The 112,100-nt window shown below is 28.4% G+C and carries 135 protein-coding genes and 8 tRNA genes (2 of these 143 only partly in view); 84 read left to right on the top strand and 59 right to left on the bottom strand.

From position 1 onward, the window contains the following. Positions 1-1,117 carry the 3' portion of a geranylgeranyl reductase family protein gene (locus METVI_RS0103030; RefSeq protein WP_017981017.1) on the top strand. Its footprint begins 44 nt before the window's first position, so 1,117 of the gene's 1,161 nt are visible here — the last part of the coding sequence; its start codon lies beyond the left edge, outside the window; its stop codon occupies positions 1,115-1,117. Here the strand turns inward: METVI_RS0103030 and METVI_RS0103025 are convergent. Further along, positions 1,098-1,535: a universal stress protein gene (locus METVI_RS0103025; RefSeq protein WP_004593723.1), complete on the bottom strand. Its 438-nt coding sequence runs from the start codon at positions 1,533-1,535 to the stop codon at positions 1,098-1,100. The two genes, METVI_RS0103030 and METVI_RS0103025, sit on opposite strands and share 20 nt — an antisense overlap. Positions 1,536-1,615: 80 nt before the next feature. On the opposite strand from METVI_RS0103025, the gene METVI_RS0103020 reads away from it, so the two are divergent. Beyond that, positions 1,616-2,722, top strand: a complete 1,107-nt coding sequence (locus tag METVI_RS0103020; RefSeq protein ID WP_004593725.1) for a hypothetical protein — start codon at positions 1,616-1,618, stop codon at positions 2,720-2,722. A gap of 2 nt (positions 2,723-2,724) precedes the next feature. Beyond that, entirely contained in the window at positions 2,725-4,173 is a 1,449-nt protein-coding gene (locus tag METVI_RS0103015; RefSeq protein ID WP_004593727.1) for a methanogenesis marker 14 protein, read from the top strand. Here METVI_RS0103015 and METVI_RS0103010 read toward each other — a convergent pair. Genes METVI_RS0103010 through rpoE form a run of 6 tightly spaced genes read right to left on the bottom strand, consistent with a single transcriptional unit; the run spans position 4,168 to position 7,098 of the window. Continuing rightward, complete coding sequence (locus METVI_RS0103010) at positions 4,168-5,349, bottom strand: phosphoadenosine phosphosulfate reductase domain-containing protein (RefSeq protein WP_017981016.1); 1,182 nt, start codon at positions 5,347-5,349, stop codon at positions 4,168-4,170. The genes METVI_RS0103015 and METVI_RS0103010 overlap by 6 nt on opposite strands. Before the next feature lie 50 nt (positions 5,350-5,399). Then, positions 5,400-5,585, bottom strand: a complete 186-nt coding sequence (locus METVI_RS0103005) for a 30S ribosomal protein S27ae (protein WP_004589846.1) — start codon at positions 5,583-5,585, stop codon at positions 5,400-5,402. Next, positions 5,560-5,868, bottom strand: a complete 309-nt coding sequence (locus tag METVI_RS0103000; RefSeq protein ID WP_004589847.1) for a 30S ribosomal protein S24e — start codon at positions 5,866-5,868, stop codon at positions 5,560-5,562. The genes METVI_RS0103005 and METVI_RS0103000 overlap by 26 nt, the downstream gene beginning before the upstream one ends. 12 nt (positions 5,869-5,880) lie before the next feature. Further along, on the bottom strand, positions 5,881-6,357 hold the full coding sequence (locus METVI_RS0102995; RefSeq protein WP_004589848.1) for a GTP-dependent dephospho-CoA kinase family protein: 477 nt from the start codon (positions 6,355-6,357) through the stop codon (positions 5,881-5,883). 4 nt (positions 6,358-6,361) lie between these two features. Next, positions 6,362-6,541, bottom strand: a complete 180-nt coding sequence (gene spt4, locus METVI_RS0102990) for a transcription elongation factor subunit Spt4 (RefSeq protein ID WP_004589849.1) — start codon at positions 6,539-6,541, stop codon at positions 6,362-6,364. Continuing rightward, positions 6,538-7,098, bottom strand: a complete 561-nt coding sequence (rpoE, locus tag METVI_RS0102985; protein WP_017981015.1) for a DNA-directed RNA polymerase — start codon at positions 7,096-7,098, stop codon at positions 6,538-6,540. The genes spt4 and rpoE overlap by 4 nt, the downstream gene beginning before the upstream one ends. Before the next feature lie 117 nt (positions 7,099-7,215). Here rpoE and METVI_RS0102980 point away from each other — a divergent pair, with 117 nt between their 5' ends. From METVI_RS0102980 to METVI_RS0102970, 3 genes are read left to right on the top strand one after another with little or no spacing between them, the layout of a single operon-like run. Beyond that, complete coding sequence (locus METVI_RS0102980) at positions 7,216-7,896, top strand: class I SAM-dependent methyltransferase (RefSeq protein ID WP_004589851.1); 681 nt, start codon at positions 7,216-7,218, stop codon at positions 7,894-7,896. Between the two features lie 49 nt (positions 7,897-7,945). After that, positions 7,946-8,974 carry a type II glyceraldehyde-3-phosphate dehydrogenase gene (locus METVI_RS0102975; RefSeq protein ID WP_004589852.1) on the top strand — a complete coding sequence of 343 codons (1,029 nt, stop codon included), beginning with the start codon at positions 7,946-7,948 and terminating at the stop codon, positions 8,972-8,974. Between the two features lie 24 nt (positions 8,975-8,998). Then, a complete protein-coding gene (locus tag METVI_RS0102970) occupies positions 8,999-10,846 on the top strand; it encodes an aldehyde ferredoxin oxidoreductase N-terminal domain-containing protein (RefSeq protein WP_004589853.1) in 1,848 nt (615 codons plus the stop codon). On the opposite strand, the gene METVI_RS0102965 is transcribed toward METVI_RS0102970, so the two are convergent. From METVI_RS0102965 to METVI_RS0102950, 4 genes are read right to left on the bottom strand one after another with little or no spacing between them, the layout of a single operon-like run. Next, on the bottom strand, positions 10,831-11,433 hold the full coding sequence (locus METVI_RS0102965) for a DUF655 domain-containing protein (protein ID WP_004589854.1): 603 nt from the start codon (positions 11,431-11,433) through the stop codon (positions 10,831-10,833). The genes METVI_RS0102970 and METVI_RS0102965 overlap by 16 nt on opposite strands. A gap of 49 nt (positions 11,434-11,482) precedes the next feature. Continuing rightward, on the bottom strand, positions 11,483-11,806 hold the full coding sequence (locus tag METVI_RS0102960) for an RNA polymerase Rpb4 family protein (RefSeq protein WP_004589855.1): 324 nt from the start codon (positions 11,804-11,806) through the stop codon (positions 11,483-11,485). Between the two features lie 11 nt (positions 11,807-11,817). After that, positions 11,818-12,114, bottom strand: a complete 297-nt coding sequence (locus METVI_RS0102955; RefSeq protein WP_004589856.1) for a 50S ribosomal protein L21e — start codon at positions 12,112-12,114, stop codon at positions 11,818-11,820. Next, complete coding sequence (locus tag METVI_RS0102950) at positions 12,098-13,402, bottom strand: tRNA pseudouridine(54/55) synthase Pus10 (RefSeq protein WP_004589857.1); 1,305 nt, start codon at positions 13,400-13,402, stop codon at positions 12,098-12,100. Before METVI_RS0102950 ends, METVI_RS0102955 begins: the two co-directional genes overlap by 17 nt. Positions 13,403-13,461: 59 nt before the next feature. Between METVI_RS0102950 and METVI_RS0102945 the strand changes: the two genes are divergently transcribed. After that, positions 13,462-13,905: a UPF0179 family protein gene (locus METVI_RS0102945; protein WP_004589858.1), complete on the top strand. Its 444-nt coding sequence runs from the start codon at positions 13,462-13,464 to the stop codon at positions 13,903-13,905. A 49-nt stretch (positions 13,906-13,954) separates the two neighbouring features. After that, positions 13,955-14,716: a proteasome assembly chaperone family protein gene (locus tag METVI_RS0102940; RefSeq protein ID WP_004589859.1), complete on the top strand. Its 762-nt coding sequence runs from the start codon at positions 13,955-13,957 to the stop codon at positions 14,714-14,716. Here METVI_RS0102940 and METVI_RS0102935 read toward each other — a convergent pair. Genes METVI_RS0102935 through METVI_RS0102915 form a run of 5 tightly spaced genes read right to left on the bottom strand, consistent with a single transcriptional unit; the run spans position 14,699 to position 18,009 of the window. Next, entirely contained in the window at positions 14,699-15,361 is a 663-nt protein-coding gene (locus tag METVI_RS0102935; RefSeq protein WP_004589860.1) for a histidinol phosphate phosphatase domain-containing protein, read from the bottom strand. The two genes, METVI_RS0102940 and METVI_RS0102935, sit on opposite strands and share 18 nt — an antisense overlap. Next, positions 15,351-16,337: a M24 family metallopeptidase gene (locus METVI_RS0102930; RefSeq protein ID WP_017981014.1), complete on the bottom strand. Its 987-nt coding sequence runs from the start codon at positions 16,335-16,337 to the stop codon at positions 15,351-15,353. Before METVI_RS0102930 ends, METVI_RS0102935 begins: the two co-directional genes overlap by 11 nt. Positions 16,338-16,342: 5 nt before the next feature. Continuing rightward, positions 16,343-16,924 (bottom strand): DUF366 family protein, encoded by a 582-nt coding sequence (locus METVI_RS0102925; protein ID WP_004589861.1) that lies wholly within the window; start codon positions 16,922-16,924, stop codon positions 16,343-16,345. A 5-nt stretch (positions 16,925-16,929) separates the two neighbouring features. After that, entirely contained in the window at positions 16,930-17,757 is an 828-nt protein-coding gene (locus METVI_RS0102920; protein ID WP_004589862.1) for a radical SAM protein, read from the bottom strand. 27 nt (positions 17,758-17,784) lie between these two features. Continuing rightward, complete coding sequence (locus tag METVI_RS0102915; protein WP_004589863.1) at positions 17,785-18,009, bottom strand: RNA chaperone Hfq; 225 nt, start codon at positions 18,007-18,009, stop codon at positions 17,785-17,787. Positions 18,010-18,162: 153 nt separating this feature from the next. Between METVI_RS0102915 and METVI_RS0102910 the strand changes: the two genes are divergently transcribed. From METVI_RS0102910 to METVI_RS0102880, 7 genes are all read left to right on the top strand, one after another. After that, the gene (locus METVI_RS0102910) at positions 18,163-19,116 is read left to right on the top strand and encodes a hypothetical protein (RefSeq protein WP_017981013.1); all 954 of its coding nucleotides are present in this window, start codon (positions 18,163-18,165) and stop codon (positions 19,114-19,116) included. A 121-nt stretch (positions 19,117-19,237) separates the two neighbouring features. Next, entirely contained in the window at positions 19,238-19,900 is a 663-nt protein-coding gene (cbiM, locus tag METVI_RS0102905) for a cobalt transporter CbiM (RefSeq protein WP_004594699.1), read from the top strand. After that, positions 19,897-20,244, top strand: a complete 348-nt coding sequence (locus METVI_RS0102900; RefSeq protein ID WP_004594701.1) for a PDGLE domain-containing protein — start codon at positions 19,897-19,899, stop codon at positions 20,242-20,244. The genes cbiM and METVI_RS0102900 overlap by 4 nt, the downstream gene beginning before the upstream one ends. 12 nt (positions 20,245-20,256) lie before the next feature. After that, entirely contained in the window at positions 20,257-21,087 is an 831-nt protein-coding gene (gene cbiQ / locus METVI_RS0102895; RefSeq protein WP_004594703.1) for a cobalt ECF transporter T component CbiQ, read from the top strand. Continuing rightward, entirely contained in the window at positions 21,069-21,893 is an 825-nt protein-coding gene (locus METVI_RS0102890) for an energy-coupling factor ABC transporter ATP-binding protein (RefSeq protein WP_004594705.1), read from the top strand. Before cbiQ ends, METVI_RS0102890 begins: the two co-directional genes overlap by 19 nt. A 9-nt stretch (positions 21,894-21,902) precedes the next feature. Beyond that, entirely contained in the window at positions 21,903-22,376 is a 474-nt protein-coding gene (locus METVI_RS0102885) for a FeGP cofactor biosynthesis guanylyltransferase HcgB family protein (RefSeq protein ID WP_026152871.1), read from the top strand. Further along, positions 22,373-23,158, top strand: a complete 786-nt coding sequence (locus tag METVI_RS0102880) for an SAM-dependent methyltransferase HcgC family protein (RefSeq protein WP_017981011.1) — start codon at positions 22,373-22,375, stop codon at positions 23,156-23,158. Before METVI_RS0102885 ends, METVI_RS0102880 begins: the two co-directional genes overlap by 4 nt. Here the strand turns inward: METVI_RS0102880 and METVI_RS0102875 are convergent. Together METVI_RS0102875 and METVI_RS0102870 are read right to left on the bottom strand one after the other, a co-directional pair. Then, positions 23,138-23,980, bottom strand: coding sequence for a phosphoadenosine phosphosulfate reductase domain-containing protein (locus tag METVI_RS0102875; RefSeq protein ID WP_004593033.1), 843 nt, complete (start codon positions 23,978-23,980; stop codon positions 23,138-23,140). The two genes, METVI_RS0102880 and METVI_RS0102875, sit on opposite strands and share 21 nt — an antisense overlap. A gap of 60 nt (positions 23,981-24,040) precedes the next feature. Continuing rightward, positions 24,041-24,117 (bottom strand) — tRNA-Ala (locus METVI_RS0102870). A 94-nt stretch (positions 24,118-24,211) separates the two neighbouring features. Between METVI_RS0102870 and taw2 the strand changes: the two genes are divergently transcribed. Beyond that, positions 24,212-24,958 carry a tRNA(Phe) (4-demethylwyosine(37)-C(7)) aminocarboxypropyltransferase Taw2 gene (taw2, locus tag METVI_RS0102865; protein WP_004593036.1) on the top strand — a complete coding sequence of 249 codons (747 nt, stop codon included), beginning with the start codon at positions 24,212-24,214 and terminating at the stop codon, positions 24,956-24,958. Here the strand turns inward: taw2 and METVI_RS0102860 are convergent. Then, the gene (locus METVI_RS0102860; RefSeq protein WP_004593037.1) at positions 24,936-25,205 is read right to left on the bottom strand and encodes an ACT domain-containing protein; all 270 of its coding nucleotides are present in this window, start codon (positions 25,203-25,205) and stop codon (positions 24,936-24,938) included. The two genes, taw2 and METVI_RS0102860, sit on opposite strands and share 23 nt — an antisense overlap. An 82-nt stretch (positions 25,206-25,287) precedes the next feature. Between METVI_RS0102860 and METVI_RS0102855 the strand changes: the two genes are divergently transcribed. The 7 genes from METVI_RS0102855 to METVI_RS0102825 all read left to right on the top strand — a co-directional run bounded on the left by METVI_RS0102855 (position 25,288) and on the right by METVI_RS0102825 (position 29,996). Further along, complete coding sequence (locus METVI_RS0102855) at positions 25,288-25,638, top strand: cysteine-rich small domain-containing protein (protein ID WP_004593039.1); 351 nt, start codon at positions 25,288-25,290, stop codon at positions 25,636-25,638. A 4-nt stretch (positions 25,639-25,642) separates the two neighbouring features. Then, the gene (locus METVI_RS0102850) at positions 25,643-26,644 is read left to right on the top strand and encodes an A24 family peptidase C-terminal domain-containing protein (protein ID WP_004593041.1); all 1,002 of its coding nucleotides are present in this window, start codon (positions 25,643-25,645) and stop codon (positions 26,642-26,644) included. Beyond that, entirely contained in the window at positions 26,641-26,994 is a 354-nt protein-coding gene (locus tag METVI_RS0102845) for a class III signal peptide-containing protein (protein ID WP_004593043.1), read from the top strand. Before METVI_RS0102850 ends, METVI_RS0102845 begins: the two co-directional genes overlap by 4 nt. 10 nt (positions 26,995-27,004) lie before the next feature. Further along, positions 27,005-28,159, top strand: coding sequence for a DUF515 domain-containing protein (locus METVI_RS0102840; protein WP_004593045.1), 1,155 nt, complete (start codon positions 27,005-27,007; stop codon positions 28,157-28,159). A 10-nt stretch (positions 28,160-28,169) separates the two neighbouring features. Continuing rightward, positions 28,170-29,027 carry a hypothetical protein gene (locus tag METVI_RS0102835; protein WP_004593046.1) on the top strand — a complete coding sequence of 286 codons (858 nt, stop codon included), beginning with the start codon at positions 28,170-28,172 and terminating at the stop codon, positions 29,025-29,027. A gap of 10 nt (positions 29,028-29,037) precedes the next feature. Then, positions 29,038-29,451: a class III signal peptide-containing protein gene (locus tag METVI_RS0102830; RefSeq protein ID WP_004593048.1), complete on the top strand. Its 414-nt coding sequence runs from the start codon at positions 29,038-29,040 to the stop codon at positions 29,449-29,451. Between the two features lie 86 nt (positions 29,452-29,537). Beyond that, complete coding sequence (locus METVI_RS0102825; protein ID WP_004593050.1) at positions 29,538-29,996, top strand: FKBP-type peptidyl-prolyl cis-trans isomerase; 459 nt, start codon at positions 29,538-29,540, stop codon at positions 29,994-29,996. Here METVI_RS0102825 and trm5b read toward each other — a convergent pair. Genes trm5b through METVI_RS0102810 form a run of 3 tightly spaced genes read right to left on the bottom strand, consistent with a single transcriptional unit; the run spans position 29,993 to position 32,589 of the window. Next, on the bottom strand, positions 29,993-30,991 hold the full coding sequence (gene trm5b / locus METVI_RS0102820) for a tRNA (guanine(37)-N1)-methyltransferase Trm5b (RefSeq protein WP_004593053.1): 999 nt from the start codon (positions 30,989-30,991) through the stop codon (positions 29,993-29,995). The two genes, METVI_RS0102825 and trm5b, sit on opposite strands and share 4 nt — an antisense overlap. A 6-nt stretch (positions 30,992-30,997) precedes the next feature. Continuing rightward, positions 30,998-31,867, bottom strand: coding sequence for an ATP-binding cassette domain-containing protein (locus METVI_RS0102815; RefSeq protein ID WP_004593055.1), 870 nt, complete (start codon positions 31,865-31,867; stop codon positions 30,998-31,000). Then, positions 31,867-32,589, bottom strand: coding sequence for an ABC transporter permease (locus METVI_RS0102810; protein WP_004593056.1), 723 nt, complete (start codon positions 32,587-32,589; stop codon positions 31,867-31,869). The genes METVI_RS0102815 and METVI_RS0102810 overlap by 1 nt, the downstream gene beginning before the upstream one ends. Before the next feature lie 83 nt (positions 32,590-32,672). Between METVI_RS0102810 and wtpA the strand changes: the two genes are divergently transcribed. Genes wtpA through prf1 form a run of 3 tightly spaced genes read left to right on the top strand, consistent with a single transcriptional unit; the run spans position 32,673 to position 35,607 of the window. Beyond that, positions 32,673-33,665 (top strand): tungstate ABC transporter substrate-binding protein WtpA, encoded by a 993-nt coding sequence (wtpA, locus tag METVI_RS0102805; protein ID WP_004593059.1) that lies wholly within the window; start codon positions 32,673-32,675, stop codon positions 33,663-33,665. A gap of 60 nt (positions 33,666-33,725) precedes the next feature. Beyond that, positions 33,726-34,340: a MarC family protein gene (locus tag METVI_RS0102800; RefSeq protein WP_017981010.1), complete on the top strand. Its 615-nt coding sequence runs from the start codon at positions 33,726-33,728 to the stop codon at positions 34,338-34,340. A gap of 19 nt (positions 34,341-34,359) precedes the next feature. After that, complete coding sequence (gene prf1, locus METVI_RS0102795) at positions 34,360-35,607, top strand: peptide chain release factor aRF-1 (protein ID WP_017981009.1); 1,248 nt, start codon at positions 34,360-34,362, stop codon at positions 35,605-35,607. On the opposite strand, the gene METVI_RS0102790 is transcribed toward prf1, so the two are convergent. Genes METVI_RS0102790 through METVI_RS0102780 form a run of 3 tightly spaced genes read right to left on the bottom strand, consistent with a single transcriptional unit; the run spans position 35,604 to position 36,640 of the window. Beyond that, positions 35,604-35,807, bottom strand: coding sequence for a DUF6485 family protein (locus METVI_RS0102790; RefSeq protein ID WP_004593271.1), 204 nt, complete (start codon positions 35,805-35,807; stop codon positions 35,604-35,606). The two genes, prf1 and METVI_RS0102790, sit on opposite strands and share 4 nt — an antisense overlap. After that, entirely contained in the window at positions 35,770-36,252 is a 483-nt protein-coding gene (locus METVI_RS0102785; RefSeq protein WP_004593269.1) for a methanogenesis marker 5 protein, read from the bottom strand. The genes METVI_RS0102790 and METVI_RS0102785 overlap by 38 nt, the downstream gene beginning before the upstream one ends. Before the next feature lie 4 nt (positions 36,253-36,256). Next, complete coding sequence (locus tag METVI_RS0102780) at positions 36,257-36,640, bottom strand: DUF2111 domain-containing protein (protein ID WP_004593267.1); 384 nt, start codon at positions 36,638-36,640, stop codon at positions 36,257-36,259. 74 nt (positions 36,641-36,714) lie between these two features. On the opposite strand from METVI_RS0102780, the gene METVI_RS0102775 reads away from it, so the two are divergent. From METVI_RS0102775 to METVI_RS0102735, 9 genes are all read left to right on the top strand, one after another. Continuing rightward, positions 36,715-37,611, top strand: a complete 897-nt coding sequence (locus METVI_RS0102775) for a carbohydrate kinase family protein (protein ID WP_004593265.1) — start codon at positions 36,715-36,717, stop codon at positions 37,609-37,611. A gap of 133 nt (positions 37,612-37,744) precedes the next feature. Beyond that, the gene (locus METVI_RS0102770) at positions 37,745-38,410 is read left to right on the top strand and encodes a 50S ribosomal protein L1 (protein WP_004593263.1); all 666 of its coding nucleotides are present in this window, start codon (positions 37,745-37,747) and stop codon (positions 38,408-38,410) included. 9 nt (positions 38,411-38,419) lie between these two features. Further along, positions 38,420-39,433 (top strand): 50S ribosomal protein L10, encoded by a 1,014-nt coding sequence (locus tag METVI_RS0102765; protein WP_004593261.1) that lies wholly within the window; start codon positions 38,420-38,422, stop codon positions 39,431-39,433. 98 nt (positions 39,434-39,531) lie between these two features. Then, on the top strand, positions 39,532-39,837 hold the full coding sequence (gene rpl12p / locus METVI_RS0102760; RefSeq protein WP_004593259.1) for a 50S ribosomal protein P1: 306 nt from the start codon (positions 39,532-39,534) through the stop codon (positions 39,835-39,837). 50 nt (positions 39,838-39,887) lie between these two features. Next, entirely contained in the window at positions 39,888-40,733 is an 846-nt protein-coding gene (gene speB, locus METVI_RS0102755; RefSeq protein ID WP_004593257.1) for an agmatinase, read from the top strand. Continuing rightward, positions 40,730-40,876: a Trm112 family protein gene (locus METVI_RS07250; protein ID WP_004593255.1), complete on the top strand. Its 147-nt coding sequence runs from the start codon at positions 40,730-40,732 to the stop codon at positions 40,874-40,876. The genes speB and METVI_RS07250 overlap by 4 nt, the downstream gene beginning before the upstream one ends. Position 40,877: 1 nt before the next feature. Beyond that, positions 40,878-41,399 carry an RNA 2',3'-cyclic phosphodiesterase gene (thpR, locus tag METVI_RS0102745; RefSeq protein WP_004593254.1) on the top strand — a complete coding sequence of 174 codons (522 nt, stop codon included), beginning with the start codon at positions 40,878-40,880 and terminating at the stop codon, positions 41,397-41,399. A gap of 2 nt (positions 41,400-41,401) precedes the next feature. Further along, positions 41,402-41,917, top strand: coding sequence for a hypothetical protein (locus tag METVI_RS0102740; RefSeq protein WP_004593251.1), 516 nt, complete (start codon positions 41,402-41,404; stop codon positions 41,915-41,917). Next, positions 41,899-43,185, top strand: coding sequence for a hypothetical protein (locus METVI_RS0102735; protein ID WP_017981008.1), 1,287 nt, complete (start codon positions 41,899-41,901; stop codon positions 43,183-43,185). The genes METVI_RS0102740 and METVI_RS0102735 overlap by 19 nt, the downstream gene beginning before the upstream one ends. Here METVI_RS0102735 and sepS read toward each other — a convergent pair. Together sepS and METVI_RS0102725 are read right to left on the bottom strand one after the other, a co-directional pair. Next, the gene (gene sepS / locus METVI_RS0102730; protein WP_004593249.1) at positions 43,182-44,798 is read right to left on the bottom strand and encodes an O-phosphoserine--tRNA ligase; all 1,617 of its coding nucleotides are present in this window, start codon (positions 44,796-44,798) and stop codon (positions 43,182-43,184) included. The two genes, METVI_RS0102735 and sepS, sit on opposite strands and share 4 nt — an antisense overlap. Next, positions 44,788-45,342 (bottom strand): XTP/dITP diphosphatase, encoded by a 555-nt coding sequence (locus METVI_RS0102725; protein WP_026152870.1) that lies wholly within the window; start codon positions 45,340-45,342, stop codon positions 44,788-44,790. The genes sepS and METVI_RS0102725 overlap by 11 nt, the downstream gene beginning before the upstream one ends. A gap of 66 nt (positions 45,343-45,408) precedes the next feature. Here METVI_RS0102725 and METVI_RS0102720 point away from each other — a divergent pair. Continuing rightward, positions 45,409-45,497, top strand: a tRNA-Sec gene (locus METVI_RS0102720). 10 nt (positions 45,498-45,507) lie between these two features. Here METVI_RS0102720 and METVI_RS0102715 read toward each other — a convergent pair. Together METVI_RS0102715 and METVI_RS0102710 are read right to left on the bottom strand one after the other, a co-directional pair. Next, complete coding sequence (locus METVI_RS0102715) at positions 45,508-47,613, bottom strand: ATP-binding protein (protein ID WP_004593245.1); 2,106 nt, start codon at positions 47,611-47,613, stop codon at positions 45,508-45,510. 6 nt (positions 47,614-47,619) lie between these two features. Next, complete coding sequence (locus tag METVI_RS0102710) at positions 47,620-48,501, bottom strand: triphosphoribosyl-dephospho-CoA synthase (RefSeq protein WP_004593242.1); 882 nt, start codon at positions 48,499-48,501, stop codon at positions 47,620-47,622. A 139-nt stretch (positions 48,502-48,640) separates the two neighbouring features. Here METVI_RS0102710 and METVI_RS0102705 point away from each other — a divergent pair, with 139 nt between their 5' ends. Further along, the gene (locus METVI_RS0102705; RefSeq protein ID WP_004593240.1) at positions 48,641-48,835 is read left to right on the top strand and encodes a hypothetical protein; all 195 of its coding nucleotides are present in this window, start codon (positions 48,641-48,643) and stop codon (positions 48,833-48,835) included. Here the strand turns inward: METVI_RS0102705 and METVI_RS0102700 are convergent. Next, entirely contained in the window at positions 48,815-49,057 is a 243-nt protein-coding gene (locus METVI_RS0102700; protein ID WP_004593239.1) for a pro-sigmaK processing inhibitor BofA family protein, read from the bottom strand. The two genes, METVI_RS0102705 and METVI_RS0102700, sit on opposite strands and share 21 nt — an antisense overlap. A 20-nt stretch (positions 49,058-49,077) precedes the next feature. Between METVI_RS0102700 and METVI_RS0102695 the strand changes: the two genes are divergently transcribed. Continuing rightward, entirely contained in the window at positions 49,078-50,046 is a 969-nt protein-coding gene (locus tag METVI_RS0102695; protein WP_004593235.1) for a cobalt-precorrin 5A hydrolase, read from the top strand. Here METVI_RS0102695 and METVI_RS0102690 read toward each other — a convergent pair. From METVI_RS0102690 to cobM, 3 genes are read right to left on the bottom strand one after another with little or no spacing between them, the layout of a single operon-like run. Then, positions 50,027-51,010, bottom strand: a complete 984-nt coding sequence (locus METVI_RS0102690; protein WP_004593233.1) for a TRC40/GET3/ArsA family transport-energizing ATPase — start codon at positions 51,008-51,010, stop codon at positions 50,027-50,029. The two genes, METVI_RS0102695 and METVI_RS0102690, sit on opposite strands and share 20 nt — an antisense overlap. 5 nt (positions 51,011-51,015) lie before the next feature. After that, a complete protein-coding gene (locus tag METVI_RS0102685) occupies positions 51,016-51,636 on the bottom strand; it encodes a DUF116 domain-containing protein (protein ID WP_004593231.1) in 621 nt (206 codons plus the stop codon). Then, entirely contained in the window at positions 51,636-52,385 is a 750-nt protein-coding gene (gene cobM, locus METVI_RS0102680) for a precorrin-4 C(11)-methyltransferase (protein ID WP_004593229.1), read from the bottom strand. The genes METVI_RS0102685 and cobM overlap by 1 nt, the downstream gene beginning before the upstream one ends. Before the next feature lie 84 nt (positions 52,386-52,469). Here cobM and METVI_RS0102675 point away from each other — a divergent pair, with 84 nt between their 5' ends. From METVI_RS0102675 to METVI_RS0102665, 3 genes are read left to right on the top strand one after another with little or no spacing between them, the layout of a single operon-like run. Further along, a complete protein-coding gene (locus tag METVI_RS0102675) occupies positions 52,470-53,720 on the top strand; it encodes an LL-diaminopimelate aminotransferase (RefSeq protein WP_004593227.1) in 1,251 nt (416 codons plus the stop codon). A 20-nt stretch (positions 53,721-53,740) separates the two neighbouring features. Then, entirely contained in the window at positions 53,741-54,232 is a 492-nt protein-coding gene (locus tag METVI_RS0102670) for a 6-carboxytetrahydropterin synthase QueD (RefSeq protein WP_004593225.1), read from the top strand. After that, positions 54,220-55,272 carry a bis-aminopropyl spermidine synthase family protein gene (locus METVI_RS0102665; protein WP_004593223.1) on the top strand — a complete coding sequence of 351 codons (1,053 nt, stop codon included), beginning with the start codon at positions 54,220-54,222 and terminating at the stop codon, positions 55,270-55,272. Before METVI_RS0102670 ends, METVI_RS0102665 begins: the two co-directional genes overlap by 13 nt. Here the strand turns inward: METVI_RS0102665 and lysA are convergent. Next, positions 55,269-56,546 carry a diaminopimelate decarboxylase gene (gene lysA, locus METVI_RS0102660; RefSeq protein WP_004593221.1) on the bottom strand — a complete coding sequence of 426 codons (1,278 nt, stop codon included), beginning with the start codon at positions 56,544-56,546 and terminating at the stop codon, positions 55,269-55,271. The genes METVI_RS0102665 and lysA overlap by 4 nt on opposite strands. A gap of 109 nt (positions 56,547-56,655) precedes the next feature. On the opposite strand from lysA, the gene METVI_RS0102655 reads away from it, so the two are divergent. Together METVI_RS0102655 and METVI_RS0102650 are read left to right on the top strand one after the other, a co-directional pair. After that, a tRNA-Arg gene (locus METVI_RS0102655) sits at positions 56,656-56,733 on the top strand. Between the two features lie 17 nt (positions 56,734-56,750). After that, positions 56,751-56,825: transfer RNA gene (locus METVI_RS0102650), tRNA-Glu, on the top strand. Between the two features lie 24 nt (positions 56,826-56,849). On the opposite strand, the gene pfkC is transcribed toward METVI_RS0102650, so the two are convergent. From pfkC to METVI_RS0102620, 6 genes are read right to left on the bottom strand one after another with little or no spacing between them, the layout of a single operon-like run. Next, positions 56,850-58,181, bottom strand: coding sequence for an ADP-specific phosphofructokinase (pfkC, locus tag METVI_RS0102645; protein WP_004592044.1), 1,332 nt, complete (start codon positions 58,179-58,181; stop codon positions 56,850-56,852). Beyond that, a complete protein-coding gene (gene hemA / locus METVI_RS0102640) occupies positions 58,178-59,260 on the bottom strand; it encodes a glutamyl-tRNA reductase (protein WP_236610568.1) in 1,083 nt (360 codons plus the stop codon). Before hemA ends, pfkC begins: the two co-directional genes overlap by 4 nt. Continuing rightward, positions 59,241-59,864, bottom strand: a complete 624-nt coding sequence (locus METVI_RS0102635; RefSeq protein WP_004592048.1) for a precorrin-2 dehydrogenase/sirohydrochlorin ferrochelatase family protein — start codon at positions 59,862-59,864, stop codon at positions 59,241-59,243. Before METVI_RS0102635 ends, hemA begins: the two co-directional genes overlap by 20 nt. After that, on the bottom strand, positions 59,864-61,342 hold the full coding sequence (locus METVI_RS0102630) for a B12-binding domain-containing radical SAM protein (protein WP_004592050.1): 1,479 nt from the start codon (positions 61,340-61,342) through the stop codon (positions 59,864-59,866). Before METVI_RS0102630 ends, METVI_RS0102635 begins: the two co-directional genes overlap by 1 nt. Next, positions 61,339-61,995, bottom strand: coding sequence for a CRISPR-associated endonuclease Cas6 (locus METVI_RS0102625; RefSeq protein ID WP_004592051.1), 657 nt, complete (start codon positions 61,993-61,995; stop codon positions 61,339-61,341). The genes METVI_RS0102630 and METVI_RS0102625 overlap by 4 nt, the downstream gene beginning before the upstream one ends. A gap of 23 nt (positions 61,996-62,018) precedes the next feature. Further along, positions 62,019-63,767 (bottom strand): S16 family serine protease, encoded by a 1,749-nt coding sequence (locus tag METVI_RS0102620; protein WP_004592053.1) that lies wholly within the window; start codon positions 63,765-63,767, stop codon positions 62,019-62,021. A 99-nt stretch (positions 63,768-63,866) separates the two neighbouring features. On the opposite strand from METVI_RS0102620, the gene METVI_RS0102615 reads away from it, so the two are divergent. From METVI_RS0102615 to lysS, 3 genes are all read left to right on the top strand, one after another. Further along, positions 63,867-64,091 carry a class III signal peptide-containing protein gene (locus METVI_RS0102615; protein ID WP_004592055.1) on the top strand — a complete coding sequence of 75 codons (225 nt, stop codon included), beginning with the start codon at positions 63,867-63,869 and terminating at the stop codon, positions 64,089-64,091. A 75-nt stretch (positions 64,092-64,166) separates the two neighbouring features. Then, positions 64,167-64,772 carry a dCTP deaminase gene (gene dcd / locus METVI_RS0102610; RefSeq protein WP_004592058.1) on the top strand — a complete coding sequence of 202 codons (606 nt, stop codon included), beginning with the start codon at positions 64,167-64,169 and terminating at the stop codon, positions 64,770-64,772. A gap of 110 nt (positions 64,773-64,882) precedes the next feature. After that, positions 64,883-66,454, top strand: coding sequence for a lysine--tRNA ligase (gene lysS / locus METVI_RS0102605; RefSeq protein WP_004592060.1), 1,572 nt, complete (start codon positions 64,883-64,885; stop codon positions 66,452-66,454). On the opposite strand, the gene METVI_RS0102600 is transcribed toward lysS, so the two are convergent. Next, a complete protein-coding gene (locus METVI_RS0102600; protein WP_017981007.1) occupies positions 66,444-68,753 on the bottom strand; it encodes a DNA-directed DNA polymerase in 2,310 nt (769 codons plus the stop codon). The two genes, lysS and METVI_RS0102600, sit on opposite strands and share 11 nt — an antisense overlap. A gap of 112 nt (positions 68,754-68,865) precedes the next feature. Between METVI_RS0102600 and METVI_RS0102595 the strand changes: the two genes are divergently transcribed. From METVI_RS0102595 to bioF, 3 genes are read left to right on the top strand one after another with little or no spacing between them, the layout of a single operon-like run. Further along, complete coding sequence (locus METVI_RS0102595; protein ID WP_004592065.1) at positions 68,866-70,257, top strand: DHH family phosphoesterase; 1,392 nt, start codon at positions 68,866-68,868, stop codon at positions 70,255-70,257. A gap of 5 nt (positions 70,258-70,262) precedes the next feature. Further along, positions 70,263-70,769 carry a UPF0254 family protein gene (locus METVI_RS0102590; RefSeq protein ID WP_004592068.1) on the top strand — a complete coding sequence of 169 codons (507 nt, stop codon included), beginning with the start codon at positions 70,263-70,265 and terminating at the stop codon, positions 70,767-70,769. Next, positions 70,751-71,851: an 8-amino-7-oxononanoate synthase gene (gene bioF, locus METVI_RS0102585; protein WP_004592069.1), complete on the top strand. Its 1,101-nt coding sequence runs from the start codon at positions 70,751-70,753 to the stop codon at positions 71,849-71,851. The genes METVI_RS0102590 and bioF overlap by 19 nt, the downstream gene beginning before the upstream one ends. Here the strand turns inward: bioF and METVI_RS0102580 are convergent. The 6 genes from METVI_RS0102580 to METVI_RS0102555 are packed head-to-tail and all read right to left on the bottom strand — an operon-like array spanning position 71,843 to position 77,076. Beyond that, positions 71,843-72,550 (bottom strand): 6-hydroxymethylpterin diphosphokinase MptE-like protein, encoded by a 708-nt coding sequence (locus METVI_RS0102580; protein WP_004592071.1) that lies wholly within the window; start codon positions 72,548-72,550, stop codon positions 71,843-71,845. The two genes, bioF and METVI_RS0102580, sit on opposite strands and share 9 nt — an antisense overlap. Next, on the bottom strand, positions 72,551-73,168 hold the full coding sequence (locus METVI_RS0102575; protein ID WP_004592073.1) for a family 16 glycoside hydrolase: 618 nt from the start codon (positions 73,166-73,168) through the stop codon (positions 72,551-72,553). A 4-nt stretch (positions 73,169-73,172) separates the two neighbouring features. Continuing rightward, a complete protein-coding gene (locus tag METVI_RS0102570) occupies positions 73,173-74,591 on the bottom strand; it encodes a phosphoadenosine phosphosulfate reductase domain-containing protein (protein ID WP_017981005.1) in 1,419 nt (472 codons plus the stop codon). 4 nt (positions 74,592-74,595) lie between these two features. Further along, a complete protein-coding gene (locus METVI_RS0102565; protein WP_004592077.1) occupies positions 74,596-75,207 on the bottom strand; it encodes a 16S rRNA (pseudouridine(914)-N(1))-methyltransferase Nep1 in 612 nt (203 codons plus the stop codon). Continuing rightward, on the bottom strand, positions 75,200-75,982 hold the full coding sequence (locus METVI_RS0102560) for a DUF7839 domain-containing protein (protein ID WP_004592079.1): 783 nt from the start codon (positions 75,980-75,982) through the stop codon (positions 75,200-75,202). Before METVI_RS0102560 ends, METVI_RS0102565 begins: the two co-directional genes overlap by 8 nt. Then, the gene (locus METVI_RS0102555; RefSeq protein ID WP_004592081.1) at positions 75,979-77,076 is read right to left on the bottom strand and encodes an L-serine ammonia-lyase, iron-sulfur-dependent, subunit alpha; all 1,098 of its coding nucleotides are present in this window, start codon (positions 77,074-77,076) and stop codon (positions 75,979-75,981) included. The genes METVI_RS0102560 and METVI_RS0102555 overlap by 4 nt, the downstream gene beginning before the upstream one ends. Before the next feature lie 56 nt (positions 77,077-77,132). Here METVI_RS0102555 and METVI_RS0102550 point away from each other — a divergent pair, with 56 nt between their 5' ends. The 3 genes from METVI_RS0102550 to METVI_RS0102540 are packed head-to-tail and all read left to right on the top strand — an operon-like array spanning position 77,133 to position 79,357. Then, positions 77,133-77,726, top strand: a complete 594-nt coding sequence (locus METVI_RS0102550) for a class I SAM-dependent methyltransferase (RefSeq protein ID WP_004592083.1) — start codon at positions 77,133-77,135, stop codon at positions 77,724-77,726. A 4-nt stretch (positions 77,727-77,730) separates the two neighbouring features. Next, positions 77,731-78,627 (top strand): dihydroorotate dehydrogenase, encoded by an 897-nt coding sequence (locus METVI_RS0102545; RefSeq protein ID WP_004592085.1) that lies wholly within the window; start codon positions 77,731-77,733, stop codon positions 78,625-78,627. Next, positions 78,620-79,357 carry a YchF/TatD family DNA exonuclease gene (locus METVI_RS0102540; RefSeq protein WP_017981004.1) on the top strand — a complete coding sequence of 246 codons (738 nt, stop codon included), beginning with the start codon at positions 78,620-78,622 and terminating at the stop codon, positions 79,355-79,357. The genes METVI_RS0102545 and METVI_RS0102540 overlap by 8 nt, the downstream gene beginning before the upstream one ends. Here the strand turns inward: METVI_RS0102540 and METVI_RS0102535 are convergent. Then, a complete protein-coding gene (locus tag METVI_RS0102535) occupies positions 79,354-80,130 on the bottom strand; it encodes a CBS domain-containing ParB/RepB/Spo0J family partition protein (RefSeq protein WP_004592090.1) in 777 nt (258 codons plus the stop codon). The two genes, METVI_RS0102540 and METVI_RS0102535, sit on opposite strands and share 4 nt — an antisense overlap. A 115-nt stretch (positions 80,131-80,245) precedes the next feature. Between METVI_RS0102535 and METVI_RS0102530 the strand changes: the two genes are divergently transcribed. From METVI_RS0102530 to METVI_RS0102465, 14 genes are all read left to right on the top strand, one after another. Continuing rightward, positions 80,246-80,334: transfer RNA gene (locus METVI_RS0102530), tRNA-Ser, on the top strand. Between the two features lie 55 nt (positions 80,335-80,389). After that, positions 80,390-80,845, top strand: a complete 456-nt coding sequence (locus tag METVI_RS0102525; protein ID WP_004592092.1) for a 30S ribosomal protein S13 — start codon at positions 80,390-80,392, stop codon at positions 80,843-80,845. Positions 80,846-80,855: 10 nt separating this feature from the next. Further along, positions 80,856-81,416: a 30S ribosomal protein S4 gene (locus METVI_RS0102520; RefSeq protein ID WP_004592093.1), complete on the top strand. Its 561-nt coding sequence runs from the start codon at positions 80,856-80,858 to the stop codon at positions 81,414-81,416. A gap of 18 nt (positions 81,417-81,434) precedes the next feature. After that, entirely contained in the window at positions 81,435-81,824 is a 390-nt protein-coding gene (locus METVI_RS0102515; RefSeq protein ID WP_004592095.1) for a 30S ribosomal protein S11, read from the top strand. Positions 81,825-81,835: 11 nt separating this feature from the next. Beyond that, positions 81,836-82,438, top strand: coding sequence for a DNA-directed RNA polymerase subunit D (locus METVI_RS0102510; protein WP_004592097.1), 603 nt, complete (start codon positions 81,836-81,838; stop codon positions 82,436-82,438). Next, positions 82,410-82,772, top strand: coding sequence for a 50S ribosomal protein L18e (locus METVI_RS0102505; protein ID WP_004592099.1), 363 nt, complete (start codon positions 82,410-82,412; stop codon positions 82,770-82,772). Before METVI_RS0102510 ends, METVI_RS0102505 begins: the two co-directional genes overlap by 29 nt. Positions 82,773-82,785: 13 nt before the next feature. Continuing rightward, positions 82,786-83,199 (top strand): 50S ribosomal protein L13, encoded by a 414-nt coding sequence (locus METVI_RS0102500; protein WP_004592101.1) that lies wholly within the window; start codon positions 82,786-82,788, stop codon positions 83,197-83,199. 12 nt (positions 83,200-83,211) lie between these two features. Next, complete coding sequence (locus METVI_RS0102495) at positions 83,212-83,622, top strand: 30S ribosomal protein S9 (RefSeq protein WP_004592103.1); 411 nt, start codon at positions 83,212-83,214, stop codon at positions 83,620-83,622. A 26-nt stretch (positions 83,623-83,648) separates the two neighbouring features. Further along, positions 83,649-83,870 carry a DNA-directed RNA polymerase subunit N gene (locus METVI_RS0102490; protein WP_004592105.1) on the top strand — a complete coding sequence of 74 codons (222 nt, stop codon included), beginning with the start codon at positions 83,649-83,651 and terminating at the stop codon, positions 83,868-83,870. Positions 83,871-83,878: 8 nt separating this feature from the next. Next, a tRNA-Pro gene (locus METVI_RS0102485) sits at positions 83,879-83,955 on the top strand. A gap of 20 nt (positions 83,956-83,975) precedes the next feature. Then, positions 83,976-84,140, top strand: coding sequence for a DNA-directed RNA polymerase subunit K (locus METVI_RS0102480; protein ID WP_004592107.1), 165 nt, complete (start codon positions 83,976-83,978; stop codon positions 84,138-84,140). Position 84,141: 1 nt separating this feature from the next. Next, positions 84,142-85,065, top strand: coding sequence for a phosphopyruvate hydratase family protein (locus tag METVI_RS0102475; RefSeq protein ID WP_004592109.1), 924 nt, complete (start codon positions 84,142-84,144; stop codon positions 85,063-85,065). Positions 85,066-85,137: 72 nt separating this feature from the next. Continuing rightward, positions 85,138-85,353, top strand: a complete 216-nt coding sequence (locus tag METVI_RS0102470) for a sulfurtransferase TusA family protein (RefSeq protein ID WP_004592111.1) — start codon at positions 85,138-85,140, stop codon at positions 85,351-85,353. A 13-nt stretch (positions 85,354-85,366) separates the two neighbouring features. After that, the gene (locus METVI_RS0102465; protein WP_017981002.1) at positions 85,367-85,711 is read left to right on the top strand and encodes a DsrE/DsrF/TusD sulfur relay family protein; all 345 of its coding nucleotides are present in this window, start codon (positions 85,367-85,369) and stop codon (positions 85,709-85,711) included. Here the strand turns inward: METVI_RS0102465 and METVI_RS0102460 are convergent. Then, on the bottom strand, positions 85,701-86,675 hold the full coding sequence (locus METVI_RS0102460) for a DHH family phosphoesterase (RefSeq protein ID WP_026152866.1): 975 nt from the start codon (positions 86,673-86,675) through the stop codon (positions 85,701-85,703). The genes METVI_RS0102465 and METVI_RS0102460 overlap by 11 nt on opposite strands. 3 nt (positions 86,676-86,678) lie before the next feature. After that, entirely contained in the window at positions 86,679-87,020 is a 342-nt protein-coding gene (locus tag METVI_RS0102455) for a prefoldin subunit beta (RefSeq protein ID WP_004592118.1), read from the bottom strand. A 115-nt stretch (positions 87,021-87,135) separates the two neighbouring features. On the opposite strand from METVI_RS0102455, the gene METVI_RS0102450 reads away from it, so the two are divergent. Further along, entirely contained in the window at positions 87,136-87,966 is an 831-nt protein-coding gene (locus METVI_RS0102450) for a CBS domain-containing protein (protein WP_004592120.1), read from the top strand. A gap of 4 nt (positions 87,967-87,970) precedes the next feature. Then, positions 87,971-89,311: an HD domain-containing protein gene (locus METVI_RS0102445; RefSeq protein ID WP_004592122.1), complete on the top strand. Its 1,341-nt coding sequence runs from the start codon at positions 87,971-87,973 to the stop codon at positions 89,309-89,311. Here METVI_RS0102445 and METVI_RS0102440 read toward each other — a convergent pair. The 3 genes from METVI_RS0102440 to METVI_RS0102430 are packed head-to-tail and all read right to left on the bottom strand — an operon-like array spanning position 89,272 to position 92,485. Next, positions 89,272-89,820 carry an endonuclease dU gene (locus tag METVI_RS0102440; RefSeq protein ID WP_004592125.1) on the bottom strand — a complete coding sequence of 183 codons (549 nt, stop codon included), beginning with the start codon at positions 89,818-89,820 and terminating at the stop codon, positions 89,272-89,274. The genes METVI_RS0102445 and METVI_RS0102440 overlap by 40 nt on opposite strands. Before the next feature lie 5 nt (positions 89,821-89,825). Then, positions 89,826-91,478 (bottom strand): dihydroxy-acid dehydratase, encoded by a 1,653-nt coding sequence (ilvD, locus tag METVI_RS0102435; RefSeq protein WP_004592127.1) that lies wholly within the window; start codon positions 91,476-91,478, stop codon positions 89,826-89,828. Further along, positions 91,475-92,485 carry a glycosyltransferase family 4 protein gene (locus tag METVI_RS0102430; protein ID WP_004592129.1) on the bottom strand — a complete coding sequence of 337 codons (1,011 nt, stop codon included), beginning with the start codon at positions 92,483-92,485 and terminating at the stop codon, positions 91,475-91,477. Before METVI_RS0102430 ends, ilvD begins: the two co-directional genes overlap by 4 nt. Before the next feature lie 22 nt (positions 92,486-92,507). On the opposite strand from METVI_RS0102430, the gene METVI_RS0102425 reads away from it, so the two are divergent. Continuing rightward, positions 92,508-93,503, top strand: coding sequence for an AI-2E family transporter (locus METVI_RS0102425; protein WP_004592131.1), 996 nt, complete (start codon positions 92,508-92,510; stop codon positions 93,501-93,503). Here the strand turns inward: METVI_RS0102425 and METVI_RS0102420 are convergent. From METVI_RS0102420 to METVI_RS0102410, 3 genes are read right to left on the bottom strand one after another with little or no spacing between them, the layout of a single operon-like run. Then, the gene (locus tag METVI_RS0102420; protein ID WP_004592133.1) at positions 93,500-95,035 is read right to left on the bottom strand and encodes a 2-isopropylmalate synthase; all 1,536 of its coding nucleotides are present in this window, start codon (positions 95,033-95,035) and stop codon (positions 93,500-93,502) included. The genes METVI_RS0102425 and METVI_RS0102420 overlap by 4 nt on opposite strands. Before the next feature lie 9 nt (positions 95,036-95,044). Then, positions 95,045-96,082 carry a hydroxymethylglutaryl-CoA synthase gene (locus METVI_RS0102415; protein ID WP_004592135.1) on the bottom strand — a complete coding sequence of 346 codons (1,038 nt, stop codon included), beginning with the start codon at positions 96,080-96,082 and terminating at the stop codon, positions 95,045-95,047. Positions 96,083-96,086: 4 nt separating this feature from the next. Continuing rightward, entirely contained in the window at positions 96,087-96,782 is a 696-nt protein-coding gene (locus tag METVI_RS0102410; RefSeq protein ID WP_004592137.1) for a helix-turn-helix domain-containing protein, read from the bottom strand. Positions 96,783-96,874: 92 nt separating this feature from the next. Here METVI_RS0102410 and mvk point away from each other — a divergent pair, with 92 nt between their 5' ends. Continuing rightward, a complete protein-coding gene (mvk, locus tag METVI_RS0102405) occupies positions 96,875-97,768 on the top strand; it encodes a mevalonate kinase (RefSeq protein ID WP_004592139.1) in 894 nt (297 codons plus the stop codon). Next, complete coding sequence (hmdC, locus tag METVI_RS0102400; RefSeq protein WP_004592141.1) at positions 97,765-99,264, top strand: 5,10-methenyltetrahydromethanopterin hydrogenase cofactor biosynthesis protein HmdC; 1,500 nt, start codon at positions 97,765-97,767, stop codon at positions 99,262-99,264. Before mvk ends, hmdC begins: the two co-directional genes overlap by 4 nt. A gap of 2 nt (positions 99,265-99,266) precedes the next feature. Here hmdC and rpiA read toward each other — a convergent pair whose 3' ends face one another. Further along, a complete protein-coding gene (gene rpiA / locus METVI_RS0102395; RefSeq protein WP_040682701.1) occupies positions 99,267-99,959 on the bottom strand; it encodes a ribose-5-phosphate isomerase RpiA in 693 nt (230 codons plus the stop codon). Positions 99,960-100,019: 60 nt separating this feature from the next. Here rpiA and METVI_RS0102390 point away from each other — a divergent pair, with 60 nt between their 5' ends. From METVI_RS0102390 to METVI_RS0102375, 4 genes are all read left to right on the top strand, one after another. Beyond that, the gene (locus tag METVI_RS0102390; RefSeq protein WP_004592145.1) at positions 100,020-101,204 is read left to right on the top strand and encodes an S-layer protein; all 1,185 of its coding nucleotides are present in this window, start codon (positions 100,020-100,022) and stop codon (positions 101,202-101,204) included. 5 nt (positions 101,205-101,209) lie between these two features. Beyond that, a complete protein-coding gene (locus METVI_RS0102385) occupies positions 101,210-102,244 on the top strand; it encodes an mRNA surveillance protein pelota (RefSeq protein ID WP_004592146.1) in 1,035 nt (344 codons plus the stop codon). Positions 102,245-102,382: 138 nt separating this feature from the next. Further along, positions 102,383-103,456 carry a site-2 protease family protein gene (locus tag METVI_RS0102380; RefSeq protein WP_004592148.1) on the top strand — a complete coding sequence of 358 codons (1,074 nt, stop codon included), beginning with the start codon at positions 102,383-102,385 and terminating at the stop codon, positions 103,454-103,456. Between the two features lie 2 nt (positions 103,457-103,458). Next, positions 103,459-104,094: an NAAT family transporter gene (locus METVI_RS0102375; RefSeq protein WP_004592150.1), complete on the top strand. Its 636-nt coding sequence runs from the start codon at positions 103,459-103,461 to the stop codon at positions 104,092-104,094. Here the strand turns inward: METVI_RS0102375 and METVI_RS0102370 are convergent. Beyond that, the gene (locus METVI_RS0102370; RefSeq protein ID WP_004592152.1) at positions 104,078-104,845 is read right to left on the bottom strand and encodes a sulfite exporter TauE/SafE family protein; all 768 of its coding nucleotides are present in this window, start codon (positions 104,843-104,845) and stop codon (positions 104,078-104,080) included. The two genes, METVI_RS0102375 and METVI_RS0102370, sit on opposite strands and share 17 nt — an antisense overlap. Before the next feature lie 27 nt (positions 104,846-104,872). Between METVI_RS0102370 and METVI_RS0102365 the strand changes: the two genes are divergently transcribed. From METVI_RS0102365 to METVI_RS0102335, 7 genes are read left to right on the top strand one after another with little or no spacing between them, the layout of a single operon-like run. Then, positions 104,873-106,864: a DEAD/DEAH box helicase gene (locus METVI_RS0102365; protein WP_004592153.1), complete on the top strand. Its 1,992-nt coding sequence runs from the start codon at positions 104,873-104,875 to the stop codon at positions 106,862-106,864. Continuing rightward, on the top strand, positions 106,864-107,862 hold the full coding sequence (locus METVI_RS0102360; protein ID WP_004592154.1) for a potassium channel family protein: 999 nt from the start codon (positions 106,864-106,866) through the stop codon (positions 107,860-107,862). The genes METVI_RS0102365 and METVI_RS0102360 overlap by 1 nt, the downstream gene beginning before the upstream one ends. Before the next feature lie 60 nt (positions 107,863-107,922). Next, positions 107,923-108,360 carry a RecB-family nuclease gene (locus METVI_RS0102355; RefSeq protein WP_004592155.1) on the top strand — a complete coding sequence of 146 codons (438 nt, stop codon included), beginning with the start codon at positions 107,923-107,925 and terminating at the stop codon, positions 108,358-108,360. 16 nt (positions 108,361-108,376) lie between these two features. Further along, a complete protein-coding gene (locus METVI_RS0102350) occupies positions 108,377-109,027 on the top strand; it encodes a class I SAM-dependent methyltransferase (protein WP_004592156.1) in 651 nt (216 codons plus the stop codon). Further along, positions 109,024-109,815 (top strand): prephenate dehydratase, encoded by a 792-nt coding sequence (gene pheA / locus METVI_RS0102345; protein ID WP_004592157.1) that lies wholly within the window; start codon positions 109,024-109,026, stop codon positions 109,813-109,815. Before METVI_RS0102350 ends, pheA begins: the two co-directional genes overlap by 4 nt. Continuing rightward, positions 109,815-110,267, top strand: coding sequence for a cyclic pyranopterin monophosphate synthase MoaC (gene moaC, locus METVI_RS0102340; RefSeq protein ID WP_004592158.1), 453 nt, complete (start codon positions 109,815-109,817; stop codon positions 110,265-110,267). Before pheA ends, moaC begins: the two co-directional genes overlap by 1 nt. 5 nt (positions 110,268-110,272) lie before the next feature. Beyond that, positions 110,273-111,166: a calcium/sodium antiporter gene (locus METVI_RS0102335; protein WP_004592159.1), complete on the top strand. Its 894-nt coding sequence runs from the start codon at positions 110,273-110,275 to the stop codon at positions 111,164-111,166. 3 nt (positions 111,167-111,169) lie between these two features. On the opposite strand, the gene METVI_RS0102330 is transcribed toward METVI_RS0102335, so the two are convergent. Then, positions 111,170-111,257 (bottom strand) — tRNA-Leu (locus METVI_RS0102330). A 97-nt stretch (positions 111,258-111,354) separates the two neighbouring features. Here METVI_RS0102330 and METVI_RS0102325 point away from each other — a divergent pair. Continuing rightward, positions 111,355-111,466, top strand: a tRNA-Met gene (locus METVI_RS0102325). A gap of 71 nt (positions 111,467-111,537) precedes the next feature. Further along, positions 111,538-112,100, top strand: partial view of a diaminopimelate epimerase gene (gene dapF / locus METVI_RS0102320; protein WP_004592442.1) — the 5' portion only. It continues 298 nt past the right edge of the window; 563 of the gene's 861 nt are visible here — the first part of the coding sequence; it begins with the start codon at positions 111,538-111,540; the stop codon falls past the right edge of the window.

Genomic DNA, 112,100 nt, shown 5'->3' with positions numbered 1-112,100 from the left:
GGCTAGTTATTATGCAGCAAAGAGTGGAGCTAAAACATTATTAGTGGAGAAGTCTCAAGAGATTGGAGAGCCTGTAAGATGTGCTGAAGCTATTCAGTCATTAGAGGATTTTGGAATAAAACCCAGTGATGAATTTGTCAGAAGTGTTGTAGTTGGGGGATATCTTTTTTCTCCATCAGGAAATAAAGTTATTGTTAGACAGGATAAAACAAAAGGTTATGTTGTTGAGAGGAAGATATTTGATAAGTATCTAGCTATAAGAGCTGCTAAAGCCGGGGCAAAAATAAGAGTAAAAACTAATGCTATTGGATTGGAGAGGGACGGGGATTATTGGAATGTTATTGTTGAACATTTGGGAGAAGAGAAGGTAGTGAGAGGTAAGATAGTTATTGCATGTGATGGTGTTGAAAGTAATATGGCAGAGCTTGCAGGATTAAAAGCTAAGAAAAATCCTATGGAAGTTTGTTCATGTGCAGAGTATGAAATGGTTAATGTTGAACTATTAAATAAGAATATGATGGAATTTTACTTTGGGAATAATATAGCTCCTGGAGGATATGCTTGGATATTTCCTAAAGGAGAAACAGCAAATGTTGGATTAGGAGTTAGAGATAAGAAAAAAAAGGCTATAGATTATCTACATGATTTTATAGAAAATAGCTTAGCAAAGGATAGATTAAAAAATGCAACACCTGTAGAGTTTAAAGTAGGGGGAGCTCCTGTTTCTGGACCAATTGAAAAAACATACACAGATGGATTTATGGTTGTTGGTGATGCTGCTGGGCAGATAAGCCCACTAACAGGAGGAGGAATATATTTAGCTATGGATTGTGGTAGAATAGCTGGTGAGGTTGCAGGGAAAGCTGTGAAATTAGGCAAATGGGATGAGGAAGTAATAAAAGAATATGAAATAAGGTGGAAGGAGAAACACTATGAATATTTAATGAATCATCTAAAATATAGGAAGATTTTAGAGAAAATGTCTGATGATGAACTAGATATTTTAGCTGAAGCTTTGGGAGAAGAGATAGAGGACATTGACTTAAAGAAATTTGTTAAAACAATATTGAAAAAGAAACCATCACTAATAAAGTATTTTAAGGATTTGATTTCTTAACTACCAATACAGGGCAGTGAGATTTTTTAATAACTTTTTGGGCTACACTTCCTAATAATATTACATCTAAACCAGTTTTTCCTGTAGTTCCCATAACTATTAAATCAGCTTCTTTCTTTTTTGCAAAATCTACAATCTCTCTAGCTGGAACTCCTTCAAGTATTTCTGTTTTTAAATCAACATCCATCTCTTCAGCTATCTCTTTTGCTCTTCTTAAAGCCTCTTCTCCTTCTTCAACTAACATTTCCCTTATTAACTCCCAAGAACCCTCAGCAGGTAATCCAATAAATGGGGAAAGATCTACAACATATATAGCATAGGCTTCAGCTTCAAACTTCTTGGCTATCATTAATCCATGCTTTACAGCTTCCATTGAGACATCTGAACCATCTGTAGGGATAACTATCTTTTTATACATAAACTATCACACATTAATATTATTTAAATTATTATTAAGCTAATTGTCATATTTAAAACTTCATTATTCTGGGGTAGCTTATGTATCACTATGCAATCATTGGGTCGGGTGTTGCTGGCGCTACAATTGCTAAGGAGTTAAATGATAATGTGGTAATCTTAGAAAAAGGAGATGTTGCAAAGTATATTTCAGAAGGAGATCATGTGGAGGTTAGTTATGTTTGTGGATTAGGAGGATCAGGAGTTTTTTCCTTAGGCAATGCAATGAAAGTAAAGCTAAAGGGATATAAAATAAATAAAGAAATTTACAAAGAAATTTGGGAAGAATTGAAGATAAATGTTCCAAATGACGATTTTTTAAGTAAAATAGATAGGGAATTATTATCAATGGGATTTAAGAAAATGGAAAAATTTATAGATTTTAAAAAATGTAATAGATGTGGAAAATGTGCTAAAAAATTTTGCAAAGCAAAATGGAATCCATTAAATTATTTAAAAGGGAGTAAGGCTGATATTATTAAAAATTTTGAAATAAGGGAAATAATAAGAGAGAAAGATTATTTTATTATAAATTCTAAAAATAGAAAAATTAAAGCTAAAAATATAATAATATCCGCAGGGGGAATAAATTCTCCAAGGATTTTAAGAAAATTAACTAAAGATGATTTTGGAAATGGTTTTTTTGTAGATACATTTATAACTGTTGGAGGTGTGCTAGAGAATAGTTATTTAAATGAAAATATTCCTATGTTAGTTTATAGAGATTATAAAGATTTTATTATATCTCCACACTACACTAACTTATTATATGAAGAAATTAAAAAAGAAAATGATGTTAAAGAGAAAGATATTATGGGGTTGATGATTAAGATAAGAGATAGTTTAGAAGGAGAGATATTAGAAAATGACATTAAAAAGGAGATAGCTGTTAATGATATAAAATTATTAGCTAAAGGTGTTAGTAAAGCTACAAAGTTTTTAAATAAATTAGGTATTGATGAAATCTATTCTACAAGAGCAAGAGGTTCACATCCTGGAGGTAGCTTAAGGGAAATTAAAGATTTTGAAGTAATGGATAATGTTTATGTTTGTGATGCTTCCATATTAAAAGAACCTTTAGGAAAGCCACCTATTATTTCAATTATTGCTTTATCAAAGATATTTGTTAGAAATTATCTAATGGGATAACCATGTTAGACAAAATTTTATCTATATTCAAAAGAAAGCCAAAAATAGCTTATGCAAAATCTCAGAATGTTGATTTATTTGAATTAAAAAGAGGGCCATATTATATTGTTGCTTCTGTTGAGTTGGGTAATACCACTACAAAATCAATTATAACAGCAACAAACTTAGAAACTGGAAAAAGTTATATAATTAGTAAAGCTGTAAGAATGACAAGAGATGTAAGAAAACCAAAAAAAGGAGAAAAAGTTTTTGGTAAAACTCTTTGGGGAGTAGAATTAACTAGAGAAGCTATAGCTGAGATGGTAAGTGAAGTTTTGTTAGAAAGCTTAGATAAAGCTAATCTTACAATTAATGATTTAGATTTTGTAGTGAGAAGTACTGGAGTTACAGCAGGATTTGCATCACCTGAAGAAGTTTCAGAGGTTATTATTGCTCTTGCTCAGGGATGTATGAAGGCTGGAGTGCCTCCTGCTAAGATGACCCCTGCAATGAGTAAAGATCAGCTACCAGAAAAAGTTAGAAAATATTCATTCTTAGATAAAATCATATTTGATGGAGCTGTTACAGGTGTTTTACCTCCAACAGGGAAAGAAGTTGTAGCTAATGAGATGGAAGGAGAGTTAGTTACAGCAGGAGTTAAGGTTGGGAGTAAATGGACATTTGTAGATTTTAGAAATCCATGTATGAGTATAGATTTTGGTACAACATTAGCTGGTAGGATAACAAATGACACCCTCCCATATGCTAAAGTTGTAGGAAATCTTTGTGGGTTAGCTGGAGCAATAGCTGATGCCATAGCAAGAGGTACTGGAAAGATTGATGAGAAAACTGGAGCAGTTTTAGATTTAAAGGCTGATAAAGGTAAAGCTGATGAAAAATTAGCTAAAGAATATGCTGATAAGATGCATAAATATATAATTATTGACCTTGTCCCAGATGGAGTTAGTAGATTTGGAACTGTTCCAGTAAATACAGAGGCTGCTAAAAAAGCTGGAGTTAAATTGTTAGGTTGTGATGTTGGAGAGAATGGAAGTGATTTAACAAAATTAGAAGAGCTTGGAAAAGAACTTTATGAAAAAAGCAATCTTTCAACACTAATGTTATGCTTAGATTATGTTATGGCTGAAATTGTTAGAAGGTTAGTGGATTTAGCTCATAGAGAGGGATTAATAAGTGAAAAAACTGCTATAGGAATAACTGGGAGAGCTGGAATAACAGGAAAAAAACCAGAAATTATTATAGAAAAATTAAAATCCTTAGGAATTTGGGAAAATGTAGAAGAGAATGTTGTATTTGTTGAAGATGGTTTAGCATTGGGAGCAGCTGTTATGGCAAGATGTATGAATTGCTTGGGAACACCAAAGGTTCCTATTGGAGGAAATAGAGGAGGAGGTTGTATATTAGGTTTAAGAATTAAATGGCAAAAAGAAAAAGGGATGATAAGGTCATAATAATTTCATCTTTTTTGGCAATTTTTTCCATCTCCAAAAACCTTTTAATATTTCTTCTTCACTATATCCATAACTTTTTAAAACATTAAACCATTTATAAAATAATTCTGGATAAATTTGTTTTACTATTAAAAATTCAGCTGATAACATTGATGGACAAAGATAACACCCAATTCTTTCAAAACCCCTATCATAAAGAGGATTATATATAATGTCATTTAGATATATCCAACTCCAAACATCTGTAGCTTTCCAATAAAGTATAGGAAATATATTAATCTGATTTTTTATAAACCTGCTCTTTCTCTCATAACTTAATTTTTCTCTACTAAAACTTTCAAATTTTCTACTACCATCTACTGTATAGACTGTTTTATATTTTCTTAAATATTCTTTTAATGGTTCTAATTTACATATACTGTTGCACCACCTATTATCTTTTGTAGGAATACCATAATATTTTAAATATTTCCAAAAGTTTTTACCTTTTAATATGGTTAAGTTTATATCATACTCTTTAGCAAATTTATTAACAAATTTTAATGTTTCAGGGAATTCTAAACCTGTGTCAATAAAAATAACTTCTATATCTTTAATAACCTTTTTAGCTAATAAAGTAGAAACAGAACTATCCTTGCCTCCACTAAAAGATGCATTTATATTTTTATTTTTATATTTTTCTATAAAATCTATTGCTTTCTTTTCTAACTTTTTTATCTTTTCTTTATTTTTTTCTACATAATCTTTTAATTTTTCAAATTTTATCTCTTTTTTTTGTATGAGATCTTTTATTTTTAACTGATCTCCCTTTTTTATGCCAACACCTACATAATTTCCTATTTCAACACCTACATATCCATCTTGCAAGCTTTTAAATTCATCTAAATTCTCTATCAGATCTGTTGAAATTTTTTTCCCTTTTATCCTCTTTTTAGTATTTTTTAACTTTATTTTTGGTTTTTCTATCAAATAATAGCCAGCATATGGTTGAAATTTCCATTTTAATTCTTTTAAATCAAACTCTAAAATTCCTAAGCAAATATTCCCAATATAAACTTTTTTTCTGTAATCCAATCCTCCAATCTTTTTTAATATTATAGCTAAATCATCAAAAGTTTTATTTGTTAATTCATTTAAAATCTTTATTTCAAACTTTGATGCAAATTTTTCATCCATTAATTCCACCAAAAAATAGAAAAAAATAGGTTATCTAATTAAAATATATCTTATTCTTCTTTTTTCTGTGGTTGTTTCCATTCTAAATATCCACATTTTCCACAAGAATATCTATTTAAATGCTCAGCCAAGAAAACTCCAGGACCACATCTTGGGCAGAATCTTCTTAATCTAACAACTTTATCTCCTTCTATTTTATAATATTTGTATTTAGCTACTTTCTTCCCCTTGGTCATTTTCTCCACCTATCTCATTTTTTAATAATATGTGCTTTCTTTCAACTAACTTTAATATATTTTCATCATCATAAATTTTAACATATCCTCTACATCTTTGCATACCAGTTTCTTCAACTATTTTTTCAAGTATCAACAAATTTTTATCTACATTGAACATTGCACATAGTTTTGATCTTACATCTTTAAATGTTGGTGTAGCTCCTTCATGATCTAGAATAAATTTAATCTCTCTTCTTTTCAATAAAGGGTTATATCTATCAGAAACAATTTTTATTTCCATAACCTCTCACCTTTAAACTTTTTCAAATTTTTTTAATATTTCCTCTATCTTTTGTTTTAACTTACTGTTTATTTTTAAAACTACCATACCTTTATCAGGTAAACCATATAAAACATATGTACCTATGGGAAAATACTTTATAACTAATATTGTTAATAAATCTTCTTCTCCATCAACTATTAAAGCAACATCTCTATCATTTAATTTAGAGAGATATTTAATACTTTCTATAGCTTCATCAGATATATATCCTGGAGGATTTTTAACTTTAAAAACCTTCTTAAATTTATGGTTTATCTCAACAGGAATGTTTCTTTTAGTTTTTTTATCAATAATAGAAAGTTTGGGGATAATATTTTTTTCAATTAAGGTCTTTGTTACTATATCCCCAACAGTTACTATATCACCATTAATATTTGGAATGGTTTTATATACTTTTCCAAAGGGTTTCCTAAGCTCCTCTCTTAAATAATTAGGAAGTTTTAACATAATTTCATTCCTTAACTGTTATAGCATATCTCCCTTTCACCTTTATATTTGCTTTTTTAGCAATTTCAGATTTTTCTGGGTTTATTATTATTAATAATCCCATCCAATTTTCACTAGTTTGGGCCCCACAAATTGGGCATGTTTCTTCTGTTGTTAAATATTTACATTTTAAACAAGCTCTCATTTATTTTCACCTTTTTTCTTCTCTTCCTCAATCCACTCTATCTTCCCTAAATATGGCTGTCTCATTGTAAGTGCTATCTTACTACCTCTTTTTCTTTCAGATTTTAAACTTATAGCTACAATTCTTGCTCTGACATAATCCCCTATTTCTAAAACTTTTCCTGTTTCTTTTCCTATTATTGCCTGTCTTTTAGGATCATAAACTACATAATCATCCATAATTTGTGAGACATGAATTAATCCATCTAATGGACCTAATCTAACAAAACATCCAAATTCTACAACATCTACAGCCTCTCCTTCAATTAGTTCATACATTTCTGGCATATATACCAAGGTTTCAAATATAACAGGATGATATGCAGATCCATCTCCATGAACTACTTTTCCTTCTCCAATCTTTTTTACATCTGTTATAGCTAATATGAAGCCAATATCTTTATCTAATCTCCCTTCATATTTTTCAATCAATATCTTTTTTATTGTATCTTTAAGATCTTTCCCAAACTCATCAGGAGGAACTCTTACAACATCCATAATTTCTAAAATTTTATACACTACCATCACCTGATTAAATTTAGATTATTAAAAATAGGAGTTTTATGAAAAGATAAAATTAAAAAAGATTTAGGTATATTTTGTTATTTATGCTATAAAAATTTTTCTGATGATAAGATGGCGATTGAGGATTATTATAATATTTTAGCTAAACATTATGATAGCATTTATAAAAATAAGTATATGAGAGTGGTGGAAAAAAAGATTATTGAAAGTGAAATTGATAAAGAAGATTTTGTATTAGATATTGGTTGTGGAACTGGAGAGCAGTTAAAAATAATAAGTAATGCTGTAGGATTAGATATTTCTATAGAAATGGCTAAAATAGCTTATAATAAAACAAAAAAATTTATTGTTGTAGCTAATGCTGAATTTCTACCATTTAAAAATAATACATTTGATGCTGTTATATCTTTTTTTGGAGCTTTAAATCATAGTAATATTTATAGAACTGTTAAAGAAGTTAGAAGAGTTCTAAAAAAAGGAGGGCTTTTTATCTTTACAGTAGCTAATCTATATGATATTCAATGGATTTTTAAAAATATATGTAACATTAGAAAAATTAAAAAAGCTATGAAGAAAAGGAGGGGAGAGATTGTTAAAATAATAAATGGTAAAAAAATTAAGGTTAAAACAAGATTTTACACATTAAATGAGTTAGAAAAAATCTTAAAAGAAAATAATTTTGAAATAAAGTATAGTTTTGGAATTTATGATTTACCATTTGATGTAATTTTTTACAAAACACCAATAAAAGTGTTTGCAAAGTATATTGGCTTTGTAGCAAAAAAGGTATAAATTACAAAGAATAAATAATTATTATATAATATTAATTGGGGGTAAAAATATGGTAAAGGTTTTAATAAATGGTTATGGTTCTATAGGTAAAAGAGTAGCAGATGCGGTCTCTAAGCAAAAAGACATGGAAGTTTTAGGAGTTACTAAAACAAAACCTGATTTTGAAGCAAGATTAGCTGTAGAGAAAGGTTATAAGTTATACTGTGCAATACCTGATAAAGAGAGATTAAAAGCTTTTGAAGATGCAGGAATAGATGTTGAAGGGACAATTTTAGATGTCATAGAAGAGGCTGATATTGTTGTTGATGCTGCCCCTAAAAAGATTGGAAAGCAAAACCTGGAAAGTATTTATAAACCACATAAGGTAAAAGCTATTTTACAAGGTGGGGAGAAAGCTAATGATGTTGAGGATAATTTTAATGCCTTATGGAGTTATGAGAGATGTTTTGGAAAAGATTATGTTAGAGTTGTTTCATGTAACACTACAGGTTTATGTAGGATATTGTATGCTATAAACTCAGTTGTAGAAATAAATAAGGCAAGAATTGTTTTAGTTAGAAGAGCAGTTGACCCTAATGATGATAAAAATGGTCCAGTAAATGCTATAAAACCAAACCCAGTTGTAGTTCCATCACATCATGGTCCTGATGTAGTTTCAGTAATTCCTGAATTTGAAGGCAAGATAATAACCTCAGCAGTAATAGTACCAACAACTTTAATGCATATGCATACATTGATGGTGGAAGTTAATAATAACATTAGTAGAGAAAAACTTTTAGAAGCTATAAAAGAAACTCCAAGGATAAAACTATTTAAAGCAGAGGAAGGATTTGAATCAACAGCTAAAATAATAGAATATGCAAGAGATATAGGAAGGTTAAGATATGACCTTCCAGAATTGGCTGTTTGGGAAGAGAGTGTTAATGTCTTAGAAAATGAAATATTCCTAATGCAGGCTGTTCATCAAGAGAGTATTGTTATTCCAGAAAATATAGATTGTATTAGAGCAATGTTAGAATTAGAAAGTGATAAGTTTAAATCTATTGATAAAACTAATAAAGCTCTTGGAATTGAATAAATATACTTTTTAAGGGGATAGTTAATGAAAAATGCCTTAATAAATGCTAAAAGTGGGAAAGTTGAAATTATAGAAAAGAACATCACTCCAGTAAGATGGGGATTGTATTGGCATAAAAAATATGAAACTTGGAAGTATGATGTCTATAGTGATAAAAATATCTTTTGTTGTGGTTCCGGAATAATTCCATTACCTGGAGGGCATAGGTTAATTTTTTCTTTTAGATCTCCATTATGGGATGGATTTTACTTTTCTTCCATGGGAGGTGCAGGATATCAGTTTAAAGGTTCAGGTTTTAATAATATAGCAATAATTGGTAAAGCTGAAAAACCATCTTTATTAGTTTTAGATAATGGAAAAGTTTATTTAGAAGAGTTAAAGGAGAATTTTAGGACTGTTTATGAAATAACAAATTATGTAATTGAAAACTATGAGGATAAAAATTTAAGAGCTGTTGTTGTAGGTGAAGCATCTAAAAGAACTAATATGGGTGCTTTATTTTCTCAAGGTTTAAAAAATAAAAAGCCTATAAAAGGTGCTGAAGACTGGGCTGCTAGAGGAGGAGGAGGATCTGTTTTATATAGAGCCCATAATATAGCTGGAATAGTTTTCTTTGGTGAAATTGAAGAAGAAGATAAAGAGAAAATTAAGAAAATAGTTGAAGATTATTATAAAAAACCACTATCAAAAGTTATTTTAGAGCACACATCTAAGTATAGGTATAATAAAGAGACAAATACAGGAGGAACTTTTGGAAATAATTGGTTATTGTATAAGGAAAAAGTTCCTATATATAATTGGAGGATGCCTTATATAAGCATAGAAGATAGAAAAAAAATATTAGAAGTTATATTAAAAAACTATTTAGAAATTTTTAACAAAGAGGCTATAGAAACTAAGCAATGGTTTAACTGTGGAGAACCTTGTCCTGTGTTGTGTAAAAAGTATAGAAATAATAATAAAATGGATTATGAACCATATGCTGCTAATGGGACACTTTTGGGAATATTTGATTTATATGAAGCTGATAGGGTTGTTAAAGAAGTGGATAAGTTAGGGTTTGATGCTATTGAAATAGGAAATGTTTTAGCATGGCTGTTTGAGCTTTTAGATGTAGGTTTATTAAAAGAAGAAGAGTTAGAAGTAGAAAAACCAATATTTGACTATAATAAGCTATTTGAAGGGGATATAAAAGAAATATCAAAGCATAATGCTGATCAAGCAATTAAAATTGTTAATTATATAGCAGAAAATAAAAATGAAATTTATCAGATAATAGCCTTAGGAAAAAGAAAAGCATCAATAATATTTAATCAGAAGTTTAAAGATAGGATTAAAGATATGAAATATAATGACTATGCTGCCTATGTTCCATTTGGCTCTTGGGGAGAAATTGGGCCTAATTTGTATTGGACTCCTGGATTTTTCATGCCATTGCCAATTCAAGGGAGGTATCTCACATACTATATGCCTGAATTCCATGAGCCAGAGAAGTTAGCAGAGTTAATATATGAGAGTATTAAATTAGAGATGGCTTTAGATAATTTAGGAGTCTGTAGGTTTCATAGAAGATGGTTAAAACCAGTGTTAAAAGATATATGTAAGGAATTGTTAAATATAGATGACATAGAAGAAGACAGCTTAAATCTTTATAAAGAAATAACAGAATTTAATAAAAAGATTGGATACCCTATAAAAATAGAAAGTGAGAGAGTTAGAGATCTAATTATTGCTTTGGCTAAAGAATATAATAATGAAAAATGGGTAAAAGAGTTTGAAAATAATAAGGAGAAAGTTGATGAATATATTAAAACTGTTTTAGATAAGCTTTCTGAATTATTAAAAATAGATTGGAGTTATTCTTTAAGATAAAATGTCATTGTATCTTCATCTAATATTATCCCTTTTTTCCACTTTACAAATAAATAGTATTTGTTTTCTTCAGATAACTCTTTAACTATTCTTTTAGCTATGATCTTTACAGGATCTTTCTTAACTCTATTTTTAAAATCTTCAAAACTTTCAAATTTCTTAGCTTCTCTCTCTTCTATAATTCTCCACATGTATTTCTTGCTAATTTCAGGTAATAATTCTAAGCTATGTAATTTAGTAGTTATTGGAGGAGCTTCATTAAAAAATTTTATAAATCTCTCTTCTTGCACTCTTACAGCATCCATTATTACATACAACAATTCTGACTTTGCTGTAGGGGTTAAATGATCATATTTAATCATCCTTCTAACATGATCAATCTTATCTCTCTTTCCCTTACCAATATAAACTCTTTCTCCTAATTCTAAATCAGTTTTTGGCTTTAGTTCCATTAACACAAATTGATATTCACCTACAGCTTGAGCAATAGGTTCTTTTATGTTTCCATAACCATATGGTAAATAATCCAATATCCAAGCATAGTTTTCAAATTTTTTCTTATCTTTTTTTGGATAATTTTGAACCATGTTTCCACCTATTTTATTTAAATCTATCAATATATGGTAATAAAAAAATTTATATGTACTTTCTAACCACTTCTAATATCTCTTCAGCATTTTCAGGTAATTCTCTTTTATAGAATATAGCTCTTAAATCATCCATATCCTTAGGTAATATATCAGCTATTTTTACAGCATCTTTTTCATCCAATCCTAAATTTTTTAACTCTTTTACTAATTCTATAGCATCTTCTTTCTTTAATTTAGCAAATTTTTGTAGATAATCTAAAGCACATCCTTGCTCATATGAAAGCTCCCCAATTTTTGCTCTATCTTCCATAATTTCTAATGCTTCTGAAATGGTTATATATCTCTCACTTAAAATTTTCTTTCCTATCATAATCTCCCATTTTAAGCTTGAGCGGGTCTAAGGTGTTGTGGATAGGCTATTATATATTTATATTTTCCACCATCCCTCACTTTAACTACAAAAGCTCTTCCTTGCTTACCTACAACAACACCTGTCCTACCATGAAACCTTGGATGAGGCATGCCTTTATGGACTGAGGGATCAATAACTATATGCACATACTCTCCTTCTTTATATTCTTTTAAAGCTCTTGTTATTGGGTATAATCCTCTTTCTCTTGGATGTTTTGATAACTTTTTTCTAGTCTTCCTCCTAAATCCTTCACTCATTTCTACCATTTATATCACCTGTTTCGTTGTCATGAACTTTTAGAACATCCAATTCTTTACATATACAAGGTTTGTTTAAAATAGAAGAAACAGATGGTTTTGTTCTACCATCATCCCCACTAATGAGCTCTTTTATATAAAGCCCTCCATCACAGTATATAATCATTTCAAAATGATTATCATCTACTTTATTGGTTTTGACTTTATATACTTTACGAATCCTTTCAAGATCAGCCCTTCTATGTAAAACTCTCTTTGGAGTTCTTTGTTTTATAATTCTATTCTCAAGCTCTCTTTCTAATTTTTTTAAATCTTCTTCAGAAACTTTTTCAGAACACTCTACCAGTGCTCTATATGTTTTTTTATGAGGTGTATTTTTATATGCTATTACATCTTTTCTTTTTGCAAAACTAAGGTTTAACACTTCCACTCTCCCATCTTTATTAATCTCCTCTTCTATCTTTTTTAAATCAATATTTCTTATTTTTGGTTCTTTTATTTCAATAATAAATGGTCTACCATCTCCTAACATCCTAACATCTACATCTTCTCTTCCTGCCCCATGAAACTTTTCATCTTTTCCTTTTGTGGCTTCCATTATTGGTTTTGCTATTATTTCTTCCACTGAACTGGGATATTTTTTACCAGTATAGTTGCATATTTCACAACCTTTTCCTTTACATTTTCCACATAACCATATTGTTTGAGATATCCCCCTTACAAGCTTTCTATACCTTCCTTTTATAAATAGAGGATTGACTTGTAGATAAATTTCTTCTGTATATGGGTTAATATGAACAACAATATCAGGATTTTCTTTATCAGGCTGCTTATTTAATCTTATTGCTAAAAGCTTTCCAAACTCTCTACCAAACTCTTGTTTGATACTTTCCATATATTCTGTTTTAATTTCCTCCTCAAGCTCTTTAATATCTTCTGGTAAATGAGTACCTATTAAAAATGTATTAAAATCATACTCTTTTAATAGATTAATAGCCTTATTCAATAATCTTTCAATCTTATCTTTTTCAAATATACCTCTACACCAAGGACAAGATTCTTTTTTAATTTCCATGTTTAATCTTGTTTTATTGCATCCACTTCTTAATATAGCCTTCAAAAGCTCATAATCATTTTCATCAGCTTCTCCTTTGTTTATTTTCTTCTCTATTTCTAAAAGTTTATATATTTTTAAAGCTCTACCTCTTTCAATGTTTGTAGCATGTAATAGTTTTGCAAATAGCCTACCAAAGCACCTATCACATAGTGGATATTTTTTTAGGATCTCATACATCATAATACATCACCAAGAATAAAATTAATATTTAAAATTATAAACTTAGTGTCTGTGGGATTATGGATAAAAAGATAACCTTAATAGGTAGTAAATTAGCTAATATAGGAGAGGAATTTGTATATCTTGGAGAAGTTGAAGAGTGTAAAACATGTAAATTTAGAAAACTGTGTCATAATAATTTGGAAGTTGGTAGAAAATATAAGATAGTGTCTGTAAGATCTGCAGAATATTCTTGTCCTATTCATGAGGGAGGAGTTAAAGTTGTTGAAGTTGAATTAGCAGATATTATATTAAATATTGATGCTAAAAAAGCTTTAGAAGGGGTGGTTTTAAACTATGAGCCAATAAACTGTGGAAATTTTAATTGTAAAAATTATAAATTTTGTCATCCTGAAGGAATTTATGAGGGAGATAAGTTTAGAATAAAGAATGTTTTAAATGAGAAAATCAATTGTGAAAATGGTAAAACTTTAAAAAAAGTTATTGTTGAATTGATAAAATAAAAACTATTTAAATACCTTTACCATATATAAAATTATTATTGGTGAAAATATGATCAAGTTTATTAAGAGAAAGATTAAGGATATTAAATTGGAAAATGCTCTATTAATTGAAGGTCTGCCTGGAATAGGACATGTTGGAAGGTTAGCAGCAGAGCATTTAGTCCATGAATTTAATGGAGAGAAATTCTTAGAGTTGTATTGCTATGATTTTCCTCCACAAGTTTTGGTTAAAGATGATGGAACAATTGAATACATGAAAGCTGACTTCTATGCTATAAAAGAACCAAAGCACATGATTGTTGTTTTAGGTAATACACAGGCTTTAACCCCTGTTGGGCAGTATCATTTAGCAGAAGAGATTGTAAAATTAGGTATTGAACATGGAGCTAATTTTGTTTATACTTTTGGGGGTTTTGGGATAGGAAAATTAGTTAAAGAAGCTAAAGTTTATGGAGCTACAACATCTAAAGAATTGGCTGAAAAATTAAAGGAACATGGTGTAATTTTTAGAAATGATGGAGGAGGTATAGTAGGTGCAGCAGGTTTAATGTTGCTATTTGCTGATTTAAACAATATTCCAGGAATATGTTTAATGGGTGAAACTCCTGGTTATTTAATTGATCCTAATGCAGCTAAGGCAGTTTTAGAAAAATTCTCAAAATTGGAAAATATAGAAATTAATATGGAAGAATTGGAGAAAAGAGCTAAAAGTATGGAACAATTTATTGAAAGAATTAAAAAGTTTGAAGAAGAAACATTAAAAGCTTTACAGAAACCACCATCTGATGAAGATTTAAGGTATATTGGTTAATCTATTTAATAACTCTTTTGGATATTCTAATAAAGCTTTTTCTACTTCTTTTTTTGTCATTCCACATCCATATGCTACTTTTTCAGCAAAATCTGGGCTAATTAAATCATTTGGAGCATGAGTATCAGAGTTTATTAAAAATGGTATATTATATTCTCTTGCTATATTTAAAACAACACCATTTGTTAAACAATGTCCTTTTCTTGAAGTTATTTCTAAAAATATATTATTTTCTTTTAAATTTTCAGCAGTATCTTTATCTATAAAACCTGGATGAGCAAGAATATCAATCTCTGATATAGAAGCATAGTAGTTTGTTTTTTCTTCAACTGGTTCAACAATTGTTTCTCCATGAACTAATACAATCTCTGCCCCATAATCTTTAGCTTTCTTTGCTAATTTTGGAATAGCTTTTGGAGGAACATGAGTAATTTCTATTCCTGCAATAATTTCAATTTCCCAATATCTTTTTAACTCTTCTTTTGCCATCAATGCCTTGTCAATTAATTCTTTATAGTTAGAAAAATCTGCATGATCTGTTATAGCAATTGCTTTATGTTTTAGCTTTATAGCTCTCCTTACAAGCTCTGAAGGGATAAGCTCTCCATCACTAAAAACTGTATGTGTATGAAAATCATATCTCATCTTCCCACATTTTAGCATTACTTAATTTTTTAGCTTTATTCTTCTTTATAAGATACATGTCTTCTAATCTAACACCAAACTTATCTTTTATATATATTCCAGGTTCTATAGTTATAACCATATTCTCTTTTAAAGTTATATTTTCTCTAAAGTTAGGATTCTCATGAACCTCTAAACCTACTCCATGACCAAGGCTATGTATAAAATAATTATTATACTCTCCAAAATGTTTTCTAACTAACTCATCCAAATATCCTGTTTTTACACCTTCTTTTAAATGCTCTTCAACAATTTCTTTAGCTGATTTAACTAAATTATAAATTTTTTTCATCTCCTCATTATTATTTAAAATAAATGTTCTTGTTATATCAGAACAGTATCCTTCATAAACTGCCCCAATATCTATTAATAATATATCTTCTATTTTTTTATCTTCTGGAAGGGCATGAGGATAAGAAGTTTTCTTCCCTGATATAACAATTGATTCAAAGGCGGGTTTTATACTGCCATATTTCTTCATTAAATACTCTATTTCAGCACATAAAATCATTTCATTATTGTAGTAGCAAATATTGTTATAAATATAATCCATAACTCTATCAACTATATTAACAGCCTTTTCTATTTTTTTAATTTCATCTTTATCTTTTATAGCTCTCATTTCTCTTATTTTATCTGAAATTATCTTATAATCATTTAAATATTTCAGAAATTTTATAGGTAATTCTTCCTCAACAGCATCACAATTATTAAAAATTTCTTTCCAATTTTTAAACTCCCTAACTTCTATATCCAATGATGATGCATAATCCTTATCTAACTTTCCCACATACAAATAAGGATGGTCTTCAAATACAAGGGCTATAGCAAAGGGAAAATAGTTATTTAAAAAATAATTTATATTCTCTTTTTTTAAAATAACTGCTTTTTTTACTCCAATTTCTTCCATATAATTTAAAAATTTCTTTACTTTCATAAAAATCACAATGGAAAAGTTTTTCTCATGTCTTTTTCTATTTTATCAATTTCTTTAGCATAATTTATAGCTATTTTTTCCATAACTTCATCAGCATCTATTTTTAAATCATTAAGACCTATAATTTTAACATGCTCAGCTCCTTTAGATAATATATTTATTCCTAAATGTATTTTACCAGAAATCTTACCTTTAGAAGCTATTGAAACAGAAAGCTTTCTATCTTTATAATATAAATCATCCCCATCTCTTTTTAATTTAATTCCATAGCTTTCAATAACCTCTTTGGCAATAAATATTAATATTCTCTGTCTTAAATATATTTCTCTCAATGAAATATCAAAATGTTCAACAATAAAATTTATAGCAAGTTCTGATTTTATAGGGATATCTAAATTTTCTCTTTTTAAATCTTTCAAATCTTTCATAAACTCTCTTCTGACTTCCATTCTACCTTTAAAAGCTACAATGTTATCTTTTTGTGTGTTAAAAAGTTTAAATGCCCATAATTCTTCTATTTCTTTCCCAGTATATTCCATATTTTCAGCAAAAATAATATCCATGTAATCTGTTTTTATAATTTTCATGAAATTCACCAAGGAAGAGGATGATACTCTCTTTTAATTTCAGGAACTTCTGAAATAGCATTGTAATTAATATTAGCTAAAATAAATCCATCCATTTCTTTTAATTGTGATAATAAACAGCCTTTTATAGATACATTTGTTTTTTTAACTTCTAAATGAATTTTATCGACTAACATTAAAAGATCTTTTATTTTATATTCTTTTGGTAGATTGTTATTGTATGCAATAGGATGATGAATCATTATTTCATCAACGATTCCATCAAAATATTTTGCCATCTCTATTAACTCTTTTTCATTAAAATTAGGGAGATATATAGATCTTATTATAGTATGAAAATATTTAGAAGCTATCTTTATATTTTCTTTAACTTTATCAAAATAATCTTTCCCAGTTATTTTTCTATAACTCTCTTTACTAAAACAGCTTAAACTAATCATGACTATATCTAAACCTAACTCTTTAAATTCTTCTAATATTTCCTCATTCAAAAACACTCCATTAGTTTGTAGATCCACCCTTAAATTATATTTTTTCCCTAACAATATTGCCCTTTTAACACCTTCTATGTCAAATAATGGCTCACCATATTGAGAGATTGTTAAAGCTTTAGCTTCTTCTAAATTTCCATAAATACCTCTTTTAACTTTTTTTAATTTAGAATAACAAAAAAAGCAATTTAGATTGCACTTTTGAGTTAGTTCAACAGATGGATGATGTTTTGGGTCTTTAATATTTAAATCTAACCCTTCACAACCAATACAGTGTTTTACATATTTTAAATTTTTGACAATATTCTCTAATTTGTCACAAATTTCATTTCTAATTATCATAATCAACCACAAAAAAATTTAAAAATTTTATTCAGAAAATTCTATATAATCAACAGCATGTTTATAAATCAATAAGTTCCTTTCTCCAACTTTAACAACTATCTCATAATTTGAAATTCCAGTAATTTCAGCATCTAAAACTTCCCCATTTCTTAAGAATATTTTTACTTTTTTCCCATTTAACCTTCTAACATATTCAAAATTTTGTTGTTGTGGTCTTTTAGGTCTTCTTTGCTCTTGCTTTTTTTGCATCTATAACCACCTTAACCCGAAGTTAAAAATTTGTTTTATGATTAGCCTTACCTATATATATACTTTTTGAGAGTTTAAAAATGTTTAATATATAACCTATATAAATTTAGAATGTTATACAATAATATTAATAAAATTTTTAAGGTGATATAAATGGTAAAAAAATTAGTTTTAATAATATTATCCTTACTTATTCCTACAGTGGCTGCTACAAATGTTATATTAGTTAGTGATAATCAAGCAGATTATTTAACAGCTCTAAATATAGCCTCACTCTTTAATGATACAAAAGTTGTAGTTACTCCCTGGGGAATTTATAATGAAAGTGTTGTTAATGAAATATTAAAAATGAAACCTGAACAAGTTATAATAATTGGAGGACCTATAGCAGTTCCTGATGAATATGTTGAAAAATTAAAAAATTTAAGTATTAAAGTTGAAAGATTAGGAGGAAAAGATAGATATGAGACAAATAAAGAAGTTATAGAAAAATTCAAAGAAAAACTAAAAAAGAAAAAGAAAGTAATTATAGTTCATGGAAATAGTGAGGTTTTGATTAATATTAGTAAAGATGCAATAGTTATATTAACAAATGGAATAAATTTAACAGTTAATATAGATAATTTAAATCCAGAAGAAGTGGAAGTTGTTGAAGATCCTGCAGTAAATTTAACAAATATTACAAAAAAATTAGAGAAGCATAGGATTAAAGTAAGAATTAATGCTATTCCAAAACATGCTTTAGAAAAAATATTGGAAAATAGGATTAAAGAAATAAAAAGAAAAATTAAAGTTTTAAAGAAACTTGGTGTAGATACTGAAGATTTGGAGGAAGAGTTAAAAGATCTTGAAGAAAAAATTAAAGAAGGAGATTATGATGATGCATATAAATTGATGCTAAAGGTTAAAAACATGGAAATGGTAAAAGTTAGATTGTATGAAAACACACATTTAAATTTGAATATAGAAATAGAGAAAAATAAAAAACATATAGAAATTGAAATAGAAAATAAACATGAAGAAAATGAAACAGAACATGAAATAGGAAATGAAATTAAGGGAGAAAAGTTAGTTAAACAAGAAAAAATAAAGATAATTAATAAATAAAGTTTTTAAAGTTTTTTATAATATTTTTCAATTTATTTTTCATATTTATTTAGTAAATTTTATATACTAGATATTATTATTCATACTTTTTGTATGAAATAATATTTGTTAGGTGAAATCTATGCATATTCCAGATGGATATCTTGGTCCTATAACATGTATTTTTTTCTACCTATTAATGATACCATTTTGGTACAAAGGTCTTAAAGAGTTAAGAAAGTTAGATCCTAAAAAATTACCACTTTTAGGAGTGTTAACAGCGTTTTCATTTTTAGTTATGATGTTCAACCTTCCAGTTCCAGATGGAACTACATGCCACATGGTAGGGGGGACACTAATAGCTGTACTTATGGATAATCCATGGGTAGCCACAATTGCAATATCTATTGTTTTAATTATCCAAGCTATATTCTTTGGAGATGGTGGAGTTACTTGTATAGGAGCTAACTGTTTCAATATGGGAGTAGTTTTACCATTTGTAGGATATTATATATACAAATTCCTAGCTACTAAAGTTAAAATTGATGAGGCGGTCGCTGCAGGAATTGGAGCTTATTTTGGGTTAGTAATAGCCTCAGTAGTAGCAGGATTTGAATTTGGAATCCAGCCATTTATAGAACCTGGTTACTGTCCATATCCATTCACTGTATCAATTCCTGCAATGGCACTTGCACACATGCTAGTTGCAGGACCTGTTGCTGCTATAGTTACAGGAGTTATTGTATGGTATGTTAAGAAAGTTAGGCCTGAATTATTTGCTAAAAAAGAGGTGGAAATTTTATGAATTGGGATGACCCATTAGTTAAGAAATTTGCCTATTTAATTGGAGCTATGATTATTTTATGTCCTTTAGGAATACTTCTAGTTTGGAATTATGGTGATGCTTGGGGAGAATGGGATCCTTCAGAAGTAGCAAAGGAGGTAGGAGCTTCTAAAGTAGCTGGGCTTTTAAAACTTTCAGGAGTTTGGCAATATGCAATCTTACCAGACTATAATATTCCAGGATGGGATGATCCTTTACATGCTTCAATTGGATATATTATCTCAGCAATAGTGGGAGTAGCTTTATGTTTAGCCTTTTATTATATTATTGTTAAATTAGTTTATTCAAAACCTACAACTACTTAAATGTGGGATGTTATGAATAAGCTGTTTGATAAAAGTATTGAGCATATGATAACATATATAAATGAGGCTATATTTCATGAAAAATATGCTCGAGTTCCTGGAGTTCTTCAAAATATTGAGCCAAGAATTAAAATTATTTCTTTACTTACTCTTATCTTTTTTACACTTTTTACAAAAAATCTATATATTCTAGTTATCCTAAATATCTTTGCCATCCTATTAGCAAAACTTTCAAAAATACCTATTTTAACATACATAAAAAGAGTTTATATATTTATCCCAATATTTGCAGGATTAATAGCATTCCCTGTTATTTTTAATATTGTAACTCCCGGAAAAGATCTCTTTATTATTTTAAACTCTCCACATATATCGATAACTTTTGAAGGAGTTATGTATTTTATTACTTTTATAATAAGGATATCAACATGTATTTCTTTTGCAGTTCTTATACCATTAACAACAAAGTGGAATGTGATTTTATCTACATTAAGAATGTTTAAAGTTCCTGAAGAAATTGTGACAATATTTAACTTAGCATACAGATATATATTTCTATTGTTAAATTTAGCATTGGATATATTATATTCAAGAAAATCAAGAACAGCAAAAAAACTTTCTTTATTAGAGAGTTGGAAGGAAGGAGGGAAAATAATTGGATGTCTATTCATAAATACCTGTTTAGTTGGAGAAGAGTTATATTATTCAATGCTTTCAAGAGGTTTTAAAGAAGTAACTTCTTTTTATGATTATAAAATAAAATTTAAAGATATAATTTTTTTAATATTTGTTTTAGCATTTATCTTAATATTAAAGGTGTTAATATGGAGATTTTTAAGTTGAAAGAGGTTTCATATAGTTATGGAAAAAATTGTGTATTAGAAGACATAAACATGGAGATTTATAAAAATGAGATTTTAGTTATTTTAGGGCCAAATGGTGCAGGAAAAACAACATTATTAAAAATAATAGATGGTTTAATTTTTCCAAAAAAGGGAGAGATATATTTTAAAAACATAAAGATTACTGAATCCTTATTACACTCTAAAGAGTTTGTTAGAGAATTTAGGAGTAAAGTTGGATTTGTGTTCCAAAATCCTGACTTAATGCTTTTTAACCCTACAGTTTGGGATGAGGTGTTGTATACTCCACTACAAATATATGATAAAGAAAAAGCTATTAAAATGGCTGAAAAGGCATTAAAAAAATTGAAAATCTATCATTTAAAGGATAGACACCCTTATAATTTAAGTGGTGGGGAAAAGAAGAAGGTAGCCATATCTTCTATACTTTCCTCAGATCCCGAAGTAATATTGATGGATGAACCTACAGCAAGTTTGGATCCTAAAAGTAGAAATGAGCTTATTGACATTATATTGGATCTTAAAAAGGAAGGAAAAACAATAATTATAGTTACTCATGATCTAAGCTTGGCAAGTTTGGCAGATAGATGTTATATCATAAATAAAAGAATTTTATTTGAAGGTAAGGTAAAAGATATGTTTAATCTACCTTTAGAAGAGTGGAATTTGGATGTTCCTGACATTACAAAACTGTTTTTAAAATTGAGAGAGATGGGTTATGATGTAGATATCCCAATAAATTTAAAAGAAGCTTTAAATATAATAACAAAACTGATAAACTTATAAAACGGTGAAATTATCTTAGAGGGTGTTATAAAGGATGCTTATTTAGAATCTATAAAAAAGGTTAGAAAAGGAGATAAAGAAGAGGAAGTAGAGGCTATAAAAAATAAAATACTTTCTGCAAAAAGAATAATTGTTGCTACAAATAATCAAAAAAAATTTAAAATAATAAAAAATATTATGTTAAAATTTGTTAAGGATGCTGAAATAAAAATGACTGATATAGACACAAGCTTTGCAGATCTTACAAGAATGCCTGCTATATTTAAAGCTTTAATGGCTGTTGATGTAGAGAATGGAGATATATACATAGCAAGAGGGAGACTAGGAATTCCAGGTTCAGGAGCTATGTTGGTTATATTAGATAATAAAGGTAGGATATTAACAGCTTCTCTTTCCCCTCCATCATCAATACATAAAGAAAAAATAGAAAAAAGGATTGAAAAAGAGATTATAGAAGCTTTAAATAGAGTGGGGATAAAATGATGACAGGAATTACTGAAAATATAAAAACATTAGAAACAAAAACAAGAGTTATTGATGTTATTAACAGCATTTCTAAGAAAAAATATAATGCTATGAAAATGTTTTTAGAAGGAGAAGAGTTTAAAGAAGCTGTAGTATTTGGAGTTTATCTTTGGGGAAATTATGTTGCCCAAAATATTAAAAATTTTTGTGATAAAGTTTATTTAGTAGATATATATGAGTTTTTAAAAGATCTTATACCAAATGATAATATTGAGTTTTTAACATTAAATGATTTTAAATTAAAATTAATAAAGGATAAAATAAATCCTGACTTAGTAATTGATATAACAGGCTTAGGAGGAATTGATCCAAATTTTTTAAAAAAATTCTCTCCAAAAATAGCTATTATTGAAGATCCTAGAGGAGTTTTTGATCCTGATATTTATGAACTTGATAATACCTATAAAAGGGCTTATAGTATAAACTCTGAAAAAGTAGGAATTTTAAAGACATTTAGAAAGGCTAAGATATCAAAAACATCCGGCACTATGACATTAACTATAGACACAATTGTAGATGCCTCTAAAGAAATTTCTTCATTAGATGGAGTATTATATGCCATCCCTAACTTAAAATATTATGAAGGAATATTATTCCATAATGGAAACATAAAGAGATTTTTATTAGAATTATCAAAACCTGCAATTATTATAAGTTCTATAAATGATGTTATAAATGAAGCTGAAAAGATTATAGAGAATAATTTGAACCTCATATATTCATTTATTGATGAGCTTTAATCCCCTGCTTTTTAACTCCTCATATAATTCTTCAGGAATATTTGGCTTTTTTAAAAATTCTTTAGCCTTTTCTTTGTTTAATAGTCCTAATCTAACCATTGCAGCTATTCTATCTATCTCAAAACTAAAACCATACTTTTGGTAAAATCTTTCTAATGCTACACCTAAAATTAAACAGTTTGTTGTGTATCCATATAAATTTGGTTTTTTCCATGGTAAATCTTTTATTAATTCATATTTCTCCTCTTCTCTAATTTTATATGGAGCTAATAATCTTATCATCTTTATACCATCTTTCATATCTCTTATAGCTGAATGTCCAAAAGGTAATTCATGCCCAGTTATTATATATTTTATACCTAACAACTTTGCTACCCTCCAAACTTCTCTTAATATCAACCTAGAACATCTTCTACATGGGCTTTCACATCTATTTAGAACTTCATTAAAAAGCCAAGTAAAGTCTCTATTTATTATTATCAAATCAGTATTATAATATTTAGTTACATTAATTGCATTTTTTATAACATCTTCTGATAAATAGTTATTATCCACTAACACACATATTGGATTTATTTTAAATTCTTCTTTCAATAATTTTAATGCAACAACACTATCTTTTCCTCCAGAAAAGGCTAAAATGCATTGATATTTTTTATTTTCTTTTTTTATTTTTTCTAAAGTTTCTTCAACTTCTTTTTTTAACTTATTAAAATCTATTGGATATTTTTTGTATGTCAGACAATCAACACATATGGGTTTATCCTCAAATAAAATTTTTTTAGTTTTTTCTGTATGAACACATATTGAGCATTCTAGCATGATTATCAACTAATTAAAATATATAAATTTAATTTAATATTAAATAATAAACAATAAAAATGGTGGACTGGCCGGGATTTGAACCCGGGGCCTCCGCACAGCCAATGCGGCGCTCTCCCAGGCTGAGCTACCAGCCCTCAAAAAATTAGTGATATATAAATAATAGGGAGAAATATATAAAATTTTCGGATTTATATTAATATATTCTAAAAATAGAATTAAGTGAAATAGATGAAATATCAAAAAATAGGAGATATAGTTTTAGTGAAAAAACCTCTTTCAGAAGAAGAAATAAGGGAAATAGTAAAAAAGACAAAATGTAAAACAGTAGCTTTAAAAACTTCTCAAATAGTAGGAGAATTTAGAAGGCCATATATAAAGATACTCTATGGTAAAGAGACAGAGACTATACATAAAGAACATGGATGTCTTTTTAAGTTAGATGTATCAAAAATTATGTGGAGTCAGGGCAATATAAAAGAAAGAGAAAGAATGGCAAGAATATCTAATGAAAATGAAATTGTTGTAGATATGTTTGCAGGAATAGGTTATTTTTCTATTCCTTTAGCTAAATACTCTAATCCTAAAACAGTTTATGCAATAGAAAAGAACCCTATAGCATATCATTATCTCTGTGAAAATATTAAATTAAATAAATTAAAAAATATAATTCCTATTTTATCAGACAATAGAAATGTGAATTTAAGGAATATAGCAGATAGAATAATAATGGGATATATACACAAGACTCATAAATTTTTACCAAAAGCTTTTGAAATTTTAAAAGATAAAGGTGTTATACACTATCATGAAACTGTTGCAGAAAAGGTCATGTATGAAAGACCTATTGAAAGACTAAAATACTATGCTAAAATCTACAATTATAAATTGGTAGATTATAAAATATTTAAAATAAAAAAATATGCTCCTGGAGTTTGGCATGTTGTTGTAGATGCTAAATTCTGTGCATGTATTTGAATATATCCTCATGTTGGACAATAACTTCTACTCCCAACTCTTTTCCTGTTTTTTCTAACTCTTCTTTTAGCTTTGAAAAATCAACATCTATATTTGATATATCTACTAACATTATCATTGTAAAAAGATCCTGCATAATAGTTTGGCTAATGTCTAATATGTTAGCATTATGTTTTGCTAAAACATTAGCTATTCCTGCAACAATCCCTGGCCGATCTTTCCCAATAACTGATATAACCACTCTCAAACTTTCACCTAGTTAACTATTAATAACAATTTTACCAAAATTTAAATTTAAATTTTTATAATTAACTGTTTGGTGATATTGTATGATAAAAATGGCTGAAGATTTCTTTAGGAAGTTATTTAATATAGTTATAAATAAATCTTGCCCATACTATCCATGTCATTTTGATGGGCAGACATGTATATGGTGTTTTTGCCCATTTTATCCATGTGAAGATCAAGAATTAGGTAAGTATATTGAGAGAAAAGATGGATCAAAAGTTTGGAGTTGTGAAAACTGCTGGTGGATACATAGGGAAGATGTAGCATGTGAAGTATTAAAAGAAATTCTAAAATTAGTTAAGGATAAAGACATTGATGAGATGATTGAGATTTTAAAAGATCATAAACTTATGTTAGAAATAAAGGAAAAGGTTAAGGAGAGAGTAAGGTGAGATTTTGGATATTTTATTTATAGTTTATATTATAAATTTTATAATCCTTATTTTAGCTTCTTTAGTTGATATTAGGGAGAAAATAATACCTCATAGTTATGTTATTATAATGTTTCTTATTAATGTAATAACTGGAGTGTATTATTTTGGTTTTAATGCAATTATAGCTTTAATATCTACTTTTATTTTATGTATTATCCTTTCTATTGGGATGGGAGGTGGTGATGTAAAGGTTTTCTCTTCTTTAGCCCCAATATTTGCTTACCCAAATTCATTTATATTTTATTTTCCAAAATATATGTTAATTATCATATTTTTGAGTATTATTTTGGTAGCAATATTTCCTATTTTTAGGATATTTTTAAGATATTGGAAAGATATTTTGTTTTCTTCCCTTTATTTAGTTATGGTCATCGAAATTTTATACTACATTATTGGTAAATTTAACATCTCATTTGGTTGGATAATTATTTGGATTTATATTATAACTTCTATATATATCTCAAGAAAAGTTCCAAAATATAAAGAATATACTAAAAAGATAGGTTATTTATTTTTTATTTTCTTATTAATTATGTTTTTGTTTGATAGGGCTTATATTATTAACAATTTAATAAACATGTTTATATATTTATTAGAAATTATATTTATATCAATTTTTATATATGCAATAACAGGAGCTGAAATTTGTTTTAAAAAACATATAAATGAATTGAAAGAGGGTGATATATTAAGGGATGTTATTATTATTAATGGAGATCATGTTGAAGTTAAAAACCTTAATATATTTAAAAGATCTAAACTATTATTAAATAAAGAAAATAAAGAAATAATTATAACTGATGGTGAAGGATTAAGTAAAGAACAGATAGAAAGAATAAAAAGTTTATATAATGAAAAAAAACTACCTGATGAACTTAATGTTATAAAAACTTATCCTTTTATACCATTTGTAGCTTTATCTTATTTGTTAGTGGTGTTATTTATCTATTTAGGGGTATTATGAAAGCACAAATATCTTTAGAATTCACATTTGTATTCTTTGTTATTCTTTTAACATCACTTATTACTATAGCTAATTTTTTATCCAAAAATTTTACTATAGAGGATTGGGAAATTGATAAAATAGATAATGCAGCTAAAACTGCTGTTATGCTTATAAACTCTAGATATGAAGGAGTTTGTACAAATACAACATTAATTTATTCAGGAATTAAATGGAATAAGGGGAATAAGGTTATATCAATATATATTTCTCCAAGAGATGCTGTTGATGATAGAATAAGAGATTTCATCTTATCATATATAGAAAATAATACAAATATAGAAGGATATAACATAACCGTAAATCCATAAGGTGAAATAAATGGTAGATCCTGATAAGATTAAGAAACTTAAAGAGAGGAGTAAAAAGAGTATTAAATCTGCCAATATTACTCATTATTTATTAATTATAATAATAGTAATTTTTGGAGTTTTTACTGTTTATATTGTTTATTCTAACATGGCTTCACAAAAAGAAAAAACTGTGCCAGTAGAAATAGGAATTAACTTAGAAAAGCAAAAAACTAGTGCGATTAATAGTTTAAATCAGATGTTTTCAAAATATCCTGACGATCCTATGTTAGGAGTTTATAGGAATGAGATTCTTTCAGCTACATCTCCAAATGAGATTAAAGATGTTTTAAACAGAGCTGCTGAATATATTAAATTGAAAGAGTATAAAGAGAATATAAAAAACCAAATAAAAAATATATGTGGTGATTTCTACTATCAAAGTAAATATGCCCTAAAAATGGTTGGTGAGATAGATAAGGCAAAAACAATTGATGAAATAAGCAATATATATAACAAATATTATCCATATTTATATAATGAGATCAGAGATTTCTATGTAAATAAATACATAACAGAGTATTCTCAGGCCCAATATTTAAGGGTTATAAGTGATGGTAATGAAAGATTGTATTCTTATATAGAGTTTGTAGATTTTATAAAAAACTTAGATCTTGAATCATTGAAAAAATTAAAGGTTTATGAAGTTAAAATGGTTTATATAATTCTCCCAATATTAGCAAAAAATTGTGGAGATATTCCAAAACCAGGAAGTAAAGTTATAATTTATAAATTATCTGGTAAGAACTCCTCCAAGATTACAGAAGGTATTATTACTAAAGGATATATTATTGTTCCAGACATTTCCTATTCAGAATCTTCATCAAAATCTGTATCTTTAAATGATAATGGTGAAACAGAGTCAGCATCAGAAACAAAATCTGTAACTTATAGTTTGAAGGGAATAAACTTTATATTACATTCGGCAGTTATAGGAAAACTTAATTATTATGAAGTCTTACAAAAGCTAAAGAATTATGGATATAGATTAAATGAGATAGAAGATAAAACTGGAATATTTGATGATAAGCTAGTTTATTTATTAGAGTTGAAAGTTCCTTCTGATAAAGTTAATAATTTATTAGGATTAAGTGATAAAGAAGTAGCTATTGCTAAAATTAAATAGGTGATTTTCTTTGAGAAGAGTTTTACTATTTTTAATCTTTTTTTTACCATACATTTATGCTGAAAATGTTGTTATTGGTGAGATTAACTTAAAATATACAATATCAGGAGAAATGACAAATAATAACCCATATCCTATATTTATAGCCCTACCTGATGAGTATGTAGTTATAAATACATATAAAACATTACCTCTTCCTAATAGTGGTTATTGTAATTTAGATATATATCAAAATTCAACAAATGCCACTTACTACCTAATAAAACCAGAGTTAAAATATATGACTATATTCAATGGAAAAAAAGGATTTTGGTTACCTCCATACACAACAGTAAAATTAAAAATGATTTTACCAAACATTTCCTACGCATTATCAATAAACATTCCTGATGAGCATAATTTTAGATCTGTAGGACCAGCAATTTGTAATAAATATGGTGTTATTAAACTAGACAATATATATCCAAATGCTAAAAGGGATAATATTATTTTGGATAACTTTAAACTAACTGTTTATGGTTGTTTAAAATTAAATGATTACTCTAATGCTTATAGCTTAATTATTCCTGCACCTATAACATTTGATGAATATAAAGATATAGTAATTATTCCAATAAATGATGTTGATGATAAAATATGGATAAATTATTATGATTGGTTAAATGGATTTATGAAAGTTAAAAGAAAGAAAAAGCTTTTAGATGATTATAGTGATAATGGATTGCTAATAGATGATTTAGATATTAATCTTGATAAAAATTATCCTGCCTTAGCATTTACAACAACTTCAACAAATCAAAATTTAGAGTTCTATTATATTGTTTATTGGAAAAGAAAATCTATTAATTTGCCAGACATTTTAGATTAAAGTGATATTTATGAATATTAAAGCTCAGATATCACTAGAATTTTCTATTTTATTTTTAGCAACATTATTAGCAATAATTATTGGTGTTTCTTACCCAGGATTATATGGATTAAATAAATCAACCAAAATCTCCTCTATGAGTTTAGCTCATGCTGCTGTTATGAAAATGAAGGAAAATATTGAAATGGTTGGAATGTGTGAAGATGGGTCAGTAAAAGTTGTCTTAATAAAATGCCCTCCAGGAATTTGGGAAGCTAATGGAAATGAGATATCTTTTACTAACTCAAAATTGAATTATACAATTTCAACAAACTGTTCAAATGAAGTAGTCATTTCTGGAGAGAGGGATATAAGACAGTTTACAATTATCACAGCAACTGTGGAAAAAGTTGGAGGGAGAGTTTTAGTTAATATTACATATTAATATTTAAAATCTTTAATATTTAAGTTTCAATTTATGCAAAACTATATATAGTATTATTTATTAACTCTAAAATAGAGGCTGAAATTATGATTAAAAAAGGGGATATTGTCAAAATTGATTATGTATTAGAGGTTGATGGTAAAGTTTTAGATACATCAATTGAAGATGTTGCTAGAGAATATGGGATATATTTTGAAGGTAAAGAATATGAGCCTTTAGAATTTATTGTAGGAAATAATGAGGTTATAACAGGATTGGAGGAAGCTGTATTAGGTATGAATGTTGGAGAAGAAAAATTGGTGAAAATTCCTCCAGAAAAAGCTTATGGATTTAGAGATGAAAGTTTAATTCAAAAAGTACCAAAAGATCTGTTTAAAGATGCAGATTTTGAGCCTGAAAAAGGATTACTGATATTAGCTAATGGAATTCCTGCTAAAATAGTGGATGTGGATGATGAGTATGTAACACTAGACTTTAATCATGAGTTAGCAGGAAAAGAGCTAACATTAAAAATAATAGTTAAAGATGTAAAATCAATGTTTTAATCCTTTACTATTATATCAAATGCCATTATATATTTTTTAGGAGAGTAGCTTTTAACTATCTTTTTATTTAAAATTTCAAAATTACATTTGCCTTCAAAAACTTTTATTCCTTCAGAAAAATTTTCTCCAATAGTGTAGTAGTGGATTATTCCATTTTTATTTATCATAGATAATGCTTTATCAACAAATTTGTATGAATACTTTGGTAAATTCATTATTACCCTATCTCCTTTTAAATCAACTTCATTAGCATCAGCCAATATAGGAATAATTTTATGTTTTACCTTATTTAATTCAATGTTCTTTTTTAATAGTGAAATAGCTTCAGGATTAATATCTATAGCATAAACTCTTCTAGCTCTTCTACAAGCTATTGAGAATGGTCCAACACCAGCAAACATATCTATAACAGTTTCATTTAACCCAACTGATTCTCCTATTCTTTTTCTCTCTCCACTAAGTCTTGGAGAGAAATAAACTTTTGCTATATCAACATACAATCTATAATTATTTTCTTTATGAATAGTTAAAGTTCTATTTTCTCCAGCTAAATGTTCAATTTCTCTAATTCTAAATTCCCCTTTAACTTCACTTTTTCTTCTAAACACTCCTTTACATGGAATTAGTTTATAAGCTAGCTCACCAATTTCTTTCCTTATATCTTCCCTAACCTCATCAGAGATTTGTAATATGACTAAATCACCAATAACATCATAAGATAAAGCCAATAATTTCTTATCTACAATATCCCTATATTTCTCATTAATAACATCTCTAAAACTTTTCTCTTTTTTCCTCTTTTTTAAATCTCTTTCAACAATTTCAAAATCTACTTTTAATATTTCTCTAAGAATTTTTTCATCAACATGTTTTATTGGTAAGTATAGGTGTTTATCATCTCTATCAATTAAATAATCTTTATCATATAGATCATTCTCAATTAACAACCTTCTAACTTTCTCACCTAATTTTTTATCAATTTTTAATGTTAACATATAATATCACTCAAATTTAATCCCTACTCTATCTCCTATTTTAACATCTTTTTTTGTAAAAGCTTTAATTATTTTTCCATTATAATTTATAAAGACCTTTTTATAATGATGATAATCAATAACATTCTCAACCAAATAATCCCCATCAGTAATTTCAATTTCATATGGTGATATAATTTTACCATCAATAATATTAAAACCTAAAAACTCTGCTGTTTCTATTTTCTTTGGTTTATATAAAATATCTCTTTTTCCAAACTCAATAAGCTTTCCATTTAGAAAGATTCCTACTTTTTCTGCAAGAGTTCTAGCTTCATTTAGATCATGAGTCACATGCAAAACAGGGATATTTATCTTTTTTAATTCTTTTATAACTTCTTCTTTTATATTAATATCTAAAGAAGATGTAGGTTCATCTAATAATAAAATCTTTGGTTCTAAAATTAATGCCCTTGCTAATGCTACTCTCTGCTGTTCTCCTCCACTTAATGTTTTAACATCTCTATCTAACAAATGAGAAATATTTAAAAACTCTGCCAACTCTTTAACCTTTCTTTTAACAACTTCTTTATCTTCTCCTCTTAATAATAATCCATAGGCAATATTTTTATATACATTCATATTTGGGAATAGAGCAAAGTTTTGAGGAACATAACCAATTGATCTCTTTTCTGGAGATAATGAGGTTATATCTTTTCCATCCAAAATCACTTTTCCTTTATCAGGTTTTAATATTCCTGCAATACATTTAAGTAATACACTTTTTCCAGCACCACTAGGCCCTAAGATGATGCAGTATTCATTACCAATTTCAAAGGATACATCTATCAACTTAAATTCCTTCCAATGTTTTGATAAGTTTTTTACAATTAGCATTATTTAACCCTCCTAAGAACTGTAAAGAGTATTAAGCATACTATAACCATAGCTACAGATATTGGTTTGGAAGCTAATAAACCAAAACTTAAAAACCTCTCTAATATTAAGATAGGCACAGTTTTTGGATAATATGCTATAATAAGAATAGCCCCAACTTCACTAACTCCTCTAGCAAAGCAGAGAATTGAACCGGAGATTATGTTATTTTTTATAAGAGGTAATAGTATATCAAAAAATATTCTAAATTCAGAAGCTCCTAATGTTTTTGCTACATTTTCAATTTCTTCATCTATTAGAATAAAGCCATCTCTTATACTATTTATTAAAAATGGTAATCCCACAAATAAATATACAATTACTATCCCCCAAAAGTTATCCACTATATACTCTCTTAACCAATCAAAAAAGCTAATTCCATAAATAAAAGATAACAACATAATTCCAATAACACTATGGGGAATTGCCATAGGAAGATCTAATATAGCTTCAACAAAACTTTTAAACCTAAAATCTTTTCTGGCCAATATGTATCCTGAAGGTAATGATAAAATTAATCCAATAATAGTGGCAATTATTCCTGCTAAAATTGTAGTTTTAAATGCATTTATAACCTCATGATCATTTAATTGTGATAAATCTCCAGGATTTGTAATTAAATAGAGAAGAGGTAAGAGAATGAAGAGAGTTAGGGCTAATAATGTTACATACCCAACCTTCATATCAACACCAATTAACTGTTTTTAGTTAACATTAACTATTTATATTAACTCTTTATATTTAATTTTCTGTAGGAGGTGAGGTTATGAAAAAGTTGCTTTTATCTATTATGGTATTATCATGCTTAATATTAGCTGCAGGATGTGTTAGTAGTGAGAAGAGTAAGAAAGAAATTATTATTTTTCATGCAGGATCTCTTTCAGTTCCATTAGAGAAGTATGAAAAACTTTTTGAAAAAGAGTATAATGTTGATGTTGTTAGAGAACCGGCTGGAAGTGTAAAATGTGTGAGAAAAGTAACTGAATTAAATAAAAAGGCTGATATATTAGCTTTAGCAGATTATTCTTTAATACCTAAAATGTTAATGCCAAAATACACTGATTGGTATGTAATGTTTGCAAGAAATGAGCTAGTTTTAGCTTATACAAATAAAAGTAAATATAGCAATGAGATAAATAAGGATAATTGGTATGAAATATTGAATAGAGATGGAGTGAAATTTGGATTTTCTAACCCAAATGATGATCCATGTGGTTATAGAGCTGTAATGGTTATTAAATTAGCGAGCATGTATTACAACAAACCCATATTTAAAAATTTAATAGAAAATAATTCTAATATTAAAGCTGAAGGAAATAATATAATTGTTCCAAAAGAAGTTAAAGTAAATACTAACAAAATATTTATGAGAAGTAAAGAAACAGATTTGTTAGCTCCATTAGAAGTTGGAGCATTTGATTATTTATTTATCTATAAAAGTGTTGCTAAACAGCATAATTTAAGATATATTGAATTACCAAAAGAAATTAATTTAGGATATTATGAGTTTAAAGATTATTATAAAAAAGTATCTATACAATTTTTAGCTAATAATAAAACCATTTATGGAAAACCAATTGTTTATGGTTTAACAATTCTTAATAATGCTCCTAATAAAAAAGATGCTATATTATTTGTTAAATTTATGTTGGAACACCCAGAGGTGTTGAAAGAGTGTGGACAACCTCCAATAACTCCTGCTATAGCTGTAGGTAATGTTCCTGAGGAGATAAAAAGTTTGGTTGTTGTTAAGCAATAACTTTTTTATATAAATTTTATTTTATTTTATTATTAAGGTTTCTTTTATCAAAGTGAAAATATGGATTTACAGTATTTTATAATTGCATTTACATCTATCATATCTATATTAAACCCTATTGGGGCAATACCTGTTTTTGTCTCACTAACAGAGTCATATCCAAAAAATGAAAAAATAATCATAGCTAAAAAAACAGCTATTTATACTGCAGCTATTTTGTATATATTTACACTTTTTGGAGAGTATATACTTAAATTTTTTGGTATAACATTAAATGCCTTTAAAATAGCAGGAGGGCTTTTATTGGTTTTAATAGCTTTAGATATGGTTAGAGGTCATCAAAAATCAAAAATTCATGAGAAGGATATTAAACATGCTGAAGATGTTGATGAAATAGCTTTAATGCCTTTAGCTACTCCACTATTAGCAGGTCCTGGATCAATAACTGCATGTATGGTAGCAATGGCAGGAGCTGAAGGGTTTAATAAATTTTTGGTCTTATTAGCCATAGGTTTATGTATTATTATAACTTATATAACATTACTCTTTGCAGAAAAAATTATTGAAAAAATAGGAAAATTAGGGATAAGAATATTTACAAGAATGATGGGTTTTTTACTTTTAGCTATAGCTGTACAAATGATAATCTCTGGCTTGAAAGGATCTCTATTTTAAAATTAAATAGGTGAGAATTATGAGTAATGATAAATATACATTTAAAAAACTTATTAAAGAATTAAAAAGTAAAAAAGGAAAAGGTACTGAATTAATAAGTCTTTATATTCCTGCAGGAAGGAGAATATCTGATGTAGCACAACATTTAAGAGAAGAAATGAGCCAAGCAGCCAATATTAAAAGTAAAAGTACAAGAAAAAATGTTCAATCAGCTATAGAAGCAATTATGCAAAGATTAAAATTGTTAAAAGAACCATTAGAAAAAGGAGTTGTTATTTTTGCTGGAATGGTGCCAAGAAGTGGTCCAGGAACAGAGAAGATGGAAACATATGTTATAGAACCTCCAGAACCTCTAAAAACTTATATATATAGATGTGATTCTGAGTTTTACTTAGAACCATTAGAAGAAATGTTGGAAGATAAAGATGTGTATGGAATAATATTAGTTGATAGAAACGAAGCTACAATAGCTTTAGTTAAAGGGAGAAATATACAGATATTAAAAAGATTAACTAGTGGGGTTCCTGGAAAATTTAAAGCTGGGGGGCAATCTGCCAGAAGATTAGAAAGATTAATAGACTTAGCTGCACATGAGTTTTTACAAAGAGTGGGACAAAAAGCAAATGAGCAATTTTTACCACTCTTGCAGGAAAAAAAGTTAAAAGGTATATTAGTTGGTGGGCCAGGACACACAAAGTTAGAATTTGTTCAAAAAGATTATTTACATCATGAGTTAAAAAAGTTAGTTTTAGACACATTTGATCTTTGTTATACAGAAGAATTTGGTATAAGAGAATTGTTGGAAAAAGCTGCTCCTCTATTAAAAGATGTAGAACTTATGAAAGAGAGACAAGCTGTTCAAAGATTTTTAAAAGAACTTGTTAAAGAAGATGGAGGTTTAGCCTGTTATGGAGAAAAAGAAGTATTAAATGCCTTAATGATGGGAGCAGTGGATACTTTAATAGTTTCTGAAGATATTGAAAGGTATAAAGTTAAAATAGCCTGTAATAAATGTGACTATTTTGAAGAGAGAACAGTTGATAAAATAGAAAAGATGAAATTAGATGAAGAAATAAAAAACATGTCCTGTCCAAAATGTGGATCAGCATTATCTATTGTGGAAGAGAAAGATTATATTGAATATCTCTCTGAACTATGTGAACAGAGTGGTGCAAAGCTTATAACAGTGTCATCAGAAACTGAAGAAGGTGCCATGATATCAAAAGCTTTTAAAGGAATAGCAGCAATATTAAGATATAAAATTTAAATCTTTTTTTCTAAAACTAATTTTGCAAATGTTTCAAAGCTTCTATCATATGTTTTTTCTATTTCTGGAGGGAAACAGCAAGCAGGAAGCTGTCTATTTTTTAAATGATAATGTAAACACTCACAACACATTCCCTTTTTACTACATGAAGGATAAGTGCAATTACATCTCTCCAGATTTTTCTCCTTCTGACATTCCATTACCATCACCTTCTAAACTTTTTAAGAAATTAACAATTTTATTAACTAAAATTTCGGCTTCTTCTTCATTTGTTGGATATTTAACCTTTAAAATTGGAATATTTTTTCTTCTAATTAAATAGAGAGTCAATTCATTTGTTCTTTGACATCCAATACATCCAAATGCTATTGGAGCATCTTCCATAATTATAGCTGCTTCAGCTTCTTCTATTAATGGTCCAATTAAAGCCAGTCTTCCTCTAACTCCAGAAGGAACTTCTATAGCAGCATATTTTAAACCTTTTTTAGGTTCTTCAGGTGTTATATTTATTGGAGGACTGTCTATTTCAGCATTTCTAACAAGTTTTCCAATAACTATATTTAATGTTAATGGTTTATGGCCAAACCTTTCAACAAGGTCTGTTAATATTAAACTATTTGGTGGAAAAATAAACACTTTTTTCATGATTTCACCTTGGGTATGCATCTTCTGGCAAGAATTTGTATAACTCAGGTCTTCTAGCAATGGCTAATATATCTTCAAATATCCCTGCTGTAATATCAACAACCCCTACAGCTCCAACAACTTTATCATTTTCTTTTATAGGTACAACTATTACAGGTAGCCCTTTATATGGTCCAATTATGGGTGTGGCTTTTATTACTTCCCCTTTCTCAATAGCTAATTTTAGAACATAACCTTCAAAGTTCTTATCTACTACCTCACCCTTCTCTAACCTTACACCAGGATAATTTTTACTCCTCATTGTTATAGGTAATTTATTAACTAATATATGTATAGCTTTTGCTATAGGTATTAGGTCTTCTGCTTTAGAATTTTCTGAAATTATCATAGCTCTCACCATTAATAATTTATAGATAATCATTATATTAATAATTACACCTTTAACTTTATGGGTGAAAATTGATGATAACTTGTATTGGGCATATAGCTTTAGATTATATTTTTAATATAGATAGATTTCCAGAACCCAATAGCTCTGTTCAAATTCCATCAGCTAAATTGTATTATGGAGGGGCAGCAGCAAATACTGCTGTAGCTATAAAGAAGTTAGGTGTGGATTGTGAATTAATATCGTGTGTAGGATATGATTTTAAGGATAGTAGATATGAAAAATATCTTAAAAAATTAGGAGTAAATATATCAAAACTCTATTATTCTGAAGATGAAGAAACTCCAAAAGCTTGGATTTTTACAGATAAAGAAAATAATCAGATAACATTTTTTTTATGGGGGGCTGCTAAACACTATAAAGAATTAAATCCTCCAAATTTTGATACTAATATAGTTCATATAGCTACTGGAGATCCTGATTATAATTTAAGGGCTGCAAAAAAAGCTTATGGAAAGGCTATAGTTTCTTTTGATCCTGGACAAGATTTGCCACAATATAGTGAAAATAGTCTTAGAGAATTAATAAAACATACAAATTTTTTATTTTTAAATAAATATGAATTTGATAGGATTAGTAAGATGTTAAATTTTAATTTAGATGATTTTTTAAAATATGTTGACATATTAGTGGTAACAAAAGGAGAGAAAGGAAGTACTATATATACAGAAGAGAATAAAAAAATAGAAATTCCTGTTATTAAAGCTAAAGTTGTTGATCCCACTGGGGCAGGAGATGCATATAGAGCAGGATTTTTAGTAGCATATTTAAAAAAATATCCATTGGAAAAGTGTGGTTTAATAGCTTCAGCAGCAGCATCTTTTGTTGTTGAAGCAAAAGGATCACAAACTAATTTGCCAACATGGGATATGGTTTTAAATAGATTAAAAAGACATGGGTTTAATTTATGAATAAAATACCGAAAGTTTTATATAGATAAGGAAATATTAAAATCAATAATCTTTTAACTAAACTATTTTAAACACTGGAAATAGATTTATTATTTTTATCCCTTTAAAACAAAAATTTTATAAGGATGAGAGCATGGATAGAGAAGCGATATTGAAAGCTGTAAAAGAAGCTCGTTCTTTAGCAAAGCCAAGAAATTTTACTCAATCATTTGAATTCATTGCAACATTAAAAGAATTAGACATGAGAAAACCAGAAAATAGAATAAAAGCTGAAGTAGTTTTACCACATGGTAGAGGAAAAGAAGCTAAGATTGCTGTTATAGCTGAAGGACCATTAGCTCAGCAAGCTGAAGAGCTGGGTTTAACAGTTATAAGAAAAGATCAGATAGAGGAACTTGGGAAAAATAAAAGACAGTTAAGAAAAATAGCTAAAGCTCATGACTTCTTTATAGCTCAAGCAGATTTAATGCCATTGATTGGTAGATACTTTGGGGTTATATTAGGTCCCAGAGGTAAGATGCCAAAACCAGTGCCAGCTAACGCGGATATAAAACCATTAGTAGAAAGATTAAAAAAGACAGTAGTTATTAATACAAGAGATAAGCCATATTTCCAAGTTCTTGTAGGTAATGAAAAAATGAGTGATGAGCAAATAGTTGATAATATTGAAGCAGTTTTAAATGTTGTAGCTAAAAAGTATGAAAAAGGATTGTATCATATAAAAGATGCTTATGTCAAACTAACAATGGGTCCAGCAGTTAAGATAGAAAAGGAGAAAGAAAAAGTTAAAAAGAAATAAGGTGTTAATATGACAACAAAAGTAAAACCTCATGTAGCTCCATGGAAGATTGAAGAAGTTAAAACATTGAAAAGTTTAATAAAAAGTAAGCCAGTTGTTGCTATTGTAGATATGATGGATGTCCCTGCACCACAGTTACAAGAAATTAGGGCAAAAATAAGAGATAAGGTTAAACTTAGGATGTCAAGAAACACACTAATAAAAAGAGCTATAAAAGAGGCTTCTGAGGAATTAAATAATCCTAAGTTAGCAGAATTAGCTAATTATGTTGAGAGAGGGGCAGCAATATTAGTTACTGATATGAATCCATTTAAATTATATAAGTTATTAGAGGAGAATAAAAGTCCTGCTCCAGTTAAAGGAGGGCAAATAGCTCCATGTGATATTAAAGTTGAAAAGGGTTCAACAGGGATGCCTCCAGGTCCATTTTTAAGTGAATTAAAAGCTGTAGGAATTCCTGCAGCTATTGAAAAAGGTAAAATTGCTATAAAAGAGGATAAAGTAGTTGTTAGGAAAGGAGAAGTGGTTTCTCCACAGTTAGCTGCAGTATTAAATAAATTAGGAATAAAACCAATAAAAGTAGGGTTAGATATCTTAGCTGTTTATGAGGATGGAATTATATATACCCCAGAAGTTTTAAAGATTGATGAGAGTAAGTTGTTAAGTGATATACAAACAGCTTACCAACATGCAATGAACTTAGCATTTAATATAGCATATCCAGCAAAGGAAGTATTGCCAATGTTAATACAAAAGGCATTTATGGAGGCAAAGGCATTAGCATTAGAATCATGTTATGTAACAAAAGATACTGCTGGAGATATATTAGCAAAAGCTCAAGCTCAAGCTTTAGCTTTAGCAAAATTACTGCCTGATGAAGCATTAGATGAAGAAATTAAAAACTTAATGTCATCAGCTCCAGCTCCAGCAGTAGAAGAGAAGAAAGAGGAAGCTAAAGAGGAGAAGAAAGAAGAGAAGAAGGAAGAAGAAACTGCTGCAGCAGGTTTAGCCCTATTATTCTAAACCGAAAATTATTTATATTCTATTAGTTAATTATCTTTCTAAATCTTTCTATAAATTTTAACCATAAGAAACACAAAAAATAAAGAGAGGTGTAAAATATGGAGTACATATATGCAGCACTACTATTACACTCAGCAGGAAAAGAGATTAATGAAGAGAACTTAAAAGCTGTTTTGCAGGCTGCAGGAATAGAAGTTGATGAAGCTAGAATAAAGGCATTAGTAGCTGGATTAGAGGGAGTTAATATTGATGAAGCTATTGCTAATGCAGCAATGCCAGTAGCTGTAGCAGCTCCAGCTCCAGCAGTAGAAGAGAAGAAAGAGGAAGCTAAAGAGGAGAAGAAAGAAGAGAAGAAGGAAGAAGAAACTGCTGCTGTTGCTGGTTTGGCTGCACTCTTTGGCTAAATTCTTTTTTTAATATTTATATTCATATATAAAAATATATTGGTGATAATGTGTTTATAGATCTATCTAAATATATGTTAGCTGATGCTGATTATAAATCTGCTGATGGGGTTATTATATCCATTCCTTATGATGAAACCACCTCTTTTAAACCTGGAGCAAGAGATGGGGGGAAAGCTATAAGAGAGGCCTCATGGGGATTAGAAAGTTATAGCCCAATATTGGATAGAGATCTTACAGAAGTAAAATACTGTGATTTAAAAGACCTTGATTTATATGGTAACCAAAAAGATATTTTTAATTTAATAACAAATACCATAAAAAATATACTTAATGATGGTAAAAAGCCTATTATTTTTGGCGGAGAACATTCAATTACATTTCCAATAATTAAAGCAGTAAAAGAGATTTATAATGATTTTATTGTTATTCAGTTTGATGCCCACTGTGATTTAAGAGATGAATATTTGGGAAACCCCTTATCACATGCCTGTGTTATGAGAAGGATATATGAGATTAATAAAAACATTTTTCAGTTTGGAGTTAGAAGTGGAGATAAAGAAGAGTGGGAGTTTATAAAGAAGTGTAATATATACTCTAAGCAGAGGTTATTAAATGAAGAAGATATTGATATAATTAAAGATATAAATAAACCAATATATGTAACAATTGACATTGATGTTCTTGACCCTGCTTTTGCTCCAGGAACAGGAACTCCAGAACCATGTGGATTTACAACAAAAGAGCTATTTAATTCACTATATCTATTAAGAGATGTTAAAGATATGATTGTAGGATTTGATATTGTTGAGGTAGCTCCAATATATGATCTAGCTAATATAACAGCAATAACTGCAGCTAAAATAGCAAGAGAGTTGATGCTAATGATACTATGAGTTGGATAGAGAAATATTTGGAGATCTTACAATGTCCATACTGTGGAGGAGATTTGTATTTAGATAGTAATAAATTAGTATGTAAAAAGTGTAAAAGGGTGTTTGATATAATAGAAGGTATCCCAATTCTTTTGAGGAGATAACATGAGATTATTTTTAGCTATAGACATTCCAAAAGATATAAAAAACAAGATTTATGAGTTTCAGAAAAGTTTTAAAATTAAAGGAATAAAACTTGTTGAAAAAGAAAATTTGCATATAACAGTGAAGTTCTTAGGAGAAGTTGATGAAAATTTATTAAATAAAATTTTAGATCTTGACCTATCCATAGAACCAATAAGAATAAAACTAAAAAATTTAGGAGTGTTTCCAAATGAGAATTTTATAAGAGTTATTTGGGTAGGTGTTGAAGGAGATAAAATAATTGATTTATTTAAAGATATAGACAAAAAATTATCAACATTAGGTTTTAAAAAGGAAAATAATTATATTCCACATCTAACTATAGGTAGGGTTAAATTTATAGAGAATAAAAAGTTATTAAAAGATAGAATAAGAGAGTTTAAGAATGTTGAATTTGGTTCTTTCACAGCTGAAAAAATAAAATTATATAAATCTACTTTAACAAGAGAAGGGCCTATTTATGAAATTATAAAGGAGTGGTAAATTTGGATGAAAATAAACAAAAGTTGCATTATATTATTTATCTTTTAACTAGAGATGATAAAAAATGGGTTAGGCAAATAGTAGTTTTTGCTTTAATATATTACTTTATTAAACTTAAAGTTTTAAGTTACACCTATGCTCCCATGCCTTATATTTGGCAGGATAAAATAAAGTTTATAAATATCAGTTATGATGCATTAGAAGATTTAAATTTTCTTTTAGATAATGGGTATATAAGTGAGATCCTACTTTCTATTAAGGGGTTAAATGAATTTATAGTTGGTTATAAAATTGGAAAAAGCTTGAACTATAATTTTAGCGAGAAAGATAAAGAAATAATAGAGAAAACTATTTTAGATGAAAATGGAAATTTAAAGGAAATAATAATTACTGAAAATGGAATAAAAATTAAGTCTAAAGAAGGAGATTTAGATATAATTTTAACTGAGTTAGAGAGGATTAAGTATAAGTCAAAGAGTTATATTATGAAGGTATCATTATGGGATATAAAACCATAGTTGTGCTAACTGAATGGATTCCATTTGGGAAAAACCATATGGCAGAATTTATAAATAGAATAACATTAAAAGAGTTTCAAAAAAGAAAAAAGTATTTTACAGGAACAGAGAATAGAGATATTAAAAATAAAGCTATTTTTGAAATAGCTAAATATAAAACAACAGTTAGTATTATTGATTTTATTCCTGAAACTTCTGTTAAATTTACAGCAAATATTGGAAATAAAGATGTTTTTATATATATTGATTATCTTGGCAGATGCCTTTATTCTTCTGAAATCATAGAACCAAAAAATATAACTATTGATCAACTCTCCTTTATCATCCCTGATTTAATCTTAGACTCATCAAGAATAATGAGTTATCTAATAACATCTTCACAGAGGTATATTTTAGAGACACTCTATGGAGATATTAAATTATATAAACATATAACAATTTTAACAGAAAATGATGTTGAAGATATTAAAGAAATTAGTAAAGTTATAGGGATGATAAAAAGAATTGTAAAGTTGAGTGAAGGGTTGATTGTTTTTGGAGAGTATGGAATTTATATATCATCTAGCAATATAGAGAAGTTTGAGAGGTTTGTCTACTATTATTCCTTTATTAGAAGTATAACAGGAGTTTCAAAAGATCTATTTTTTAAACTTAATACTATAGCATCAAAATTAGAAAGTATAAGTGGTTTATTAGAAAATGTTGATATAAAAGACATATCAAAAGTTAGGGCAGAACTGAGTAAAATTGATAGAGAACTGTCTGTTATAGAGATGGCATATAACTATTTAAATGAAATTATTGAAGTTTTAAATTCATTATATCCTCCAAATTTTGGAGATTTTGATTTATATTTGTTAGAAGAGGTAGATACTAAAATGAAATTGGAGAGGTTAAAGTATAGAATGCTTGAGATAAAAAATCTCTTAGAATGTAATGAAAAGTTAGCAACAAGCTTAACAAGATTACTTACAACACTATCAGAAGATTTTGAAAGAGAAATTGCTAACCAATTAGCTAAAAATACAAAATATCAAGTAGCCTTAGGAGAAGCTATGGAAGTTTTAGAAGTGGGGATATTTGGAGTTTATGCCTTAGAAGCTGTTCATATTCTTCTATATACCTCAGGAAAAGAGGAGATTTTAGATCATATAAAATTTTTAAGTTTTCCATTAGAATTTTGGATAATCTTATTAACAATAATTTTAGGAATTTGTGTGGGAACATTTATGATAAAGTATAAAAAGATGAAAGTTTTAAAAAGTTAGTGTATTATTACTTCAGCATTTAAGAAAACAGGACCTCTAACATCAATAATTTTTTCATTTCTCATTAAATACTTCATAACTTTATCATCCACTTTTAAGTTGATATCACTTAAGTTCCTAACTATTGTAACTCTAAAGTTAAACCTATCTATGTTAGAGACTAAAGCTTCTTCTATTTTAGATGTTAGTTTATATATAACCCCATCTATATATCTTATCCCAGTACTCACCCCATGATCTTTCACATCTTTTAACACATCTCTATACTCCTCTTTTATTCCTTCTAAGTTTTTAGGTATTCCATATATGTTTCCATTATAAACATAAATTTCATTCAAAACAGAAGGACCTAACAGTTTTTTCCCTTCTTCATTTTCAAAAATTTTAATTATAATTCTTCTTTTTTCACTGTTAAATTTCAGAGTCTTCTCAAATGTTATAGATGTTGGAGCAATATCATCTTTATGACTGATACACTTATCTATAATCTCACAAGTAAGATCATGAAATTCATCTAAAATAGGAGTTTTATCTATTTTAATAGCTCTTGCTATTTCAATATCATCCAATATCAGTTCATAAAACTGTGGGTAAACCATTCTCCTAACATCATCGTAATTGTATAAAACCATAGTAAGCCTTTCTACACCCAAACCTAAGTTCATAACAGGAACATCTATATTATATTTAGATAGAGAAACAGGAGAGTAAACTCCAAAAGTAGCAATTTCTATCCAATCATTAAGCTTAGGATGAAATGCATAAACTTCAGTCTGAGTTTCTGGAGTGTAATATTTACTCTTCTTTTCATCCAATTTGAACTTAAATTTTGTGAATCCAAACTGTTTTAATAATGCTTCAGCAACAGCTTTTCCCTCATCTTCAGATACATCTTCATCAGCAATAACACATGAAGCTGAATGATAGCTATATAAATGACTCCTATCTTCTCTTTGTTCTCTTCTAAAACATCTATCTATTGAAAATAATTTTATAGGTAGATCTCTTTTTTTAATTAAATGGCTTAATGTTATGAACCATCCTGAAGTCATATGGCTTCTCAATGTTAGAGAAGAGGCTTCAGGTTTAAGATCCTTAAATTCAGGGAAAGCTTTATCTAAGACTTTTAAAGCAAGTTCATTATCTATGTTTAATGCTTTTGAAATTTCATAAATTAAATCATCTCCATCAACTTCACCTTTTTTATATTTGTGTAATGTCTCCCTAAGCCTTTCAGCTTTATTATCATCAATATCTATATTTAAGTTTTTAATTATTTCTATCTTTTCCTTACTCAATCCTACATCAGGTCTGGGTAAACCAGCTAAGTAGAAACATCTATCCAATACAGCCATAGCTTCAGAACCAAACTGCTTATAAACTTCCAATTCATCCACTATAATAGGATTTATTACCTCTTCAAAACCCATTCTTAAATATGCTTCTCTAAGTCTTTGGATCACTTCCATAACGGGATGAGGTTTGCCATATTCTATATTTATTCTTGGATATCTTTTATTAATCTCCTTTTTTATATACTTCTTACTATCTCTCCAAGCTTTTTCAAAATCTCTCTCTGCTAAATTTAATACCTCTTTTATATTAAATCTCATACTTTCCCCTTTTTAGAAATTCTCTTAACTTATCAAAAGCTAATTTTCTATGTGATATTCTACTTTTTTCTTCTCTACTCATCTCAGCAAATGTTCTACTTTCCCCTTCTGGAATAAATATACTATCATATGCAAATCCATGTTCTCCTCTAATCTCTTCTGATACTTTTCCTCTTATAATTCCAGAGAAAAGTTTAACTCCATTTTCATCACAATATCCAATTACACATTTAAAATAAGCATTTCTATTATCTTTATCTTCTAATAATTTTAATATTCCTTCATTTCCAATAGTTTCTTGAACATATCTTGAATAAGGCCCAGGAAATCCATTCAAGGCTTCAACAAAAAATCCAGAATCTTCAACAATTACAGGTTTTTTTATTATATTATACACATACTTTGCTCCAAATTCTGCTACTTCTTCTAAACTACCTTGAATTTCAGGATACTTAATATTTATTTGCTGAATTTTAATATCTTTTAAGATAATCTCTGCCTCTTTTACTTTGTTTATATTTCCTGTAGCAAAATATAACAAAATAATCACCCACATTAAAGACATAAGTTTTAAATAACCCTATTATTTATAATACTATTTACCTTATGTGGCGCGGGGTACCGGGCTTGGTAGCCCGGGGCGGACTTCAGATCCGTCGAGGGCATTTGCCCTCGGGGTTCGATTCCCCCCCCGCGCCGTTTGAAACTGTTATTCTATTATAGCATAATAACCATGCCTTGGAGAGTAAATTTCACCAGTTTTTCTTAAATATTCAATTGCCATTTCTACATCTTTCTCTTTTAATCCAAATTCCTCAGCTTTTTCATATATCTCTGCTTCAGAGACAATACCATTATTTAAAGAGCTTAACTCTCTTATTATATCTAAAACTTTTTCTATTTTATCTCTTTTAGATTTTGGAGTACCCATTATTTTATCTAAATCAATCTTACCAGTTTCTGGATCATAGGCTATTTCTTTTAAGCAATAATCAACAATATCTATAGCTACTTTAGCATCTTCTTCTTCCACTTTCTCTGAAAGTCTTGCTTTAGCATGCATTTCTGCTATTCTTATTATAGCCTCTAACTGTCTTGCTGTTATGGGTATTGGGTTATCTCCTTCTCCAAGTTTTCTCATTTCTAAATAATATTTTTTTATTAAATTTTTTGCTTTTTCTGTTAGATATGGCATAATTAATTTCATTTCATCAAAATCCCCTAGATAAATATCTCTGTTCTTTTCAATATAAGCACAAGATCTAGCATATATGATATAGTATTTTAGTAGAGTTTCATCTACGACAATTCCATCAACTTCAACAGAGCCTAAGATATCATAACTTTTTGTAGCAGTTTCTGTATGTATATTTAAAATATGCTCAGCTATTTCATCATCTTTTTTCTTGTCTGGGATATCCATTAATGGAAAAATAAAGTCAAATCTACTCAATAATGGAGCAGGAATATCTATCTGTTCAATGACTGTTTTATTTCTATCAAACCTTCCATGTTTTGGATTACAAGCAGCTAATACAGCACATCTTGCAGGTAGTTTGACATTTATTCCTCCTTTATTAACATGAATAGTTTGGCTTTCCATGGCTTCTAAGATATATTTCATAACATTTTTATCAACAGTTAGTTCATCTATACAAGCTGTTCCTTCATTAGCTCTAACTAATACCCCTGGTTTAACAACCCATCCATCTCCTATTTCTGTACTTTCTCTTATAACATTAGCTGTTAAACCTCCTCCTGTAGCTGTTGTTACTGATGCATAAGCATTTTGTGGAAAAAGTCTAGCAATTCTCCTTAACATGGTGGTTTTTCCTATCCCAGGATCAGTTATTAATAAAATATGGCTATCTCTCCTTAATGGAGTCCCATCAGGTAAAAATTTAAAAGCTCCTTTTATTTGTTGTAAAAAAATAGCCTTTTTAACAAGATCATACCCTTTTATCTGTGAAATTAAATAGTTTGATAATATATCAACTATTCTCTTTTTCCTACCTAATTCATCTAATATTTCAATAATTCCTTCTTTATTTAATATATCTCTAACTTCTATTTTTTGATAACTTTCAGATATTTTCACATAATTACTTTTAACAAATATTTCAAATACAGGTAAATTTTGTTTAGTTCTCTTTTTTAATACTGTCCCTACAACATCCACTCTACCTGAATATATCCCTCTACTATTTTCTAAGAATACCTTTATACTTCTTGGAGGATCATCAGGGTTTTTCATCAGATCAATTGGCTGTTGTATTTCAAGTTCTTGTATATTTATATAAGTAGATTCTTCAGTATCAATAACCATTTTCTCATTACAGTTTTTACATGTTACTTTTGGTAACTCAAAGTAGTTATGTATTGTTCTATAGATAATGTTTCCACATTTTGGGCATACATAACAAGCTTTTTTTAATAAAGCACAGACTTTCCCTGCTTTTATTATTACTCCTTCAAAATGCACAAGTTTATTAATGTCTGAGGATGATATATCTTCTATTAATTTATAACATCCTCTTGGATTTTTAAATGCTATTTGTATTTTCTCTAAATTTTTATCTTCATCATATAATTCAATATAAGCTTCTTTAAATATATCTAATATAACATCTTCAACTTCTTTTGGTTTCTCTATAATAATTTCATTGATTTCACAAGCCTCAGGAAATTTACTTATAAATTTTTCAATATCAAACTCAAAAATATTTCCCTTTAATAAATTATTAGATAATTCTTCTTTAATGAACTGTTTAATTTTACTTTCATATAATGTTCTAAAATGTTCTTCCTCAAACATACTACCTCACTTCAGTATTGTATCATTTTTATCTATTTTCTCTAATAAGAATATCATTAAAGATGAAGCTATTATATCAGCAGTAGTTCCAGGATTAAGCTTGTTTCCATATCTTGCAAGATAGTTATCAAACTCTATAACATTTTCCAAACTAAAATTATCTAAAACTTCTTTAGCCATTTTAGATACATTTTCAGCAACTTCAATATTGTTTTTTCTTGCTATTAGAGAATCAGGATATTTTGAAAGTATATGGAGATATGTTTTTGTTATTGATAAATTTATATCTTCAAGTTCTTCATAATATCTCTTTAATTTTTCATAACCTTCAAAGGATATGTTAAACCCATCAACCCACTCTTTACTTATATTATCCCAACTGTATGATATTTTAAATAAATCATAGAGGGTTAAATTTCTCTCTATTATTTCTCTCTTGCTATCATCTTTAGTAATATCTGGTCCATCATGTGGTTTATTTATATTTGGTTTAATTATAGAGATAGCTTCACAGAAGTTTATAGCATCATCCACTGTAGTATTTTTGGTTATATTTTTAATTTTTCTTTTTAGCTCATTTTTATTAAAACTATTTAACATCCCTGAAGCCATGGATATAGGGATATGCAATATAATTATTCCTAAGTTTGCATTTGAGGGGCTCCATTTTTTACTTTCTATAACTGCTCTTTTTATATAATATCCAACATTCTTGTTATCTTTTGAGGCTAAATAAATGATGTTTCCAAATGCTATCCCAGAAGTTATAAAGTGATGATATTTTATATCCTTATAATCCCTATTCCTATGCACATTTCCAGGTTTTAAAGAGCTAACTTCCAAACAGCAGGCTATTTGTGATGCCTTCATTATGTCAAAGCTATCCACATTTTCACCAATCTATTTTTTTGTATAGTATTATTTAAAAATTAAATCAAAAAATTTTTAATATAACTCAATTTATTTTTAAATAGAAAAGTTTATATTATTATTACAAATAAATAAATTTTTATTAAAAGGTGATAATATGGATGAAATTGATATTAAAGCAATTCAGTTAATAAATAAGGCAATACTTTCAGATGAAAGAGAAATTGAGGCTACTATAAAAACTTTAAAAAATCTTGCTAAAATAAAAAAAAGAAAGACAAAAAAAGCTATAAGGGATATTTTAGACTATTGGGCTTCTGAAGCTTATAAGTTAGATATGGAGAAAGTGTAATATTAAAAGTATAAAAACCCCTACAACACCACCAATAGCTATTATTAGAAGATTTATCAAATTCAATTTTATATTTATTCCTAAAAATTTTAAGATAAATATTAATATTATCCCAATAGCTGTATTGATGGCAAGGTATCTAATAATTTTTAATGTTAATTTTATTATTAATATAGCTACTAATATTAAAATCCCTATCATAGCTAAGAAGTAGAAATCCATAATTTCACCAAAGTGGAAAGATGATAAAGATTATATACATAACAGAAAGTGGTAAAAAGCTTGCTGAGAAAATAAAATGTATCTTAGATCATTATAAATATAATTCTAAAATTTTTCATATAAAAAACTTTTCTATTGATGAAGGTGATGAGGGATATATTTTCATTTCAGCTATTGGAATTGTTTTAAGGAAATATATTGATAAAATTAAGAATGATAAATTCACTGATTCATTTGTTATTGTCTGTAATGAAAAAAAAGAATTTATCCCCATATTATCAAACCATTTAGGTAGAGGAAATTATTTTTCTAAACTAATAGCAAATAACATAAATGGAAAAACAATTTTTACTACAGCTACTGATGTTCATGGAAAAGTAGGGTTAGATGAGTTATCTAATATTCTTTTCTTAGAAAAACCAAATAGAAAGGATATATTGGAAATAAATAAAAGATTATTAGAAGAGAATATAGATTTAAAATTACCATATGGTTGGAAAATAAAGTTAAATGGATATGATGTAGAGTATCATGATAAGGATTTGGTTATAATTGATAATAGAATAAAATTGAGGCCATTAAAAATAGTTGTAGGTATTGGAGCTAGGAGAGGTGTAAAAAGATATAAAGTTTATTGGGCAATAAAAAAAGCTTTATATTTAAGATCTCTTTATCCTTGGAGAATATCTGCTTTCTCTACAATAGAAAATAAGAGAGATGAGATTGGGATATTAGAAGTTGTTAATAAGTTTAAGAAACCTTTTTTAATCTTTGATAAGGATGAAATTAATAAATTATATAATATATATGATTTAGAGAAATCAGACTTTATTTTCAAAAATATAAATGTTTATGGTGTTGCTGAACCATGTTCCATTTTAGGTGTAAAAAAGCTAACAAATGTGGATTATAATAAAATTTACCTGATGTTAAAAAAAATAAAGTATGATGGAGTTACAATAGCCATATCTACCCATAAAGAATTTTAGATATTTCTTTTAAGGTTTCTATACCTTTAGCTTCCTTTTTTAATAGTGGAACATAAGCAATGACTTTATCTCCAAACTTCTCTTTTATCATTTCTAACCTCTTTAATTGTAATTCTCTTCTAGCTCTACAGAACTCACATGAAACATTTTCAGGAATTAGTTGATTTACAATCACAGCATCTACATTTATGTTATATTTTTGTAAAGCTTTCATTGCTCTTTCACTCTCTAATATACTCATTTCTTCAGGGATAACAACTAATCTAAATGATGTTTTTTCAGGATCTGATAATATTTTTTTAGCTTTTTCTATTCTCTTTTTCATTTCTTCTAATTCTTTTAACATCTTATCATAGTCAATATCATTATCACTGCTACTAAATGGTAAAAACTTTTTGAACATTTTCATAAACCCACTAATCTGTTTTTTAAGCTTAATCATTCTTGTTAAATACTTATCCATAACCTCTGGCATAGATAAAAATCTCAATGTATGTCCTGTAGGTGCAGTGTCAAATATGATATAGTCAAACTCATTACTTTCCATATACTTTAAGAATGTATCAAATGCTGCACTCTCATCAGTACCTGGTGAAAGTGAAGCAATTTCTAACTGTTCTTCTAACATCTCTCCTAAAAGAGGATTTTCTTCTATTTGGGCTTTTAACTTTTCTTTATATTCTTCCATAGCCTTTTCTGGATCAATTTCAACAACATATAAATTATCATATCCTTTAACCTTTGTAGGTTCATGAGAAAACTCTTGCTCAAATATATCTCTTAAAGAATGAGCAGGATCTGTAGAAACTATACAAACTTTATAACCTTGCTCTGCTAAATAAATACCAGTTGCAGCACTCATGGTAGTTTTTCCTACTCCTCCCTTACCTCCAAATAAAATATATTTTGTCTCTCCTTTATTTTCAGTTAAAGCCTTTAAAGAGTTTTTTATTTTTGATATCATTATACTCACCTCAGATTTTCTAATCTATTTAATAGCTCATCAACATCAACTATAGTGTTTAAACAACCATCCTTTAATAAAGGTTGCCCCTGCATAGGGATGGATTTTCTTGAGAGATAATTCATTCCGTAAAAAAGATCTTTATAACAAGCTACTCCAAAAACTCCAGAATCATTTTTTAAAATTCTCTTTAAAAATGTTGATCCTGGGACAATATAAACTTCATATCCTAAAGATTTTGCTCTTTTTAAAATCTCCCCTATTACACATTTACCACACATTACACATTCAATACCATTTGGTGAAAGTTTGGCAGGACATTTTGCATCTCTAAGACAATGAGGTAGAATGAGAATTTTTTTATTAGTACTTTTAAATTTATCTTCATAATATTTATTATAAAACTCTATTCCTATCCTATAAAATGTTTCTTCTGATCCAATAAATAGGAAAAGTCTTAATAAAATGGAATAAAAATTATCTAAAAGAAATAGAGCTAATTTTGGAAATAAAATTTTATTCTTTTTTATGAGCACATATCCTACTATTAATAAAGTTAAAGTAGCTATTATAATTAATGTTATAATTAATACAGTTATTAACCCAATAATTTCTAGTATTCCCATTAATCTCCCTTTCTAAAACCATGAGAAAAAGTTTTATCATAAAGCTTAGAATATTCATAATTCTTTGGATCTAAAACATCTCCAACAAGAATTAGTGCTGATCTAGTAATATTCTCTTTTTTTACCTTTTCAACTATATCTCCTAAAGTACCTCTTATAATCTTTTCATCTTCCCATGAAGCATGATAGACAACAGCTACAGGGGTTGATGGATCATAGCCATTTAACAACTCTTCAACAACTTTATCAATCATAGACACACCTAAGAAAATAGCCATTGTAGCTCTATGCTTAGCTAATTCTCTTAATTTCTCAGGAACTTTTGTTCTTCCTTCTGGACGAGTTATTATAACTGTCTGGGAAACATTTGGAAGAGTTAGTTCTATTTTTAAAGCAGCTGCAGCTGCAAATAAAGATGATACTCCAGGAATTATTTCAACATCAATATTGTATTTCTTTAATTCATCTATCTGTTCCTTTATAGCACCATAAATAGATGGATCTCCAGAGTGTAATCTAACAACCTTTTTTCCTTCATTAACAGCTTTTACCATTACATCTATTATTTCATCAAGACTCATTTTTGAGCTATCATAAAGTTCAGCTTTTTTATTATATTCTAAAAGCTTTTTATTTATCAGAGAACCTGCATATATAATAACATCAGCCTCTTTAATAGCCTTTAAACCCTTAACTGTTATAAGCTCTTCATCCCCAGGACCTGCTCCAACAATAGTTACTTTTTTCATCTCTACCACATTAAATATATATTAAAAATTTAATAATTTATAGAGGTCATTTTTATACTTAAGCACTATTGGGGTGAGGGTGTTATGAGTTTTATACAAGAGTTATTTGCTGAAAGAATAGGGGGTAGGAAGTTTGGGAAAGAAGAGGTTATATATAAGTTTGAAAAGATAAAAAGGGCTAAAAGAGAAGCTATGAAAAAACATCCTGATATGGAGTTAATAGATATGGGTGTTGGAGAACCTGATGAAATGGCTGATAGAGAAGTTATAGAAGTTTTGTATAGAGAAGCTTTAAAATGGGAAAATAGAGGATATGCTGATAATGGAATTCAAGAGCTTAAAGATGCTGTTCCTCCTTACATGGAAAGAGTTTATGGAGTTAAAGATATAGATCCTGTTAATGAGGTTATTCACTCAATAGGTTCAAAATCTGCCTTAGCTTATTTACCATCAGCATTTATTAATCCAGGAGATTATGTGTTAATGACTGTTCCTGGCTATCCAGTTTTAGCTACACATGCAGAGTGGTATGGGGGAAAAGTTTATAAATTGCCTTTATTAGAAGAAAATAATTTCCTACCTGATTTAGAAAGTGTTCCAAAAGATGTTAGGGAGAGGGCTAAGATATTATATATAAACTATCCAAACAACCCAACAGGAGCTCAGGCTACAAAGAAGTTTTATAAAGAAGTTGTAGACTTTGCTTTTGAGAATAATATAATTGTTGTAAATGATGCTGCATATGGGGCTTTGGTGTATGATGGAAAGCCACTGTCTTTCTTATCTGTTAAAGATGCTAAAGAAGTTGGAGTTGAAATACACAGTTTTTCAAAAGCTTTTAATATGACAGGTTGGAGATTAGCTTTTTTAGTTGGTAATGAGTTAATAATAAAAGCTTTTGCTACAGTAAAGGATAACTTTGACAGTGGTCAATTTATCCCCATACAAAAAGCTGGTATCTACTGCCTCCAACATCCAGAAATCACTGAAAGAATCAGAAAGAAGTATGAGAGAAGATTAAGAAAAATGGTTAAAATAATGAATGAAGCAGGATTTAAAGCAAGAATGCCAGGAGGAACATTTTACTTATATGTTAAATCTCCAAAAAGAGCAAATGGTAGGGAATTTAAAACTGCTGAAGAGTTTTCAGAGTTTCTTATAAAAGAAAAGTTAATATCTACTGTTCCATGGGATGATGCAGGGGCATATATAAGGCTTTCAGCTACTTTTGTAGCAAAGGATGAGAATGGAAATCCTACAACAGAGGAAAAGTATGAGGATAAGATATTAGAAGAATTTAAAAATAGATTACTAACTTTGGATCTTGAGTTTTAAAAATTTTAATGGGAAATATTATGATAATAGAAATAGTTGGTTTATATGCTAATCTAAAGTTTTCTTCAGCACATATAGTTTTTGGACATAGAACATGTGGAGTTATTCATGGGCATACATACTATGTGGATATAAAAGTGTGTGGAGATAAAGGAGAGTTTAACTTTGTATGTGATTTTAAAATTATAAAAGAGATAGTTAAAGAAATATGTAAAAAAATAGACCATAAACTTATTTTACCAAGAGATCATAAAGATGTTTATTATGAATTAAGGGATAAAGCACTATACTTTAAATATAAAAATAAAGAATATATAATCCCTGTAGAGGATGTTATTTTACTACCTATAGAAACCACATCAGCTGAAGATTTGGCAAAATTTTTCGCTGAAGAAATTATTAGTAGGTTAAAAGAAAAATACAAAAATGTTTATTGGATAGAAGTCGCTATTAGTGAAGGTTTAGGACAAAAAGCAATTTATAAATTAGAGGTGAAACATTGCAAAGAATAGTAGAGGAAGTAAAGAGTAGAATAGAAATCCCTGTTTATGAAAGATCTATAGAAAATGTGTTGTCAGCTATTTTATCTACAGGAGATTTTTGGAAAATTGTAGATATTTCTGAAGAGCCACTACCTTTAGTGGCAGAGATCATAAGAGTTTTAGAAAAAGAGGGATTAGTTAAGATTACAGACAAAATAGAGTTGACAGAGAAAGGTTTGGAATTTGTAAAAGAGTATGGAATAGGGAAGAGAGAGGATCATATTTGTGAATGTTGTGAAGGTAGAGGAGTTTCTTTAAAACCATATAAGGATATATTAGAGAAATTTAAAGAGATTGCTAAAGATAGACCTATGCCAAAACATGAATATGACCAAGGATATGTTAAAGAGGAGTGTACTGTAGCTAGAATAGCCTTAATGAATTCTAGAGGGGATTTGTATAATAAAGATGTTTTAGTTTTAGGTGATGATGACCTAACATCAATAGCCTTAATGTTGTCAAATTTACCAAAAAGAATTGTGGTTGTTGATATAGATGAGAGACTTATTAATTTTATTAAGGAGACTGCTGAAAAACTGAATTATAAGAATATAGAAATTATTACTTTAGATTTAAGAAACCCACTGCCTGAAAAATATAAAAAGAAATTTGATACTTTCATAACAGATCCTCCAGAAACACTTTATGCAATAAAAACATTTATTGGAAGGGGGATATCAGCATTAAAAGGAGAAAGAAGAGCAGGGTATTTTGGAATAACTAGGAGAGAAAGTTCATTAGATAAATGGAGAGAAATTCAAAAAATATTATTAAATGATTTTAATGTAGTTATAACTGATCTGATAAGAAACTTTAATCAATATATAAATTGGGGTTATGAAGAAGAAACTAAAGCTTGGAGATTAGCTCCAATAAAGAAAAAGCCTGAAGATATATGGTATAAATCATACATATTTAGAATAGAGACATTAAAAGGTAGTAAAGGATTTGATGAAGAAGTTAAGGTTGGAGATGAGTTATATAATGATGCTGAAAGTTCAACAACTTAAAGTAAATGGGGAGGAATAATATCTTTTGATATTAAATCACTGTACTCTTCTCTCTCTCTTATTATAAACACTCCTCTTTTTGAAGTCATAATCATTCTTGGCTTAGGTCTAGCATTGTAGTTATTAGCCATACTAATACCATAAGCCCCAGCATCAAATATAACTAGCACATCTCCTACTTCAGGCTTACATATTTCTCTTTCTCTACCAAATACATCTGAACTTTCACAAAGCCCTCCCGCTACATTAACTACCTCTTTCTCCTCTTTTAATACAGCATTTTCTATATGATGATAGGCATCATAAATTGCAGGCCTTATAAGATCATTCATTCCTGCATCAATCATAACCCACATATCTTTTCTATGTATAACTTTCCCTAATAAATAACCAGCTGTGGCTACAATACTTCTTCCTGGCTCTAAAATTAAGTTTGGATGAATGTCATATGATAAAATAGTGTCTATTAAAGCATTAGCATAATCTTCAATAGTAGGAATTTTTTTATCTTTATAATATGGTATTCCTAAACCTCCACCTAAATTTAAATCCTCTACCTCTATTCCTTCTCTTTTCAACTCTAATATAAACTCCATCATTTTTTTAGTAGCTTCAATAAAAGGAGACAGATCAGTGATTTGAGATCCAATATGGCAGTGTAATCCTACAAAGTTGATATTTTTCATTTTTAATGCCATTTTTATAGCTTTTTTAGCCACTTCCTTATTCATTCCAAACTTGCTCTTTTTAAGTCCTGTAGCTATTTTTGGATGTGTTTTAGGATCTACATCAGGGTTTATTCTAAATGCTACATTAGCCTCGCCATAATCTTTAGATAATTTTTCAATTAATAATAACTCACTAATGCTATCTACATTAAAAGCTCTTATTCCTGCCTCAATTCCCATTATAATTTCTTTTTCAGTCTTACAATTACCATTAAAAACAATTCTATCTGATGGAACTCCAGAAAGTTTAGCTATGTATAGCTCCCCTCCACTAACTACATCTGCTCCAGAACCAAGCTTAGCTAAAAGTTTAGTTACAGCAAGATTTGAATTTGCTTTATATGCATATGCTAAAATAAAGTTCTTTTTTGTCTCTTTTTCATATCTTTTAAATGCTTCTATGTATTTTCTATAGTTTATTTTAATCTGTTCTTCTGAAATTACATATAATGGTGTTCCAAATTTCTCAGCAAGCTCTTTAAAAGGATAGCCATCTACACATAACATTCTATTTTCTAATGTTAATGTATCGTTACCCAAAAACATTCTTTCACCATTTCTCTAAATTGTTTTAAGAGATTTTTATATCTTTGTTACATATTAAAAAACGAAAAATTTATATATGGCTATAACAATTTTTTAAAGTGCTTATATTGGACCCGTAGCCTAGCCTGGATAGGGCACCGGCCTTCTAAGCCGGGGGTCGGGGGTTCAAATCCCCCCGGGTCCGCCATATTTTTAGTTTTAATTGCTCCGGTGGTGTAGTCCGGCCAATCATGCGGGCCTTTCGAGCCCGCGACCCGGGTTCAAATCCCGGCCGGAGCATTATTTTTTAAAATTTTAAAAAATTTATTTTTTATTTTTAATAAGAGCATTATAATAAACAAATGCTCCAGAAGATATTGTGTCTCCTAAACCTACAGTTGATTTTGGATTTTCAACATATCTTGATGGAGTTATAGCTATTTTATAATCATCTTCAATCATACATTTATCATACATATCTCTATATTTGTTATAGCTAATTTTCAAACCTTCTTTTAAATCATCTACACTCTCTATTTTTCCTAATTTAGCTCTTGTTGCAGCAAGAATAGTTGAGAAGTCTAAACATTCTTTTAACTCTTTTAAATCAAGAGGATTGTCTTTTCTACAAACGAATAGAATAAAGTAAATAGTATGAACTTGAATTATTTCCAAATTATTAAATTTGTCTAATAGGATTTTAGATCCTTCAACAATATCTTCAACAAAACTATTTTTTATTATTTTATCACTCAAATCTTCATAACCTAATATATGTAAAACATTAGCTATTTCAGTTTCATCCATACCTACGCTATTAACTTCACTTAGAATATAATTAACAACCATCTCCCTTATCTTAATATTTGATATAGAAGCAAATTCTAAATGTGTCATAATATTTCCTTCCTTTAGCAACTTTATATCCTCTTTAGCCTTTTCAAAATAATATTCAGCAGTTTTTCCATCTTTATATTTCTCTTTTATTCCCTGATAACCAGATAAAAAAGCACAATCCACTCCAAACTGTGGGAGATATGGTCTTAATTCATCTCTAATTCCTATTCTATAGCTTTCTGGTCTTGATGCAGCTATAAATCTTGTAGATTCTTTGGCTACTATCTCCTCATTTCCTAACTTAAATTTTAATCCTTTTTTAAACTCAAAAATTCTATTTATTTTAGTAGGTACATCTTCATAACTCTCCCTTATTTTTTTAAATACTAATTTGTTATTTTCCAATTTTGGATATAAAACATTTTCATGGAACATTTCAGCCTGTTTTTTAGATAGAAGAGGTACATATGTTATTACTCTATCTATATTTAAAGTGGCCATTAAATTAGCCACTATTCCTGCCTGTCCTCCCATTCTTTCTTCATCATATTTAAGCTTATTAAACCATTCATTCATCTCTTCAACTATTGGAACTTCTGCAGGTTTACCTGTCTTTATTGAATACACTAATCTTGCTACAAAATCTAATGGTTCTTCTATCACTCTTGGATACTCTTCCATCCTTCTTATAATCTCTTTATGATCAAACATGTCAACTAATCTTTGCACATCATTGCTATTTAAATATTTAATAGCATCAACATTAGCATTGTATGCTGTAAATAACTTAACTTTTCTTATTTTCTCCAACATTTTCATTTTAACACCCTTTTCAAATCATAAATTATTTTTTTACAAAAAGATCTTGAAAAATCCTCTAAAACTCTTTCAGGATCTCTTGTTTTTAATAGTTTTTTGGCTTTCTCCACTTCTCTTATTCTAAGATTTTCCAAGTTTATACAAAAATCTTTTATTTTCTCTTCAATTTCAAGTTCTTTTAATAACTTTTTTAAATTTTCAAATTCCTCTTTTATAATTTTTTCTACTTTCGGAATTTCTTTCATCCTCCTTTTTAAGTTTTCTTCAGCAATTATTTTTAAATCATCTATTGTAAATAATTTTATATGTTTAAGTTCTCTAATATCATCTGTTGTATCTCTTGGATTGGCTATATCTATAATAATTGTTTCTTCAATATCCATAACTCTTTCTTTTGTTAATATTGGATGTGGGGCTGATGTAGCAGAGATAACAATATCAGCATATTTTAAAGCCTCTTTTAATTTGTCAAATCTTACAGCTATACCTCCAAGCTCTTTAGCTAATTTTAGGGCTTTTTCATATGTTCTATTAGCTATAATAATAGCTTTAACATTTTTTTCTTTTAGAGCTTTTATAACAAGAGTGGCCATCTCTCCAGCTCCAATTAATAAAATATTTTTCCCTTCTAATCCAAACTTTTCAGCTAATTCCACAGCTGCAGAGCCAATAGAGACTGAACCTTTGCTTATTTCAGTTTCTTCCCTAACTCTCTGTCCAGTATGTATAATTTTTAACATAATTTTTTCAAACCTCTTATCTTTAATATTTGCTTTTAAAAAAGCATCTTTTATTTGACCTAAAATTTGAACTTCTCCTACAATCATTGATTCTAATCCTGCAGCTAATCTAAATAGATGTAAGATAGCCTCATCTTCTAAAAGAAGATCAAACTTTTCAAAATTTTTTATATTTTTTATTTCATCTAAGCTATATCCATAAAAGATAAGCTCAACCCTATTGCACGTCTGTAAGAGAATAGCATTTTCATATTTACTATAAAATTCTTTTTCATTAAATCTTAGCTTTTCTAAATCATTAACAGAGTACTTTTTATAATCAGCTTTTAGAACTATGATCATTTAAGACCCTCATCACTATTTTTTTTAACTCTTCTCTGAATTCTTTATTATTAAACAATTCTTCTATAACTTTCTTTCTATCCTTTTGATTAGGTACTATTTCTTTTAGAAATTCTCTAAATTCTGATAAGAAAGAGATATCTTGGTCTCTTATAATATTTTCCACTAAAATTCTTATTTTCTTAGCTAACATTGGAGATTTTCCTCTTGTGTATATGGAGAATATTACACCATTAACTTCAGTATATGCAGGGAGGATAAAATTAACTCCACTCATTAAATTAGATGCATTAACAAACTTATTAAGCTCATTGGCTATTTTTACTATCCTTCTATTTATTTCTTCATTAACTGCAGCTACAATAAAATCATAATCTTTAATAATCTCTCTAAGCTCCTCATCAGAGAGTTTATTTAAATCAACATTTATTAATTTTAATCTATCATTTTTTATTTTTTTTATCTCATTATCAAAATTTTTAGAATATATGTCAACATTTCCTCCATTTTTTAATATTTTTAATGCCCTTCTCTTTCCTACTTCTCCACAGCCAAAAACAGCCACTTTTTTATTTTCAAAAGATAATAGGATAGGAAGCATTAGATAATAACCCCCTCTAAGTATTTTTCATGAGCTTTTATTATTTTTACTTTTTTTACTCTTCCAATATATTTATTTCCATTTTTTACAAAAACTACTAAACCACTATCTTTTAAATACCCTACAGCATAATCATCATTTTTTAAATGTTTTTCAGCTATAATAACATCTAAAATTTTTCCTATATATCTTTTTTTGATCTCATAGTTTATTTTTTTAGCTTCTTTTTTTATTTTTAATGAATACTCTGTTATTTTTGGTTTAAACTCTTGAAAAGCAGACATAGGCAAAGGTCTAAATTTATAAACAGTGATCTTATCTATATATGGTTTTATTTTATGCATGAATTTTATAGTATTTTCTACAGTTTTCTTATTCTCCCCAGGTAAGCCATAAATGAAATATACTTGTGCTTTTAAATTGTATTTTTTAGCTATTTTTACAGCTTTTAATACATCCTCTGGGTATGATGGACGTCCTAAAAGCTCACAGTGTTTTTTATCTCCACTTTCACATCCAATATAGATTGTTGTATTTAACTTACTCAATATTTTAGCTATCTTCTCATTAAAAAGATTTGCTTTTATATTTTCTACCATTACATTTGCATCATACTTATCAGCTAGATCTTTTGCATTATCTATCAAACTTTCTATAGCTTCATAATTTGGCTCTGGTTTATATGGATTATAGCCATCTCTTTTATAATCTAAAAAATCTGGAGCTGAAAGAACAGCTTTTTTAACACCTTGTTTAAACAGCTCTTCTAATTCTTCTAATATAACTTCTTCATCTCTACTTCTTGCATAGCCAAATAGAGATGGAACCGAGCAGAAACCACAACCTGGCTTTATATTTGATGGGCAATAAAGTGATCCTTCTTTACAGAGAGAACATTTCTTATTTTTGCATAATAAAAGAGCTCTTTTAAAATTACTACATCCTCTTACAACTTCAACATAAACCCTTGCAGAAAAATAGTTTTTGTAATCTTTAATATCTTTAGATGGTGTAATTAAGCTTAAATCTTTTAATATCTCTCTAAATGGGTTTATCTTTAACTCTTCATCCCAATAAGTTGTTCCTTTAATTCCTTCAGGATTAAAGTCTTTCTTTATTAACTCTCTTATTGTGATTTCTCCTTCTCCTATTATAGATATATCAGCTTCAATTTTATTTAAGAGATAAATATCACTTGCTATAGGACCCCCAATTATTACTTTTTTATTTTCTTTTAATTTTAATTCTTTAACTAATTTTTTTACAGCTTTAAAGTCAGAAGTCATGGCACTTATAAAGATTATATCAAAACCCCTAACTTTTTTAATATTAAAATCTTCATATGGGATAATCTTAGCTTCTAACCCTTCACTCTCTAAAATGCCTTTAACAGTCCTTGGCCCTGCTCCAATGACATCTCTTGCTAAAACTCTTTTACCATCATTAACAGCCAAGCAGTCTATTATTAAAGCTTTCATAATCTAATCACAGTACCAAACCCTTTTGACACTTTTCTTCCTATCCCTAAATAATTTGGTATGTTAAAATTCACTTTAAATTCTCCAAAGAAGCCAATAAATTTATTTCCTTTGTATTTTACAGTTAAGTTTTCTAATCTTAATATTTCAGCTTCAAGCTTTTCTTTGACAGTATAATTTAAATATTTGCTCATTGATAAGATATTTCCAATTAAAATTTTTTCTAATAGCTCTTTTCTACTTTCATTATCCATATTTTTATATTTTAAATAATTCTTTTCATTTAGGGCTATCCATGGAGATATAAATTTATAAGTTATCATCTCTTCACTTTCCCCAAATTCTTCAAACACAGCTTTAATGTAACCATTTACAACATAATACACTTCTTTATTTAATTCAAGTTTATCTATATCAAAAATAATGTCTTTTAATATATTTATTCCTTCTTTTATTCCTAAAATTACAGCATCTCCATTTATCACCTTATACTGTATTTTTGGATACATATAGAGAAAACCACCGTTACTGTGATGATGTAACTCAACATAGTTTGGAAATTTCTTTAATATATAACCCCTTAAATATGGAGTGTGGATCTTTTTAAGAGGTTTATTTGTTTTTAGCCTACAAATTATCATAGGTAGTTTCAAAATATCACCAAAAAAATAAATTTTTAAGCTGTAACTTTTCTAAATATGTATCCAGCTGAAAAACCTATTAAACCTGATAATACAGCTGTTATTATTATAGCAGTTTCATCTAATTCTGGTTTCTCTTTAACCTCTTTATATAAATTACCTTCTGGATTTTTAACAATGACACTTTTATTTAATATTTTTAATATATCCAAATCCATCTGAGCACAGTAGGAGGAGTATTTGTAATACATTATTTTTGATACATTATCTTCTAATGTTTCAGCATACTCATAATAGCTTAGAGCTGATATAGGTGTAATATATCTTTCTGCTAAGTTTATTTTATTTTTTGCATAATTTTTTAGATATTCAATATCACTGAATATTACCAAAGGCACTTCTGCCTTAACAGAGAGATCAATACTTTGAGCTATTGATAATATATAATCTCCTTCATTATAAGCCTCTTTAGCATTTTTTAATTCATTTTCCAAGTCATCAAAATTTATATTTGGATAGAGAGTTTCAAGGTAGGTTAAGACTGTTTGAGCATTGTCTAAATACTGTTGTGCTAAAACTTTTAACTTGTTATTATCTATTTTTTCCCCACCTTCTTCAGCTAATGATATCCACCATATAGCTGATTTTCCTCTCATATCCGCAAAACTACCATATTCAATAGCTTTATCATAGTTACCTAAATAATATTCTTTCCAAGCTTCATCTAATAGAGATTCAGCCTTTTTTATTCTTAATCTTGCAGATAACACTTCCTCAAAGTTTTTTGTAGTTAAATTTTTTGAATAAACTATTTCTTTATCCTTGCTAATATCATCCTGTATCTTTAATAGTATTGATTTAACACTCACTCCTGACAAAAATTTAATTTTATTTTCAATATCCTCCAATTTTATAAGTGCATTAAAAGCTGTGGATGTTGCTGAATAGTATTTCTTGTTTATATACTCTCTATTTGCTTTTTCTATCATTTCTTTAGCTTCATTTAATTTACAATTTAGTAAATAGTTGTATTCATATCCAAAATAATCTTGTTCCAATATTGTGGATATGTTTCTATATTTCTCTTCAGACATATTCAAAATTTTTTCTGCTAGACTTTTCATAATCCTCTTATATTTCTCTTCAGCTATGGGATTTGGAGGATATGATTTTATGGTTATTTTTTTATTAAAAAAGTAAGGAAAAGCCTCATATATACTTCCCACTTCTACAACCTCTATCCCTAACCTTTTTCCAAACTCTACAGCATCAACTTCCCTATCCCCTTCCTTAATATACCTCTGTCCTTTTGGAATTAAAAATATTGAGCAGTTAGCTTCTTTAGCAGCTTCTATTTTTTCCAATATTCCTCCAACAGGACCAATAGAGCCGTCAGGATTTATTGTCCCAGTCATCATTACATTTTTATTTATTGTTAAATTTAATAGTTCAGCTAAAATGCCTATAGTCATAGTACCTCCTGCTGATGGCCCACCAACAATTGGAACATCACTTCTAACTATTATATAAACATTATAATTATCAATATCTTTATTAGCTATCTCTCCAGCAACCTTTGCAGCAATTCTTGCAGAACTCTGCATATCTAACTGAGTTAAAGGCATAGTGTCTATAAAAACATGCCCATCTCCTTTTTGAGCATGAATTTCAAATGTTATAGGTACTCCTACAAAACCATGGTCTGTTATAGAAACTGCAGGAGCTTTTATTACTACAGCCAAAACAGGGTTTATTAGTAAGAGTAGTAGAATTAGTTTTCTCATTATCTCCCTCCAAAGTTATTAAAATTAAATATATAGAAAACTATTTAAACAATATTATTATAAAAAAATAAAGTATATAATGTAATAGTGGTGAGGAATATGATGAATATAATTAAAAAAATAATGTCTAATAGAGCTCAGTTATCTATGGAAGTTGGGATACTTATTGCTGCAGCAGTTTTGGTAGCTATTATAGCTGGTTATTTATATATAAATAATGTTAAATCAGGAGCAGAAAAAGCAGGGAAAAAAACATCAGAATTCATTAATACTACCTCTAATAAATCAGAAGATTATATATCAAAACTTAAAAATCTCAAGTAAAGCAGAAGAGTATATATCAAATCTTAACAGTATTTAATTTCTTATTTTCTTTAAATTTTTATTGGTGAAAAATTTATGATTTTAAGTGATAAAGACATTTTAAAATTAATTAATGAAAATAAATTAATAATAGAGCCATTTAATAGGGAACATTTAGGGCCTGCTTCATATGATGTTACTTTAGGTAATGAATTTATTGTTTATGAAGATGAAGTTTATGATTTATTTAATGATTTGAATTATAAAAGAATAAAAATAAAAAACTCTATTTTGATTTGCCCAATAAATTATAATTTAACTGAAGAAAAAATAGAATATTTTAAAGAAAAATACAATGTAGATTATGTTTCAAAGGCTATTTTAGGAACTACAAATGAATATATTGAATTGCCAAATGATATAACCTCTTTCTATCAAGGTAGAAGTTCATTAGGAAGGTTATTTTTAACATCACATCAGACAGCTGGGTTTATTGATGCAGGATTTAGAGGAAAAATAACTTTAGAAATTGTAGCTCATGATAAGCCAGTTATTCTTTATCCAAATATGAGAATTGGTCAGTTAATATTTTTTAAACTGAATTCTCCAGCTGAAATTGGTTATTGTGAAAAGAAAAACAGTAAATATGCATATCAAAGAACAGTTATGCCTTCACTCATAAAGAGGGATTTTATAAAGTAAAAAATTTTTGTTATGTTATTCAAATAATTTAAATAAATAGATTTAACCGAAAATAATATTAAATCTATCGTAAATAAAATAAGCTCAAAAATTTTCTAAAAGGGAAAAACATGTTTTGGGCTGATGTAATAGCTGATAAATTGTTAAAAGATAGGAAGGAAGAGAAATATGTTATAGCTACTGGAATAACTCCATCAGGGCATATACATATAGGAAATGCAAGAGAAACACTAACAGGTGATGCTATTTATAAAGCTTTAAAGGAGAAAGCTGATGCTGAGCTCATTTTTATAGCTGATACATATGACCCTCTTAGAAAAAGATATCCATTTTTGCCTGAAGAATTTGAAGAATATGTAGGGATGCCATTAAGTGAAATTCCTTGCCCTGAAGGTTGCTGTAAAAGTTATGCTGATCACTTTTTAAATCCATATTTAGAGAGTTTAGATGATTTAGGGGTTGAGTTAAAAGTATATAAAGCTGATGAAAACTATAAAAAAGGACTTTATGATGAAAAAATAAGGATTGCATTAGAGAAGAGAGATAAGATTAGAGAGATATTAAACAAATTTAGAGACAATCCACTAGATGATAGTTGGTTTCCTATTAATGTTGTTTGTGAAAAATGCAAAAATCTAAAAACAAAAGTTATTGGTTATGAGGGAGAAGAGGTTTATTATAGATGTGAAAAGTGTGGTCATGAGGGAAAAGTTAAACCATATAAAGGTAAAGCTAAACTTCCATGGAGAGTAGATTGGCCTGCAAGATGGAGTATATTTAATGTCTCCATAGAACCTATGGGAAAAGATCATGCTGCTGCTGGGGGGTCATATGATACTGGTTATTTAATAGCTAAAGAAGTATTTAATTACAATCCACCAATGAAAGTTGTTTATGAATGGATTCAGCTTAAAGTTGGAGATAAGGCAATTCCAATGAGTTCTTCTAAAGGTGTAGTTTTTGCTGTTAAAGATTGGACATATGTAGCTCATCCAGAGATATTGAGATTTTTAATTTTAAGAAGTAAGCCATCAAAACATATTGATTTTGACATGAAAAAAATCCCTGATTTAGTTGATGAGTATGATAGATTAGAAGAGTTCTATTTTGAAAATAGGGATAAAGATTTAGATGAGGATGGTAAGGAGAAGATAAGGATATATGAGTTTTCAACACCAAGAATTCCTGAAAAAAAACCATTTGTTATTCCATATAGATTTTGTTCTATTATTGGCCAATTGGCTTATGAAGATAATAATATAAATATGAATAAAGTCTTTGAAATATTAAAGAGAAATAACTATAATATAGATGAAATTGATGAATTTAGCTTAAAGAGGTTAAAGGATAGGTTGATAATGGCAAGAAATTGGGCACTAAAATATGGTGAGAAGTTAATTATTATAAGTGATGATGAAGCTAAAAAGGAATTTGAGACCTTAAAAGATAAACAAAAAGAGTGGATAAGATATTTTGCTGAAAGATTGGAAAATGTTAATTTTGATGCCCTAACAATACATGAGCTCATTTATGAAACAGCTAAAGAAATTGGTTTGAATCCAAGAGACGCATTCCAAGCAGCTTATAAAATACTCTTAGGGAAAAAATATGGACCTAGATTAGGAGCTTTCTTAGCAAGTTTGGGTAGGGATTTTGTTATAAAAAGATTTTCTATGTTTTAAAAAAGCTATCTAATGTGATTTGTTTTCCATCTTTTTTTAATTCATTCTTAGAAACTCCAACAGCTTCCATAACTCTTAATATTGGTGGTAATATTTGATTATCTATATAGTAGTTGATATCAACATCTTTTATATCTACCTCTTCTGGTAATTTGGCTCTCTCACTTATTGACTTAGCTCCTTTCACTATAATATATCCTATAACATCTCCTACATTGACTTTCTTACCCTCTCTAATTAACCTTTTGGCTAACTCAATATGAGGAGCAGTTGTTTTATATTCTTTAATATCCTTTGTAATTTGTGTATATATTATAAGATCTTCTTTCTTAATTTTACCTTCTCTTAACTCTTTTATAATTTCTTTAATAATATTTTTAGCTTTCTCAATATCTCCTTCTATAAGCAAAGCTTCTAAAACCTTTTTTTGTGTGGTTTTAGCAATATTTGCCCAATCTCTTCTTACAAATTCTAACCCTTTTATTATTATTCTATTATTATCATCAACTAAAGCATACTTTTTCTTTGTTATAAAAATACCTCTTTTATAATAACCTTCAAACTCTAACTCCATATTTCCAGGAAGCCTTTCATTAATATATTTAATAAACTCTTTAGCTTTTTCTATTAATTCATTTTTTTCAATTTTTTCTTTATAAATAGCATAGAAACCATCAGTATCTATATATACAACTTTAAATCCAAATTTTTCAGCTTCTTCAACAGTCATTAATATGTATTTTCTTCCTAAGTATGTAACAACTTCAGCACACTCTTTACTATAAAATCTTGCTCTTGGATATGCTAAATAACCATAATGGCTATTTGCTAAAATTTTTAATGACTGTTGTTCATAATCTAAAAGCTTCTTTTCTTCATCACTGACTTCATTCATTCTTTTTTTTACTTCAATTCTCCTTTTTATTAATCCTTTTAATGTTTTTGGAATTAACCCTTCTCTCTTTTTGCAAAAATGATGGTTAAGTATTTTTTCTCCATTGCAACAATCACAGTCTATAGTGTCAGGGCTTATATTGTAGGTTATGATTATTGATGGGTATAAAGATCTGAAGTCAAAATAAACTATATCATTAAACATTCCTTTTTCTGCTTTAACATATCCTCCTTCATAGCTCTCATTCACCCTTCTTTTATATTCTTCTTCATCAGGCTTATTAGGAACAATCATATTTTCTTTATAAGCCATTTTCATCAACAGATATTCAACCATCTGCCCCGAAGTCATTCTAGTTATTGAAAATATATTCTGATTAACAATCCTGCTAAACATGACTTCTAATGGTAAAAAATATTCTCCAAGCTTGTATGTGTATTTTGCATCCTGTAAAGAATATTCAATTAAAATCTTATCTTTATCTTCCCAAAACAGTCTTATATTCTCATGACCAATTTTTAATTTTTCAATACCAAAAAGAGCATAGACAACATCTTCTAAACTGTATTTTGTAAGTTTTAATAACCTTCTTGCTATTGGATATAAATCAATATGTACCCTTCCTGGGATGTATGATTGATAACCATTTGCTGCTCTTTTTATCCTCACCTCTTCCCCTTCTCTTCCTAATTTTAATTTTATTCCATAAACTTCTGCTCTTTTCTTTAAATATGGAAAATCAAAATTATCTCCATTATAGGTAAATATTATATCATATTTTCCCAATGTTTCAATAATCTTTATTATTAATTCTCTTTCATCTTTCACTTTAATAACATTTTCATGGTTAAAGTCTTTATAAGTTATAACTTTCCCTTCTCCATCCCAAAAACTTGCCATAATTATAGGATTTTTTCTATAATCAGGCTCACCTTCAGCAGAAACTTCTATATCAAATGCAACCATCTTAATTTTAGGAATTTCATTACTAACAATTTTTTTCTTTTCAAAATCAAAATATGTCATTGGGGGAATATCATTATCAATCATATACCTTTTAACAAATGGAATATCATGTTCATAAATCTCTTTAGCTATTTCTTTTACTTTCCTTAGTTTTGGTACATGTTTAGGGTATGTTGATATAATCTTCAATACATTCTTTTCTTTTTTTAAAATCCTCTTTTTAACCACTTCTATATTATCAACAAATTTTAATAAATCTTTTTTTAATAAAAAAGCTTTTAAATTCTCTATATCTTCTTCATCTATTTCATCTTTATTTAATTCTACATAAAAATAAGGTTTGAATTCTTTGTCTTTAAGAATGGTGTTTATTAGATACAAATAAATTATAGCTCTTTCATTACCTTTATATGTAGCATCAATTAAAGCATCTATCATATCACATCATCTTCAAAAAGTTTTTAATAAATATTTCGAAGCAAAATATATATATTATACTTTACACTCTTTTTTAATTAAAAATAACTCTCAAAAGTTTTAAGTGGTAAATATGATAGTAGTTATAGGTTTTGGTTCTTTTGGAAGAAAAGTTGTTAATTTTATAAAAAACAAAGAACCCATAACAATAATTGATAAACAGATTGAAGATATTGATGATCTAATTAAAGAGAATATAAAAGTTGTAGTGGGAGATGCTACTGAAGAGGAAACATTAAAAAAGGCTAATATAGAAAATGCTGATATAGTTTTAATATTAACAAACTCAGAAGTTAATAGAAATATAGCTGAGAAGGTTTGTGAGCTTAGTCCAAATTCATATAAAATAGCTAGAGCAGTGCAAGGATATCCTGAACTTTATAGTGGTTTGAATATTGATAAAATAGTTAATATATTAGAAAGTGGTGCTAAAGATATAGCTAATGAAGTAGATAATGCAAAATTAAAAAGAAAATTAATGAAATTAAAATCAATAATATTAGAGAAAAAGAAAAAGTGTAATGGAAAAAAGATGTTAATATTAACACATATAAATCCTGATCCTGATGCTATAGCAAGTGCTATGGCATTAAAGACAATATGTGAAAAGTGGGATGTAGAGGCGGATATTGGATATGGGGGGAATATTGGGTATGATGAAAATAAAACTATGGTAAATTTATTAGAGGTAAATCTCCTATCTATAGATCAAATAAATATAGATGATTATTGTATTATTGCTGCAGTGGATTTCTCATCTTCTAAACAGTTACCAATGGAAGTAGAAAAATTAGATATTATTATTGATCATCATGCAAATGGAGATTTAGAGGCTGATTATAAAGATATTTTAAATGTTGGGGCTACATCATCAATATTAACAAATTATTTAAAAGAGCTAAATATGGAACCATCAAGGAAATTAGCTACAGCTCTATTTTATGGTATTGAATCAGATACAAATAATTTTAAAAGAGGGGTTACAAGGTTTGATTTTGAATGTGCAGCATATTTGCAGAGTTATATTGATACAACAATTTTAGAAATGATAGAAAATCCTGAAATTTCTACAGAGATTATGGAAGTAATAGCTAAGGCTATAATAAATAGGCAAGTAGTTAAAGGAAATATTGCTTTATCATATGTTGGAGAAATAACAAATAGGGATGCCTTACCAAAGGCAGCTGACTTTTTATTAAAAATGGAAGGAATTTCTACAACTTTTGTATTTGGTATTGTTGGAGATTATATAGAGATATCTGCAAGGACTAAAGATGTTAGATTAAACTTAGGGGAAATTTTAAAAAAGGCTTTTGGTGGAGGAGGACATCAAACTGCTGCTGGAGCAAGAATAGAGTTAGGAATATTTAAAGCAGTTTCTGATAAGGAGGCTTTAAGAAAACTTGTAGAAGAAGCTATAAAAGCAAAAATATTAGAAGTTATTGGAATAAAAGAGAAGGAATGATTTATATGATAACATTAGCAACAGCTGAATGCTTCACACATGGTAAGATAGGGTTGAGCATTCATAAGGCAGCATCTGGTTATGAAGAGTTTGAATATAAATACCTTTTCTCTGAAGAAGATTTAAAAATTGTGAAAAATGTTAAGGTATTGTGTTCTATGTTTCTACCCTCTATTTATGCAATTGAAAAACTTTTCAATATCTCTTTACCTAAACCAGATTATTATTATAAATATGCCAAAGCCTATTCTGAAAAAAATGATTTAGCTGTTGCTAAAAAAATAGCTGAATCTTTAAAAGATAAATTAAATCCTGATATTGCTTTAGCTTCAACAGCTGGTGTAGGTAGAGGGGCTATTTGTATAATAGCTGATAAGTGTTATCTATTTACAACAGATGTTTATGCTAACTTATTAACATTTGAAAATGTTAAAGAGAGACAAAAAGATGGAATAGAGAAAGGGATAAAGAAGGTCTTAGAAATTGTGAAAAAATGTTTAGAGAAGTATTAAAAAAAGAAATTGATAAAATTAAAGATAACAACTTGTATAGGGAACTAAGAAAGGTTAAAGGAATAAATTTTTCATCTAATGATTATTTATGTTTATCAAAACATCCTGAAGTAATTGAAGCTCTTAAAAATGGAGCTAAATATGGTGTAGGCTCAACAGGATCAAGATTAACTTCAGGAAATATAAATCATGAAAAGTTAGAAGAAAAAATGGCTAAATTTAAAGGAACAGAAAGCTCTTTATTATATCCAACTGGTTATATGGCTAATCTATCAATATCTGCAATTTGTAAGAAAGGAGATCTAATTTTAAGTGATGAACTTAATCATGCATCAATAATAGATGGTTGTAGATTAAGTAAAGCTGACAGGTTAATTTACAAACACTGTGATACAAATCATCTTTTAGATTTATTAGAAAAAAACTATAAAAATTATAATAATATTTTCATTATAACTGACTCCGTTTTTAGTATGGATGGTGATATAGCTCCTTTAAATGAATTAAAAAAGATAGCTGATGATTTTGGGGCAGTGTTAATATTAGATGATGCACATGCAACAGGTGTTTTAGGGAATGGAAAAGGGGCTTTAGAGTATTTTAATATCAAACCAGATGATAATATTATTATTATAGTTACATTATCAAAAGCTATTGGATGTTTAGGAGGATGTGTTTGTGGAGTAGAGGAGCTAAAAGATTATTTAATAAATACTTCAAGGAGTTTTATATTTACAACAGCACTACCTCCAGCCATAGTTGAAGCTGCAATAAAGGCTATAGAAATAATAGAAGAGGGCAAAGTTGTTAAGAAGTTAAAAAAGAATATAAATTTGGCAAATAAAATATTTAAATCATATAACTTCATTAATAGGGAAAATGAAACTCCAATTTATCCATTTATTTTTAGAGATAAGACTGTTAAGATAGCAGAGTATTTAATAAAAAATAATATTTTTTGCATTCCCATAAGATACCCTACTGTACCCAAAGGGAGTGAAAGAATTAGAATAAGTATAAATGTAGAACATATGAAGGAAGATTTTATTATACTATGTGAAAAAATTAAAGAATTATGGTAAAAATACAATCTCTATTTTATCTTTCAATAGATTAATCAGATACTCTGCATACCTCAATTTTTTTGCTTTTATGTTATCAGCTTTTTCTATTTCTCCTTTTATTTCTGGTCTAGAATATTTTGTTACATATTCCCCAAAATCCATCCCACCTAATATTAATTTTTTGGCTTTAAAATAATATGCTAAGTAGCAACATCTATCACCATCAGTGAAACCATAAAAGTTATATAATTTATATTTTTTATATTCTGGAATCTGTGTTGTAGGAATAACATTTTTTAATTTGTGGAAGTATTTCTTTATCTTATCAATATTATCCCCATGTGCATGCAAAACTACTATTGCACCCTTTTTATTGCACTCTATTAAACTTTCAATATCTCCATCCAAATCAGATACTATTATATCAGGGATTATACCTTCTTCTAAAAAAGCTTTACATGCCCCATCAGCAACAATTATTGGCTGACATTTTTTTATATTTTTCAATATCTTTACATGTCTCTTTAATGATGGACCTGCCCCAAAAATAAAAACTTCTTTACCTTTAATCATCTTTTCTAATATCTTAACATCAGGTTTTTCTTTAAAAAAAGAACTTAATATTTTAGCTGCTTCAACATCTTTTTCTTTATCAAAATTAAAATCCTCAATAATTTTATTGTATATCTTTTCCCACTCTCTATCATCCATATACATCTACTCTTCTAATGGTTCTACTCTCACATTATCAAAATAACCTTGTCCTCCAAATCCTATACCTCCCTCTAATATTGGATTTTTATCAATATATGTTATATAAGTATATGCATTAACTTTAAATGTTATCTTATTACCATTAGCTATTACCATATATCTAAAAAATGACACCTCAGCTGGGGCAGCATTGTAAGTTTGATTTAACAACACCCATTTAGTACCATTGAATTTGTATAATTTGTAGCCTCTATCAAATGGTTCTACAACAATACAATAACCAGCAGTAGCATCACCATTTAACCTAAAGTATATCTTTGGAGAATCTATTAATTTTTTCCTTTTTATATCAATATAATAAACAAAATTTGTATAATTTCTATCAACATACATTATTCCATCTCCTTCAGCTTCAACAACTTTATTCATAACTTTATTATCCTCTGAAAATATTGGAGTTATTGTAAATGTTCCATTACCTTTTACTTTCCAAGGTCCAAATGGGGCTTTTTCACCTAGGTTGTATGATGAGAAATCATCATTTAATGGTGGAGGCATAAATTGAATATTTATACATCCTGACATGAGTGCTATTATCAATATAACTATAAATCTTCTCACTATTTCACCATATATCTTTTGGATGAAATTTTTTCCATCTCCAAAGCCCCTTTCTTATCCAATCTTCAGGTAATTTATATTTATTAGCATACTCTTTTAAAACATTTTCCCATTTTTCCCAAAGTTCAGGGTATAATTTTCTTACCCTATCCATCTCTCCTAACTCCATAGCTGGGCAGATATAGCACCCTACCCTATCAAATCCTTTTTCATACAGCTTATTGTAAGGAGCCCCTTCTTTTAATATATATATCCAAACATGTAAAGCAGTCCAATGGAATATTGGGAGAGCATTTATTTGATTTTTTATATAAGTATTCCTATAAATTAGTCTTTTTTTAGCTCTACTAAAGCTTTCATATTTTCTTATTCCAACAAATGACAATACTTCTCTATCTTTTAAATATTCTTTTAAAGGATTTAATTTACAAACTTCAGAGCACCATCTATAATCTCTAGATGGTATTCCATATTCTTTTATCTTTTCCCAGAAATTCTCAGCTTCTAATCTCTTTATTTCAATATTGAAAAAATTTTCAACTTCTTCAATATTTTTTAATGTTTCAGGGAATTCTAAACCTGTGTCAATAAAAATAACTTCAACATTTTCTTTTTTTAATGCTTTAAGTGTTAATATTAATGTGACTAAACTATCTTTTCCTCCTGAATATGCAACAATTACGGGCTTTTTTATTTTTTCATAGCTGTTTTTTATAAATCCTATAGCATTCTTTTCATAATTATAAATAACACTATTGTTTGCCTCAATCATGAGATTTAAAGCCTCTTCTAATTTATATCTCTCTAATTTTCTATTTTGGAAATTTTTATTAAAAAATCTAACCTTTATTATTTTTCCTCTTTCTATCTTTTCTATCTCATTAGATGATAGCATTGCTAACCCTACACCTACAACTCTCTCATCTTCATTAACTATGATAACATCATCCCCTCTTTCTATATCATTAGTAATTTCAATTATTCCTGGTCTTAGAAGTGTTGATTTGTCTTTTAAAATATTTAATAAGTCATTTTTTATCTTTACTATCCTTTTATTAGCTCCCTTCTCAATTAAGTCATAAGCTCCATGTAGTTTCAATTTTATTTTCCAAGTTTCTTTCTCTTCATTGTAATATAAAATATATTTAACTATCCCATCCACTATTACTTCATAAGCTTCTAAATTGCCTGGAAGTTTATTTAATAAAATAATTCCATCTTCAATGCTTTTAGCTCCAAACTCTCTTTCTAAGCATTCATTTATGAAATCAATATCATACCTAAACCCTAACCTTGCATCCCCTGGAGGGGTTAGTTTAACTGGTAAAGCTTCAGTATTACATATATCACATTTTTTCCCTAATATAGGGAGATTACAATTATAACACCATTTTAAATGGATCTTTCCTATATATGTTTTCATGTTTTCACTTAAAATATAGTGAATAACAGACAATTCCACAGACAGTCCAAGCCATTAATCCTTTATTATAGAGAGATATCTTATCTATATTTAATCCCTCTTCATTTATTCTAATCTCACCATATGGAAAACCACCAATTAAAAAAGTATCATATCTTTTCATATCATTTATGTTAATAACCTTTCCCTTCTTGGTTAATAATGCTATATTTTTGGCATTTATATCAAATAAGAGTTCTTCTAAAGTTTTCTTTTCCAATTTTATTAATGGATTTTTATAACCTTTCAATACTTTTTCCATAACACCTAAAAATCTAAAATAATTCCTTGGTAATCTTGTTTTTGGATCAATATAAAGAACTTTATTATCATATGTATGAACATAAGTATTTAACATCCTCTCATGATTTAAAGGAGAATCTAAGATTGTTAAAAGTGAAACATGAACTATATCCGGCCTACCTCTTCTTTCTCTATCTTTTAAAAATTTCATAGCTTTATAATGATAATTAGCATCTAAAATATCATATTTATAAACTTTAGAGGGTTTTATTTTATTTTTAATCTCTTTTGGGATCAATTCTAAAGCTGAATTGGCTAATATTATATTATACATTTCTACTCACATCTATAATGATATAATTTATCTTCTCATCATTTAACCTTTTTATAACCCTTTCAGCCATCTTTCCTGTTATAAAGGCTATAACATTACAACCTCTATTACAGGCATTAACTATTCCTTCAATAACTGCAAATCTTATATCAGGATTTAAATTTAGTTTTTTAGCAACCACATATCCCACAGTTCCCATAGTAGCTGTAACATAATTCTCCATTTTATTTAGCATCTCTTTTATCTTCTCATAATCTACATTTCTTGAGCCTCCAAAAGTTTCTGGTGGAATTTTGAATATTATTACTTTTGATTTAGGAATATCAATAATTCCTCTAATTTCTGTTATGGCTACATCTTCCCCAGCCTTTCCACCATGTAAAATTTTTGCTCTAGCTTCCCCTACTTTCTTTTTAGTAGCATGTAATAATCCATCTTTCATATGTAAATAAACCTCATCTCCTTCATTTAGATCTTCCTCAGCTATAGCAGGCCAAATATCTTTATATCTGTATATAGCTGAATTTATTTCTTCTAAATAACTACTAAATTCTTTTATCCAACTTTTTAATCTCCTTATTCCTTTTTCTGTTATTACATATTCTCCTCTTCCTCTTGATCTAATATATCCTTTTTTTAATAGATTTCTAATGTGTTCAGATACAGCTTGGACTGTTATATCTAAGTTGTCAGCAATCTCTTTCTGTTTAACATATGGCTGTTTTCTTAAAATCTCAGCTAATATTTGTAGTTCAGTAATATTCCTTTTCTTCATAATTTCACATCTTTTTTTAACATTAATTCTATTATTTTGTCTTCTAAGTTCATAGATTTTGTTATTTCACTTAAATTCTTAATACACTCTTTAAAATCTTTCCCAATGATACCTTCATAATCCTTAGTTTCATAGAATAATGATAAATATGCTGAAAACACCCCAGAAGCTATTTTTAATGAACATGATGGTTTTCCTCCATCACATATTATGCCTGTTATGTTGGCTAAAAAACTTTTCATGGCTTTTTCTATATCTTTATTTAAATAGTATGCTAAACCACATACACATCCTAATCCTCCTCTATTTACACACCCACACATAGAAGATATGTAGGATGTGTGATAAGTGGCATATATTGTTATTAATGCTGATAGGGCTAGTGACTTTATTAATTCTCTATTCTCCCTATCATAAAATATTATTGGCAATGTAGCCATTAATCCCATATTTCCACTACCAGCAATGGCATAAGCTTCTTTATTAAAACCCATCATTCTATTATAAACTGCTGAAGCTGTAGCTTTTATTATATTATTAAGATCTCCAAAATCAATATCTAAAAATCCATTAACAAATTCTTTATTTGTTTTTATAACATCTTTTATGAGTTCTTCTATATCTTTTGGTAAATTATCTATATAATCTAAGAAATCTTTTAAGTCTAAACTTTTAAATTTTTCTTTTAACTTATCATCAACCCTCTTATAATAATATGTAGATTCAGCTTCATAGATCTTATTTATAATTACTCTGCAATAAACATCCTTATTAACAACCTCTATTTTTAATCTGTTCCTAACAATATTTTCTAATTCTTCATCATATTCGATATCTCTAAAAATTTCTAATCCATTTTCTTTTTCTCCAAGCAAGCCCCCAACAACTGCTGGCAAAATTCCAAACTTACCTGTATTTGGCACACCAACAGAAAAAGCATTTTTAAAAACACTTTTTCCTAAAATTAACTTTATCTCTTTGATCTCTTTTAAGTCTTTAGGTTTGGCTTTTGCTACTGTATACCCAATAAGAGCTACCTCTGTGCAACCTAAAGATTTATAAATCTCATTTTTCAAAACTTCATCTATTACCATGATCTCACAATATAACTTTATTTTAATTTCTTAGTATTAAAAATTATGGTGAGAGTATGCACTATTTTTCAGAAAAACCAACAACAAAATCAAATATAAAAATTATTGAAGATATCTTAAGAGGAAAGTTATTAAAATTTAAAACTGATAGTGGTGTATTTTCTAGTGATAAAATTGATAAAGGAACAAAAATATTGGTTGAAAGTGTTGAAGTTAATAAGAATGATGAAATTCTTGATTTAGGATGTGGTTATGGTGTTATAGGGATAGCTTTAGCTGATGAAGTTAAGTCAGTTTTGATGAGTGATATCAATAGAAGGGCTTTAAAATTGGCCAAAGAAAATATAAAATTAAATAACCTTTCTGATAAATATATTGATGTGGTTTATAGTGATTTATTTAACAATATAAATAAGAGATTTGATAAAATTATTACAAATCCTCCAATAAGGGCGGGGAAAGAAGTGCTAAATAGGATAATTGGGGAGGGGAAAGATTATTTAAAAGATGGTGGGGAAATTTGGCTTGTTATTAGAACGAAGCAAGGGGCTAAAAGTTTAGCTAATTATATGGAAGAAATTTTTGGAAATGTAGAAACAGTGGAAATTAAAGGAGGGTATAGGGTTTTAAAAAGTAAGAAACAATGGTGATCTAATGGAAATAAAATTATGTGGTATAAAATTTAAAAATCCAATATTTTTAGCTAGTGGAATAATGGGAGATAATGCAGGAGCTTTAAAAAGGATTGCAATAAATGGAGCTGGAGCAGTAACTACAAAATCTATTGGGCTAAAGCCAAATATGGGTCATAAAAATCCTGTGATTGTTGAGTTGGATGAAGGATTTTTAAATGCTGTAGGTTTAGCAAATCCAGGAGTAGATAATTACATAGAAGAACTAAAAAAAATTAGAGGATTTTTAGATAAAATAGGTGTAAGGATAATAGCTTCTATATATGGGAAAGATGAAGAAGAATTTAAAGAAGTTGCTAAAAAAATAGAACCTTATGTAGATATGATTGAACTAAATATATCTTGCCCACATGCTAAAGGATATGGTTTAGAGATTGGGCAAGATGTAGATTTATCATATAATGTCTGTAAATCTGTAAAATCTGCTGTAAATATTCCTGTTTTTGCTAAAATATCTCCAATGGTTAATATTAGGGAGATAGCTGAGGCACTTTGTAATGTTGTTGATGGATTTACAGCTATAAATACAGTTAAAGGTATGGTCATTGATATAAATATGAAAAAGCCAATATTATCAAATAAGTTTGGAGGTTTAAGTGGAAAGTATATTAAGCCAATAGGTGTAAGGGTTGTTTATGAGCTTTATGAATACAAAAAACCAATAATAGGTGTGGGTGGAATATTTAATGGAAGAGATGCATTAGAATATTTTATGGCAGGAGCTTCAGCAGTGCAAATAGGTTCTGCTGTATATTTTAGAGGTTATGATGTTTTTAATAAAATATATAAAGAAATTAAAGAGTTTTTGGATAAAGAAGGGTTAGAACTTAAAGATATTATTGGGATAGCACATGAGTAAATATGTTGATGCACACTGTCATATAGAGGATAAAGCGTTTAATAAAAATAGAGATGAAGTTGTGAAAAGGGCTAAAGAGAATAATGTTATAATCATTACAAGTGGTGCTTCATTTGGAGGGTGTGTAAGAGCTTTAAATTGTAAGAGATTGTATGATATTTACCTTACCTTAGGTTATCACCCTTCAAGAGTTAATGCTGATGATAAAATTATTAATAAAGTTTATAATCTTATAAAAGAAAATGAAAAAGAAATATTGGCTGTAGGAGAAATAGGGATGGATGTTAAGATAGAAAATATAAAAAGACAGGAAGAAATATTTAAAAAATTCTTAGAACTTTCTAAGGAGATAAATAAACCTATTGTAGCCCATGCAAGAGGTTTTGAGGAGAGGATATTTAAACTATCAGATCAACCTATAATGTTCCATTGCTACTCAGGAAGTCTAGAGCTGGCTAAAGAGATTGGAGAGAGTGGAAATTTAATTTCAATATCTACATTAGTATGTTTTTCAGAGCATCATAAAAAATTAGTTGAAAAGTTAGATATAGATTATATAACTACAGAAACTGACAGCCCTTATTTATCTCCAATAAAAAAGCAAAGGAATGAGCCTATAAATGTTAAATTTGTCTATAAAATAATATCTGAGATAAAAGAGATGGATATTAATGAGGTTAAAAACATAATCTATAAAAATACATGTAAATTTTTTAAGAAAAAACTTTAAATCTTTTTAAATATATTTTCACTATTTTCAATATCATGCTCCACTATTTTAATATCTCTTAAAGTTTTTAAGTTCAAACTTTCAGCAGTTCTTTCAATTCCTAGCTTTTTATCAGTGTCTAAATAAATTATATATGCATCTAATTCAGGAATACCTAATTTATATGCAGCTACCGCTCTATGATGACCATCTAAAAGTATGTATTTATCATCATTTTTCTTTTTAATAACAATAATTGGTTCAGCTAATCCTTTTTTTAATTCATATATTCTACCAATTAATTCATCAGAATGTATTTTATTCTGAGTAGGTTTTAATTTATGAATTTCAACTTTTCCTTTTTTTACTTCTAATTTATAACCTAAGCTTTTGTATGTATTTATAATTCTTTCTAATTTTTTAGGGGTAGTTTTTTCTATCTGTGATCTTATAACATCCATATTTGATATAAGCCCTACTAAATTATTTTTTTCATCAACAACAGGTAATTTTGATAACCCTGTTCTAAACATTATTCTACCCACATTCATAATATCTTCATCAGGATGGGTAATGACCATATCATCTCTTTTAGTCATAACATTCTCTACTCTTTCATTATCATCCTTTCCAACAATATCTACTAAAGAAACTATCCCTACTAATTTACCATTTTCAACTACAGGAAATGATTTATGTTTTGTTTTTTTGAATAGCTCTATAACATCTTTTACTTTGTCATCTTTTTTTACTGTTATTACATTTTTTGTCATATACTCTTTTACTTTTACCATATAAACCACGATAAAAAGTTTTAAATACCATATATGTATTAACCATATAACATCCATTATATTAAAACCGAAAATAATATATATCAATTACTTTTTAATTATCCTTTGTTATAGTGCGGAGGTAGCCAAGCCCGGCTAAGGCGTGGGACTGGAGATCCCATGGGGCTTTGCCCCGCGGGGGTTCAAATCCCCCCCTCCGCGCCACTTATTTTTACCATCAATATTTAAAGGTCAAACACGATTTTTTGGAGGTGTAAATTTGACTGAGCAGGCTGAATTTAAGTATTTGCTTAGAATATCAAGAACTGATATAGATGGTAATAAGAAGGTTATCATGGCCCTTCAAGATATCTACGGTGTTGGAGAAGCAATGGCTAGAGCAATTATTAGAGTTACAGGAATAGATCCAAATAAAAAGGCCGGTTATTTAACAGATGAAGAGGTTAAGAAAATAGAAGATGTTCTCTCTGATCCTGCAAAATATGGAATACCATCATGGATGTTTAACAGAAGAAAAGATTATGTCACAGGTGAAGATAAACACGTTATTGAAAGTGATTTAATTATAGTAAAACAAGAAGATATAAACAGATTGAAGAGAATTAAGTGTTATAGAGGAATAAGACATGAATTAGGATTACCTGTTAGAGGACAAAGAACAAGAAGTACATTCAGAAGAGGTCCAACTGTAGGAGTTTCAAGAAAGAAAAAATAAAGGTGATTAGATGGGAGATCCTAGAAGAAGATTTCCTAAAAAATATGAAACACCTAACCATCCATGGATAAAAGAAAGAATTGAAAGAGAAAAAGAATTGTGTAGAAAATATGGTTTAAGAAGAAAAAGAGAAGTTTGGAAAGCTGAGACATTATTAAGAAAATATAGAAGACAGGCAAGAAGGCTGATAAGATTATTAGATACACCTCAAGGACAAAAAGAGATGGAACAATTATTTAATGTATTAAAAAGATATGGAATATTAAAAAAAGAGAATCCTACATTGGATGATGTTTTGTCCTTAACTGTAGAGGATATATTGGAAAGAAGATTACAAACATTAGTTTTTAGGAAAGGTTTAGCAAGAACTCCTAAGCAGGCAAGACAGTTAATTGTTCATAGGCATATAGCAGTTAATGGAAGGATTATTGATGCTCCAAGTTATTTGGTAAAGGTTGATGAAGAAGATAAGATAACATATGCTAAAAACTCTCCATTCAATAATAAAGATCATCCAGAAAGAGCTAAAATTATAGGAATTACTGAAGAGAGTGTTAAAGAAGAACAATAATAAAAAGGTGAAACACCTATGGCTGAGCAGAAAAAAGAAATTTGGGCTATTGTTCATATATTCTCATCTTATAACAATACTATAGTACATGCCACTGACATAACAGGAGCAGAAACAATAGCTAGGGTTTCTGGTGGTATGATAACAAGAAATCAGAGAGATGAAGGATCTCCTTATGTTGCTATGCAGGCTGCTTTTAGAGTTGCTGAAATATTAAAAGAGAGAGGTATTTACAATATACACATAAAAGTTAGAGCACCTGGTGGATCTGGACAGAAAAATCCAGGTCCAGGAGCTCAGGCTGCTATAAGAGCACTGGCAAGGGCTGGATTGAGAATAGGAAGAATAGAAGATGTTACTCCAATTCCACACGATGGTACAACACCTAAGAAAGCCTATAAAAAATAAGGTGGTTTTATTTGTTAACCATTAAAGAGAAAAAACAGACAAAAATAGGGGAAGAGTTTATTTTTTCTTTAAAAGCCCCTATTTCTTTTTGTAATGCAATAAGAAGGATAATGATTTCTGAAGTCCCAACATATGCTATTGAAGATGTCTATATATATGAAAACACTTCTTCGATGGATGATGAAATATTAGCTCATAGATTGGGTTTAATCCCAATAAAAGGAAAACCTGCATCAGATAAAGAGGTTATTACTTTTACATTAGAAAAAGAAGGTCCTTGCACAGTTTATAGCTCAGATTTAAAATCTGAAAATGGGGAAGTTGCATTTAAAAATATTCCAATAGTTAAATTGGGAGAAAAGCAGAAAATAAAAATTGTTTGTGAGGCAGTTCCAGGGATTGGAAAAGTTCATGCTAAATGGCAACCATGTAATGCTGTTTATAGAATAAAAGATGATGAAGTTGAATTTTTTGTTGAAACATTTGGTCAGATGGATGGAGAAGAGATTTTAAAAGAGGCCATCAAAATACTAAAAGAAAAAGCGTTTAGTTTTTTACATCAGTTGGAATTGTTAGGTGATAAAGATGAGAAGGCTGATGAAAACAAATCCTAGATTAATTAGGCTGATAAAAACACTAAGAAAAGCATCAAATAAAAATAATGCAAAAATTTGGAAAGTTGTTGCTGAAAAGTTGGCTAAACCTACAAGAAGAAGGGTAGAAGTTAATATTAGTAAGATAAACAGGTATGCTAAAGAAAATGAAACTATAGTCGTTCCAGGTAAAGTTTTAGGTGCAGGAAAATTGGAGAAGAGAGTAGTTGTTGCAGCATATGCTTTTAGTGAGTCTGCAAAAAGAATAATTAAAGAAGCTGGAGGAGAGGCAATAACAATAGAAGAGTTGTTAGAAAGAAATCCTAAAGGATCAAATGTTAGGATAATGGCTTAAAAGGTGAAACACTATGACAGTGATTGATGCTGAAGGAGCAATATTAGGAAGATTAGCTTCAACAGTAGCAAAGAGGGTTTTAAGAGGGGAAGAAATAACAATTATTAATGCAGAAAAAGTTATAATTACAGGAAATAGAGATTGGATTATAAAGCATTATCAGGAAGAAAGAGCTAAGAAAAATGTGGCAAATCCTAGAAGATTTGGTCCAAAGTTTCCAAGAAGGCCAGATGATATATTGAGAAGAACTATAAGAAAAATGTTACCATATAAAAAACCTAAAGGAAGAGAAGCTTTTAAAAGAGTAAAAGTTTATGTTGGAAATCCATTAAACTTACAACCAGATGAAAAAATATCTCATGAATTGAAGACAAACAAATTTATCACTTTAGGGGAACTTAGTAAACACTTAGGAGCAAAGTTTTAAAGGTGAAAATTTATGGAAAAAATTGTTATAACAGTAGGTAAGAGGAAAAGGGCTATAGCAAGAGCTGTAGCAAGACCAGGGAAAGGTAGAATAAGAATAAATAGGATACCTATTGAATTAATAGAGCCTAAGTATAAAAGAATGAAACTGATGGAGCCATTATTATTAGCTGGAGAAGAAGTTATAAGTCAGATGGATATAGATGTTACTGTTAGAGGAGGAGGGGTAATGGGTCAAATGGATGCTGCTAGAACAGCAATAGGTAAAGCAATAGTTGAATTTACAGGAAGTAAAGAGTTAAGGGATAAGTTTTTAGCATATGACAGAACACTGTTAGTTAGTGATGCTAGAAGAACTGAACCACACAAACCAAGTAGATCTACAAAAGGTCCAAGAGCTAAGAGACAAAAATCTTACAGATAAATTTTTTCTATTTTTTGGTGAGGGTTATGATGTTCCCTATAAGATGTTTTTCTTGTGGTAAAGTTATTGGAGAAGTTTTTGAGGAATATAAAAGAAGAATATTAAATGGAGAACATCCAAAAGATGTTTTAGATGATTTGGGAATAAAAAAATACTGTTGTAGAAGAATGTTTATCTCCTATAGAATTTCCAAAGATGGTAAGGAGATATTTGATGAAATTATAGAACACGATATTGCTCGCCTTTAAATTGTTTTGGGGCCGTGGGGTAGCTTGGTTATCCTGTGCGCTTGGGGGGCGTGCGACCCGGGTTCAAATCCCGGCGGCCCCACCAGTTATTTTTTAGGTGATAACATGAAATTAACTAAATTCGAGATAGCAAGAATTTTAGGAGCGAGAAGTTTACAAATATCTAATGGGGCTTATGCAACAGTAGAAACAAATGAAACAAGTTCATTAAAAATTGCATATGAAGAAATAAAAAAAGGAAAGGTTCCATTAAAGCCTATAAGAGAGTGAGATGTTGGATATTATTAGAAAAATATCTGCAAAAAAAGTTTTTAAAGGAGATATAAAAGTTATGATCACAACAATAACAGAAAACTCTTTTGGTTATGAAATTATAGATACTGAAGAACCTGATAATGTTATAGCTGAGATAAATAATGTTATTGCTCCAGAACTGTTTGGTTATTCTTTAGATATTGATTTGATTGACAACATTATTTGTGAAGTGTCTGAAAATAGTTTAATTTCTTATGGAGTCTCTGTTAGTGTTGCAAGAGCTGCAGCTAATAGCTTTGATATTCCTCTATTTAAATATTTAGGAGGTGCAATAACAACAGATTTACCAATAGTTTCCTCTACAATTTTGAGAGACAACAATAGTGAGCTCTTCCCTATTGTTATGGCAGAATCTATAGAGGATATTGTAGATATCTACATTAAATTAAGGAATATTTTGGATTATAAGGTAATAGATATAAATGGGGCATATGTTTGTAAGGATATTTTTAATGAAATAGGCAAGGTCAGAGAAAAGATAGATGAAATTAAAGAAGAGGAAGATATAGAGATATTATTGGGTTTAAAAATTAAAAAAGATATGGTAAAAGATAAAGATTTATCATTGGTTGATTATTTGGAAGTAGAAGAACCTGTAGAATTTGATGGATTTTTATGTACAGATATTATTTATGAAGAGAGTGATTTTGTTAAAGTTTATCCATATGAAATAGGTACTGTTACTGAGTTATTCTATTATATAAACTACATATTTGATAAGGGTTTGTATCCTGTATTAGAAGGAGATAATAACAGTTTAGCTCATATTGCAACAGCTTTTAAAGTTCCTGTTATTAGGGCACATCTATCATCAAGTGTTTTAAATGAAGTTTGGGAAATAGAAAGATCAATATCAAATCCAAACATAAGAAGATTTTAATTTATGATATTAATTTTTTAAATACCCAGTTTTTTATATTTTTATGCATATTATCTATTTTTTGGTGATATAATGAAAAGATTAGATGTTACTGGAGATATCTGTCCAATTCCTGTTTTAAAAACTAAAAAAGCTTTAGAAGAATTAAAAGAAGGGGAAGAGCTGGAAGTTATTGGAGATTATAAACCTGCTTTAGAGAACATAAGAAGATTTGCTGAAAATAATGGATACACTGTTATTCTTGCAGAAGAAACAGATAATGGATTTAGGATAGTAATAAGAAAATAAAAGAGGTGAAATATTGAAATTTACTGTTATTATTACATCAGCCCCATATGGAAAAGAAAGGGCATATTCAGCACTGAGATTTGCTTTAACATCACTATTGGAAGGGGCTGAAGTGAATATTTTTTTAATAGAAGATGGAGTTTATGTAGCTAAAAAAGGTCAAAATCCTTCAGAAGTTCCTAACTATTTAGAACTATTGAAGAATGCCATTGAATTAGGGGCTGTAGTTAAAGTTTGTGGGCCATGTTGTAAAGCGAGAGGATTGAGTGATAGTGATTTAATTGAGGGTGTAAAATTAGCCACAATGCATGATCTTGTAGCTTTTGTTAAAGAGAGTGATAATGTTATTACTTTTTAAACTCTTCTATGAATCTTTTGTAACACAAATCTAATACTCTATTTATTGTTTTTTCTTTATCTTTTCCATCATAAGGTGCATTCAATCCACCAGCTTCACTATGTCCTCCTCCAGAACCTTTTAATTCTTTACCAATTTTTTCCATTAATTTTCCTAAATGAACTTTTTTAGCTACATGTTTTCTACATCTGGCACTCACTCTAATTTCTCCTTCCTTCTTCCTAACAGCAACAACAAATGCTACATCTGCTCCAATACTAACAATAGTTTTAGCACATGAAGCTTCGTAAGAGCTCACATGAGATAGAGCTATCTTTATTCCATTATATTCTTTAATTCTCATCCTACTACAAGCTTTTAAATGGGCTACCCTCTTACTAATATCACTTTCATGGGTTAACATAGAAAGGATTTTTTGAAAGCTTATATCTTTAATTAAATAGCTAATAATTTCAAATGTTTTCTGTGTAGCTAACTTTAAATGTTTTGTATCATAAACAATTCCACATAATAGGGCAATTCTAATATTTTTAGGGGGGTATATATTTAGCTCTTTAAAAATTTCAGTAACTATTTCAGATGTTGAAGGATAATCTTCTTTTATGATCGTGTATTTACATATATCTGCTAATTCTGTTCTTTTATGATGATCAATTAAAATAACATCTCTCTTTTTTAATTCTTCAAAATCTACTTTTAATTGATTTATTGATGCTGTATCAACAATAAATACTGTTTCTGGTAATGAAGGATAGAGTTCTATATCTACTTTTTCATTTATCTCATTTAGAATATTTTTTGAAATCTTACTTATTGAATCAGCAACTATTCTAACATTAGCATTAGGATTTAAATATTTGGATAAATACTTTAAAGCTACAGCACTACCTATAGCATCAGGATCAGCATTATGGTGACATAAAAATAGAATACTATCTCTTTTTAAATATTCCTCGATCATAATACTTCACTGTGCTTGATTAGCAAATCTTTGCAATCTTGCTTGTATTTCTTTTAATTTTGACTGTAACTTTTCCTCCTGTTTTTCTAATGTTTTTAATCTCAACTCTAAGGTTTCAATTTTCTCATTTAATTCTTTTTTTACATCTTCCTTATTTCTTTTTATAAACAACCCACCTACAAGCTTATAAACATAATCAACATCACTCTTATCCAATTCCTCTAAAGCTTTTTTAGTTTCATTTAATTCAATTTCCACATTTTGCTTCTGTAAGATAATCATTTGTAACTGTTGTTGCAACTGCTGTAATTGCATTAACTGAGCTTGCAACTGTGGAGGAATTTCCATAACTATCCCCTTTTAAAATTTTGTCTTTCTCAATTTTATCCTTAATAATATATAAAATTTTTTATAGTAAATTTGTAAAATATTAAAATATAACTAATTTAAAGAGGGAAAAATAATGAGAGCTTTGGATGTAGTAAAAAATAAGGAAATAGTTAAAATCTACCCTACAACAACTATAAGAGAGGCTTTAAAGATAATGAATGAGAATAGGTTTAGAAGATTGCCAATAGTTTATCCAAATAATAAACTTGTAGGGATAATTACTGCTATGGATATTGTTGATTTTATAGGTGGTGGTTCAAAGTATAATTTAATTAGGGAGAAATTTAATAGAAACTTTGTAGCAGCTATAAACCAACCTGTTAGAGAAATAATGACAAAAGAGGTTATAACATTAGATGAAAATGATGACATTGATATGGCTATTGAAACATTCCTAAATAAAAATGTTGGAGGAGTACCAATATTGGATAAGGAAGGACATTTTTTATCTTTAATAACTGAAAGAGATGTAATAAAAGCTCTTATAAATAAAATTGATGAAAATGAGACTATTGAAGATTATATAACAAGAAAGATTATCTATGCTACACCAGGAGAGAGATTAAAAGATGTAGCAAGAACAATGGTTAGAAATGGTTTTAGAAGATTGCCTGTTGTGAGTGAAGATAAATTAGTAGGGATAATAACAGCTACAGATTTTATTAAGCTATTGGGAAGCAATTGGACATTTAAAAAGATGGAAATGGGAAATGTTAGAGAAATTACTAATGTTAGAATAGAAGAAATAATGATTAAAGATGTTATTACAGCAAATAATAATGATAAATTAAAAGATGTGGCTAAAATTATGGTGGAAAAAGATATAGGAGCATTACCTGTTGTTGAAGATAGTAAATTAATAGGAATTATTACTGAAAAAGATGTTATAAAATATTTCACATGAAAGCATGAAAGTTATTAGAGATGCAATTCATAAAGATATTTATCTAACTGATGAAGAAATGGAAGTTATTGATACTGAAGAATTTCAAAGATTAAGGAATATAAAACAGACAGGATTAACATATCTTGTTTATCCTTCAGCTAATCATACAAGATTTGAACACTCTCTTGGTTGTTTATATATAGCTAATAAAATGGCTAATAAAATTAAGAGAGAAGTAGATGTTGATATCGAAACTGTTAGATTATCAGCACTTTTACATGATATTGGACATCCTCCTTTTTCTCATACATTGGAAATTTTTGGCTACAATCATGAAGAAGTTGGAAAGAAGATAATAAAAAAATTAGATATTGGAAATAAAAAAGAAGTTATCAAAACTCTAAGTAAAAAGAATTTAGAGGGGCATATTATATCTGGAGAAGTTGATGCTGATAGAATGGATTATTTGTTAAGAGACAGCTATAATACAGGAACAGCTTATGGTATGATTGATATACATAGAATAATTACTAGTTTAAAAACTTTTGAAACTTTTGGAAAAATTAAGATAGGTATTTTGAAAAAAGGTATAGAAGCTATAGAATCTCTTCTAATAGCAAGACATCAAATGTATTCTGCAGTTTATTTTCACAAAACTGTTAGAATTGCAGATACAATGTTAAAGAGAGCAGTAATTAAAGAAATTGAAAATAAAAATTTAAAGCTAGATGAATTATCTAAAATGGATGATATAGCCCTCATATCTTTTTTAAGAGAAAACAATAATTATTTGATAGAAAGATTAGATAAAAGAAGACTCTATAAAAGGGTTATCTATTATGACTATTATGAATTATCTCCAAAAGAAAAATGGATATTAGTTAATATGAAAGAGGAGGATATTTTAAATTTAGAAAAAGAATTGCAGGAAAAGTTTGGAGAATTGTTTATAGATATCTATCCCATCCCTAATTTGGAAGAACATGATATTTATATTATAATGAATAACCATGCCAAAAAGTTAGATGAAGTTTCACCATTAGCCAGAAGTTTAAAATTTTCAGAAATGAAACTTTGGAAGTTAGCAGTATATTCAGACTGTAAAGGGATAAATAAAAAAGAGTTTAAAAAAGAATTATTTAAGAATTTAGACATGAAGATTCATAGTAGGATATTAGATGTATTAAATAAACATGAAATTGTTGAGGGTAGGAAGAATTTACTTGAGCTTTCAAAATTATCAAAAAAAGAGTTTTATGATGAATTATATAAACTGATATTTTCAGGATTAATAAAAGAAAAATTTTATAAAAATAAATATATTTATTCCATTAATTCTAAAAATCCTCTACCAATTAAATGAGCTATTCTTAAACACTCTGGAATTTTACTTTTTAATTTAGTCTTTTTTATCATATTTTTTACAAAATTTCTATCACACCCTATATATTGTACATAGATATTTTCTAACTTTTCAGGATTTGGTAATGAGTTTATAATCCTTATTCTTATTTCAGCATCACAAAAATGTTTTTTTAAGGCTAAAAATATCTTATCTTTATTAGGATTTTTATCTATAACTACAATAACTGGTTTTCCAGTTTTACTATATATTTCATTAATATTTGCTATATTAAAACCTGCAAAGGTTACTCCTGACAGAAAGATAGCTTTTATTTTCTTATAATGCTTACCTTTTACTATTTCTATTATTTTTTCTGTAACATCTAACCCATCTTTTTTAATCCTCTTAAAATATATTCCATCAATTATTTTGTTTCCTCTCATATATACAGATATTAATATACCCTCCCTATCTTCTCTTTTAAATGGTGCATCATCAAAACCTATTACTTCTATCTGATCTTTCATAGTCTCTAATCCCTTAATACAGCCCCTTCATCTGCTGAGGTTACAAGTTTAGAGTATCTTCTTAAATAACCTCTAACTTTAATTTCTGGCTTTTTCCATTTTGTCAATCTTTCTTTTATTTCTTCTTCACTTAAGCATAAATCTAATCTCTTATTAATCATGTCTATTTCTATCATGTCTCCATCCTCAACCACTGCTATAGGTCCACCAGCCATTGCCTCAGGAGAAACATGGCCAATACATGGCCCTCTTGAACCTCCACTAAATCTACCATCAGTTATTAAAGCCACTTTTTCATCTAACCCCATACCGCATATAGCAGAGGTTGGGGCAAGCATTTCTCTCATACCTGTACTTGCAGGGCCTTCATATCTAATAACTATTACCTCCCCCTCTTCAATTTCACTGTTTAATATAGCTTTTACAGCTTCTTCTTCAGAGTTAAATACTCTTGCTGGTCCTTTAAATTTATACATCTTAGGAGAAACTGCAGAAATTTTCACCACAGCTCCCCTCGGAGCTAAACTACCTTTTAATATTCTTAACCCTGCAGTTTTATGGACAGGATTGTCAACTGTTCTAATGACATTATGATCAATATATTTAACATTATTAATTATCTCTCTAACAGTTTTCCCACTAACAGTTAAACATTCTTTATTTATTATCTCTTCTAATACTTTCAAAACTGCAGGAATTCCTCCAGCCCTGTGAAGATCAATGATGAAATGCTCTCCTCCTGGTCTTAAGCTGGCTATATGTGGAACCTTGTCAGATAATTTATCAAAGTCATCTAAAGTAATTAAACCTTTTTCAACTTCATTTGCTATAGCAGGAATGTGCAAGGTGGTGTTTGTAGAACCTCCCAATGCGAGATCAACAATAATAGCATTTTCAAAAGCCTCTTTAGTAAGTATTTTATCCATTGTTATACCTTTTTTTATCATTTCCATTATAGCATATCCTGTTTTTTTAGCTATTCTCATTTTTTCCGCAGTATTTGCTAATGAAGTAGCACAGTATGGTAGAGATAAACCCATAGCCTCAGTAAGACATGCCATAGTATTAGCTGTAAATAATCCAGCACAGCTTCCAGCACCTGGACAGGCAATGTTTTCAATTTCTTTTAACTCTTCTTCACTTATCTTATTTGCTTTATATGCTCCAATTCCTTCAAAAACACTTATCAAATCATATCTTTTCCCTCTAAACTCTCCTGGAGGCATAGCCCCTCCAGTAAGAACAATAAATGGAATTTCTGCCCTAATAGCACCCATTATCATTCCAGGAACTACTTTATCACATGATGGAATTAATACAAGACCATCAAATCCATGAGCTTTTGCCATACATTCAATAGAATCTGCTATTACTTCCCTTGAAGGTAAAGAGTATTTCATACCTTCATGACCCATAGCAATACCATCACATATAGCAATGGTGTTAAATTCAAAAGCTGTTCCTCCATTAGCATAAACACCCTTTTTAACAGCATCAGCCAATTCTCTTAGATGAATATGCCCTGGAACAATTTCATTAAAGCTATTAGCTATTCCAATGAATGGTCTTTCTATCTCTTCATCAGTATATCCACAAGCTTTTAATAATGCTCTATGTGGAGCCCTTTCTATTCCTCTTTTTACACTATCACTTTTCATACTATCTCCTCATAAACCTTTCTAACCTCTTCAGCAGTCTTTTCCCAAGAGAATTTTTTTGAAAACTTATAGGCATTTTTTCCTAACGTTTCTCTCAAATTTTTATCATTAATTAGTAACTCTATTTTCTCTTTTAAATTATTTGTTAAGAAACCATTATAGTTATTAATAACTATCTCTCTTAACCCCCCAACATTTCTAGCTACAACAGGTTTTCCACAAGCCATAGCTTCAATAGCTGTTAAACCAAAACCTTCACTTCTTGAAGGTACTATTAAAAAACTACATTTTCTCATATAATAAGCTACTTCATTAAATTTCTTTTTTCCTAATAACATTATATGCCCTAACCCCTTCTTACTTATATAATTATAAACCTCCTTATATAGTGGTCCATCACCTATGAGTATGAAGTTATAGTCAATATCTTCTATCTCTTTAATTAATATATCAACTCCTTTCTGTTTAACAAAAGAGCCTACAAAAAGGGCAAAATTATGATCTCCCTCATTATATAACATCTCCCTATCTACTCCATTATAAATTACCCTACCTCTACCAACTGTCTCTTTAATGTAATTACTGACACATATTATTTCATCAGCATTTTCTATAGCAAAATTAAAGAATTTCTTACCTAACAGAGAATTTTTTAATATTAGTGCATCCGATCCATGTAATGTTAATATGTGAGGTATTCCATATCTCTTTTTTAATAGCCCTCCTAAACATCCTTGAGGAAATGCATAGTGAGAGTGGATAATATCTATCTTTTCTTTATCAATAATCTTTTTACTGACTCTATAAGCATTTATTAAATAACTAACACCTCTAAATCTTTTTAAGTATGGAACATTATAAATATGAATATTTTTATACTTTGGTTTGGAATAATCATAAGTTATGAGATAAAATTCAATATCTTCTAAATTTTTTACAAGGTTCTCCACATGTACTGTTATTCCTCCTATATGAGGATAGAAAATAGTGGGCATTAAAACTTTCATGATATCAACTTAGGTGAATGTAATGAGATATAATGAGTTTAAATATTTAATAAAAATAATTATTATTGTGTTAATACTATCATTTTTTTATTTTATATTCCCATATATTGATGTTATAGCATATGCCATTGTTTTCTCTTACATGGCTTTACCAATATATAACTTTATATATAATATTAGTAAGAACAGAAACTTGGCATCAATATTAGCTGTTATTATATTTGTTCTACCTATAATTTTAATTGGTTTATATATTATATGGTTAATTGTTAGCTATATCATAAATTTAGATATTGGTTTATTTATCTCATATTATAAATGGTTAGTGGGGAAGTATAGGTTAGATAATATTATAAATGATGAGTTTATAAAGAAATATGGAGAAGATGTAATAAAATATATAGTATCAAAAATATCAAGCAGTTTATTAAGTCTAGGTAACTTATTCATAAAGATTTTAATAATAATCTTTATGACTTTCTATTTTTTAAAAGATGGCTATCATATAAAAGATATTATTTTAAATATAACTCCTCATGACTATAGGAGTAGATTAGAAATATATTTAATGTATCTGCATGAGACATATAAAAATATCTTTATTAGTTGTGTCAATATTTCAATAATAATAACAGCTTTAGCATATATAGGATATAAACTCACATTTTCCCCATATCCTGAATTGTTGGCAATAATAACAGGAATATTTGCCCTTTTACCTATATTAGGTAGCTGGATGGTTTATGGAAGTTTAGCACTTTACTATTTTTTAATAAACAATTATTATAGTGCCATTTTTATTTTAATATATGGAGTTATATTTTTAAATTTAGTTCCAGATTTTATTTTGAGACCTTATTTAGTAAAAAAAGACACCGATATACATCCTGTATTGGTTATAATAGCATTTTTAATAGCTCCTCTCTCCTTAGGAGTTGTAGGTTTTGCAATAGGACCTCTTGTTATAGGAGCATTATATGCCTTATACTTAGCTAAGTATAGAGATAAAAAAATTTAATGTTTTTTTAATAATCTATTAATCCCATCTATCACAGCTTCAACAGAAGCTCTAACAATATCTTCACTAGCAGCTTTTGTTATTACTTCTTTTCCATCACTTTCTAATTTAACAACAACCTCTGCTAATGCATCAGTTCCTCCTGTTATTGCAGATAAATGATACTCTTTTAATTTAATCTTCTCTCCAATAGCTTTTTGTATGGCTTTAATTGCAGCATCTACTGGACCCACACCAATAGATGAAACTTTTTTAACATCTTTGTTTATTCTTAAAGCTACTGAGGCTGTTGGAATAATATTTCCTGTCATAACTGCAATTTGTTCTAAATCAACAACTCTCTCTTTTTTGGCTACCCTACCTAACACATCTTCTACAATTGCCTCAACATCCCTATCTGTTATTCTCTTTCCTTTATCTCCTAAACTTTTAATTCTTTTAACTATCTCCTTAAATTGTTCTTCTGTTAAATTATTATATCCTAGTTCTTTTAATTTAGCTTTAATGGCATGAGTTCCTGTATGTTTTCCAAGTATTATCTTTCTTTTCTGTCCAACAAGTTCTGGAGGTATGGGTTCATATGTTAAAGCATGGGCTAAAACTCCATGAGCATGAATCCCACTTTCATGTGCAAAAGCATTTTCCCCAACTATGGCCTTATTTGGTTGAACATTTATTTCAGTATATTTTGCTACCAACTTAGAAACTTCATACAATTTTTCAGTTTTAATATTTGTTTTTATTCCATAAATACAATGTAAGCTCATAACTACTTCTTCTAAAGCAGCATTTCCTCCCCTTTCTCCTAATCCATTAATTGTACAATGTATCTGCTTAGCTCCAGCTTCTACAGCTGCTAAAGAATTTGCTACAGCTAATCCAAAATCATTATGACAGTGGACTGATATTGTAACATCCAAATCATTTAAATATTTTATTAAATAGTTCATAGCTCTAGGAATCATAACTCCTACTGTGTCAGGGACGTTTATTATATCAGCACCAGCCTCAATAGCTTTTTTATAAACTTCTTTTAAATAATTTAACTCAGTTCTTGTAGCATCTTCAGCAGAAAATTCAACTTTTATTCCATGTTCTTTTATATATTCAATAGCTTCAATAGCTCTCTCTATTATTTCTTCCTTATCCATCTTTAACTTATATTTTCTATGTAAAGGAGATGTAGCTATAAAAGTATGGATTCTATCTACACCACAATCAATAGCTGCATCAATATCTTCTTTCCTAGCTCTTGCTAAGCCACATATTTCAGCATTTAAGTTTAAAGAACATATTTTTTTAATGGCTTCTCTTTCTCCTAATGAAGAAATAGGAAATCCTGCTTCAATAACATCTACTCCTAACTCATCTAACTTTACAGCTATCTCAACTTTTTCATCAACAGTTAAAGAAACTCCTGGAGTTTGTTCTCCATCTCTTAGTGTTGTGTCAAATATATAAACATTCTTAGGAAGGTTAATGTTTTTTAAAGCTTCTCTTATAATTTCATTTTCTTCTCTGTAGATTATCATAATCATCACTTAAAATTTTATTTTCTTCCTGAATTTAATATAAATTGCATAGTCAATATATTCTTTATTATTTATATATTCAGCTGTCTTCTTAGCTTTATCTTTAACTTTATTTATTCTTTCTTTTACTGTTATATCAAAAGCATCACTACCTGCTCCACTACCATATGAAACTGCTAAAATCCTTTCTCCTCCATTACAATGGTCTAGTATATTAGACAATCCTAAAGGAACTGCTCCTGAGTATGTATTCCCTATATAAGGAGTTAATAATCCTAATTTATATTGTTCCTCTTTAAAACCTAAAATTTTAGCAACTCTAAGATAGAACTTACCATTTGGTTGATGGAAAACACAATAATCATAATCTTTAGGACTTGTTCCTAGTTTTTCCATTAATCCCTTAGCAGCATTTAAAACATGTCTAAAGTATGCAGGTTCTCCTGTAAATCTTCCACCATGTTTAGGATATGGCCTACCTTCTCTTCTCCAGAAGTCTGGAGTATCTGTTGTATAAGAGAATGTTCCATTAAACACTGCTATTTCTTTTTTATTTCCAATTATATAAGCAGCCCCTCCTGCTGATGCTGTGAATTCTAAAGCATCTCCTGGAGCTGACTGGGCAGTGTCTGCTCCAATAGCAAGACCATACTTTATTATCCCACTATCAACTAAGCCCATACATATCTGTATTCCTGCTGTCCCTGCTTTACAAGCAAATTCTAAATCAGCTGCAGTTAAATTTGGTGTAGCATCAATAGCTTCAGCAACAATTGTCGCTGTTGGTTTAACAGCATATGGATGACTTTCACTACCAACATAAATAGCTTCTATTTCTTTTCCATTAATTTCAGCTCTTTTCAAAGCATTTCTTGCTGCTTCAACAGCTATTGTAGCTGTATCTTCATCTAAAGCTGGGACGGATTTTTCATAAACCAGCAAACCTTTCTTTATTGCATCAGCATCTTTATTCCAAACTCTTGCTATTTCTTCAACTTTAATTCTATATTTTGGGATGTAGCTTCCATAACCAACAATTCCTGCCATTATTTCACCCTATTTCATTTAATCTTTTTATTAATTCATCAATATCTAATTTAGTTGTAATTATGGGAATATTATCAATTTCTGCCAATTTTATAGCTAATTTATCAATTTTATTTTTATCTAAACCCTGAAAAACTATAACTCTTGGTTTCATTAAGCTAACTCTAATAGCAACCATAGGACTTCTTCCAGTGGAGACATTTGTAAATATAAGAGCCCTTTCAGTTGTCCAACCATATAAGTGATAAAATTCTTCTCCAGTCATTTCCATAATAGCTTTAATACTATCTACAACAGTATGACCATAAATAACAGCATCTAAATTAGACCCAACAACTATTTCTCCTTCTAAAATTTTGGCAAAATCTTTTATTTTTATAGGATTGTTATACTCTTTTATGGATAATATAGCTTTCATTGATGGAGATTTCTCTAATAATCTTTTCAAAGCTTTTATTGTATAGCCTCCTTTTCTCTTATCAATTTCTATCAAAGCTAAAACATACTTTCTTATTACATTAACTCCAGGATTTTTTCTTCTTCCAGTCTCATAATCACTTATAACTGATGGAGAGATATTGAGATAGTTTGCTAACTCAATCTGCTGTATATTAAATAAATTTCTCCACTTTTTTAATGCAGCTCCAGTATTCTCAGATAAGACGATGTCCCCAATGATATAAATAGCCACTTTTTCCATAAATAATCACAATAATTAAATAATATTTTTATTGTATATATTATTTTTGTTTTTGTAGAAAATAATTTTATAGTTTGACGAAGATGATGGTTATGGTAGCTAAGGTTATACTTTTTGGAGAACATGCAGTAGTTTATGGCTATAGGGCAATTTCTATGGCAATAAACTTAAATACTTCTGTAAAAGTAGAGAAAGCAGATAAGTTTATAATATATTCAGAAAATTTGAACAAAACTCTAGTTTCTGATAATTTGGAATGTAATGATAGAGACTTCTCATATATAATTAATACATTAAAAATATTCTTTAATAACTTTAACATAGAACCAGAATATTTAAAATTATCCATATATTCAGAAATTCCTGTTAGCTGTGGTTTAGGGAGCTCTGCTTCAGTTATAATTGAAACATTAAAAAGTTTATCTAATTTTTATAATATTGAATTAGATAAAAATGACATATTTAAATTAGCCTATGAAGTAGAGAGAATTACTCAAGGGAAAGCCAGTATAACAGACACAGCAACAATAACTTATGGTGGGGTATTAGAGATAAAAGATAATAAGTTTAGAAAGCTTAATGATTTAAATGATTTTATTAAAGAATGTGATTTTTTAATAGCCTATGTTGAAAAGAGGAATAAAAAAACTGCTGATCTTGTTAAAGAAGTTTCTAACTTAGATTATAAAGATGAGATATTTAAAGAAATAGACAAAATAGCTAAAGAGGCTATAAAAGTCAATGATAAAAAAGAGTTTGGTGAGTTATTATTAAAGAATCATGAATTATTAAAAAAATTAAATATATCTACAAATAAAATAGATAAGGTTATAGATATAGCTAAAAAATATAGCTATGGGGCTAAGATTACAGGAGCTGGAGGAGGGGGATGTGTTATTATATTATTAAATGATAATTGGAAGGAGTTAATTAAAAGGATAAAAAATCATGTAATATCTCTTTATCCATGTAAGGTGATTCTATGAGAGATTTAATAAAAGAATCAATAAATAATTTAGATGCTGCATTAGAATTAAGAAAGATTGTATTAAACAAAATAAGAAATAGAAAACTTAAAGAGAGTGACATTATTGAAATATTGGATGCTATAGATGATTTATCTTTAGAAGAGATTATTAAATTAGGATCAAATTTTAGAAAATTTCCTTTAGGTTGTGATTTAGTTGATATTGCTATAGGGCCATGTGCTTCTAATTTATCAATGTTAGAATTATTAGAGAATTGTATTTTAGCTGACTATATTGGCTATCCAATTCACATATGTGCTTATGCTATAGCTGACATTGCTGAAAAAGAAGGAATAGAAACAATAGAGTTATTTAAGAAGATCATTGAAAATGTTGAAGTGCCAATAGATATAGATCATTTTGGACAATATGGCCCAATGAGATTTCCAAAAGAGATTACCCATTGTTATGGAGAGTGTTATTTTAAAGGATATTTTAGAGGATGTCCTAGGAAGAGAATTCATAAAAGATTGATTGAAAAAGAAAAAAAAGAAAGGTTTGTCGAAGATTATATAAGGTTAGCTTCAACTGTTTGTGTGAATGTCGTAGAGGAGCAGGGAGCTGAAGAGCATGCAGCTCCAATAGAGGAGATGGAGATTGTGGCTAATCTTGCTAAGAAATATGGTAAAGGGTTAGAAGGGATATTTCATGTTGGTGATGGATATGATGATTTAATAGAAGGGATAAATGCATGTTTAAAGTTAGATGTGGATGTTTTTGTTATTGAAGGAGCATGTTTCAATAGGGCAAAGGATAAATTAAAAGCTTTTGCTAAAGCAGTAGCTATAAGTAGGATATTGGTTAAAGGGGGAGTTGTAGCAACAAATGGGGCTTATGAAAATGAGTGTAGAATAGCTTTAAGAGCAGGGCTGAATACAATAATTACTGGTTTTCCTTACAATCATCATGGATATATGTGTGGCTATTCTCCTGGAACAGCAAAGAGAGGTAATTTTGGACTTAGAAGAGTTATGAGAATAATAAAAGAAGAAATAAAAGATTTGAATGTAAAATTAGCTGATAAAAATATAAATAAAGCTATAGCAATGGGTAATAATTTTTTAAAAGATAAGATATATCCCTACACATTAGGTAGCTTCTTTCTTGGAGATGCACATTGGAGAGCAGTTAAAGAGAGTAAATTAATGAAATATAAACCAGAAAAAACAATAGATGACATTAAAGAGGATAAATTGGGATTAATTGGAGGAAGATATATAGCTTGGGCAATAGCTGAGAAAGCTGAAGAAGTTTATATATCTGACAGAGATCCATGGGTAGAGAAAGCAACAGTTAAGGTGTTAAATGAAAATGGAATTAATGCATATCCTTGCAATGGAGATGATAGGGAAGCTTTGAGATATAAAGGCTATATAACAACCTTTATTCCTGAATTGGCTTTAAAGATCTACAAAAAACTAAAAGAGTATAATAATATAGAGTTATTAATTTAGATTTATTTTTTTAATGTTTTTATACCTTTTTTTGTAGCTACTAAAACTTTATCAACTTTAGTAAATATTCCATTTTCTACAACTCCTGGTATGTTGTTTATTTCACTTTCTAAGCTAACAGCATCATCTATTTCCATTGATACATCTATTATCATGTTACCATTATCAGTTATAACTGGTCCTCTTTTTCTTTCTGCTAATCTTATTATAGGTTCCCCTCCCATATCCTTTAATTTTTTCATAACCACTCTATAAGCTTGAGGTAAAACTTCAACAGGTATAGGGTATGAAAGTTTATTTTTTATTTTTGACTCATCCACTATCACAACAAATTCTTTTGCATTGTAATCAACAATCTTTTCCATTGTGTGGCAACCCCCTCCACCTTTTATTAAAAATAGTGTTTCTTTTTCAACTTCATCTGCTCCATCTATGGCTATATCAACATCATACTCATCTAAGCTAACTAAAGGAATTCCATATTGTAAAGCTAACATTTTAGATTCAAAGGATGTGGGAATGCCAAATACAGTTAATTCCTCCTCCTCTATCCTACTACCAAGTTCTCTTATAAACATAGCTGCAGTAGAACCACTACCTAAACCTACTACCATACCATCTTTTATTAACTTTGCAGCCTCTTTTGCTACCTTTAACTTCAAATTCAATCTATCACCCTTACTTAGTATTACCATAATAAATATTAAATTTTTGAATTTTAAGTTAAAAATATTAAAACTATAAGGGGTGAAATATTGAAGAAAGTTTTATTAATATTTCTGATATTAACTTCTGTATTTGCTATGGAACCAATTATTGTAGCTAATAAATCTACAGTTGATTATAATAACTCTCTAATTTTAATGGATAATTACTACTCTTCAAAAAAGATAATAATTGAGAATGACACAGTAAAGATGATTTCAAGAAATATATTATATTTACCTTTTAAAAATAGTTTGGATATTAGGCTAAAAAATGATATTTTAAGAGTAAAAATTGAAAGAAATAATGATGATATTATTTTTAAAGATATCTACTATATAATAAAGTTAGATAAAGAAATAGAGATAAATGGGGAAAAATATAATGTTAAAAACTTTGGAAATTTTATATTGTTGTTAGGTGATGGAGAAAATGTAACAACAAAGGGGTCATTTGAATTTAATAACTATAGAATAAATATTAAACTAGTTTCTATGGATCATAAAAGTTTGATTGTTGATATATATAAAGATGGAGTAGCTGTTGAAAAAAATGTTAAGTTAAATATGGGAGAGATGTATTACTCAAAAGGGATAGCTGTAAAATATAAAAATTATTCTAAGAATCTTTTTGAATTTACTGTGTATAAGGCTATAAAGATTGAAAAAGGTAAGGATTATCCTTTAGATAAAAGATTCACAGTTGAAGATATTAATAACTATATTAAATTAAAATTTAAAAACAGTTTTAAAAATAGACTGAACCTATCCAATTGCTATATATATCCAATAAACAAAACTTTATTTAAGGCTATAGTTGAATATATTGACTCTTATAAAAAAGAAAATATTTCTTTTGAAAATGGTTTTTACATTATGGGTAACAAAGTTTATTATAAAGGAAAAGAAGTAAGAAGTGGGGAGAAGTTCTATTTTGGATCAGTTGATATCATCAATAATGATATTTTTAATATGGATAGGGATGTTATATTAGTTGGAGGGGAAAGAGTAAATAGCTATGTGAGGGAGTTAGTAAGAAGAGGATTATTAAAGGATAGAATAACAGAGACTAACCCTGGAAGATTTAAAGGATATATTATTAAAATAAGGAATAAAAATCATTTCATCTATGTTTTAGCTGGTTCAGATAGATGGGGGACAAAAGCTGCTATAGAGGCTTTTTTAAATAGATATCATGGAGAAGATAAGTTATTAGTTAATTGGAAAAAAGAGTGAGAATTATGAAGATTGTTGAAGAGGAGAAAGATTATATCAAATTAATGCCTGAAAATTTAGATGATCTTTGGGTTCTTTATAATGTTATTGATGAAGGAGATGTAATATTTGCATTAACAGAGAGAAGAGTACAGGATAAAGGGGATATGATAAGAGCTGATAGAGGTACTAAGAGAAAGATGATTTTAGGAATAGAAGTAAAAAACTTAGAGTTTGATGAAAATACTAAGAGATTGAGGATCTTAGGGGTTATAATACATGGACCTGATGACATACCACTAGGAGCTCATCACACTATAGAAGTAAAACCATTTGATGAAATAACTATAAAAAAACAGTGGAAAAAGTGGCAAATAGAAAAAATCAAAGAAGCTATAGAATCTTCAAAAAGGCCAAAAGTTTTAGTTGTTATTATGGATGATGAATCTGCTGAAGTATATGAGGTTAGAGATTACTGTGTTAAAGAGATATGCTCAATAAAAAGTCATGCCTCTAAGAGGTTAGATTATAAGATCAATGAAGAGTTAAAAAAAGAATATTATCATGAAATAGCTAAGGTATTGAAGGAGTATGAGGTTGATAATATTATAGTAGCTGGTCCAGGATTTGCTAAGAATAGTTTTTATAATTTTCTCTCAGAACAATATCCAGAATTAAAAAGAAAAGTAGTAGTAGAAAGCGTTTCAACTACATCAAAAGCTGGTTTAAATGAAGTTTTTAAAAGAGGGATTATTAATAGAGTTTATGCTGAGTCAAGAGTGGCTAAGGAAACTCAACTTATAGAGAAACTATTAGAGGAAATAGCTAAAAATGGGTTAGCTGTGTATGGGATAGATGATGTTAAAAGAGCAATAGATTATGCAGCTATTGACATTCTGTTAGTAGCTGATGATATGGTTAGAGACAAAAGAATTGAAGAAATTATAGATTTAACTGAAAATATTGGAGGAAAAGTTGTTATTGTTTCTACAGAACATGATGCTGGAAAACAACTAAAGGCATTAGGAGGAGTTGCAGGTTTATTAAGATTTAAAGTTTAAAATTTATAAACTTCTTTAAATTTAATGTTGTTACACCATGCCCACTATGGGGCATGGTTAAAATATACACCCTACTCACTGTGGAGTAGGGTTATTATAAATATTTAGTAAAATTTTATATAAAGTTTTTGTGATAATATGAAAATTGTAGCATTAATATTTATAATTATTTGGGTATTTTTATTAGCTGTAAGAGAGAAAATTAATTTAAAAGTTTATTTTGGAGCATTTGGGATTTTGAGAACAAAAATTGGATTAAATGTTATAGACAAGTTAGGAAAGTATAAATTTTGGAGGAAAATAGGATATATTTCAATACCTATATGTGTCCTATTAGGAGGATATGCATTATTTAATATAATAAATATGAGTATTAAACTAATTTCTGGAGAATTGCCAAAATCTGCTGGAAAGCCAATAATATTTTTATTTGGTTCAGTTATCCCAATACTTCCAGGAATAATTGCTTTAACTATAGCTATAACTGCACATGAGTTATTTCATGGAGTAATAGCAAGGTCTTTTAATATAAATGTAAAAAGTTCAGGAATTTTATTAATGCTTGGATTTCCCTTAGGGTTCTTTGTAGAATTAGATGAAAAGTTCAAAACAACAGAAAAGAAAGTTAGAGCTGCTATAGCTTCAGCAGGACCTATGGCTAATTTGATTTTATGTGTAATTTCTCTACCATTAATGTATCTGTCCTACTCTATTCCTTCAGAGATAGTGGTAATTAAAACATATGAGCCAGCTTCAAAATATTTAAAAAGTGGAGATATTATTTTAAGAATTAATGATTATAATATAAAATCTATAGCAGATTTTAAAAATTTTGCAAAAGAAATAAAACCAAATAAAGTTTATAGAATAGAGGTTTTAAGAGGGAATAAAGTTATAAGTTATAATATAAAAAGTTCTAATGAGGGAAAACTAGGTTTATTAGTTTCACCTTCAGGAAGTTTGGCTTTTCTGATTAATACACTATATTGGAGTTATCTATTTAATTTGTTGTTAGCTTTATTTAATCTACTCCCAGCCTTTCCATTAGATGGATTCTATGTCTTTTCATCAATACCTGAAATATTTAAAAGTATTAGATTATATAAATTTGGAAATTTCTTAGAAGTAATAGTTAATGAAAAAACATTAAGGTCAATTTCATTATTGATTTGGTGGATTATATTAGGGGCTATAATTTATTCAATGTGGTAGAAATGGATATCCTAAACTTTTACATATATTCTTTTGTTTCTTTGTTTATAACTGTTGATCCTATAGGTTTAATACCAATAATACACTCCCTTATTTACCCTTATTCAACTTATAGAAAGAGAATAATAAAAAAAGCTATTTTAGCTTCAACTACTATTTTACTAATATTTGCCCTTTTTGGAAATTTTATTTTTAGCTATTTTGGAATTACAGTAGATGCATTTAGAGTAGCTGGAGGGATATTACTATTTAAAATTGCTTGGGATATGTTACATGCTGAAATTCCAAAAACTAAACATAAGCCTGAAGAAAAAATTGAACTTGAGGATATTGACAGCATTGTTTATGTACCTTTAGCTATCCCACTAATTTCAGGTCCTGGAGCAATTACAACAACAGTAATATTGATTAGTAAAGCACAGAGTTTAATTTATAAAATAATAGTTATTTCAGCTATATTAACTACAATGTTAGTTTCTGCAGTAATATTTTATCTTTCAGATTACATAATTAAAAAATTTAATATTTATGGAATTAATGCATTTGTAAGAATAATGGGGTTGTTGTTAGCTTCAATCTCTGTCCAAATTATATTCTTTGGTTTATATGGATTATATAAAACTATTTTATTAACATAACTAATCCTATAATAAATAAAATTGTAGATAATAAAATCTTTATCTTATTATTATCTAATTTGTGGAATAATTTATGCCCTAATTTAGAGGAGAAAGCTATTGGGAAGGCAATTATTATAGCTATAGGGATTGATACATAACCAATATTATATATATAATTATCAACATTTGCTGATAAATAACTTATTAATCCCCCAAAGGATATTATTGGAATAGCTGAAATTGATACAGTTACCAATTTCTTTGGATCATATTTGAACATGGATAGAATGGGAATTATTGCAATTCCTCCTCCTATTCCAAATAATCCAGCTAAAATTCCTGAGATTAGTCCACAAATTACCAAATGAGAAAACCTAACTTCTCTATCATCATAAAAGTCTTTTAGTAATAAATAATATCCTGAAATAATTATTAAGAATATCCCAAATATTTTTTTAACCACTGATGAAGGAATATATAATATAGATAACTTTCCAAAAATAAAAGCAATTAGTGATCCTAAAATCCCTATATATAATCCACATCTTATATTAACCCTATGTCTCAAAAGTGCAAAGATAGAATTAATAAAAACAACAAACAAAGAAGTCCCTACAGCAAATTTCATAGCTTCTGGGATAGAGAGAGATTCAAATATTAATGTTAATATAGGAGTTATTATGAAACCCCCACTAACCCCTAATAAGCTTCCCAATATCCCAACAAAGAAACCTAAAATTATAAGAGTAATAAAAAATAAAATATTCATAATAATAACCTACTTAAAACTGAAATTATGATAGAAGATTTTAACAAACTAATTAAAAAATGTTTTGGATTCACATTAAAGGAATATCAGAAGTATGTTATTAATAACATTATAAAAAATCTTGAGAGAAATAAATTTATAGCAGTATCTATGCCTACTGGTAGTGGAAAAACAATAATTGAAATGTTTTTAGCTTATTATTTTAAAGATAAAAGAATATTAGTTCTAGAGCCTACAAGATTTCTATGTGATCAAATGTTTAAACTTTGGAAAACTCTTTTTGATAATGTTGAAAAAGACTATGAAGGAAAGAAGTTTGACTATAATAAAAGAATAATAATTTCTACTCCTCAAACTGCTTTAAAATGGGCAAGAGACTTTGATGTTATAATTATTGATGAGATACATCATGCTTTTGGAAATAAGTATTATAAAACCTTACTATCAAAATTAAATCCACAATATATTTTTGGATTTACAGCACTTATTATAAAAGAAAAAAGAAAAGAGATTGGAAATGTATGTTTTTTGGACTATGATTTTAAGAAACTACATCAAATTGACAAAACCTTCTCTCACCCTAAGGCAATAATAGATATATTTGATGCTGAGCTAAATATTGATGAAGATAAGATTTATGAAAAACTCTTCTGCTGTAAGGTTATAGGGGATGTAAAAGCTATAAAATATTTAGAGAATGTTTTAATAAAGTATGGAAAAAGAGCATTTTGTGAGAGTTTAAGAAATTTATTAAGGAAAGGTAAAATAGAAGATAAAGAGTTGATAGATTTTTGTAAAAAAGGAGGTATTTCTCATAAAGCAAGAGCAGTTTTAAAGGTTTTAAAGGCTTATGAAGTATCTCAACTAAAACCTGTTTTAATATTTACATCAAGAAAAGCTACTGCAAAAGAGTTTATGGAAGTTATAAAAAATTTTAAAACCGAACTTTTAACAAGTGATCTTAGTAAAGATGAGAGATTAAAATTAATAAATAGAGCTAAGAATGGAGAAGTGGATATAATTATTTCAACATTAGTAGGGGAAGAAGGTATAGATATTCCAGAATCTGGACTTTTAATAATGACAGATATTCCAAAAAGCCCTTTAAGATTTTATCAAAGGTTGGGAAGGTTGATAAGACTATCAAGTAAAGATAAGATAAAATTTTTAGTATTTACATTAACTCCAAAGACTTTTGAGTATGATTATTTAGATGAGGCTATAAATAAGTTATATAATGAGGGTGTTGATGTCAGTTATATTCTCTCAGACATTGAGAAAACTCAAAAGGTTAAAGTTGTAGAAATAATAAAAAGATATGAAAGACCTATATCTTATACTAAATTAATTTTAAATGAAGACATAGATCCATTTGAATTTTATTTTAATAAGGTGAAAGAAAAATTGAAGGGTATTACAAGTATAGAAGATGAGAGTAAGTTAAAGAAGATATTTTTTATCTTGTTAACAAACCCATTATATAGAGGAGGATTATCAAAATTAATAAAAGATATTGATAATTATATAATCTCAAACAACTTTAGTAGAAGCCTTGATAGAGCTATTGAGAGAGGAGAGATTTATTATATATATAATGTAAATAAACTCTCTAAAATTATAAAATTTGAACTTTTAAGGCTGTATAATATATGTTTAAAAAGAGGAATAAAAAAGTATGAAAATAGCTTGTTTAAATTAGATAGAAAACCATTTTTAAGATTAATGTCAGATCTATTTTTGGAAGAGGATATTAGGAGAGTTAAATATTTATTAACTACAGAAGATAATATTGTGTCTGTAGGAAAGATTAAGTATAATAAGAGTAGTAAAAGCTTATATGCCAAACTAATAATTCCACTTTGTGTTAATAATATAGAAATATATTTAGAGGTAGGAATATCTTATTTTAATATAATAAAAGAAAATGAAAAATCTTATAAAAAATTTAGAGAATTAATTAAATTAAATCTTAAGAAAGCTGGAAGTTTAGCTATAGAAAAATTTTTAAAGGAGATTTAATGCAGGATAGCATAAAAAAAATATTTTTTGGTATATTATCCCTTCTATTGTTAATATTTATACAGACATTAGTTTATTCATCAATAGAGGGTTGGGATCTTTTCACATCTTTCTATGTGTCAGTTATAACAATATCTACTGTAGGTTATGGAGATTTTGTTCCAAAAACCTTTTTAGGAAGGGTAGTGACTATTATATATATATTTGTAGGTGTTGGGTTAGTAGCATATACTCTTAGTAATGTAGCAAGTTTCCTTATAGAAGGACATTTTAAAAAGATTTTTAAGATGAGAAAAATGATTGAAAAGATAAAAAAGCTTAAGGATCATTATATTGTTTGTGGTTACGGAAGGTTAGGAAGGGTAGTTGTGGATGAATTAAAAAAATCTAATATTCCATATGTTGTTATTGACATAAATGAGGATGTTTTAAAGGAAGCTGTTGAAATGGATAATGATCTTATATGTATTGTAGGGGATGCTACTTTAGAAGAAACCTTAGAAAAAGCTAATATAAGGAAAGCTAAAGGATTGATATCTGTTGTAGGTTCAGATGCTGAAAATGTGTTTATAACCTTGACAGCTAAGAGTTTAAACCCCAATATATTTGTTGTAGCAAAGGCTGATAAATCTTCTACATTGGATAAACTGATAAAGGCTGGAGCTGATAGAGCTATTTGTCCATATATTGTTGGAGGTATGGAGATAGCCAAAATAGCTATAAATCCAGAAATTCTAGAGTTTATACACTCTTTGGTAGCAAATGAAGAAGATATGGAAGTTAGAAGATTGACAATAAAAAATGAAGCATTGGATGGAAAAACTTTAAGAGAGTCAAAAATTAGAGAGAAGACTGGAGCTACTATTTTAGCAATAAAGAAAGGTAATAAAATGATAACTAGCCCTCCACCAGAGGTTAAGTTAAATGTTGGGGATGTTGTTTATGCATTTGGAAAAAGAGAACAGTTGGAGAAATTGAGTAAATACTTAGAAGGGTAAAATATAAAAATAAAGGAAAAATAAGTTATTAAAAAATATAATTTTAGATGGTGAAAGTAAATGTTTATATGCTTACATAACACATATAGCTCTAAACAGGTTGAAGAGTTTGGAAGGATAGCTTATGGTTTTGGTGCGAATGCTGTGATAATAACAAAGGCTACGGCATCTGCAGCTCAGAGTGGAATACCAATATTACATAAGATGGCATATAAATTAAATAAAAACATTCTTTGTTTTGAGGATATTGATGATGCTATTGAGTTGCTAAATCCAGAAAAAATATTCTTAATTGGACATAAAGGAATATGTGATGAAAAAATGAATTTTGAAGAAGTGGGAGAGAGAGATTTAATAATTTTCTGTGGGGCTTCAACAGGTTTTACAAAGTTGGAGTTAGAAAAAGGTTTGGGAAGGTATATTGTTGAGAATGATATAGGAGCTTTAGGAAATTTGGCTATATTCTTATATGAAATGAAAAAATTAAATAGAATATAAAACTAATAAATTTTTTATGGACATTGAAGAGTTTTATGATAATTGGAATCCTGAAGAATTTCCTGATTATATTAAAATATTAATGGAATTTGCTGATAGATTAATAAAAAATGAAATTAAAAAGTTATTGGTAGAAGAACCAAAATTTGTGTTGGATTGTGGATGTGGTTTTGGAGCTTTTTATGAATTAACAAAGGATCATAATACTCTATACTTAGATATCTCATTTTATCAGTTAAAGAAGTTTAAAATCAAAGAGAAGAAAATATGCTCCAACATGTTGTATTTACCATTTAAAAATGAAGTATTTGATTTAATTCTATGTATAAATGTTTTGGAACATGTAAATTATAAGAGGGCTTTAGAGGAGATGTTTAGGGTGTTAAAGAAGGGTGGAAGGATCATAGTAGTTGTTATAAATAAAAATAGATTAATTAATGAAGAGATTTTTACAGAATTTAAAATTTATCATCAGCCCTTATCTATAAAAGATTTTTATAATATAAATTTCTATACCTCAGTTTATTTTCTCCCATCATTTTTTAAAATTCTTCCAAGTAGAATATTAAAAGTATTTTTGAAATATTGGATTTTTGTTGATAGATTTCTATCAAAATTATTTAAAGATAAGGGGTTATTTTTAATTATTGAAATGGTGAAAAAATGATTTACACCTTACCAAAAGGCTCATATTCAGAAAAAGCTGCAAAAGAATTTTTAAAATTTTTAGATGGAGAATATGAGATAGGATATTGTAACAACATATATGAAATTTTTGAAAAAATTGATAGAAGTAGTCTTGGTGTTGTGCCTATAGAAAACTCTATAGAGGGTTCAGTATCTTTAACTTTAGATCTACTTTTAGAGTTTGATGTTAAAATATTAGCTGAAATATCATTGGATATACATCACTGTTTAATAGGTTATGATAAAGAGAAGATTAAAATCATATTATCTCACCCACAGGCTTTAGCTCAGTGTAGGAAATATATAAAAAAGCATGGTTGGGAAGTTAAAGCTGTTGAAAGTACAATAAAAGCTGTGGAGCTTATAGAAGATGAGAGATATGGAGCAATAGCAGATAGGGATGTGGTGAAGTATTATAAGCATTTAAAAATTTTAGATGAAAATATAGAAGATTATAAAAATAATAAAACAAGATTTATTTTAATAGGTTATAAGAAAGTTAAATTTAAAAAAGAGTTTAAGAAATATAAGACATCAATTATTTTTGAATTAAAAGAAGATAAACCTGGAGCACTTTATCATGTCTTAAAAGAGTTTGCTGAAAGAGGAATAAATTTAACAAGGATTGAATCACGACCTTCAAAAAGAAGGTTGGGGACATATATATTTTATATTGATTATGAAAATGGCTTAGAAGTTTTAAATAGTGTAAAAAAGCATACAACATTCATAAAAGTTCTTGGTAGGTATCCAGTATTGGTGGAATAATGTTAACACATGTTGATGATAAAGGAGTAAAAATGGTTGATATTTCTGAGAAGTCAGAGGTAATAAGAGTAGCTGAAGCTGAAGGATATATAAAATTAAAAAGAGAGACAATAGAATTAATAAAAGAAAATAAATTAGAAAAAGGTAATGTTTTAACAACTGCCCAAATAGCAGGAATTATGGCTGTAAAAAAAACACATGAATTAATCCCTCTCTGTCATCCTTTACCTATAACCTCTGTAAATATAGATTTTGAAGTTTTTGAAGATAAAATAAAATGTATATGTAAAGTTAAAGCAAAATATAAAACTGGTGTAGAAATGGAAGCACTTGCAGGGGTTTCAGTAGCTTTATTAACAATATGGGATATGGTAAAATCTGTTGAAAAAAAGGATGGATATAAAGAAACAGAAATTTATGGGATAAAAATAATTAAAAAGATAAAAATGTGATTTAAATGTTATTGGGTATTATTTATTTTTTCATAGGGCTAGTTTTACTATATTATGGTAGTGATTGGTTTGTTGTAGGTGGGGAGAAAACAGCTAAATTTTTTAATGTTTCAAATTTTGTTATTGGAGCTACTGTTATAGCCTTTGGAACATCTGTTCCTGAAATAGTTTCTTCTGTTTATGCTGCATTAACAAAATCATCTGGAATAGCTGTTGGAAATGCAATAGGTTCATGTGTGTGTAATATAGGGCTAATTTTAGCCATCTCATCTATAGTCTATCCAATAATTATTAAAAAAGATCAAATAAAAAATATATTGTTTCACTTATTTTTTGTAGCTCTTACTTTCATTCTTGGAGTTGATGGATACAATTGTGTAGATGGTGCTATACTATTTTTAACTTTTATTTTTTATATAATTTGGGTATTAAAAAATGATAAAATTGAAAAGAAAAAAGAAGAAGAGGAAATTAATATTGTTATTTCACTAATATTTTTGATTATAGGATTAATTTCAGTTTTAATAGGGGCTAAGTTATTTATTGATGGGGCTAAAATGATTGCTTTCTTATTACATATTCCTGATTATATTATTGGCTTTTCCTTAGTAGCCTTTGGAACATCTGTTCCTGAACTAATGGTTTCTATTGCTGCAGCTAAAAGAAGATTGGGAGGGATGATATTAGGAAATATTATTGGTAGTAATATAGCTGATATAGGTGGAGCATTAGCTATAAGTAGTTTTTTCTCTTATTTGCCAACAGCTAATATTCAAATGGTTATATTACTAATAATGAGTATTTTATTATACATATTTGCTAAAAAGAGTAAAATAACAAGATTTGATGGATTAATTTTATTAATTTTGTATATTTTTGCTATAAAATTTTTATTTTAAAAATGGTGCGGGGGACGGGATTTGAACCCGCGAACCCCTACGGGACCAGACCCTCAATCTGGCGCCTTTGGCCAGGCTTGGCGACCCCCGCACAGTATAGATAGTGTATTAAATAATTATTATATCTTTATATAAATTTTACGTCGAAAAGTTTATATATAACTTCTATATATGAATAAAATTACTGTGCCGAGGTGGCTTAGCTGGTTATAGCGCCCGGCTCATACGGATACCCCAGCTCTTTGGCTGGGGGCCTGGGAAACCGGGAGGTCGGGGGTTCGAATCCCCCCCTCGGCACCATTTTATATTTATTTTTGTTATTTATTTTTAAATGTTAAATTTATCAATTTAAATATAAAAATGGTGATATTTTGGAATTCACAAAAATGCAGGCTTTAGGAAATGATTATATAGTTATTGATGAGTTTAATGAGGAGAAAATTGAAGAAAGTAAGAAAAAAAATTTTGTAAAGAAAATATGCTTAAGAAAATTTTATGTTGGAGCTGATGGTGTAATTTTTATTCAAAAATCTGATAAATATGATGTTAAATTTAGAATATTTAATGCTGATGGATCAGAAGCTGAAATGTGTGGAAATGGAATAAGATGTTTTGCTAAATATGTTTATGAGAGGATTTTAAAGAAAAATCCTCTGTATGTTGAAACAAAGGCAGGATTAAGAATTTGTGAGATTTTTGGAGATAACAAAGCTGATAAAATTAAGGTTTACATGGGAAAACCTTCATTTAAGCCAGAAGATATTCCAATAAGCTACAATATGGAGTTTATAAATAAAACATTAAAATTAAAAAATCCTTATATAAAAGAAATTAAAGCTACTGCTATAAGTGTAGGCAATCCACATTTAATAGTATTTTTAGAAGATAATAATTTAGATGAAGAATTTATTAGAAAGCATTTAAATATTATTGG

Origin of the sequence: Methanocaldococcus villosus KIN24-T80 (genome assembly GCF_000371805.1) — an archaeon.
Taxonomy (GTDB): Archaea; AGJL01; Methanococci; order Methanococcales; family Methanocaldococcaceae; genus Methanocaldococcus; species Methanocaldococcus villosus.
Note: the sequence above shows the minus strand (reverse complement) of the source record. Positions and strands in the feature narration are given on the sequence as shown.

Excerpts from the sequence above, each read along its gene's own strand:
- METVI_RS0103025 (WP_004593723.1), bottom strand. The coding sequence starts at position 1,535 with ATGTATAAAAAGATAGTTATCCCTACAGATGGTTCAGATGTCTCAATG.
- METVI_RS0103020 (WP_004593725.1), top strand. The coding sequence starts at position 1,616 with ATGTATCACTATGCAATCATTGGGTCGGGTGTTGCTGGCGCTACAATT.
- METVI_RS0103015 (WP_004593727.1), top strand. The coding sequence starts at position 2,725 with ATGTTAGACAAAATTTTATCTATATTCAAAAGAAAGCCAAAAATAGCT.
- METVI_RS0103010 (WP_017981016.1), bottom strand. The coding sequence starts at position 5,349 with ATGGATGAAAAATTTGCATCAAAGTTTGAAATAAAGATTTTAAATGAA.
- METVI_RS0103005 (WP_004589846.1), bottom strand. The coding sequence starts at position 5,585 with ATGACCAAGGGGAAGAAAGTAGCTAAATACAAATATTATAAAATAGAA.
- METVI_RS0103000 (WP_004589847.1), bottom strand. The coding sequence starts at position 5,868 with ATGGAAATAAAAATTGTTTCTGATAGATATAACCCTTTATTGAAAAGA.
- METVI_RS0102995 (WP_004589848.1), bottom strand. The coding sequence starts at position 6,357 with ATGTTAAAACTTCCTAATTATTTAAGAGAGGAGCTTAGGAAACCCTTT.
- spt4 (WP_004589849.1), bottom strand. The coding sequence starts at position 6,541 with ATGAGAGCTTGTTTAAAATGTAAATATTTAACAACAGAAGAAACATGC.
- METVI_RS0102980 (WP_004589851.1), top strand. The coding sequence starts at position 7,216 with ATGGCGATTGAGGATTATTATAATATTTTAGCTAAACATTATGATAGC.
- METVI_RS0102975 (WP_004589852.1), top strand. The coding sequence starts at position 7,946 with ATGGTAAAGGTTTTAATAAATGGTTATGGTTCTATAGGTAAAAGAGTA.
- METVI_RS0102970 (WP_004589853.1), top strand. The coding sequence starts at position 8,999 with ATGAAAAATGCCTTAATAAATGCTAAAAGTGGGAAAGTTGAAATTATA.
- METVI_RS0102965 (WP_004589854.1), bottom strand. The coding sequence starts at position 11,433 with ATGGTTCAAAATTATCCAAAAAAAGATAAGAAAAAATTTGAAAACTAT.
- METVI_RS0102960 (WP_004589855.1), bottom strand. The coding sequence starts at position 11,806 with ATGATAGGAAAGAAAATTTTAAGTGAGAGATATATAACCATTTCAGAA.
- METVI_RS0102955 (WP_004589856.1), bottom strand. The coding sequence starts at position 12,114 with ATGGTAGAAATGAGTGAAGGATTTAGGAGGAAGACTAGAAAAAAGTTA.
- METVI_RS0102950 (WP_004589857.1), bottom strand. The coding sequence starts at position 13,402 with ATGATGTATGAGATCCTAAAAAAATATCCACTATGTGATAGGTGCTTT.
- METVI_RS0102945 (WP_004589858.1), top strand. The coding sequence starts at position 13,462 with ATGGATAAAAAGATAACCTTAATAGGTAGTAAATTAGCTAATATAGGA.
- METVI_RS0102940 (WP_004589859.1), top strand. The coding sequence starts at position 13,955 with ATGATCAAGTTTATTAAGAGAAAGATTAAGGATATTAAATTGGAAAAT.
- METVI_RS0102935 (WP_004589860.1), bottom strand. The coding sequence starts at position 15,361 with ATGAGATATGATTTTCATACACATACAGTTTTTAGTGATGGAGAGCTT.
- METVI_RS0102930 (WP_017981014.1), bottom strand. The coding sequence starts at position 16,337 with ATGAAAGTAAAGAAATTTTTAAATTATATGGAAGAAATTGGAGTAAAA.
- METVI_RS0102925 (WP_004589861.1), bottom strand. The coding sequence starts at position 16,924 with ATGAAAATTATAAAAACAGATTACATGGATATTATTTTTGCTGAAAAT.
- METVI_RS0102920 (WP_004589862.1), bottom strand. The coding sequence starts at position 17,757 with ATGATAATTAGAAATGAAATTTGTGACAAATTAGAGAATATTGTCAAA.
- METVI_RS0102915 (WP_004589863.1), bottom strand. The coding sequence starts at position 18,009 with ATGCAAAAAAAGCAAGAGCAAAGAAGACCTAAAAGACCACAACAACAA.
- METVI_RS0102910 (WP_017981013.1), top strand. The coding sequence starts at position 18,163 with ATGGTAAAAAAATTAGTTTTAATAATATTATCCTTACTTATTCCTACA.
- cbiM (WP_004594699.1), top strand. The coding sequence starts at position 19,238 with ATGCATATTCCAGATGGATATCTTGGTCCTATAACATGTATTTTTTTC.
- METVI_RS0102900 (WP_004594701.1), top strand. The coding sequence starts at position 19,897 with ATGAATTGGGATGACCCATTAGTTAAGAAATTTGCCTATTTAATTGGA.
- cbiQ (WP_004594703.1), top strand. The coding sequence starts at position 20,257 with ATGAATAAGCTGTTTGATAAAAGTATTGAGCATATGATAACATATATA.
- METVI_RS0102890 (WP_004594705.1), top strand. The coding sequence starts at position 21,069 with ATGGAGATTTTTAAGTTGAAAGAGGTTTCATATAGTTATGGAAAAAAT.
- METVI_RS0102880 (WP_017981011.1), top strand. The coding sequence starts at position 22,373 with ATGATGACAGGAATTACTGAAAATATAAAAACATTAGAAACAAAAACA.
- METVI_RS0102875 (WP_004593033.1), bottom strand. The coding sequence starts at position 23,980 with ATGCTAGAATGCTCAATATGTGTTCATACAGAAAAAACTAAAAAAATT.
- taw2 (WP_004593036.1), top strand. The coding sequence starts at position 24,212 with ATGAAATATCAAAAAATAGGAGATATAGTTTTAGTGAAAAAACCTCTT.
- METVI_RS0102855 (WP_004593039.1), top strand. The coding sequence starts at position 25,288 with ATGATAAAAATGGCTGAAGATTTCTTTAGGAAGTTATTTAATATAGTT.
- METVI_RS0102845 (WP_004593043.1), top strand. The coding sequence starts at position 26,641 with ATGAAAGCACAAATATCTTTAGAATTCACATTTGTATTCTTTGTTATT.
- METVI_RS0102840 (WP_004593045.1), top strand. The coding sequence starts at position 27,005 with ATGGTAGATCCTGATAAGATTAAGAAACTTAAAGAGAGGAGTAAAAAG.
- METVI_RS0102830 (WP_004593048.1), top strand. The coding sequence starts at position 29,038 with ATGAATATTAAAGCTCAGATATCACTAGAATTTTCTATTTTATTTTTA.
- METVI_RS0102825 (WP_004593050.1), top strand. The coding sequence starts at position 29,538 with ATGATTAAAAAAGGGGATATTGTCAAAATTGATTATGTATTAGAGGTT.
- trm5b (WP_004593053.1), bottom strand. The coding sequence starts at position 30,991 with ATGTTAACATTAAAAATTGATAAAAAATTAGGTGAGAAAGTTAGAAGG.
- METVI_RS0102815 (WP_004593055.1), bottom strand. The coding sequence starts at position 31,867 with ATGCTAATTGTAAAAAACTTATCAAAACATTGGAAGGAATTTAAGTTG.
- METVI_RS0102810 (WP_004593056.1), bottom strand. The coding sequence starts at position 32,589 with ATGAAGGTTGGGTATGTAACATTATTAGCCCTAACTCTCTTCATTCTC.
- wtpA (WP_004593059.1), top strand. The coding sequence starts at position 32,673 with ATGAAAAAGTTGCTTTTATCTATTATGGTATTATCATGCTTAATATTA.
- METVI_RS0102800 (WP_017981010.1), top strand. The coding sequence starts at position 33,726 with ATGGATTTACAGTATTTTATAATTGCATTTACATCTATCATATCTATA.
- prf1 (WP_017981009.1), top strand. The coding sequence starts at position 34,360 with ATGAGTAATGATAAATATACATTTAAAAAACTTATTAAAGAATTAAAA.
- METVI_RS0102790 (WP_004593271.1), bottom strand. The coding sequence starts at position 35,807 with ATGGAATGTCAGAAGGAGAAAAATCTGGAGAGATGTAATTGCACTTAT.
- METVI_RS0102785 (WP_004593269.1), bottom strand. The coding sequence starts at position 36,252 with ATGAAAAAAGTGTTTATTTTTCCACCAAATAGTTTAATATTAACAGAC.
- METVI_RS0102780 (WP_004593267.1), bottom strand. The coding sequence starts at position 36,640 with ATGATAATTTCAGAAAATTCTAAAGCAGAAGACCTAATACCTATAGCA.
- METVI_RS0102775 (WP_004593265.1), top strand. The coding sequence starts at position 36,715 with ATGATAACTTGTATTGGGCATATAGCTTTAGATTATATTTTTAATATA.
- METVI_RS0102770 (WP_004593263.1), top strand. The coding sequence starts at position 37,745 with ATGGATAGAGAAGCGATATTGAAAGCTGTAAAAGAAGCTCGTTCTTTA.
- METVI_RS0102765 (WP_004593261.1), top strand. The coding sequence starts at position 38,420 with ATGACAACAAAAGTAAAACCTCATGTAGCTCCATGGAAGATTGAAGAA.
- rpl12p (WP_004593259.1), top strand. The coding sequence starts at position 39,532 with ATGGAGTACATATATGCAGCACTACTATTACACTCAGCAGGAAAAGAG.
- METVI_RS07250 (WP_004593255.1), top strand. The coding sequence starts at position 40,730 with ATGAGTTGGATAGAGAAATATTTGGAGATCTTACAATGTCCATACTGT.
- thpR (WP_004593254.1), top strand. The coding sequence starts at position 40,878 with ATGAGATTATTTTTAGCTATAGACATTCCAAAAGATATAAAAAACAAG.
- METVI_RS0102735 (WP_017981008.1), top strand. The coding sequence starts at position 41,899 with ATGGGATATAAAACCATAGTTGTGCTAACTGAATGGATTCCATTTGGG.
- sepS (WP_004593249.1), bottom strand. The coding sequence starts at position 44,798 with ATGAGATTTAATATAAAAGAGGTATTAAATTTAGCAGAGAGAGATTTT.
- METVI_RS0102715 (WP_004593245.1), bottom strand. The coding sequence starts at position 47,613 with ATGTTTGAGGAAGAACATTTTAGAACATTATATGAAAGTAAAATTAAA.
- METVI_RS0102705 (WP_004593240.1), top strand. The coding sequence starts at position 48,641 with ATGGATGAAATTGATATTAAAGCAATTCAGTTAATAAATAAGGCAATA.
- METVI_RS0102700 (WP_004593239.1), bottom strand. The coding sequence starts at position 49,057 with ATGGATTTCTACTTCTTAGCTATGATAGGGATTTTAATATTAGTAGCT.
- METVI_RS0102695 (WP_004593235.1), top strand. The coding sequence starts at position 49,078 with ATGATAAAGATTATATACATAACAGAAAGTGGTAAAAAGCTTGCTGAG.
- METVI_RS0102690 (WP_004593233.1), bottom strand. The coding sequence starts at position 51,010 with ATGATATCAAAAATAAAAAACTCTTTAAAGGCTTTAACTGAAAATAAA.
- METVI_RS0102685 (WP_004593231.1), bottom strand. The coding sequence starts at position 51,636 with ATGGGAATACTAGAAATTATTGGGTTAATAACTGTATTAATTATAACA.
- cobM (WP_004593229.1), bottom strand. The coding sequence starts at position 52,385 with ATGAAAAAAGTAACTATTGTTGGAGCAGGTCCTGGGGATGAAGAGCTT.
- METVI_RS0102675 (WP_004593227.1), top strand. The coding sequence starts at position 52,470 with ATGAGTTTTATACAAGAGTTATTTGCTGAAAGAATAGGGGGTAGGAAG.
- METVI_RS0102670 (WP_004593225.1), top strand. The coding sequence starts at position 53,741 with ATGATAATAGAAATAGTTGGTTTATATGCTAATCTAAAGTTTTCTTCA.
- lysA (WP_004593221.1), bottom strand. The coding sequence starts at position 56,546 with ATGTTTTTGGGTAACGATACATTAACATTAGAAAATAGAATGTTATGT.
- pfkC (WP_004592044.1), bottom strand. The coding sequence starts at position 58,181 with ATGAAAATGTTGGAGAAAATAAGAAAAGTTAAGTTATTTACAGCATAC.
- METVI_RS0102635 (WP_004592048.1), bottom strand. The coding sequence starts at position 59,864 with ATGCTTCCTATCCTATTATCTTTTGAAAATAAAAAAGTGGCTGTTTTT.
- METVI_RS0102630 (WP_004592050.1), bottom strand. The coding sequence starts at position 61,342 with ATGAAAGCTTTAATAATAGACTGCTTGGCTGTTAATGATGGTAAAAGA.
- METVI_RS0102620 (WP_004592053.1), bottom strand. The coding sequence starts at position 63,767 with ATGAGAAAACTAATTCTACTACTCTTACTAATAAACCCTGTTTTGGCT.
- METVI_RS0102615 (WP_004592055.1), top strand. The coding sequence starts at position 63,867 with ATGATGAATATAATTAAAAAAATAATGTCTAATAGAGCTCAGTTATCT.
- dcd (WP_004592058.1), top strand. The coding sequence starts at position 64,167 with ATGATTTTAAGTGATAAAGACATTTTAAAATTAATTAATGAAAATAAA.
- lysS (WP_004592060.1), top strand. The coding sequence starts at position 64,883 with ATGTTTTGGGCTGATGTAATAGCTGATAAATTGTTAAAAGATAGGAAG.
- METVI_RS0102600 (WP_017981007.1), bottom strand. The coding sequence starts at position 68,753 with ATGATAGATGCTTTAATTGATGCTACATATAAAGGTAATGAAAGAGCT.
- METVI_RS0102595 (WP_004592065.1), top strand. The coding sequence starts at position 68,866 with ATGATAGTAGTTATAGGTTTTGGTTCTTTTGGAAGAAAAGTTGTTAAT.
- METVI_RS0102590 (WP_004592068.1), top strand. The coding sequence starts at position 70,263 with ATGATAACATTAGCAACAGCTGAATGCTTCACACATGGTAAGATAGGG.
- bioF (WP_004592069.1), top strand. The coding sequence starts at position 70,751 with ATGTTTAGAGAAGTATTAAAAAAAGAAATTGATAAAATTAAAGATAAC.
- METVI_RS0102580 (WP_004592071.1), bottom strand. The coding sequence starts at position 72,550 with ATGTATATGGATGATAGAGAGTGGGAAAAGATATACAATAAAATTATT.
- METVI_RS0102570 (WP_017981005.1), bottom strand. The coding sequence starts at position 74,591 with ATGAAAACATATATAGGAAAGATCCATTTAAAATGGTGTTATAATTGT.
- METVI_RS0102565 (WP_004592077.1), bottom strand. The coding sequence starts at position 75,207 with ATGTATAATATAATATTAGCCAATTCAGCTTTAGAATTGATCCCAAAA.
- METVI_RS0102560 (WP_004592079.1), bottom strand. The coding sequence starts at position 75,982 with ATGAAGAAAAGGAATATTACTGAACTACAAATATTAGCTGAGATTTTA.
- METVI_RS0102555 (WP_004592081.1), bottom strand. The coding sequence starts at position 77,076 with ATGGTAATAGATGAAGTTTTGAAAAATGAGATTTATAAATCTTTAGGT.
- METVI_RS0102550 (WP_004592083.1), top strand. The coding sequence starts at position 77,133 with ATGCACTATTTTTCAGAAAAACCAACAACAAAATCAAATATAAAAATT.
- METVI_RS0102545 (WP_004592085.1), top strand. The coding sequence starts at position 77,731 with ATGGAAATAAAATTATGTGGTATAAAATTTAAAAATCCAATATTTTTA.
- METVI_RS0102540 (WP_017981004.1), top strand. The coding sequence starts at position 78,620 with ATGAGTAAATATGTTGATGCACACTGTCATATAGAGGATAAAGCGTTT.
- METVI_RS0102535 (WP_004592090.1), bottom strand. The coding sequence starts at position 80,130 with ATGGTAAAAGTAAAAGAGTATATGACAAAAAATGTAATAACAGTAAAA.
- METVI_RS0102520 (WP_004592093.1), top strand. The coding sequence starts at position 80,856 with ATGGGAGATCCTAGAAGAAGATTTCCTAAAAAATATGAAACACCTAAC.
- METVI_RS0102515 (WP_004592095.1), top strand. The coding sequence starts at position 81,435 with ATGGCTGAGCAGAAAAAAGAAATTTGGGCTATTGTTCATATATTCTCA.
- METVI_RS0102505 (WP_004592099.1), top strand. The coding sequence starts at position 82,410 with ATGAGAAGGCTGATGAAAACAAATCCTAGATTAATTAGGCTGATAAAA.
- METVI_RS0102500 (WP_004592101.1), top strand. The coding sequence starts at position 82,786 with ATGACAGTGATTGATGCTGAAGGAGCAATATTAGGAAGATTAGCTTCA.
- METVI_RS0102495 (WP_004592103.1), top strand. The coding sequence starts at position 83,212 with ATGGAAAAAATTGTTATAACAGTAGGTAAGAGGAAAAGGGCTATAGCA.
- METVI_RS0102490 (WP_004592105.1), top strand. The coding sequence starts at position 83,649 with ATGATGTTCCCTATAAGATGTTTTTCTTGTGGTAAAGTTATTGGAGAA.
- METVI_RS0102480 (WP_004592107.1), top strand. The coding sequence starts at position 83,976 with ATGAAATTAACTAAATTCGAGATAGCAAGAATTTTAGGAGCGAGAAGT.
- METVI_RS0102475 (WP_004592109.1), top strand. The coding sequence starts at position 84,142 with ATGTTGGATATTATTAGAAAAATATCTGCAAAAAAAGTTTTTAAAGGA.
- METVI_RS0102470 (WP_004592111.1), top strand. The coding sequence starts at position 85,138 with ATGAAAAGATTAGATGTTACTGGAGATATCTGTCCAATTCCTGTTTTA.
- METVI_RS0102455 (WP_004592118.1), bottom strand. The coding sequence starts at position 87,020 with ATGGAAATTCCTCCACAGTTGCAAGCTCAGTTAATGCAATTACAGCAG.
- METVI_RS0102450 (WP_004592120.1), top strand. The coding sequence starts at position 87,136 with ATGAGAGCTTTGGATGTAGTAAAAAATAAGGAAATAGTTAAAATCTAC.
- METVI_RS0102445 (WP_004592122.1), top strand. The coding sequence starts at position 87,971 with ATGAAAGTTATTAGAGATGCAATTCATAAAGATATTTATCTAACTGAT.
- METVI_RS0102440 (WP_004592125.1), bottom strand. The coding sequence starts at position 89,820 with ATGAAAGATCAGATAGAAGTAATAGGTTTTGATGATGCACCATTTAAA.
- ilvD (WP_004592127.1), bottom strand. The coding sequence starts at position 91,478 with ATGAAAAGTGATAGTGTAAAAAGAGGAATAGAAAGGGCTCCACATAGA.
- METVI_RS0102430 (WP_004592129.1), bottom strand. The coding sequence starts at position 92,485 with ATGAAAGTTTTAATGCCCACTATTTTCTATCCTCATATAGGAGGAATA.
- METVI_RS0102425 (WP_004592131.1), top strand. The coding sequence starts at position 92,508 with ATGAGATATAATGAGTTTAAATATTTAATAAAAATAATTATTATTGTG.
- METVI_RS0102420 (WP_004592133.1), bottom strand. The coding sequence starts at position 95,035 with ATGATAATCTACAGAGAAGAAAATGAAATTATAAGAGAAGCTTTAAAA.
- METVI_RS0102415 (WP_004592135.1), bottom strand. The coding sequence starts at position 96,082 with ATGGCAGGAATTGTTGGTTATGGAAGCTACATCCCAAAATATAGAATT.
- METVI_RS0102410 (WP_004592137.1), bottom strand. The coding sequence starts at position 96,782 with ATGGAAAAAGTGGCTATTTATATCATTGGGGACATCGTCTTATCTGAG.
- mvk (WP_004592139.1), top strand. The coding sequence starts at position 96,875 with ATGGTAGCTAAGGTTATACTTTTTGGAGAACATGCAGTAGTTTATGGC.
- hmdC (WP_004592141.1), top strand. The coding sequence starts at position 97,765 with ATGAGAGATTTAATAAAAGAATCAATAAATAATTTAGATGCTGCATTA.
- rpiA (WP_040682701.1), bottom strand. The coding sequence starts at position 99,959 with ATGGTAATACTAAGTAAGGGTGATAGATTGAATTTGAAGTTAAAGGTA.
- METVI_RS0102385 (WP_004592146.1), top strand. The coding sequence starts at position 101,210 with ATGAAGATTGTTGAAGAGGAGAAAGATTATATCAAATTAATGCCTGAA.
- METVI_RS0102380 (WP_004592148.1), top strand. The coding sequence starts at position 102,383 with ATGAAAATTGTAGCATTAATATTTATAATTATTTGGGTATTTTTATTA.
- METVI_RS0102375 (WP_004592150.1), top strand. The coding sequence starts at position 103,459 with ATGGATATCCTAAACTTTTACATATATTCTTTTGTTTCTTTGTTTATA.
- METVI_RS0102370 (WP_004592152.1), bottom strand. The coding sequence starts at position 104,845 with ATGAATATTTTATTTTTTATTACTCTTATAATTTTAGGTTTCTTTGTT.
- METVI_RS0102365 (WP_004592153.1), top strand. The coding sequence starts at position 104,873 with ATGATAGAAGATTTTAACAAACTAATTAAAAAATGTTTTGGATTCACA.
- METVI_RS0102360 (WP_004592154.1), top strand. The coding sequence starts at position 106,864 with ATGCAGGATAGCATAAAAAAAATATTTTTTGGTATATTATCCCTTCTA.
- METVI_RS0102355 (WP_004592155.1), top strand. The coding sequence starts at position 107,923 with ATGTTTATATGCTTACATAACACATATAGCTCTAAACAGGTTGAAGAG.
- METVI_RS0102350 (WP_004592156.1), top strand. The coding sequence starts at position 108,377 with ATGGACATTGAAGAGTTTTATGATAATTGGAATCCTGAAGAATTTCCT.
- pheA (WP_004592157.1), top strand. The coding sequence starts at position 109,024 with ATGATTTACACCTTACCAAAAGGCTCATATTCAGAAAAAGCTGCAAAA.
- moaC (WP_004592158.1), top strand. The coding sequence starts at position 109,815 with ATGTTAACACATGTTGATGATAAAGGAGTAAAAATGGTTGATATTTCT.
- METVI_RS0102335 (WP_004592159.1), top strand. The coding sequence starts at position 110,273 with ATGTTATTGGGTATTATTTATTTTTTCATAGGGCTAGTTTTACTATAT.